Raw genomic sequence first — 113,811 nt, forward strand, 5'->3', positions numbered from 1 at the left:
GGCGCGCGTCGCGGTCGAGGCCGGCATCGCGATGCCGTGGTGGCGCCTCGTCGGCGACCACGGCAAGGTCGTGTCGATCGAGACCTACGGCGCGAGCGCCTCGGCCGAGCGCATGTTCACCGAGTTCGGGTTCACGGCGGAGGCCGTCGTGCTCGCGGCGCAGGACACCCTGCGCGTCGCGCGCTGACCCGCCGGTCCACCCGACCGGACACCCACCCGCACCTTCCCCGACCCCGCCCCAGGAGGCACCGATGTCCGACCGTCTGAAGGCACTCGCCGACGCGGGTGTGTCCATCTGGCTCGACGACCTGTCGCGCGAGCGCATCGAGACCGGCAACCTCGCCGAGCTCGTCGCCGAGCGGTCCGTGGTCGGCGTGACCACGAACCCGTCGATCTTCGCGGCAGCACTGGCCGACGGCGAGCGCTACGACGAGCAGCTCCGTTCGCTGGCTGCCGACGGCGCCGACATCGACCGGGTGGTCTTCGAGCTGACCACGACCGACGTGCGCAACGCCGCCGACGTGCTGCGCGAGACCTACGACGCCACCGGTGGCGTCGACGGCCGCGTCTCGATCGAGGTCGCCCCGGGCCTGGCCCACGACACCGACGCCACCCTGGCCTCGGCCAAGGAGCTGGCCGCCGCGGTCGACCGGCCCAACGCGATGATCAAGATCCCGGCGACCACGGAGGGTGCGCCGGCGATCTCCGACACGCTGGCCGAGGGCATCTCGGTGAACGTGACGTTGATCTTCGGCCTCGAGCGCTACCAGGCCGTGATGGAGGCGTACGTCTCCGGGCTCGAGAAGGCGCTCGAGAACGGGCACGACCTGTCCACGATCCACTCCGTCGCGTCCTTCTTCGTCTCCCGGGTCGACAGCGAGATCGACAAGCGGCTGGAGGCGGCTGGCGCCGACGCCGAGCTGTTCGGCAAGGCGGGCGTGGCGAACGCGCGGCTGGCGTACCAGGCGTTCGAGAAGTTCTTCTCGGGCGAGCGGTGGGAGCGGCTCGCGGCGGCGGGCGCCCACCGCCAGCGGCCCCTGTGGGCCTCGACGGGTGTCAAGAACCCCGACTACCGCGACACGATGTACGTCACCGACCTGGTCGTCGCCGACACCGTGAACACGATGCCGGAGAAGACGATGGACGCCTTCGCCGACCACGGCGAGGTCGAGGGTGACCTGGTCACGACCCGGTACGACGACGCGCGCGCGGTGCTCGACGCGGTCGCTGCGGCGGGGGTCTCCTACGACGACGTGATCGCTCAGCTCGAGCAGGAGGGCGTCCAGAAGTTCGTGGACTCCTGGGACGAGCTGCTGGAGACCGTCCGCAACCAGCTCGACGCCGCGAAGGCCTGAGCCCGTGACGGCGGCGCAGCCGGTCGACCCGACCACGACGGCCGCCTGGGCGCGGCTCACGGAGCTGGCGGGCCTGGCCCCGGACCTGCGCGGATGGTTCGCGCAGGACCCGGGCCGGGCCGACCGGTTCACCCACGACGTGGGCGACCTGCGGGTCGACCTGTCCAAGAACCTGGTGACCGACGACGTGCTGGCCGCCCTGCTGGAGCTGGCCGAGCAGACCGGTGTCGCGGCACGCCGTGACGCGATGCTGGCCGGCGAGCGCGTCAACGTGACCGAGGACCGGGCCGTGCTGCACACGGCGCTGCGGCTCCCCCGCGACGCCGACCTCGTCGTCGACGGCCAGGACGTCGTCGCCGACGTGCACGAGGTGCTGGGCCGGGTGTACGCCTTCGCCGAGAAGGTCCGCTCCGGGGAGTGGACCGGCGTCACCGGCGAGCGGATCCGCACGGTGGTGAACATCGGCATCGGGGGCTCCGACCTCGGTCCGGTGATGGCGTACGAGGCGCTGGCCCCGTACCACCACCCCGAGATCGAGTGCCGCTTCATCAGCAACATCGACCCGACCGACGCCGCGACCACGCTGGCCGGTCTGGACCCGGCCACGACCCTGTTCATCGTGGCGAGCAAGACCTTCGGGACGCTCGAGACCCTCACCAACGCCCGGCTGTGCCGCTCCTGGCTGCTCGACGGCCTGCGCTCGGCCGGGGCGCTCGGCGCCGCCGCCGGTGGTGAGGGCGACGCCGTCGCGCGTCACTTCGTGGCCGTCTCCACGGCGCTCGACAAGGTCGCCGACTTCGGCATCGACCCCGACAACGCGTTCGGGTTCTGGGACTGGGTCGGCGGCCGCTACTCGCTCGACTCGGCCATCGGCACGTCGCTGGTCGTCGCGATCGGACCCGAGCGCTTCGGCGAGCTGCTCGCCGGCATGCACGCCGTCGACGTGCACTTCCGCGACGCCCCGCCCGAGCGGAACGTGCCGCTGCAGCTGGGGCTGTTGAACGTCTGGTACGGCGACTTCCTCGGCGCCGCGACCCACGCGGTGCTGCCGTACGCCCAGCTCCTGCACCGCTTCCCGGCCTACCTGCAGCAGCTGACGATGGAGTCCAACGGCAAGGGCGTGCGCTGGGACGGCTCCCCCGTCACCGCGGGCACCGGCGAGGTCTTCTGGGGCGAACCCGGCACCAACGGCCAGCACGCCTTCTACCAGCTGATCCACCAGGGGACGCGACTGATCCCGGCGGACTTCATCGCGTTCGCCAACCCGGCGTACCCCCTCGTCGACGGCGACGTGGACGTCCACGAAATGTTCCTGGCGAACTTCTTCGCCCAGACGCGGGCGCTGGCGTTCGGCAAGACGGCCGACGAGGTGCGCGCGGAGGGGACGGCCGAGGCGGTCGTGCCCGCCCGGGTCTTCAGCGGCAACCGACCCACGACCTCGATCATGGCGCCCGCGCTGACGCCGTCGGTGCTGGGTCAGCTCGTGGCGCTCTACGAGCACGTCACCTTCACGCAGGGCGTGGTCTGGGGCATCGACAGCTTCGACCAGTGGGGTGTCGAGCTCGGCAAGCAGCTCGCGCAGGAGCTGACCCCCGCGGTCGGCGGCGACGCCGACGCGCTCGAGGCGCAGGACGCCTCGACGCGGGCGCTGGTCGCCTACTACCGGGAGCACCGGGCATGAGGGCCGCGGAGCGCGACGTCCTGCCGGACGCGGAGCGGCTCGCCGCCGCGGTGGCCACGGCGCTGCTCGAGCACCTGGGTGCGCTGCAGGCGGACGGGCGTACGCCCCACGTCGTGCTCACCGGCGGCACCGTCGCCGACCTGGTGCACCGGGAGGTGGCGCGGCTGGCTCCGGACAGCTCGGTCGACTTCGCCGACGTGGTGTTCTGGTTCGGCGACGAGCGGTTCGTCGCGCCCGACTCCGAGGACCGCAACGAGCGTCAGGCGCGCCAGGCGTTCCTCGACGCGGTGGGTGCCACCCAGGTGCACGCGGTGCCGTCGAGCGCCACGGCGTCGTCGGTCGAGGAGGCCGCCGAGGTGTACGCGGCGACCCTGCGCGAGCACGGGCCCGACGAGATCGACGTCGTCATGCTCGGGGTCGGCCCGGACGGCCACGTCGCCTCGCTGTTCCCCGACCACCCGCAGCTCTTCGAGGTCGGCGTCGACGTGGTCGCGGTGCGCGACTCCCCCAAGCCGCCGCCCGAGCGTGTGTCGCTGACGTTCCCCGCACTGCAGCGCAGCACCGAGGTCTGGTTCCTGGTCAGCGGGGAGGGCAAGGCCGACGCGGTCGCCCGTGCGCTGGCCGGGGACGAGGTCCGCGCCACGCCGGCCGCCGGCGTCCGCGGCCGCCGCCGCACCCGGTGGTGGCTCGACCGCGCCGCCGCGTCCCGCCTCTGAGGTCCGTCGAGTCGCGGGTTGCGCCGCGGTCCGGAGCGTCGGGTCGCGGGTTGCGCCGCGGTCCCGGGCGTCGAGTCGCGGGTTGCGCCGCGTTCATCCACAGATGTGCCGCGTCGGGTGTCGGCCGTAGGTCAGCGAGCACCCTGCTCGTCATGTCCCTGTCCCGCTTCAAGGCCCTGCCCGTGCTCGACAAGTCCTTCCCGCTGCCGATCGACCGGCCGTTCCACCGCCACCAGGCTCTGCGCGAGGGCGTACCCCGCGGCTGGCTGACCGCACTGGTCGAGAGCGGGCATCTCCGGCGACCGCTGCGGGGCGTCTACGTGTCGGCCGCGGTGCACGACGACGTCGCGCTCCGCATCGCCAGCCTGCGTCTGGTCGTGCCCGACGACCTGGTCGTGTGCGACCGTCACGCGGGGTGGCTGCACGGCGCCGAGATGGTGCTGCGGCCTGGCGAGGACGTGGCTGCGCGACCCATCCGGCTGTTCCGCCTGCCCGGCGGACGTGCACTCGGCCGGCCCGAGGTCAGTGGCGGCCAGCGGTCGCTGCTCGCGACGGACGTGGTGGACGTCGGTGGGCTCCTCGTGACGACGCCGCTCCGAACGGCGGCCGACCTCGGCCGGAGCCGGTCGCGCAGGGAAGCGCTGGCGGGGATCGACTCGATGCTGCGGGTCGGCGTCCTGCGGGACGAGCTCGTCGCGGAGACGGATCGCTTCGCGGGTGAGCGATGGGTACGCACGCTGCGCGACGTGGTCCCGCTGGCGGACCCGCGCAGCGCCTCGCCCGGGGAGTCGGCGGTCAAGCTGGCCTGGTGGGACGAGACGGGCGCACTTCCTGACCTGCAGATCGAGCTGACCGGATCCCGTGGCGGTCGCGTCTTCCTCGACCTGGGGTCACGAGCGCTGCGCTTCGCCGTGGAGTACGACGGCGCCGAGTGGCACTCCACCCCGGAGCAGCGCGATCACGACGCCGCGAGGCGCCGCCACGTGCTGCGCGTACACGGGTATGAGGTCATCGCGGTGCGGAAGGCCGACGTGTACGGAGAGGACGCCGACGTCCGCACGCTCATCCGTGCAGGGTTGCAACGCGCCCGCCGCCGCGCGGCCTGAGGTCCGAACCGCGGCGCAACCCGCAACTCGACGCCCCGAACCGCGGCGCAAGCCGCAACTCGACGGGGAAGGGTCAGAAGATGAGCTCGCCGGAGGCGCGGCGGGTGCGCAGGAGGGTGAGGGCCTCGTCAAGGATCACCTTGGCCTCGTCCTCGGAGCGGCGCTCCTTCACGTAGGCCAGGTGCGTCTTGTACGGCTCGACCTTGGGGGCCGGCGGCGGGTTGTCCGAGTCGAGGCTGGCCGGGAGGCCGCAGCTCGGGCAGTCCCACGACGTCGGCGCCTGCACCTCGGACGAGAAGATCATCACGGACCGGTGGTCGTTCACGCAGAAGTACGTCACCGTCTGACGCGGAGCGGCGTCACCGCGCTCCGACTCCCCCAGGGGGCCGGAGCCGATACGCGATCCGCGGATGGAGCTGGTCCTGCCCGCCATCGGTGTTCCTCTCTCAGGACTGGCCGGAGTACGCCAGCAGCAGCCCGAGGGCGATGATGCTCGCGAACCAGATGATGCCGATGCCGATCGTGTAGCGGTCGAGGTTCCGCTCCGCGACCGACGAGCCGCCGAGGCTGGTCGAGACGCCGCCGCCGAACATGTCCGAGAGACCACCGCCACGACCCTTGTGCAGCAGCACGAGAAGGATCATCAGCAGGCTGGTGATCATCAGCACGATGGTGAAGAGGACAGTCACGGGAGCAGACCTTACGTCACGTCGGGCAGGGCACGGGCAGCGGCGTGCCGGGACATCGCTCGGCACACCGCCGCCCGTCGGGCCGCTCTCAGAGCAGCGGCATGTCGCGGTACCGGCAGATCCCGCCGAACTCCTCGGGCTGCAGGCTCGCGCCGCCGACGAGGGCCCCGTCGACGTCGTCCTTGACCATGATCCCGGCGACGTTCGCGGCCTTGACCGACCCGCCGTACAGGATCCGCAGGCCGTCGGCGGCCGCGTCGCCGTGCACCTCGCGCACGCGCGCACGGATGGCCGAGCAGACCTCCTGCGCGTCGTCGGGGGTCGCGACCTCGCCGGTCCCGATCGCCCAGACGGGCTCGTAGGCCACGACCAGCCCGGCGACCTCGTCGGCCGTGAAGCCGGCCAGGGAGCCGTCGACCTGGGCCAGGGTGTACGCCACGTGGTCACCCGCCTGCCGCACCTCCAGTCCCTCGCCGACGCACACGATCGGCGTCATGCCGGCTGCGAGCGCCTTGCGCGCCTTGGCGTTGACGACCTCGTCGGTCTCCGCGTGGTGCTCGCGGCGCTCGGAGTGCCCGACCACCACGTAGGAGCAGCCGAGCTTGGCCAGCATGGCCGCCGAGATCTCGCCGGTGTAGGCCCCCGCGTCGTGCACGGAGACGTCCTGGGCGCCGTAGCGGACCTTCAGCCGGTCGCCGTCCACCAGCGTCTGCACGGAGCGCAGGTCGGTGAACGGCGGGACCACGACGACCTCGACGGCGTCGTGGTCGTGCTTCTTGTCCGACAGCGTCCACGCGAGCTTCTGGACGAGCCCCACCGCCTCGAGGTGGTTGAGGTTCATCTTCCAGTTGCCCGCCATCAGCGGCGTGCGGCCGCTGCGCTTCGTCCCGGTCGCCATCAGTCCTCCAGCACCTTCACGCCCGGGAGCTCCTTGCCCTCGAGGTACTCCAGGCTCGCGCCGCCGCCGGTCGAGATGTGGCCGAAGGCCGACTCCTCGAAGCCCAGGGTGCGGACCGCGGCCGCCGAGTCGCCGCCACCGACGACCGAGAGGCCGTCGATCTTCGTCAGCGCCTCGGCCACCGCGCGCGTGCCGCCCGCGAACTCCGGCACCTCGAACACGCCCATCGGGCCGTTCCAGAACACCGTCCGGGCGCCCTCGAGCGCGCCGGCGAACGCGGCGGCCGAGTCGGGGCCGATGTCCAGGCCGAGGCTGCTGGCCGGGATGTTCGACGCGGGCACGACGATCGGGTCCGGGCGCGCGTCGCCGGACGGGAACTCCGTGTCGACGACGATGTCGCTCGGCAGCAGGATCTCGACGCCCGACTCGGCGGCACGCCGCAGGTACTCCACGCACGTGGGCACCTGGTCCTCCTCGAGGAGGCTGCGCCCGACCTCGTGGCCCTGGGCCTTGAGGAACGTGAAGACCATGCCGCCGCCGATCAGCAGCTTGTCGGCCTTGCCGAGCAGGTTGTCGATGACACCCAGCTTGTCGGAGACCTTCGAGCCGCCGAGCACGACCACGTACGGCCGCTCCGGCGTCTCGGTGAGGCGCCGCAGCACCTCGATCTCCGCGGCGACCAGGGCGCCCATGGCGTGCGGGAGCCGCTGCGCCACGTCGTACACGCTCGCCTGCTTGCGGTGCACGACGCCGAAACCGTCCGAGACGAACGCGTCGGCCAGCGCCGCGAGCTCGTCGGCGAACGCGCCGCGCTCGGCGTCGTCCTTGCTGGTCTCGCCGGCGTTGAAGCGGACGTTCTCGAGCACCGCGACCTGGCCGTCGGCCAGGCCCTCGACGGTCGAGCGGGCGCTGTCGCCCACGGTGTCGGTCGCGAAGGCGACCGGCGCCTCGAGCAGCTCGCCGAGGCGCTGCGCGACGGGACCGAGCGAGTACGCCGGGTCCGGCGCGCCCTTCGGCCGGCCGAGGTGGGCGGTGACCACCACCCGGGCCCCGGCCTGCGCCAGGGCCCGGATGGTCGGCACGCTGGCCCGGATCCGGCCGTCGTCGGTGATGGTGGAGCCGTCGAGCGGGACGTTCAGGTCCGAGCGGACCAGGACGCGCCGCCCGGCGATCTCGCCGAGACCGGGGTAGGACCCCACGTCAGAGCGTCTTGCCGACGTACGCGATCAGGTCGGCGAGGCGGTTCGAGTAGCCCCACTCGTTGTCGTACCAGCCGGCGACCTTGACCTGGTTGCCGATGACCTTGGTCAGCGGCGCGTCGAAGATGCAGGACGCCGGGTCGGTGACGATGTCGGACGACACGATCGGGTCGGTCGAGTAGCGCAGCACCTTGCCGTCGGCGGCGGCGCGGACGGCCTCGTTGACCTCCTCGACCGACGTCTCGCGGGACGCCTCGAAGGACAGGTCGGTCAGCGAGCCGGTCGGGGTCGGCACGCGCAGCGCGTACCCGTCCAGCTTGCCCTTGAGCTCGGGGAGCACCAGGCCGATGGCCTTCGCTGCGCCCGTCGAGGTCGGGACGATGTTGAGCGCGGCCGCGCGGGCACGACGCGGGTCCTTGTGGATGTTGTCCTGCAGGTTCTGGTCGGCCGTGTAGGCGTGGACCGTGGTCATGAGGCCCTTGTTGATGCCGACGGCCTCGTTGAGGGCCTTCGCCATGGGCGCGAGGCAGTTGGTCGTGCACGACGCGTTGGAGATGACCGTGTGCGCGGCCGGGTCGTACAGCTCGTGGTTCACGCCGTAGACGATCGTGATGTCGTCGTTGGTCGCGGGCGCCGAGATGATGACCTTCTTGGCGCCGGCCTCGACGTGGGCCTTGGCCTTCGTGGCGTCGGTGAAGAAGCCGGTCGACTCGACGACGACGTCGACGCCGATCTCGCCCCACTTGAGGTCCGCCGGGTTGCGCTCGGCGAACGCGTGGATCTCCTGGTCGCCGACCACGATCGCGGACTCCGTCGACGACACGTCGGCGTCGAGACGGCCGAGGATCGAGTCGTACTTCAGCAGGTGGGCGAGCGAGGCGTTGTCGGTCAGGTCGTTGACACCGACGATCTCGATGTCGAGACCGGAGGCCCGGACGGCACGGAAGAAGTTGCGGCCGATGCGGCCGAAGCCGTTGATACCTACGCGAACAGTCACTGCTTCTCGACTCCTAGGGATCGGACCCGGGACAGGACCCGGCTCTCGGTGGCGGGCTTGCCGCGTCAGACCCTACCGCGCAGCCCCCGCGACCCAGCGGGGGTCTCGGTTCACGCCTCCTCGGCGAGCATCTCCGCGGTCAACGACGACTCCGTGTCGGGGATCCCGAGCTCCTCGGCGCGCTTGTCCGCCATCGCCAGCAGCCGCCGGATGCGACCTGCGATCGCGTCCTTCGTCAGCGCCGGCTCGTGCAGCTGGCCCAGCTCCTCGAGGGAGGCCTGCTTGTGCTCGAGCCGCAGCGTGCCGGCGAGCTTGAGGTGGTCGGGGGCCTCCTCGCCGAGGATCTCCATCGCCCGCTCGACACGGGCCCCGGCGGCGACGGCCGCGCGGGCGGAGCGGCGCAGGTTCGCGTCGTCGAAGTTGGCCAGCCGGTTGGCCGTCGCCCGCACCTCGCGCCGCATCCGGCGCTCCTCCCAGGCCATCAGCGCCTCGTGGGCGCCGAGCCGGGTCAGCAGCGCGCCGATCGCGTCGCCGTCGCGCACCACGACGCGGTCGACGCCGCGGACCTCGCGGGCCTTGGCCTGCACGCCGAGACGTCGCACGACCCCGACGAGGCCGAGGGCGGCCTCCGAACCGGGGCAGGTCACCTCCAGCGAGGACGAGCGGCCGGGCTCGGTGAGCGAGCCGTGCGCGAGGAACGCTCCGCGCAGGGCGGCGACGGCGTCGCAGGCGCCGCCCGCCACGACCTGGGGCGGCAGGCCGCGCACCGGCGCGCCGCGGGAGTCGAGGAGCCCGGTCTGGCGCGCCAGGGCCTCCCCGTCGCGGGCCACGCGCACGACGTAGCGGCTGCCCTTGCGGATGCCGTTGCCCTGCACCAGCACGACGTCGGAGTCGTGGCCGTACACGTCCTTGATGTCGCGGCGCAGGCGGCGAGCGACGGCACCCGTGTCCAGCTCGGCCTCGACGACGATGCGTCCGGAGACGATGTGGAGACCGCCCGAGAAGCGGAGCAGCGTGGTGACCTCGGCCTTGCGGCAGCACGTCTTGGTGATGCGGGTGTTGGAGAGTTCAGCCTTCACCTGTGCCGTCATCGCCATGCGCGACATCCTGCCACGCCGCGCGACACGCCGATGACCGGAAGCCGGCGTTCTCGCTCACGCCATCAGCGTGCGGAACACCTGGGCCAGCCGTGCGGGGTCGTGACGGGGGCTCCCGTCGTCCGCGGCGACGTCCGCCACCACCAGGCGCGCCCCCCAGTCGGCGACCGTCCGGGTCAGGCCCGCGGCGTCCGCCACCGTGCGCGGGTCGGCGACCACCGTGTCGATGCGCAGGTCGGGAGCGTGCTCGAACAGCGCGGCGAGGTGGTCCTCCGGGCCGTAGCCCGCGGTCTCCCCCGGCTGTCCCTCGAGGTTCAGCACGACCGCCAGCCGTCCGCGGGACCCGACGAGCGCGCGCCGCAGCTCCGGCACCATGAGGTGCGGGATGACGGAGGTGTACCAGGAGCCCGGCCCCAGCACGACCCAGTCGGCGTCGCGGACCGTGGCGACCGCCTCGGGGCACGCCTGCGGGTCCGGAGGGTCGAGCTGGATGTTGACGATGCGCCCGGCGCTGCTGGCGACCTCGACCTGCCCGCGTACGCGCTCGACCGCGCCCGGCGTGCCGTCCGGGCCATCGGGCCGCCGCACGTCGGCCGTGATGTCCAGCGGCGTGACGGCCATCGGCAGGACGCGCCCCCGCGCCCCCAGGAGCCGGCCCACCCAGTCGAGCGCGCTCACCTCGTCGCCGAGGAGCTCCCACAGACCGACGATGAGCAGGTTGCCGATCGCGTGGCCGCGCATGTCGCCGTCGCCGGCGAAGCGGTGCTGGAGCACCTCCGCCCAGGTGCGGCCCCAGTCGTCGTCCCCGCAGAGCGCGGCGAGCGCCATCCGCAGGTCCCCGGGCGGCAGGACGCCGAACTCGCTGCGCAGCCGCCCCGACGAGCCACCGTTGTCGGCGACCGTCACCACGGCGGTGAGGTCGCCCACGACCTCGCGCAGCGCGGCCAGCGACGCGTACAGGCCGTGGCCGCCCCCGAGGGCCGCGACGGCGACCCCGGGGAGGTCGGCCTGTCGGGGACCGAGCGGGACGGCCGTCTCCCCGAAGGAGCTCACTCGCGCCCGAGGTCGCGGTGGATCGCCCGCACCTCGTGTCCTCGCTCGCGCAGACGGGCGGCGATCTCCTCGGTCATCGCCACGCTGCGGTGCTTGCCGCCGGTGCACCCGACCGCCACCGTCATGAACCGCTTGCCCTCGGCGAGGTAGCCCTCCGCCACGGTCTCGAGCAGCGGCACGAACTGCTCGAGGAACGGCTCGGCGGCCGGTCGCTCCTTCACGTACGCCGCGACGTCGGCGTCCTGGCCGGTCAGCGGACGCAGCTCGGGCACCCAGTGCGGGTTCGGCAGGAACCGCATGTCGGCCACGTAGTCGGCGTCGACCGGGATCCCGTACTTGAAGCCGAAGCTGACGACCCGCACCTTGAGCCGCGTGGTGTCCGGCGTGCCGAACGCCTGGGCGATCCGCTTCGTCAGCTGGTGCACGTTGAGGCTGGTCGTGTCGATCACGAGGTCGGCCTCGGCGCGCAGCGGCGCCAGGACGCCCCGCTCGCGCTGCAGGCCGTCGAGCAGGCGCCCACCGCCCTGCAGCGGGTGCGGTCGACGGGCCGCCTCCTGGCGGCGGACCAGGACCTCGTCGCTGGCCTCGAGGAAGATCAGGGTCGCCTTGCGGCCCGTCGCTCCCTGGGCGAGGTTCGCCTGCAGGGTGTCGAAGAAGGAGCCGGAGCGCACGTCGACCACGACCGCGATCGGCTGCTGCGCCCCGCTGCGCTCGTCGACGAGACGCACGACGTCGCGCAGCAGCGTGGGCGGCAGGTTGTCGACGACGAAGAAGCCCAAGTCCTCCAGCTCCTTGGCGGCGGTGCTGCGGCCGGCGCCGGTCATGCCGGTCACGACGACGAGCGGCCCGCCCGACGGGGTCGACTCGGGGGCGACGGTCTCCACTAGTCCTCCTCGATCTCGCCGGTCGCGGTGTTCACGCGGACATTCTTGCCCGACGCGCGCCTCGCCGCGTCGTCCTTCGCCAGCGCGTCCTTGATCGAGGCCGCCGTGGCGGGGCCGATGCCCGGCACCTGCGCGATCTCTTCGACCTCGGCCAGCCGCAGCTTGCGCAGGGAGCCGAAGTGTTTGACGAGACTCCGCCGCCGCACCTCGCCGAGTCCGGGCACGTCGTCGAGGACGCTTTCCACCATCGACTTGGAGCGGCGCGAGCGGTGGTGGTTGATCGCGAAGCGGTGCGCCTCGTCGCGGATGCGCTGGAGCAGGTAGAGGCCCTCGGAGGTGCGCGGCAGGATCACCGGGTCCTCGTCGACCTGGCCGTCGGGCGCCAGCACCCACACCTCCTCGAGGCGCTTGGCGAGACCGCAGACGGGCACGTCGTCGATGCCCAGCTCCGCGAGGGCGCGGGCGGCGGCGGCCACCTGGGGCGGGCCGCCGTCGACGACCACGAGGCCGGGGGCGTACGCGAACTTCCTCGGCCGCCCCGTGTCCGGGTCGACCAGCATCGGCCCCGACTCGTCGGTGCCGGGGCGCAGCTCGCTGCGCGACTGCTCGTCGAGCAGCCGGCGGAACCGGCGGGTGATCACCTCGTGCATCGACGCCACGTCGTTCTGGCCCTCGACCCCGCGGATCACGAACCGCCGGTACTCCCCCTTGCGGGCCAGCCCGTCCTCGAAGACCACCATGGAGGCGACGACCTCGGTGCCCTGCAGGTTCGAGACGTCGTAGCACTCGATGCGCAGGGGCGCCTCGTCGAGGCCGAGCGCCTCGGCGATCTCCTCGAGCGCGCGGTTGCGGGTCGTCAGGTCGCTGGCGCGCTTCGTCTTGTGCAGCGCCAGGCTCTGCTCGGCGTTGCGGGTCACGGTCTCGTGCAGCGCGCGTTTGTCGCCCCGCTGCGGCACCCGCAGGCGCACCCGGGACCCGCGCAGCTCGCTCAGCAGCTCCTCGAGGGTCTCGCCGTCGCTGGGCAGCACGGGCACGAGGACCTCGCGGGGGATCGCCTCGCCGGCCTCCCCCGCGTACAGCTGCAGCAGGAAGCCCTGGACCAGCTCCGCGGTGTCGCCGTCGTCGGAGCGGTCGGCGACCCAGCCGCGCTGGCCGCGCACGCGCCCGCCCCGCACGTGGAACACGTAGACGCCGACCTCCAGCGGGTCCTCCGCCACCCCGATCACGTCGGCGTCGGTGCCGTCGCCGAGCACCACCGCCTGCTTCTCCAGCGCCCGCTCGAGGGCGCCGAGGTCGTCGCGCAGCCGGGCCGCGCGCTCGAAGTCCAGCTCCTCGCTCGCCGCGTACATCTCCTTCTCGACCCGCTTGACGAAGGCCGAGGTCTGCCCGCCCATGAACGCGCAGAAGTCGTCCACGATCCGGCGGTGCTCCTCGGGCGAGACCGAACCGACGCACGGCGCGGAGCACTTGTCGATGTAGCCGAGCAGGCACGGCCGCCCCACCTGCTGGGAGCGCTTGAACACCCCGTTGCTGCACGAGCGCATCGGGAAGACCCGCAGCAGCGTGTCGACGGTGTCGCGGATCGCCCAGGCGTGGCTGTACGGCCCGAAGTAGCGGGTGCCGCGCCGCTTGGCGCCGCGGCCCACCATCACCCGCGGGACCTCGTCGGACAGCGTGACCGCGAGCCAGGGGTACGACTTGTCGTCGCGGTACTTCACGTTGAAGCGCGGGTCGAACTCCTTGATCCAGGAGTACTCCAGCTGGAGCGCCTCGACCTCCGTGCCCACCACCGTCCACTCCACGCTGGCCGCGGTGGTCACCATCGTGGCCGTGCGCGGGTGCAGCGCTGAAATGTCCTGGAAGTACGACGACAGCCGCGCGCGGAGGTTCTTCGCCTTGCCGACGTAGACGACGCGACCCTTGGCGTCCCGGAACCGGTAGACCCCCGGCTGGGTCGGGATCTCGCCCGGTCGGGGACGGTAGGTCACCGGGTCTGCCATGCGGTCAGCGCTTCCTGGCCGCGGTGGTCGCCTTCGTGGCGGCCTTCGTCGCCGTCCTCTTCGCCGCCTTCTTCGCGGCCCCCTTCGCCGGCGGCGGGGGCGGGGCCTTGCGCGGCGCGCCGGGCTGCGTCGCCGCTCGACCCTCGAGCAGCGGGGCCAGGAACCGGCCGGTGTGGCTCTCCTCGACGGTTGCCACCTCCTCCGGCGTACCGGCCGCCACGACGGTGCCGCCGCGGTTGCCGCCGTCGGGGCCCATGTCGACGAGCCAGTCGGCCGTCTTGATGACGTCGAGGTTGTGCTCGATCACCAGGACCGAGTTGCCCTGGTCGACGAGGCGGCCCAGGACGGTCAGCAGCCGACGGATGTCCTCGAAGTGCAGCCCGGTGGTCGGCTCGTCGAGGACGTAGACGGTGCGCCCGGTGGAGCGGCGCTGCAGCTCGGTGGCGAGCTTGACGCGCTGGGCCTCGCCGCCCGACAGGGTCGTGCCGGGCTGGCCGAGCCGCACGTAGCCGAGCCCGACCTCGAGCAGCGTCGCGAGGTGGCGGTGGATCACCGGGACGGCCGCGAAGAACTGCTCGGCCTCCTCGATCGGCATGTCGAGGACCTCGGCGATGGTCTTGCCCTTGTAGTGCACCTCGAGGGTCTCACGGTTGTAGCGCGCCCCGTGGCAGACCTCGCACGGCACGTAGACGTCGGGCAGGAAGTTCATCTCGATCTTCAGCGTGCCGTCACCGGCGCACGCCTCGCAGCGCCCGCCCTTGACGTTGAACGAGAAGCGGCCGGGCATGTAGCCGCGCACCTTCGCCTCGGGGGTCGCGGCGAAGAGCTTGCGCACGTGGTCGAAGACGCCGGTGTACGTCGCGGGGTTGGACCGCGGGGTGCGGCCGATGGGCGACTGGTCGACGTGGATCACCTTGTCGACGTGCTCCGTGCCCGTGATCTTGCGGTGCCGGCCCGGCACGGTCTTCGCGTTGTAGATCTGCTTGGCCAGCGACGTGTAGAGGATGTCGTTGACCAGCGTGGACTTGCCCGATCCGGACACACCCGTCACGGCGACGAAGACGCCGAGCGGGAAGCTGACGTCGATCCCGCGCAGGTTGTTCTCCCGCGCGTCGACGACGGTGAGCTCGCGGCCCACCGTGCGCGGGCGGCGCACCTCCGGCACCGGGATCTCGCGCCGGCCCGACAGGTACTGGCCCGTGATCGAGTCCGGGTGCGTGTAGAGGTCGGCGACGGTGCCGGAGTGCACGACCTGCCCGCCGTGCTCGCCGGCGCCGGGGCCGACGTCCACCACCCAGTCGGCGACGCGGATCGTGTCCTCGTCGTGCTCGACCACGATGAGCGTGTTGCCGAGGTTCTTGAGCCGCAGGAGCGTCTCGATGAGCCGCTGGTTGTCGCGCTGGTGCAGGCCGATCGACGGCTCGTCGAGCACGTAGAGGACGCCCACGAGGCCGGCGCCGATCTGCGTGGCGAGCCGGATCCGCTGCGCCTCGCCGCCCGAGAGCGACCCGGAGGGCCGGTCGAGGCTCAGGTAGTCGAGACCGACGTCGAGCAGGAACCGCAGCCGCTCCTGGATCTCCTTGAGCACGCCGGCGGCGATCTGGCGCTCGCGGTGCCCCAGCTCGAGGCCGTCGAGGAACGCGGACGCCTCGTTGATCGGCAGGCGGCAGACCTCGGCGATGTTGCGACCGCCCACCGTCACGCCGAGGACGACCGGCTTGAGGCGCGCGCCCTGGCACTGCTGGCACGGGACCTCGCGCATGAAGCCCTCGAACCGCTCGCGGCTGGTCTCGGACTCCGACTCGCGGTGGCGCCGCGCGACGTAGGCGCGCACGCCCTCGAAGTCGGCGTAGTAGGACCGCTCGCGGCCGTAGCGGCTGCGGTGGCGCACGTGGACCTTCGCCTTGCGGCCGTCCAGCACCACCCGACGCGTCGTGGCGGGCAGCTCGTCCCACGGGGTGTTGAGGTCGAAGTCCATCTCGTCGCCGAGGGCGGCGAGCAGGCGCAGGTAGTAGTCGGCGACGTGCGCGCCGGTCCACGGGGCGAGGGCGCCCTCTCCGAGCGTGGCGGTCGGGTCGGGCACGACCAGCTCGGGGTCGACCTCCATCCGCACGCCGAGGCCCGAGCAGACCGGGCAGGCGCCGTAGGGCGAGTTGAACGAGAACGAGCGCGGCTCGAGCTCGTCGACCTCGAGGGGGTGCTCGTTGGGGCAGGCGAGCTTCTCGGAGAACCGCATCTCGCGGCCCGCGTCGTCGTCGGGCAGGTCGACGAAGTCGAGCACCACGAGACCGTTGGCCAGCCGCAGGGCGGTCTCCACCGAGTCGGTGAGCCGCTGCTTCGAGGACGCCTTGACCGAGAGCCGGTCGACGACGACCTCGATCGTGTGCTTCTTCTGCTTGTCGAGCTTCGGCGGCGTGTCCAGCGGGTGCGTCTCGCCGTTCGTGCGGGCCCGCGAGAACCCCTCGGTCTGGAGCTGGCGGTACAGCTCCAGGTACTCCCCCTTTCGCCCGCGCACCACCGGCGCCAGCACCTGGAAGCGGCGGCCCTCCTCGAGGCCCAGCACGCGGTCGACGATCTGCTGCGGCGTCTGCCGCTCGATCGGCGCCCCGCACGTGGGGCAGTGCGCCGTGCCGGCCCGCGCGTACAGCAGCCGCAGGTAGTCGTAGACCTCGGTGATGGTGCCGACCGTCGAGCGCGGGTTGCGCGAGGTCGACTTCTGGTCGATGGAGACCGCGGGCGAGAGACCCTCGATGAAGTCGACGTCCGGCTTGTCCATCTGGCCGAGGAACTGCCGCGCGTACGCCGAGAGCGACTCGACGTAGCGGCGCTGGCCCTCGGCGAAGATGGTGTCGAACGCGAGGCTCGACTTGCCCGACCCCGACAGTCCCGTGAAGACGACGAGGCTGTCGCGGGGCAGGTCGACCGAGACGTCCTTGAGGTTGTGCTCCCGTGCGCCCCGGATGATGAGCTGGTCGGCCACAGTGGTCCTCTGCTTCGCGGAGAGTGAGGTGCGGGGCGTCCCTCGCCCTCGCACAAGTGTTCGACATCGACCGCGGATCGCGCAAGCCGACGCGCTGGGGCCACCTTCTCACCGCGCACAACCGCGCGGCCCGCCAGGTGGGCGCAGCCCCTACGATCGACCACCATGAGCGACACGCACGAAGGACCCGGGTACGACGGCAAGGTCACCCCCGGCGGGGCGCCGCAGGTCCGCGAGCTCGAGGGCCTGCGGATCACGAAGGTCGCGGTCGACCCGGAGATGTCGAACAACGCGTACCTGCTGACGTGTACCGCCACCGGCTCGCAGCTGCTGGTGGACGCGGCGGCCGAGCCGGGCACCCTGCTCCCCCTCCTGGGCGAGGCCGGGCTGGAGGCGGTCGTCACCACGCACCAGCACTGGGACCACCACCGGGCGCTGGCCGAGGTCGTGCGCGCCACCGGCGCCGCGACGCTGGTCGGCGCCCCCGACGCGGCCGCGGTCACCGAGCAGACCGGCGTGCCCGTGACGCGGCCGCTGCAGCACGGCGACGTCGTCGAGGTCGGCCGGGTACGCCTCGGCGTGATCGCGCTGGCCGGCCACACGCCCGGGTCGGTCGCGCTCGTGCACGACGACGGCACCGGGGCGCCCCACCTGTGGACGGGCGACTCGCTGTTCCCGGGTGGGGTGGGCAGCACCTTCGGCGACGCCGACGCGTTCCGGCAGCTGATCGACGAGGTCGAGACCAAGGTGTTCGGCACGCTGCCGGACAGCACGTGGTTCTACCCCGGCCACGGCGACGACTCGACCCTCGGCGAGCAGCGTCCCCACCTCGCCGAGTGGCGCGAGCGCGGCTGGTAGGTCGGGCCTCAGCGGGTCTCAGCGGGCCTCGGCCGACTCCTCGGCGAGCAGGCGGGCGTACCGGCCCTCGTGGAACAGCAGTGGACGGGTGCCCTCCGCTCCCCGCGCCACCGCGCGTACCCGGCCCACGACCACGTCGTGGTCGCCGCCGTCGTGGACGGCCTGCACCGTGGCCTCGACGTGGGAGAGCGCGCCGGCGAGCCGTGGCGCGCCGGTGACGCCGGCCTCCCAGGCGACGTCGCGGAACCGGTCGCCGCGTCCGGCGGCCATGGTGGCCGCCAGGTCGGCCTGGTCCGCGGCCAGCACGTTGGCGCAGAAGCTCCCGACCCGGCGCACCCGCGGCCACGTGCGGGACGTGCGCGCGGGGCAGAACAGCACCAGGGGCGGACGCAGGGACAGGCTGGAGAAGGACTGCACGGTCATCCCGACGGGCTGGTCGCCGTCGAGGGCGGTCACGACCACGACCCCGGTGGCGAAGGTGCCCAGCACGTCACGGAACCGGGTCGGGGCGACGTCGCGGGGGATCACCGGGTCATTGTGTCCGCCCACTGGGTGACCCGCGGGTAACTTGCCGTGCGGCGAGCCCCTACAGTCGGCGTCGTGGGAATCCTCCGCCGTCAGCTCGCGCTCGCCGCGCTCAACGCCAACGCCTTCCGTCCGCCGCACGGCCTGCGCTCCGGCATGTACGCCTTCGCCGCCGGCTGGCTCACCACGGAGCTCGCCCCGCAGCTGCTCGGGCTGACCGCGTTGGACGCGGCGACCCACGCGCGGCCGGGGCCCGGGGGTCGTACGCCGACCCGCACCGCGGGCCTCGCGCTCGCGGCGGTCAACGCCACGGCGCTCGGCGTGATGGTCGCCCAGGCGCACGGGGCGCGACGGCGCGTCGAGGACGCGCTGGTCGAGTCGCTCGGCGTCGACTACGTCGAGCAGCTGGACCAGCAGCCGACGCCCGCCGACCGGGCCCTGCCGTGGCGCCAGCTGGCGATGCCGTTCCGCGTGCGCACGCCGGGGGTCCACGTCGAGCGCGACATCGCGTACGCCGACGCCGGCCGCCGCACCATGCTCGACGTCTACTCCCCCACCGAGCCGGTGCACCCGGACGGTGCCCCGGTGCTGATCCAGGTGCACGGCGGCGCGTGGCGCGTGGGCAGCAAGGAGACCCAGGCGGTGCCGCTGATGCAGCACATGGCGGCGAAGGGCTGGGTCTGCGTCGCGATCAACTACCGGCTCGCCCCGAAGGACCCGTGGCCGGCGCACATCATCGACGTCAAGCGCGCGATCGCGTGGGTGCGCGAGCACATCTCCGCCTACGGCGGCGACCCGTCCTACCTCGCCATCACCGGCGGCTCGGCCGGCGGCCACCTCACCGCGCTCGCCGCGCTGACGCCCGGCGACCCGGCGTACCAGCCCGGCTTCGAGGACGCCGACACGCACGTCGACGTCGCGGTCCCGCACTACGGCGTCTACGACTTCGCCGGCGCGACGGGGCTGCCGCGGGCCGTGCGGATGCGCGACCGGTTCCTCGGCCCGCTGATCCTGAAGAAGCGCTTCCGCGAGGACCCCGAGGTGTTCGAGGCCGCCTCCCCCCTGCTGCGGATCACGCCCGACGCCCCGGACTTCCTCGTCCTGCACGGCACGGCTGACAGCCTCGTCGACGTCGAGCAGGGTCGGCTCTTCGCCCGGCGGCTGCGCGAGGTCTCACGCCGCTCGGTGGTGTACGCCGAGCTGCCCGGCGCCCACCACGCCTTCGACACCATCCCCTCGGTCCGCAGCGCCCACGTCGTGCGGGCCGTCGACCGCTACCTGCACTGGCACTGGAACGGCTGGCGCGGGCGCCCCGTCGGCGAGTCGCCCGCCGAGCTGGCCGAGGAGCAGGCGTGAGCGGGATGCCGCCCGACCTGCTGGAGCACGCGCTCGCGGCGAAGGGGTTCATGCCGCCCGACGAGGGGCTGCTCCTGCACCGCTGGGCGCGCGCCCGGCTGCCCCACGGGCCGGCGCTGGAGGTGGGGTCGTACTGCGGGAAGTCGGCGATCTACCTCGGCGCAGCCGCGCGGGAGGTCGGCGGCACCGTGGTCACCGTCGACCACCACCGCGGCTCCGAGGAGAACCAGGCGGGGTGGGAGCACCACGACCCCACGCTGGTCGACGCGACCTCGGGCCTCATGGACACCCTCCCGACCTTCCGACGCACGCTGGAACGCGCCGGGCTCGAGCACCTCGTCGTGCCCGTCGTCGGCCGGTCGACGACCGTGGCGGCGCTGTGGCGCACGCCGCTGTCCCTGGTCTTCGTGGACGGCGGCCACGCCGCCGAGCACGCGCACGCCGACTACACCGGCTGGGCCCCGTGGCTGCAGCGCGGCGGGGCACTGGTGATCCACGACGTGTTCCCCGACCCCGCCGACGGCGGACGGCCGCCGTACGACGTCTACTGCCGCGCGCTCGAGTCCGGCGACTTCGCCGAGGTCGAGGCCCTGGGCTCGATGCGCGTGCTCGAGCGGGTCGGCGGCGACGCCGGGGACCCCGTGCGCTGAGCCGGGCCCCCCCACCTGAGGCGGGCCGGGCGGGCCAGGCGGGCTCAGCAGCCGCAGCCCGGCGCGGCCAGCTCCGCCGGGTGCGGGCCGAACGTCGAGCCGTGCATGATGTCGGCGCCCGGGGTGGTGCCGCTCAGCTGGTCGGCCGCCAGCACCACGGCCGCGGCCGTGTACGTGGTGTGCTCGTGCGGCCAGTACACCTCGTCCGGCCACACCCAGCCCGTGAAGTAGTGCCCCTCCTCGGTGCGCAGGTGCTGCATGTCGGCGAAGAGCTGCAGCGCCTTCCCGCGCTCGCCGGCGGCGTCGAGCGCCATCACCAGCTCGCACGTCTCGGCGCCCGTCACCCACGGGTTGGTGTCGACGCAGCGGATCCCGAGGTCGGGCACGACGAAGTCGTCCCAGCGGCCGGCCAGGCGCTCACGCGCGGCGTCGCCGCGCACCGCGCCGCCGAGGACCGGGTAGTACCAGTCCATCGAGAACGTGCGCTTGTCGAGGAACAGGTCCTCGTGCCGGCGCACGGCGTGCCGCAGCCGGCCGGCGGCGAGCTCCCACTCGGGCTGGGCGTCCCCGACGAGACCCGCGAGGGCGATGCCCGCGCGCAGCGACTGGTAGGTGCTCGACGAGCCCGTCAGCAGCGCCTCCGGTCGGGCCGCCCCCGGCGCGCCGTCGACGCGGTCCTCGATCCAGGCCACGCCACCGAACGGCAGCTGCAGGCGGACCACGAAGTCGAGCGCCGCGCGCACCGCGGGCCAGGCCCGGTCCACGAACCCCCGGTCGCGGCGTACCAGCCAGTGGTGCCAGACGCCGACGGCGACGTAGGCGGTCATGTTCGTCTCCGCCGCGTCGTCGACGACCTCGGCGCCCACCACCTTGACCGGCCACGTGCCGTCGGGGCGCTGCGTGCGCAGCAGCCAGTCGTACGCGGCGTGGGCCGCGGCGACCTCGCCGCCCACCAGCAGGGCCATCGCCGCCTCGGTGTGGTTCCACGCGTCGGTCTTGTCGCCGTGCGTCCAGGCGATCGCGCCGTCGGGGTGCTGCATCGACGCGATCGAGGCCGCGGTGCGCCGCACGTCCGCCGACGTCAGCACCCCGGCGACGGCCGGCACCTCGTGCAGCCCGGTGCCCGGCGTGCCGCTGGAGGCGCTCACGCCCCGGGCTTGCGGAAGTAGAGCACCAGGCTCTTGCCGATGAGGGGGTCGAGCACGCGCCCGGCGAGCTGCAGGGCCCGCGGCTGCTTCATGATCTCCCACACCAGCAGCCGGTGGTACGCCTTGGCGAGCGGGTGGTCGTCGTTGCGCACGCCGACCGCGCACTTGATCCACCAGTACGGCGTGTGCAGGCCGTGCGCGTAGTCCTTGCCGACGAGCTCGAGGCCGGCGTTCGTGACCTTGGTGACGAGCTCCTTGTCGGTGTAGATCCGGATGTGGCCGCCCGGCACGTCGTGGTACTCCTCCGAGAGCCGCCAGTTGACGATCTCGGGGAACCAGCGCGGCACGGAGACCGCCAGCGTGCCCCCGGGGCGCAGGACGCGCACCAGCTCCTCGATCGCCTGGATGTCGGCGGGGATGTGCTCGAGCACCTCGGCGGCCACCACGCGGTCGAACTCGCCGTCCGCGAACGGCAGGCCCAGCGCGTCGCCCTCCTTCACGTCGGCCTCGGCGCCCGCAGGCACCTCGCCGGCGGCGAGCATCGCGCCGAAGAGGTCCCGGACCCCGGCGAGCTCGTCGGCGTCCTGGTCGAACGCCACGACGTCCGCGCCGCGGCGGTACATCTCGAAGGCGTGGCGGCCCGCGCCGCAGCCCATGTCCAGCACCCGCTCGCCGGGCTGCAGGCCCAGGCGCTCGAAGTCGACGGTCAGCATCCCTGCGTCCTCTCTGCGCCGCGCGTCACGGCGATCACGTCCTCGTACGCCTGCGCGGTCGCCCGTGCGACCGCGCGCCAGCTGAACTCCGCGAGCGCCCGCTCGCGCCCGGCCCGCCCCATCCGCTCGCGGCGCTGCGGGTCGTCGAGCAACGCCGCGAGCGCCTGCTCGAGCTCGCCGACGTCGCCGGGCGTCACCAGGTCCGCGCACAGCCCGTCGGGCCCGGTGACCTCGGGGATCGCCCCGGCGCGCGAGGCGACCAGGGGCGTCGCGCAGGCCATCAGCTCGGCGGTGGGCAGCGAGAAGCCCTCGTAGAGCGAGGGCACGCAGGCCACCTCGGCGGAGCCCATGACCCGCACCAGCTCCTCGTCGCTGACCCCGTGCACGAACCGCACGTGCTCGCCGATGCCGAGCTCCGCGACCAGCTGCTCGGTGCGTCCGCCCGCCTGCGGCTTGCTGACCAGCACCAGCTCGACGTCGCGCTCGGTGCGCAGCTTCGCGAAGGCCTCCAGCAGCGTGCTGATGCCCTTGAGCGGTGCGTCGGCGCTGGCCATCGCGAGGATGCGGCCCGGCACCCGCGGCGTGGTCGGGGGGACGAAGACGTCGTCGACGCCGAGCAGGACCACGCGCAGGCGTTCGGGGTCGACGCCGAAGTCGGCGACGATGTCGCGCTTCGACGACTCCGAGGGGGTCAGCACGAGGGTGGCCTTGCGCGCGACCCGGCCCTGCATCCGCAGGAAGCCGTACCACCGCCGCAGCGAGAGCCGGCGTCGCCACGACGTGGCGGCCTCGAGGTCGATGCGGCGGTCGAAGGTGATCGGGTGGTGGATCGTGGTCAGCACCGGGATGCCGTCCGCGGCCAGGTCACCGATGCCGTAGGCCAGGACCTGGTTGTCGTGCACGACGTCGAAGTCGTCGGCCCGCTGCCGCACGAGGCGTCGCACCCGCTCGCCGAACGTGCGCGGCTCCCCGAAGCCGCCCGCCCACATCGTCACGACCTCGCGCACGTCGGTCAGGTCCCGGATCTCGCCCAGACCGGGCGTACGGAACGGGTCGGGGTCGCGGTACAGGTCCAGGCTGGGCACGGGCGTGAGCCGCACGCCGGGGTCCAGCTCGGGGTAGGGCTGGCCGGAGAAGACCTCGACCTCGTGCCCGAGGGCGACCAGCTCGCGGCTCAGGTGGCGGACGTACACCCCCTGGCCGCCGCAGTGGGGCTTGCTGCGGTAGGACAACAGCGCGACGCGCACCCACGCACCTCCTCGGGACCGACCGGGTGCGGCCGTGGGTTCGACCGCTGCGCTGAGGTTACCGGTGAGTCAGTCGTCGTCGCCGATGAGTTCGTACGCCGTGCCCCCGACGCTGCGGATCCACTCCCCCGTCGCCCCGGCCTTGCGCAGCTTGCGCCGCAGGTTGCCGACGTGGATGTCGAGCAGGAAGTACGACTCGCCGAAGTCCTCGGTCCAGACCTGGCGCACGAGGTCGCGTCGCGACAGGGGCGTGCCGGGCGTGCGCGCCAGGGCCGCCAGGACGGTGACCTCGACCCCGGTCAGGGGCAGCGGGTCGCCGTGGAGCAGCGCCAGGTCGCGGTCGGGGAAGATCGTCAGCCCGCGGCCGCCGTCGACGACCACCGGCGAGCGGGGGCTGCGGCTGGGCACGGGCGCAGCCGCACCGTCGGAGGCGTCGACGGCAGCGGGGGCCGCCGCGGCGGCCGGGCGGGCGCGGCGCAGCACGGCACCGACGCGGGCGCGCAGCTCCTTCGGCGAGAACGGCTTGTCCATGTAGTCGTCCGCGCCGACGTCGAGCCCCGCGAGGCGGTCCGACTCGTCGGTCCGCGCGGTGAGCATGATGACGTACGCGTCGCTGAACTCACGCAGGGCGCGGCACACCTCGGTGCCGTCCATGTCCGGCAGCCCCAGGTCGAGGGTGACCAGGTCGGGCGACTCGGCCCGCACGGTCTCCAGCGCCTGCGCGCCGCTGGTCGCCTCCAGCACGCGGTACCCCGTGTCCCGCAGGACCGTGACGATGAGGAACCGCAGGTCCTCGTCGTCGTCGACCACGAGCACCGTCCGGTCCGAGCCCGGACCTCCCCCTGCTGCCACCTCGACGCCCTCCCGCCAGTCTGGTCCGAACCCGTCACCCCGGGCGTACCCGCCCGTTGTCCGGTGCGACACCGCCGACGACCTGCGACGACAGGCGTGGCGGACGTCGCACGGGACGCGCATCCAGGCTAGCGTGGCGGGGTACCTAACCGCTGGCACCGTCGGAGCCGATTTCGAGGAGCGGGGTTGCATGGACGTGGGGGCCGACCAACTGCGGGACGCGCGCGCGGCGGAGGGAGTCGCGGACGCCGCCGACTACAGCATCGAGCAGCTCGACCGGATCACCCGGATCGCGCGCAAGCTCTTCGACGTGCCGGCCTCGGCGATCACCCTGTTCGACGGTGACCGCGCGTGGTTCCCGAGCTCCCAGGGCATCCCGACGGCGCCCGTGCCGCGCCGCGAGACGTTCTGCCAGACCACGCAGACCCTGGGCGACCTGATGGTCGTGCCGGACGCGCGCGACGACCGCCGGTTCGCCCACCTGCCCGCCGTCCGCGCCGGCACGGTGTTCTACGCGGGACACCCGCTGACCGACCACCTCGGCAACGTCGTCGGCACCCTGTGCCTCTTCGACGACCGTCCGCGCTCGCTGGACCAGGAGCAGCTGGCCGACCTGGCCGACCTCGCGTCGTGGGCACGGCACGAGCTGGTGTCGTCCAGCGAGATGGGCCGTGCCCGCGAGGTGCAGACCTCGCTCCTGCCCGCCGCGCCGATCACCACCGAGGGCTGGCAGGTCGACGGCATGTGCGTGCCGGCCCTCGCGGTCGGCGGCGACTGCTTCGACTACGGGGTCGGCGGCGGGGTCCTGCACCTCGGCGTCGGCGACGTCATGGGCAAGGGCACGAGCGCGGCGCTGCTCGGCGCGGGCGCGCGCGCCGCCATCCGGGCGACGCACGCGGCCGTCACGGCCGGCGCCGACCTGGGGGTCACCGCGACCCAGGTCGCGCGCAGCCTGACCCCGGACCTGGAGCGCGCGGGCGCGTTCCTCACCGTCTTCGAGGCGGCCATCGACCTCGACGACGGGTACGCCCGCTGGGTCGACGCCGGGTCCGGCCTGGCCGCGGTCGTCCGCCCCGACGGCGGGGTCGAGCCGCTGACCGGGGAGGACCGCCCGTTCGGCGTCCTGCCCGACGACCACTGGAGCGAGCACACCACCACCATCGCCCCGGGCGACCGGCTGGTGGTCCTCAGCGACGGGGTGCTCGACCTGCTCGACGCGCCGGAGACGCCGTGGCCGGAGGTCGCGGCGATGGTGAGCGGCAGCGCGAGCCCGGCGGACCTGCTCGCCACGGTCGCCGGGCTGGTGCGGGGTCGTCCGCCCCTGGACGACGTCACGGTGCTCGCCGTCTACCGGGAGGCGGTCGGCGCACGATGACCCGTCGGCTCGTCCTGCTGCGCGTCATCGTCGTCGTGACGGCACTGCTCGGCCTGAACTACATCACCTGGCGCTGGATGTTCTCGGTGCACTGGTCGGCCTGGTGGATCGCCGTGCCGCTGATCATCGCGGAGACCTACAGCCTCATCGACTCGCTGCTGTTCGGGATGGCGATGTGGCGGCTCAAGGAGCGCGGCGAGCCCCCGCCGCCGATCCCGGACGCCACCGTCGACGTCTTCATCACCACCTACAACGAGCCCCTGGAGCTGGTCCGCGGCACCGCGGAGGCGGCCGTGGCCATCCGGCACCCCCACCAGACCTGGATCCTCGACGACGGCAACCGCCCCGAGATGGGGGCGCTCGCCCGCGAGCTCGGGATCGGCTGGATCACCCGCTCCGAGGAGTGGTCGGGCATGCCGCGCCACGCGAAGGCCGGCAACCTCAACAACGCGCTGCTGGCCACCGACGGCGAGTTCCTCCTCATCCTCGACGCCGACCAGGTGCCGAGCCCGGACATCCTCGACCGCACCCTCGGCTACTTCTCCGACGACGAGGTCGCCCTCGTCCAGACGCCGCAGTACTTCGTGAACGTGCCCGAGGACGACCCGCTCGGCAGCCAGGCACCGCTGTTCTACGGCCCGATCCAGCAGGGCAAGGACGGCTGGAACGCCGCCTTCTTCTGCGGCTCGAACGCGGTCCTGCGTCGCGACGCGCTGATGCAGGTGGGCATCGCGCGTTACGTGCACGAGGTCGGCATCGCGGTGGAGCGGGCCCTGCGCTCGGCCCGCTCGGTGGTGTCGCGGGCCCGGAAGGACCTGGGACCGGAGGACGCCGCGGTCGCGTCCGCGCTGGACGAGGTGCTCTACGACGTCGCCCGCGCGCAGCGCGAGATCGAGCGGGGCGGTGCGCTGCTCGACGTGACGTACCGGTTCCAGGGCCGCGTGGCCGAGATCCGGCGCCGGTTGCTGGCCCAGGACCTCCAGCTCGTGGCCGACGACCTCGCGGTGATCGCCCAGCTCGACGAGCTCGCCGGCTCGGACGACTCGCTGGCCACTGTCAGCCTCGAGAGCATCGACCGGGTCACGGCGCGCGACCTGTCCCCGCTCGGCGCCGTCGAGGCGGTCGACGCCCTCGTGCGCTCGGTCGACGTCGACCGCTCCGACGAGGCGCTGCCGGTGATGCCGATGGCGACGATCTCGGTGACCGAGGACATGGCGACCTGCATGCGCATCCACAGCCTCGGCTGGCGCTCCGTCTACCACGACGAGGTCCTGGCGCACGGTCTCGCTCCCGAGGACCTGCAGTCCATGCTGACCCAGCGCCTGCGCTGGGCCCAGGGCACCGCGCAGGTGATGTTCCGGGAGAACCCGCTGGTGCAGAAGCGCCTGCGTTGGCCCCAGCGGCTCATGTACTTCGCCACGATGTGGAGCTACCTGTCCGGCTTCGCCGCCATCGTCTACATCGCCGCGCCGGTGATCTACCTGACCCTCGGCGTGCTGCCGGTGCAGGCGCTGAGCACCGACTTCTTCGTCCGCCTGGTGCCGTTCCTGGTGGTGAACCAGCTGCTCTTCTTCGTCGCCGCGGCGGGCCGGCCGACGTGGCGCGGGCAGCAGTACTCCCTGGCGCTGTTCCCCGTCTGGATCAAGTCGGTGACCTCGGCGTTCGGCAACGTCTTCCTCGGCCGCGACCTCGACTTCTCGGTCACGCCCAAGGTGCGTGCCGAGACGACGGAGCGCCGCTGGGACCTGGTGCGTCCGCAGCTGATCGCCATGGCCCTGCTCGCGGCGGCCGGGGTCGTCGGCATCGTGCGCCTGGCCGTCGGCCAGGCCTCCGTGCTCGGCACCAGCCTCAACCTCGTCTGGGTCGTGTTCGACCTGGTGATCTTCTCGGTGATCGTCCGGGCCGTCCGCTACGACGGATGGCGGCCGGACGAGACCGAGCCTGCTTCCTCCCCTGCCCTGCCCGAAGGAGACCGATGATCGAGATCGACGTACGCACCGAGCGCGACATCGCGGTGGTGGTCCCCCGCGGCCGGCTCAACATGGTCGCGGCGCGCGAGCTGCGCACCACGCTGACCCGCCTGATCGAGGGCGGCAGCACGCGGGTCGTGGTCGACCTGGCCGAGACGACGTTCCTCGACTCCTCGGGGCTCGGCGCCCTGATCAGCGGTCTGAAGTCGGCGCGCCAGGCCGGCGGCGACCTGCGGGTCGCGCGCCCGACGCCCGCGGTGCTGACGGTCTTCGAGCTCACCAACATCGACAAGGTGCTGCGCCCGCGCGCCGACGTGGAGGGCGCGTTCGATGTCTGAGTCGACCGCCGGGGACGACACCCTGCTCGCGCTGCACCTCCCCGCGGCACCCGAGGCCCTCGACACCGCGCACGACGCCTTCGAGGAGGCGTGGACGGAGCACCCCGACGTCGCCGACGACGTGCGGCTGCGGTTCGTCATGGCCACGATGGAGATCCTCGGCAACGTCGTGGAGCACGCGTACGCCCCGGACGTGCGGGCCGACGGTCGGCGGCTCGCGCTGGACGTGACCCGCACCGCCACGGGGCTGGTCGGCACGATCAGCGACAACGGCCAGCCTTTCGCCCTCGACCTGAGCGACGTGGCCATGCCCGGCGTCGACGCCGAGAGCGGACGGGGCCTGGCGCTCGCGCGGGACGTCCTGGACGGTCTGGACTACGAGCGCGTCGAGGGGCGGAACGTCTGGACGCTGCGGTGCGAGGGCCGGTGACCGCCGCCCGGGCCACCGCGACGACCGGGACCACGACGACGGCCCCCACGGCCGGGCACGGTGACGCGCACCGGCGTACCGGCCGGGGGCCGCTGGTCCTGCTGTGCCTCGGCCTGCTCGTCTCCCTGCTGTCCTGGGTCACGCCCGCGCAGGCAGCGGAGACCGACGACGACGCTCCCCCGGCGCTCCCGGCTGCCGGCAGCCCGTGGTTCGGTCCCAGCCTGACGTGGACCGAGGACTCCGCGGCCGACTACGCCGACCGGTTGGGGCAGAGCCCGTCGCTGTACACACAGCGGGTCAACTACCCGCTCGGTGACGACGACGAGACCTACCTCCGCCAGTTCGTCGAGCAGGCGGCCACGCAGGGCGCCGTCGCGGTGGTCAGCCTCGAACCCGTGCTCCCGCTGGGCGAGCTGACCCCGGCGCACGCCGAGGAGCTCGCCGACGAGCTGGTCGAGCTGCACGACGAGCTCGACACCTTCTTCCTCGTCCGGTTCGCGCCGGAGATGAACGGCACCTGGTACGGCTGGGGCCAGCAGCCCCGGGCGTACGTCGAGGCGTTCCGCACGGTCGCCGACGCGGTGCACGACGCGACGCCCCACGCCGCGATGGTGTGGTCGCCGGTGTACGGCGCCGGCTACCCGTACGGCGCCGCCTACGGCGATGTCGACCCCGACCGCGTCGCGGAGACCCAGGAGCTCGACACGAACGGAAGCGGTCGCCTCGACGAGGGTGACGACCCGTACGAGCCCTACTGGCCCGGCGAGGACGCCGTGGACTGGGTCGGTCTGACCCTGTATCACTTCGGGCCCGACCGCGGGCGGATCGACAACGACGTAGAGCTCGAGACCGGCGGCGAGACCGGCGACCTCGAGACCAGCGAGGGCTTCGAGCTGGACCGCGTCGCCGACCCGGACGCCTACCGCCAGCGCCTCGAGGAGCGCTTCAACTACAACACGGGCAACGGGGGCACCCCGTTCTACGAGCGGTTCGCCGAGGGCTACGAGCTGCCGATGCTCGTGGAGACGGGCGCGCTGTGGATCCCCGACGACGCCGGCGATCCCGAGCTCGACATCAAGCGCGACTGGTGGCAGCAGGTCTTCGAGGCGGACGACGACTACCCGCTCGTGCGGGGCATCTCGTGGCTCGAGCAGCGCCGCCCGGAGGCGGAGGCCGGCGACCGCGTCGTCGACTGGCGGGCCACCCGCACCGACGAGCTGACGGAGGCGCTGCGTGCCGACCTCGCCGCGGACGGCGTGACCACCGGCCCCGTGACGCGCGTGCTGGACCAGGACGCGGGCAACACCGCGACCGCGCAGGGCCGGCAGGTCGCCGCCGACGACGTCGGCGCGGAGATGGGCTGGATCGTCTTCTGCGCGGCCGTGCTCGCGATCCTCTTCGTGCTCGCGGGCATCGCGGGCAAGTGGATCCCGTCGTGGCGCTACCCGAACGAGAACGACCCGCGCGACCAGCGCCTCGACCTCTTCCGCGGCTGGATCATCCTCGCCGTGGTGATCACCCACATCGAGGTCACCAGCCCGTACTCCTACATCAGCCTCAACGCGATCGGCGCGATCACCGGCGCGGAGATGTTCGTCCTGCTCTCCGGGATCGTGCTCGGGATGATCTACCTGCCGACGGTGCGCAAGCTCGGCGAGTGGCCGACGGCCGTCGTGATGTGGCGGCGGGCCCGCAAGCAGTACCTCGTCGCGCTGGCCGTCGTCATGATCGTCTACCTGCTCGGCCTGCTGCCCTTCATCGACGCGACCGTCATCACCACGTTCACCGACCGCGGCACCGGCGAGAACGGCGAGGCGGTCACCGGTCAGGTCTACGACCTGTACGCCAACGCGCCGCGGCTCTTCGACTACCCACCGCCGTGGTACGCCGTCCAGCAGTTCCTGCTGCTCGAGATGGGGCCGTGGGTCTTCAACATCATGGGTCTGTTCGTCGTGCTCAGCCTGCTGCTGCCGGTGCTGATGTGGTTCGTCAAGCGCGGCCTGTGGTGGCTGGTCCTGGCCGTCTCGTGGGCCCTGTTCGTGTGGAACTCGATCGACGAGGTGCACGTGCTGCCGTCGCAGTTCGAGGCCGTGTTCCCGCTGCTGACCTGGCAGATCGCGTTCACGCACGGCCTCGTGCTCGGTGTCTACCGCCGCCAGGTCACGCGCGCGCTGGTCAGCCGGGCCGGCAAGATCGCCTGCACGGTCTTCGTGCTCGGCTACGCCGGCAGCCTCGTGTGGCTCTGGCTCGCGCACAGCTACGGCTACTCGGCCTCGCCGTTCCCCGAGGGCGCCTACGGCTGGCTGTACGACAACGCGTACACCCGCGTCTTCCTGCAGCCCGGCCGGCTCGTGGACCTGGCGCTGATGATCGTGGTGGCCTACGCCGTGCTGACGACGATGTGGAAGCCGATCGACAAGGTCGTCGGCTGGTTCTGGACGCCGCTGGGCTCCTCGAGCCTCTACGTCTTCATCGTGCACGTGTTCTTCGTGCTGGCCGTCGGCAACATCCCCGGCCTGGACCGGGGCTCGCTGTGGCAGGGCACGCTGATCCACACCGCCGTGCTCGCGCTGATCTGGCTGATGGTGCGCAAGAAGTTCCTGTTCTCGGTCATCCCGAGGTGAGCGGCGCCTGGTGGTCCTGCTCGGCGCGGTAGCGGGCCCGGGCGTGGCGTCGGTAGCGCCACACCTGGGTCAGCCCCACGCCCCACAGCACGAACTGCAGGCTCATCGCCCAGGTGAACGCCTCCGGCGTGTACGCGGCGCTGTCGCCCGGGGTGCGCCAGTCGAGCACGAGTCCGATGCCCACGACGAGGAGCAGCGTGGCGTAGAACCCGCCCTGGTTGACCAGGCCGGTCGCGCTCGACAGGCGCTCGACGGGGTTGGACGTGCGAGCCACGTCGAAGCCGATCATCGACGCGGGTCCGCCCACGCCGACCACGACGACGAGGACGACCAGCACGGCCAGCGGTGCGTCGCCGGGCCAGGCGAGCACGACGGCCCACGCGAGGGCCATCGCCGCCACGATGGTCATCGCCATCGTGGAGCGCTGCAGCGGGTACGCACCGACCAGCCAGCCCAGCACCGGGCCGGTGGCCATCACCGCCACGATCATCACGGTCAGCAGCACGCCGGCCGTCGCGTCCGAGAGGCCCTGGCCCTGGACGAGGAACGGGTAGCCCCACAGCATCCCGAGCACGTTCGACCCGAACGGCGTCATGAAGTGGATCCACATCCCCAACCGGGTGCCCGGGTGCCGCCACGCCTCCGCGAGCCCGCCCAGCGTCTCGCGCAGGGAGAGCGCCGGCCCGCGCCGTGACCGCTCCCCCGGCGAGTCGTGCACGACGGCCAGCAGCGCGACGAGCAGCACGATGCCGAAGGAGCCGGCCAGCAGGTAGGTGCGCGTCCAGCCGAGCGCCCCCAGCGCGACCGTCATCGGCACCGCCGCGACGATCGCGCCGAACTGGCCGGCGGTGCCGGTGATCTGGGTCATGAACGGCACCCGCCGGGGCGGGAACCAGGACGCCACCAGGCGCAGCACGCAGATGAACGTCAGGGCGTCGCCCATCCCGACGAACAACCGGGCCACCAGCGCCACCGGGTAGGACTCGGCGAAGGCGAAGCCCGCCTGCGCGGCCGTCAGCACCACGAGGCCGGCCGTCAGCACGCGCCGTGGCCCGAAGCGGTCGACGGCCAGGCCGACGGGCACCTGCATCAGCGCGTAGACCAGCAGCTGCAGCATCACGAACGTCGCGAGCTGCGAGGCGTTGATGTCGAAGCGCTCGGTGGCGACGAGTCCGGCGACCGCCAGGGACGAGCGGTGGAAGACGGCGAGGAAGTAGATCGCCAGGCCGATCCCCCACACCGACCAGGTCCTCAGGGCGCCGGCGGGGGCAGGCTCGTTGCTCATTGCAACGAATCCTACGCCCGGCGGCCGCTCCCTACTTCGTCGCCTCCATCATCTGCCGCAGCTCCTTGCGCAGGTCGTTGACCTCGTCGCGCAGGCGGGCGGCCAGCTCGAACTGCAGCTCCGCCGCGGCCGCCTTCATCTGCTCCGACAGCTGCTGGATGAGCTCGGCGAGCTCCGCGCTGGGCAGCCCCGCTGCGCCGGACGCCCGCTCGGCCGCGGCCTCGCCGAGCACGGGCACGGGCGCGCCCTTCTTCGGCTTCACCCCGCCCGCGCGACCCGTCTGGCCGACGTCCGCCCAGGTCTGCAGCAGCGCCTCGGTCGTCTCGTCCTCGCGCGCCAGCATCTCGGTGATGTCCGCGATCTTCTTGCGCAGCGGCTGCGGGTCGATGCCGCGCTCGAGGTTGTACGCCACCTGCTTCTCGCGGCGGCGGTTGGTCTCGTCGATCGCCGACTCCATCGACGGCGTGATCCGGTCGGCGTACATGTGCACCTGTCCGGACACGTTGCGCGCCGCGCGGCCGATGGTCTGGATCAGCGACTTGTCGGAGCGCAGGAAGCCCTCCTTGTCCGCGTCGAGGATCGCGACCAGCGACACCTCGGGGAGGTCGAGGCCCTCGCGCAGCAGGTTGATGCCGACGAGCACGTCGTACGCCCCCAGCCGCAGGTCGCGCAGCAGCTCGATCCGCTTGAGGGTGTCGACCTCGGAGTGCAGGTAGCGCGTGCGGATGCCCGCGTCGAGCAGGTAGTCCGTGAGGTCCTCCGACATCTTCTTCGTCAGCGTCGTGACGAGCACCCGCTCCTGCTTCTCCACGCGCGCCCGGATCTCGCCGATCAGGTCGTCGATCTGGCCCTTGGTCGGCTTGACGACGACCTCCGGGTCGATGAGGCCGGTGGGGCGGATGATCTGCTCGACGACGTCGCCGCCGACCTTGTCGAGCTCGTAGTCGCCCGGGGTCGCCGAGAGGTAGATCGTCTGGCCGATGCGCTCGAGGAACTCCTCCCAGCGCAGCGGCCGGTTGTCCATGGCGCTGGGGAGGCGGAAGCCGTGGTCGACCAGGTTGCGCTTGCGGGACATGTCGCCCTCGTACATGCCGCCGACCTGCGGCACGGCGACGTGCGACTCGTCGACGACGAGCAGGAAGTCCTCCGGGAAGTAGTCCAGCAGCGTGTTCGGGGCGCTGCCGCGCGTGCGGCCGTCCATGTGCATCGAGTAGTTCTCGATGCCCGAGCACGAGCCCACCTGACGCATCATCTCGATGTCGTAGGTGGTCCGCATCCGCAGCCGCTGGGCCTCGAGCAGCTTGCCCTGGGCCTCGAAGGCGGCGAGCTGGTCGGTCAGCTCGGCCTCGATGCCCCGGATCGCCCGCTCCATCCGCTCCGGGCCCGCGACGTAGTGGGTGGCCGGGAAGACGTACAGCTCCTGGTCCTCCGTCAGCACCTCGCCCGTCACCGCGTGCAGCGTCATCAGCCGTTCGATCTCGTCGCCGAAGAACTCGATGCGCACGGCGTGCTCCTCGTAGACCGGGAAGATCTCGAGGGTGTCGCCGCGGACCCGGAAGGTGCCGCGCGTGAACGCCATGTCGTTGCGCGTGTACTGGATCTCGACGAGCCGGCGCAGGATCTGGTCGCGGTCGTGCTCCTCGCCGACCCGCAGCCGCAGCATCCGGTCGACGTACTCCTGCGGCGTGCCGAGACCGTAGATGCACGAGACGGTGGAGACCACGATGACGTCGCGCCGGGTCAGCAGCGAGTTGGTCGCCGAGTGCCGCAGCCGCTCGACCTCCTCGTTGATGGAGGAGTCCTTCTCGATGTAGGTGTCCGTCTGCGGGACGTACGCCTCCGGCTGGTAGTAGTCGTAGTAGGAGACGAAGTACTCCACCGCGTTCTGCGGGAAGAGGTGGCGCAGCTCATTGGCGAACTGCGCCGCCAGCGTCTTGTTCGGCTGCAGGACCAGGACCGGGCGCTGCAGCTGCTCGGCGACCCAGGCGACCGTGGCGGTCTTGCCCGTGCCGGTCGCGCCGAGGAGCACCACGTCCTGCGCGCCGTCCTGGATCCGCTTGGTGATCTCGGCGATGGCGGCCGGCTGGTCGCCCGACGGCTGGAAGTCGGACTGCACGTCGAACGGCGCCACGCGGCGCTCGAGATCGGTGACGGGTCGCATGCGTGCGAGCGTACGACGGGCCTCCGACAGTCCGGTCAGGCCTCGATCAGCCCGCGCTCGACGAGGACCGCACGCACGGCCGTGCGCAGCTCCCGCGGCGTGAAGGGCTTGCCCATGAACTCGTCGGCGCCGCTGGCGATGACCACCTCGCGGTCCGCCCGCTCCTCGCGGGCGGTCAGCACGAGCACGTACGCCTGGGAGAACTCCCGCAGGCGCCGGCACGTCTCGATGCCGTCGATGTCGGGCAGCCCGAGGTCGAGGGTGACGAGGTCCGGCGGCCAGCGCCGGGCCGTCTCCAGCGCCGCCGTGCCGGACGCCGCCTGCTCGACGTCGACGCCGAGCTGGCCGAGCACGAGCACCACCAGCTCCCGGATGTCGGGGTCGTCGTCGACGACCAGCACCCGTCCGCGTTCGCCCATGTGGCGGTTCCTCCTGAGATCGGCTCGGGCGTCACTCTCCCACATCGCCCACCGGCCCGCCCCCGGTACGCCGGGGCTCCGGACGAGCGGGTGACCGATCGGTAGATTGACCCCCGTGAGCAACCGCCGTGACGTCACCTCCCGCCTCCTCACGGCCCTGCGGCGCACGCTGCTGACCATCTTCGGCGTCCAGCTGGCCCTCGCGATCACGATGACGCTCGTCGACTCCTACCGCCGACGCGGCAAGAAGCCGAAGCCGTTCCCGACGAAGCGGCCCCGCGAGATCGCGATCGGCGACGGCACGGTCACGACGTACACCTTCGGGGAGGACCTGTACGCCGACATGCTCGAGGCCGTCCGGGGCGCCCGGAAGCGGATCCTGCTGGAGACCTACATCTGGAAGGGCGACGAGGTCGGCGAGCGGTTCAAGTCCGCGCTGGTCGAGGCGGCCCGCCGCGGCGTCGACGTCTACGTCATCTACGACGCGTTCGCGAACCTGGTGGTCTCGCCGCGGTTCAAGCAGTTCCCGCCGGAGATCAAGGTGCTGCGCTACCCCGTCTACGGCGCCGGCCTGCAGTTCTGGAACCTGCGCCGCTACGGCCGCGACCACCGCAAGATCCTCGTCGTCGACGACGAGACCGGCTTCGTCGGCGGCTACAACATCGGCAGCGCATACGCCACGGAGTGGCGCGACACGCACGTGCGGATCACGGGGCCCGGGGTGTGGGACCTGACGCGCACGTTCGCCGACTTCTGGAACCTGCACCGCCGCAAGCGGTTCCGCTCCAGCGAGCGGCCGCTGCTGCTCGACGCGGCCTCGGTGTGGGAGCCGCGGATCCGGTTCCACCGCAACAACCCGCGCCTGTGGATGTTCCCCATCCGCTCGATGTACCTCGAGGCCATCGACCGGGCCACGCACAACATCTGGATGACCAGTGCGTACTTCATCCCCGACCAGGACTTCGTCGACGCCCTCGCCGGCGCCGCGCGCCGCGGGGTCGACGTGCGGATCCTCGTGCCGCACAAGTCCAACCACGTGGTGGCCGACTGGATCTCCCGGGGCTACTTCAGCCAGCTGCTCGAGGCCGGCGTGCGCGTGCTGCGCTTCCGCGACGCGATGGTGCACGCGAAGACCGCCACGATCGACGGCAGCTGGTCCACCGTGGGCACGGCGAACATCGACCGGTTGAGCCTGCAGGGCAACTACGAGATCAACGTCGAGGTCATCGACGAGGCCTTCGCCGAGGTGCTCGAGGAGATCTTCCTCTCCGACCAGGGCCACTCCTGGGAGCTGCGCGAGGACGAGTGGGCGGCGCGCTCCGCCCACCGCAAGTTCACCGAGTTCGTGCTCGCGCCGCTGCGCCCCCTCCTCTGAGGCGCGCCCCTGTGCGACGCTGAGCGCGGTGGCGGGGGCCACCGGGTGCGACGAGGGGGAACCGATGCTGCGACGCAGGCGGCGGCTGGACGGCACGGACGCGTTCATCACCGGGGCGGCGAGCGGCATCGGACGGGCGACGGCCCTGCTGCTGGCACGTGAGGGCGTACGCGTCCACCTCACCGACCGCGACGGTCCGGGCCTGCAGGCCACGGCCGACGCCGTGCGCGCCGCCGGCGGCGCCGTGGGACTGGTCGACACCGTCGACGTCGCCGACGGCCCCGCGGTCGCCGAGCTCGGCCGCCGCCTCACCGCCGAGCACGGCGCGATGGACGCCGTGCTCAACGTCGCCGGGATCTCGGCCTGGGGAACCGTCCGCTCGCTGGAGCCGCACCACTGGCGCAGCATGGTCGACGTCAACCTGATGGGGCCGATCCACGTCGTTGCCGCCCTCGTCCCGCCGATGATCGAGGCCCGCCGGGGCGGGAGCGTCGTCAACGTCGCCTCGGCGGCGGGCATCGTCGCCCTGCCGTGGCACGCGGCGTACAGCGCCAGCAAGTACGGCCTGCGCGGCGTCTCCGAGGTGCTGCGGCTCGACCTCGCGCCGCACCGGATCTCGGTGTCGCTCGTGTGCCCCGGCGCGGTGGCGACGCCGCTGACCGAGACCGTGCAGATCGCCGGGGTCGACACCACCACGCCGCGGTTCCGTCGGCTCCTGGGCCGGTTCCGCGGCCACGCGGTCACCCCCGAGCGCGCCGCGGAGCTGATCGTCGACGGGATGCGTCGGCGCCGCTTCTGGGTCTACACGTCGCTCGACATCCGCCTGCTGCACCTCCTGCAGCGGCTCTTCCCGCCGGGGTACCACGCCGTCGTGCGGACGTTGGGGTACGCCGCGAACCGGGCCCTGCCCGACGTCGAGCGCGCACGGCGCGCGGACCTGCGGTGAGCGGCCCGCGGCTCGCGCCCGCCACCCGCCGCGACGTCGGCACCCGGGTGTGGGTGCTGGCGCGGCTCGCGGGGCGCGTCACGGGCACCGAGCCGCCCGGGGTGTTCCTCGCGTTGGGGCGCACGCGCGGATTGTTCTGGGGCTGGCTGCACTTCGCCGGTCGCCTGATGCCCGGCGGGCGGCTGCCTCGCCGCGACACCGAGCTGGTCATCCTGCGCGTCGCCGCCGTGCGCCGCAGCGCCTACGAGCGCGCGCAGCACGAGCGGCTCGCCCGACGGGCCGGGCTCACGTCCGACGAGATCACGGCCGTCGCGGCCTCCGATCCCCTGGCGGGTGAACCGGGCCAGCGCTGGAGCGCCCGGCAGCGGCTCCTGCTGGAGGCCACCGACGAGCTCCTGGAGACCGACGACCTGGGCGACACCACCTGGAGCGCGGTGCAGGCCGAGCTGGGCGACCGGTGCGCGGTCGAGCTCGTGCTGCTGGTGACGCACTACCGGATGCTGGCGACCACCCTGGCCACCCTGCGCGTGCCCGTCGACCGGCGACGCTGATCCTGCCGGGCGTACCGGGCGGGTCCGAGTAGGTTCAGCGGTCGAGCGGCGGTGGGGCGTACTGTGCGCCGCGGCGCACGGGCCCGCCGATCTCGCAGCTGCCGTCGAGGTAGAGCTCTCGGCGCTCCTCCTCGCCGTCCATGGGGTCGGCGAACTCCTCGAGGGGCCGGTAGTCGCACTCGTCCGCGCCCTGCAGCCACAGGTCGACGTTGAGCCAGCCGCCCTCGAAGGCGGTGGCGAAGCGGGACATGCCGTACGTCAGCGCGTCCGGCAGCGCGCGCAGGTGCGGCTCGCGCTGGTAGACGATCTCGCCCGCGACGTTCAGCTGCTCGAGCAGGGGCGGCATCACGGGCCGCAGGTCGCTCACGAGCAGCTCGGCGTTCGAGAAGTCGGAGCCGGCCCGCGACAGGATGGTCTGGAAGGTGGGGTCGAAGTCGCGCAGGAACTGGGCCAGGGAGGCGGCCGCCGTCGAGAACCGCTCCAGCTCGTCGATGTTCTCCTCGAACAGCTCGCCGACCGTCTGCCCGTTGACCAGGAGCTCCTGGGTCTCGGGGAACACCTCGTCCAGCGTGGCGGACAGGTTGTCGGTGGCGTCGAGCAGCGTCTCGAGGTCGTCGCCGACGCCGTCCGTCGCCGTGCCGAGCTCCTGCAGCACCGTCTGCAGCTGGTCGGCGTCCACGACCTCGATGAAGGCGCTGACGCTCTCGGCGGCCTCGGCGAAGGACACCGGGATGTCCACGGCGTCCGCCTCGATCCGGTCCCCGTCACCCAGGTAGGGCCCCTCGGTGTCGTCCGGGCGGAAGTCGAGGTACTGCTCTCCGACCGGCGAGAGGCTGCGCACCTGCGCCGCGGTGTCCCGCGGCACGTCGACCCCGTCGGAGAGGCTGATGGTCGCGGTCACGCCGCCGTCGGGGTTGATCCGGATCTTGTCGACGGTGCCGACGCGGCTGCCGCGGTACGACACCGCGGAGCCCTCGAACAGGCCGCCGGTGCGGGGCAGGTCCACCGCGACACGCGCCGGCTGACCGGTCAGCGGGAGGTCGAGGACGACGGTGAGCATGTACGCGGTGCCCGCGAGGAAGACGAGGACCAGCCCGAGGAGGCTCAGCAGCAGACGGTCCGGCAGCAGCTTCTTCATCTCATCCACCGTTCGGCGTCGAGCCACCGAGGAGGTCGTCCAGCCCCGGGAGCGGTGAGTTGAGCACCGAGGTCGCCCGCAACCGGAAGAACAGGTTGAGGTAGTCCGTCGGGGTGCGGTCGTCGAACGTCGCCGCGAAGGTGGCGAGGTCGTCGAGCGCGGGCAGGAGCTGGTCCTCGGCGGCCAGGACGGTGTCGAGCACCGGCCCCAGCTCGTCGACGATCAGGACCAGGTCGTCACGGGTGGTGCGCACGAGGTCGTCCGCGGTGATGGCGAGGGCGTCGGCGCTCTCCAGGAGCGTGGCGAGCTCTTCGGTGTTCTCCGTCAGGGTCGCGGCCGCCGGACGCAGGTCGCGCAGGGCGGCGTCGATCGTGCCCTCGCGCTCGTCGAGCGTCTGCGACGCCGCGGCCAGCGAGGTGAGGACGCGGTCGATCTCCTGGGTCGAGGCGAGCACCTCCGCGAGGAAGACGTCGGTCTGCGTGATGAGGCTGCGAGCCGAGCCGACCCGGCCGTCGAGCGCCGTGTTGAGCTCACTGACGATGGTCTGGATCTGACCCAGGTTGCCGCCGTTGATCAGCAGCGACGCCGACGCCAGGCTGTCCTCGACGGTGCTGGCGACGCTGGTCGAGCCGTCCGGGACGACGTCGCCGTCGGCCAACGGCTCACCCTCGGCCGACGCGGTGATCTCGACGTAGACCTCGCCCAGCGCCGTCGTGTAGCGCAGCCGGAACCCGGAGTCCGCGGGGATCTCGATGCCGTCGTCGATCGCCATCCGCACGCGGGCTGCGTAGTCGGCCGGCGCGATGTCGACCACCTTGCCGACCTGGACGCCGTCGAGCTTCACGACGGCGCCGTCCGGGAGGTTGAGGGCGTCCGAGAAGGTCGCCTCGATCGTGTACTGGTCGGCGCCGACCATCGACGGCTGCAGCCGCTCGACCCGGCTGCAGCCCGCGAGGGCACCGAGGGCGACGGCCAGCGTCGTGGCACCGACGACGACCGGCCGGGCGAAGCGGCGGGTGCGGTGGGAGCTGCGGTGAGGGGTGCTCATGGCTGCAGCAGCCCCCCGATCTGGCGCAGGAGCGCGAGCAGGTCCGGGCTGGTGCCCAGCTGCTCGCACAGGCCGATGCCGAGCGTGTCCGTCAGCGCCGAGCACAACGGCTCCGTGAGCGCCTGCGCGGGTGAGAAGTACTGCGGCGGCAGCTTCACCAGCACGCGGTTGTTGTCGCCCACCACGTCGCCGGTGTTGCGCATGGCCAGCGGGAGCACCTCGATCGTCTCCTCGAGCGCTGCACGGTGCTCGAGGAGGTTGGCCAGCACGTCCGTGAGGCCCTCGGAGGTGTTCACGATCGCGGCCCGGTTGTCGACCGAGAACCGGGCGATCGCGTTGAGCGCGTCGCTCAGCGCGACCAGGGACGCGCCGAAGTTGTCCTGCTCGGCGGCGAACAGCTCGGTGGCGTCCGTGACGCTGGTGAAGAACTGGTCGATGGTGGTCTCGTTCTCGGCGAGGACCGTGGTCAGCTCGTCGAGGTCGGTGATCGTGCCGGCGATGTCGCCGCTGCTGCCCGAGAGGGAGGACGCGGCGGTCGCGAACTCCTGGATCGTCTCGTTGATCTGGGTGCCCCGGCCCTGCAGCGTCGAGGCGCCGACCTCCAGCAGCCGGTTCAGGGTGTCGGCCTCGCCGTCGGGACCGCGCAGGCCGTCGCTGAAGGTCTGCAGCGTCTCGAGCACCTCGTCGAACTCGACGGGGGCGGCGGTCCGCTCGACGGGGATCACGGCTCCGTCCTCGAGACGGGGCCCCTCCTCGAACGCCGGGGTGATCTCGATGTAGCGGTCCGTGGCCACCGAGCGCGACGCGATCACGGCGCCCGCGGTGGCCGGCAGGGACTGGTCCGCGTCGATCTCGAGGGTGACCTCGACCAGGTCGCCCTGCGGCTCGATCTCGGTGACCGTGCCGATGGAGACGCCGAGCACTCCGACGTCGTTGCCGACGAAGAGCCCGGAGGTCGTGGCGAACTGGGCGGTGACGGTCAGCGGTCCCTCGCCCCCGACGGAGCACCCGCCGGTCGAGAGCAGGACGCCGCCGAGGGCGACGGCGCTCAGCGCCGTGCGCAGCCGGGACGGTCCGGTCCGTGGTTCGGTCCGTGGCTCGGTCATCCGGCACACCTCCGCTCGATGACGCACTCCAGGTTGTCGGGCAGCGCGCCCGGCGCGTACTGCGCCAGCCACGGGCCCGTGCCCGAGGAGTTCGTGAAGTAGCGCGCCGTCGCCGGCAGCATGGTCAGGGCCTCGTCCAGGGTCGCCTCGTGGCGCTGGAGCACGCCGATGGTCACGTCGAGCTCGGCCAGGAGCGGCCCGACGGCCTCCTCGTTGTCCTCGATCACGCCGGAGAGCTCGTTGCCCAGCGTCGTCAGGTCGCTCAGCAGCTCGCTGATGGTGTCGCGGCGCACGCGCAGCGTGTCGAGGATCAGCGTCCCCTGCTCCATCAGCTCGATCAGGTCGGGAGCCGACTCGGTCAGCTGCTGCGTCACCCCGCGGGCCGCGACGAGCAGCTCGTCGAGCTGGCCGGTGCGCTGGACCACGACCTCCGAGAGCGCCTGCACGCCGTCGAGCGCGGGGCCGATCTCGTCGCCCGAGGCGTCCAGCACCGCGGTGAACTCGGCCAGGCTCGCCTCGAGCGTCTGCGTGTCGAACTCGTCGAGGTCCCCGACGGCGTCGTCGATGGCGTCCTGCAGGTTGTAGGGCACCCGCGTCTGCGCCGTGGGGATGGTGTCGTCGGACAGGTCGCCCTCGCCCGCCGGCGTGACGAGCAGGAAGTGCGTGCCGAGCAGCGTCGCGACCTTGACCTCGGCCGTCGTGGCGTCGCCGAGCTCGACGTCGCTGTCGACGGTGAAGGTCACCCGCACGGCCTGGCCGTCGAGCTCGATGCCGGTGATGTCGCCCGCGCTGACGCCGGCGATCTGCACCTCCTCGCCGACGCGGAGCCCACCGGTGCTCTCGAGCATGGCCGAGTACGTCGACTTGCCGAGCGAGAGTCCCGCCGCGGCGCCCACGAGGGCGGCCAGGAAGGCGAGCACGGCGAACCCGGCCAGACCGACGCGGTAGCGGTTGGCGTTCGCGAGGCTGAACCGGCTCACGGGGTGCACCCCTCCGAGTAGGGACCGTTGGGGCTGGGCACCCAGACCGTCGCGCCCAGCACCTCGACGCCCAGGTTGCACAGGTAGATGTTGAGGTACGCGCCGTACGACATCGAGCGTCCGTAGCCGCCCAGGAGCAGCGGCAGCGACTCGATGGTGCGCGCCACCCGTTCCTGCTCGCGGGAGAGCAGCGCGGCCGTCTCCCCCAGGCTCGCGACGTCGGCCTGCAGGGGCTCGCGGATCTCGCCGAGCAGCTCGGACGTCGCGGAGACCAGGCTGCTGAGGTTGTCGATCGAGTTGGCGAAGGTGCCGCGCTCGGCGGCCAGGGCCGTCATCAGGTCGCGCAGCTGCGTGACCGTCGCGTCGAACTGCGTGGACTGGGCCTCGAGGTTCTCCAGCACCGGCGTCAGGTTCGCGAGCACCTGACCGAAGACGTCGTCCTTGGACGCCAGGTACTCCGTCGCCTCGGCCGTGTTCTGCAGCAGGGACTCGATGGTGCCGGCCTCGCCCTGCAGCACCGCCACGATGTTCGAGGCGAGCTGGTTGATCTCGGCCGGCTCGAGCACGCGGAAGAGCGGCTCGAACCCGTTGAGCAGCACGGTGAGGTCGAAGCCGGGCGAGGTGTTGACGATCTCGTCGCCCTCCTCGAGCTCCTCGCCGCGGTCCTCGCTCGGGGCGGTGACCGCGAGGTAGCGCTGTCCGAGGAGGTTCTGGTAGCGCATCGCCACCAGCGTCTGCTCGAACACCTCCTGGTCGGAGCGCAGGGTGAAGGTGACCAGGGCCGAGTTGTCCTCGGACAGCTCGATCCGCTCGACCCGCCCGACCTTGACGCCCGCGACCCGGACGTCGTTGCCCTCGCGCAGCCCGCTGACGGCCGTGAACTCGGCCGTCCAGGTGCGCAGGTCGCCGCCGACCGTGTTCGTCATGATCCGGAACAGTCCGACGAACAGCACGATCGAGACCGTCGCGAAGATCGTGAACTTGACCAGCGTGCTCTTCCACCCGGTCACGTCAGCACCCCCGTCCGCGCAGGTCGCCGTAGGAGGGGCAGTCCGCCGCGCCGTACGCCCGCGGGCCGGTCAGCACGAGGTTGGCGTCGATGCGCAGGTAGCGCCCGTAGCTCATGGCCTCGGTGAACCCGCGGCCGAAGTCGGCCGCGGCCAGGACGCCGGCGACCACCTGGTCGCGCTCGTCGTACAGGACGTCGACCGTGACGGCGGTGCGCAGGAGCACGTCGACCAGGGCCTCCTCGTTCTCGGTGAGCAGCAGGTCGGTCTCGTCGAGGAACGACGAGCCGTTGGTCACGAGCGCCACGAAGTTGCGCTCCTGGGCGATCAGGGTGCGGGCGGCGACGAGCACGTCGTCGGTCGCCTCGAACAGCTCCGGTGCGTACCTCTCGAAGGCCTCGAGGTTCACCGACAGCAGCTCGAGGTTCTCCCGCACCGCGGGCATCTCGGGGTTGAGGCGCGTCAGGTACTGGTCGAGGCGCACGATCGTCTCGCCCAGCTGCTCGCCGTTGCCGTCCAGCGCCTGGGAGAGGTTGCGCAGCGTGGTCGCCAGCTCGGCGGGGCCGAGCGCCGTGACGATCTCGTCGATGCTGTCGAGCACCTCCTGCAGCTCGAGCGTCTCCTCCGAGCGGTCCTGCTCGATCACGGCGCCCGCGCGCAGGAACTCGCCGGTCGCACCGGGCGAGGTGAGCTCGACGAAGGAGGTGCCGAACACGGTGGCCGGCAGCACCCGGGCCTGCACGTTGTCGGGGAGGTCGGCCGAGATCTCGGGGTCGAGGGCGACCGCCACGTCGACGAGGCGGCGTCCCGACTCCTCGTCCGTCTCCTCGCTGCGCGCGACGGACTGCACGCTGCCGACCACGACGCCCTGGTAGCGCACGTCGGAGCCCGACGCGAGCGCGCCGCCGGCGTTGTCGAGCTGCACGGTCGCGTCGAACTTCTCCGAGAACGCGCCCCGCCCGACGAGGGCCAGCACCGTCACCAGCAGGCCGATCAGCACGAGCCCGACCACGCCGCGCACGGCGAGCGTCGCCGTGCTCGGGTCGCGCGAGCTGCCCCGGAGGGTCTCCCAGATCTTCACCGGTTCACCCCGTGATCCTGAAGCCGGGGTCGGTGCCCCAGAAGGCGAGCGTGAGGAGCATGTTCATGAGGATGACCACGACGATGCTGGCGCGGATCGCGCGGCCGGTCGCCTCCCCGACGCCCTGCGGTCCGCCGCCGGCGTTGAAGCCGTACCAGCAGTGGATCAGCGTGACGAGGATGGCGAACACGACGATCTTCACGAACGAGAAGAGCACGTCCCGCCCGGAGATGAAGATGTCGAAGTAGTACTCGTACGTGCCCGCCGACTGCCCGAAGATCACCACCACGGAGAGCTCCGAGGCGATCCACGAGCCGATCAGGCCGATCAGGTAGAGCGGCAGGATCGCGACCATCGAGGCCAGCACGCGGGTCGTGACCAGGTAGCGCAGCGGGTGCACCGCCATGACGCCGAGGGCGTCGATCTCCTCGTGGATGCGCATCGAGCCGAGCTGCGAGGTGAACCGGCAGCCGACCTGGGCGGCGAGGGCGAGCGCGGCGATGAGGGGCGCGAGCTCACGCGTGTTCACCGACGCGGAGACGAACCCGGTGATGGGCGCGAGGCCGACCAGCTCGAGGCCGTTGAAGCCCTCGATGCCCAGCGACGTGCCGGCCGAGATCGACAGCAGCACCATCACGCCGATCGTGCCGCCGCCCACGATGATCGCGCCGCTGCCCCAGCTGATGTCCATGAGCTGGCGCAGGACCTCCTTGCGGTAGTGCACCAGCGTGTAGCGGGTCGCGAGCAGGGCCCGGACCGCGAAGGTCACGAAGTCGCCGAGGCGGGTGAGCGCGTCGGTGGGTGCGGCGAGGAGCTTGCTGGCCATCGTCGTCACCCCCTCACGCGATCCGCTGCGGCGCGAGCATCACGTACGCCTGAGTCAGGCCGACGTTGACGACGGACAGGAGGATGAAGCTCAGCACCACGGCCTGGTTCACCGCGTCGGCGACGCCCTTGGGCCCGCCCTTCGCGTTAAGGCCCTTGTGGGCGGCCACGATGGTGGCGATGAAGCCGAAGATCGCGGCCTTGAACTCCGCGAGCAGCAGGTCGGTGGGCTGGGCGAAGGACACGAAGGACGACATGTAGGTGCCGGAGCTGACGTTGCCCGAGCCGACGTTGAGGAAGTAGCCGGTGCCGATGGCGGTCACGGCCACGATCACGTTCAGCAGCAGCGCCACGATGATCGCGGCGAACAGCCGCGGCGCGACGAGGCGGTTGACGGGGTTGATGCCCATCACGCGCAGGGCGTCGACCTCCTCGCGCACGGTGCGGGCCCCGATATCGGAGCACAGGGCCGAGCCCACCGCGCCAGCGATCATCAGCGAGGTCACCAGGGGCGCGCCCTGGCGCAGCACGCCGATCCCGTTGACGGCGCCGCTGAACGAGATGGCGCCGATCTGGTCGGCGATGCCGCCGATCTGCACGGAGACGATCACGCCGAACGGGATGGCGACCAGGATCGTCGGCAGCAGGGACACCTTGGTCATGAACCACGCCTGGAAGAGCGCCTCGGTCCAGGAGAACTTGCGGGTCGCGATGTCGGTGAAGATCGCCTTCGTGGCCTCGACGGCGAGGACGATCATCGCCCCGGTCGTCGTGATGCCCGTCTGCACCCGGCCGCGGAGGTCGCCGACGAGCGCGACGCCCGGCACCCGGACGGGTCGCTTCGGCTTCGGTGCCGTCTGCGTGGTCACGCGGCCACCGGTCCCGACGCCCACGGCTGCCGGCGCGCCGGAGCACGGCCTGGGCGGCTGCGCGGCACGGTCACGGGCATGGGTCTCTCCGTTCGGCTCACCTGCGGGTTACTGAGCGGTCACTGGGGTAACGCGGGGTTCACCATAGGGTTACGCACGTCACAGAGAGAAGCACCGGTCCCGAATCCAGCGTGTCCTGCCTACCGACGGGTACGTCTCGCGGGCTCATCGCGGCAGGTGGCGACGCGGCGCCATCCGCGGTCCGCGGCGGGGCGGCCCCAGCCGGCCGAGCACGACGAGCTCGGTGACCCGCGCCCGGTGCGGGCGGTACTCCTCCAGCAGCTCGGCGAGGCCGGCGTCGTCGACCGGCTCGCCCGTCAGGGCCCAGCCGACGTCCTTGGCGACGTGGTAGTCGCCGAAGCTGACCGCGTCGGGGTCGCCGAGCGTGCGTCGCCGCACCTCGGCCGCCGTCCACACCCCGATCCCCCGCACGCTGCGCAGCGCCGCCTCGGCCGCCGCGCCGGGCTCGCGCACCGTGCGCTCGAGGCCGTCGGCCACGCGTGCGGCCCGCACGACCGTCGAGGAGCGGGCGAGGTCGACGGGCATGCGCAGCCACTCCCACGACGGCACGCTCCGCAACCGCTCCGGGTCGGGCGGGACCCTCAGGACCGGCGCGCCGGGTCGTTCCTCCCGGGTGGGGCCGGGCGCGGGGTCACCGAAGCGGCGCAGCAGCGAGGCGTACCCGGCGAAGGCCTCCTGACCGGTCACCTTCTGCTCGATCACGGCGGGGACCAGCGCGTCCAGCACGAGGCGGCTGCGCCCGAGCCGCCAGGCCGGGAACCGCCGCCAGAGGTCGGCCACCACCGCGTGCCGCGGCTCGAACCCGGCAGGGTCGTCGTCGGCGCCGAGCAGGGCCGGCGCACCGTCGAGCAACCAGGCGGCCCCGGGCCCCCAGGCGTCGAGGTCGACCTCGCCCGCGGACGGTCGCGGCGCCACCCGGAGGGTCCCCGGGCCCTCGGGTGTCCGGAACGCACGCCAGTGCGCGCCGTCGGCGGCGACCGCGTAGGACGGGTCGCGGCCGCCGTGCCGCTGCTGCGCGAGGATCGCGGTGGCGGGGCACGGCCAGCCCGGTCGCCACGTGCGGGAGACGTGCACGGGCGCCACGGTAGTGGGCCCCGCCGACGTCGGCAGGCGCGTCACGGCGAGACGCCCCTGCGACAGTTGTGCGACACCTGTGCGACGGTCGTGCAACTGCCAGTTGCACTAGCATGCGGCCATGACGACCGACGCCGAGCGCCCCGCCGGGGCCACCGACCGCCGTCGCAGCGCCGCGGCCTCGCGCCGCCGTCAGCGGGAGCGGGAGATCCTGGACGCGACCCGCCGGCTCTTCGACGAGCGGGGGGTGCGCGACGCGCAGATCGAGGACATCGCCCGGGCGGTGGGGATCAACCGGGCGATCGTGTACCGGCACTTCACCGGCAAGGAGGAGCTGTTCGCGCTCACGCTGGTCGGCTACCTCGACGAGCTGCGCGCGGCCCTGGCGACGGGGGCCGCCACCGACGGGCCCTCCGCGCAGCGCCTCACCGCCGTCGTGAGCGCGTTCGTCGACTACGGCATGGCCTACCCGGCGTTCGTCGACTGCGCGCAGACCCTCATGCGGCGCACCGGCACCGAGCTGCTCGACGAAATCTCCGAGAGTGCCCTGCTGCGTCTGGGGCGCGGCATCTCGGGCTGCCTCGCCGTCCTCACGGGGGTGCTGGAGGACGGGGTCGCCGCCGGCGACTTCCGGGTGGACGACCCCATCCTGCTGTCCAACACGCTGTACGCCAGCGGCCTCGGCGCCCTGCAGCTGGCCCGGGTCGGCATCCTCGTCAAGGAGGCCGCCCCGGGCGTGCCGACCGTCTCGAGCATCACCACCGAGCAGGTCCGCGCCCACATGGTCACCTCGGCGCTGGCGCTCGCGACGGCCTGAGCGGTCAGGGCCGCTCGAGGATCGCGACGACGCCCTGCCCGCCGGCGGCGCAGATCGAGATGAGGGCGCGGCCCTGGCCCTTGTCGGCCAGGAGCTTCGCCGCGTTGGCGACGATCCGACCGCCGGTGGCCGCGAACGGGTGCGCGGCTGCCAGCGAGGAGCCCTTGACGTTCAGACGGGTGCGGTCGACCGAGCCGAACGGCCCGTCGAGGCCGAGGCGCTCCGTGCAGAACACCGGGTCCTCCCAGGCCGCCAGCGTCGAGAGGACCTGGGAGGCGAACGCCTCGTGGATCTCGTAGAAGTCGAAGTCGCCCAGGCCGAGCCCCTCGCGCGCCAGCATCCGCGGCACGGCGTACGCGGGCGCCATCAGGAGGCCCTCGCCGCCGTGGACGTAGTCGACCGCCGCCGTCTCGTAGGCGGTGAGGTACGCCAGCACGGGGAGCCCGTGCTGCTCGGCCCACTCGTCGGAGGCCAGGAGCGTGACCGACGCGCCGTCGCTCAGCGGCGTGGAGTTGCCGGCGGTCATCGTGGCCGCCTCCCCCTTGCCGAAGACCGGCTTGAGCTTCGACAGCTTCTCCACCGTCGAGTCCGCGCGCAGGTTGTTGTCGCGCTCCACGCCGCGGAACGGCGTGACGAGGTCGTCCTGCCAGCCCTCGGCGTACGAGGCGGCGAGGTGCTGGTGCGAGGCCGCCGCCAGCTCGTCCTGCGCCTCCCGGGAGATCTGCCACTCGAGGGTCGTCAGCGCCTGGTGCTCGCCCATCGACAGCCCGGTGCGCGGCTCGCCGTTCTGCGGGATCGTCGGCACGACGTCGCCCGGCCGGATCCGGGCGAGGGCGGCCAGGCGACCCTTGAGGTCCTTGGCCCGGTTGGCGTCGAGCAGGATCCGACGCAGGTTCTCGCCCAGCGCGATCGGGGCGTCGGAGGTGGTGTCGGTGCCGCCCGCGATGCCGGAGTCGATCTGGCCCAGAGCGATCTTGTTGGCCACCGAGATGACCGCCTGCAGGCCGGTGCCGCACGCCTGCTGGAGGTCGGTCGCCGGCGTCGTCGCGGCCAGCTTCGAGCCGAGCACCGACTCCCGGGTCAGGTTGAAGTCGCGCGAGTGCTTGAGCACGGCGCCGGCGACGACCTCGCCCACCTGCTCGCCCGCGAGGCCGAAGCGGTCGACGAGACCGTCGATGGCCGCGGTCAGCATGTCCTGGTTGGAGACGTCGTTGTAGACGGTGTTCGAGCGGGCGAACGGGATGCGGTTGCCGCCGAGGACGGCGACGCGGCGGGTCTGGGCCTGCATGTCGGTTGCTCCTGATCGTCGAGAGGTCGGGCCTGCCGGGCGACGCCCGGCCCGCGCCGGGGTCCGAAGACCTCGCCGCGATAGGTGGACACGGAGTTACACTACGCGTTACCTACTGGCCGGTAGTCTGCTTGGCGTCCATCATCCATGCTGGACCCAGCGAGACCACCGCAGACCCACCCGCGCACTGGAGGCCGTCCTACCATGACCGACCGTTACCAGGGGTTCGTCGCGAGCCCCGTCGGCAAGTTCCTCGTCAAGAACCTCGGCCTGCCGAGCCCGGTGCGCCTCGAGCGCTACCGCGAGGGCGCGCCGCTCGTGGACGGCACCGTGCTCGTGGGCGGGACGGGACGCCTGGTCGACCAGCTGCCCGACGTGCTCGACTCCCTGGGGATCGCCACGGCGCTCCGACGCGACGACGACGCCACCTACAAGGGCCTCGTCCTCGACGCCACGGGCCTGACGGATGCCTCGGAGCTGCACGCGCTGCGCGACTTCTTCACCCCGGTCCTGCGCAGCCTCGACACGTGCCCCCACGTCGTCGTGCTCGGCACTCCCCCGGAGGCCACCGGCTCGATCGCCGAGCGCGTCGCGCAGCGGGCCCTCGAGGGCTTCACCCGCTCGCTGGGCAAGGAGATCGGCCGGGGCGGCACGGTGCAGCTCGTCTACGTCGCGCCCGGGGCCGAGCAGTCCGTCGACTCGACCCTCGCCTTCTTCCTCTCCCCCAAGTCGGCCTACGTCTCCGGCCAGGTCGTGCGCGTCGGCAGCACCGGGGCGACGCAGGCCGAGCCCGTCGCCGACCTCGCCCGCCCGCTGGCCGGCAAGGTCGCGCTGGTCACCGGCGCGAGCCGCGGCATCGGCGAGCAGATCGCCCGGGTCCTGCACCGCGACGGCGCCACCGTGGTCGGCGTCGACGTGCCGCAGGCGGCCAACGAGCTCGTCGCCCTGGTCAAGGAGCTCGACGGCGACCACATCGCCCTCGACATCACGGCCGCCGACGCGCCGCAGCGCATCGCCCACCACCTACGGGAGAAGCACGGCGGGGTCGACGTCGTCGTGCACAACGCCGGCATCACGCGGGACAAGAAGCTGGCGAACATGAAGGAGGACCGCTGGGACTCCGTCCTCGCGGTCAACCTCACCGCGCCCGAGCGGATCACGGCCGAGCTGCTCCAGCAGGGCGTGGTGAACCCGAACGGTCGCATCGTCGGCGTCGCCTCCATCGCCGGCATCGCCGGTAACGTCGGGCAGACGAACTACGCCGCCTCCAAGGCCGGCGTCATCGGGTTCGTGGACGCGCTCGCGCCCACGCTCGCCGACGGCATCACGGTCAACGCCGTGGCGCCGGGCTTCATCATCACGCAGATGACGGCCGCCGTGCCGTTCGCGACCCGCGAGGTCGGCCAGCGGCTCAACGCCATGGCGCAGGGCGGCCTGCCGGTCGACGTGGCCGAGACCATCGCCTGGTACGCCTCCCCCGGCTCCACCGCCGTCAACGGCAACGTGGTGCGGGTGTGCGGCCAGATGATGCTGGGCGCCTGAGGGGGACCCATGACGGAGACCAAGACCCTCACCGGCCCCGCCGGCGGCCTCGGCGTGCTCGCGCGCGCCGCCCTGCCCGCCGTGCCGGTGCTCAACCAGCTGCCGGGGGTGCGCAAGAGCGGCGGCTCCTTCGCCGGCCTGGCCTTCGAGCGGCCTCCGGTGCGGATCGAGCGCGACGAGGTGGACGCGTACGCGGCCGTCTGCGGCTTCCCGCGCAAGGACACCGTCCCGGTCACCTACCCCCACATGCTGGCCTTCGGGCTGCACATGGCGATCATGAGCGACCCCGCGTTCCCCTACCCGGCGATCGGCACGGTGCACCTGGAGAACCAGGTCACCTCGCACCGCCCGGTGCGGGTCGGGGAGACGCTGGCGCTGCGCACCGAGGCGGGTCCCGCGCGGCCGCACCCCAAGGGCCGCGTGCTGGACTTCGTCACGACGGCCCGCGCCGGCGACGAGGTCGTGTGGGAGAGCGTGTCGACCTACCTGCGCCGCGGCCGCGGCGACGAGGACGCGCCCTTCGGGAGCACGTTCGAGGAGGTGCCGGCCACCGGCACCCGCTGGCGGCTGCCGGGCGATCTCGGCCGGCGGTACGCGGCGGTGTCGGGTGACCACAACCCCATCCACCTCTACCCGTGGACGGCGAAGGCGCTCGGCTTCCCGCGCCAGATCGCGCACGGCATGTGGACCAAGGCGCGCTGCGTCGCGCAGCTGGAGAACCGGCTGCCCGACGCCGTGCGGATCGAGGTGTCGTTCCGCAAGCCGGTCCTGCTACCGGGCACGGTCGCGTTCGGGTCGCGGCCCGCGCCGCAGGGGTACGCCTTCTCCCTCACCGACCCGCGTCGCGGCAGCGTCCACCTCCTCGGGCGGACCACCGCCCTCGACTGAGGTCCGGGGGCGGTCAGCCGGGGGCCGTCGGGGGTCGGCCGGGACCCGTCAGGGACCGCCCACGTTCTCGCCCGTGACGCGGCGGATGAGGCCCTCCTGCGCCACGGTGGCCACGCGGCGGCCGTCCTCGGTGTGCACGCCGGCGACAGCCAGCCCGCGGGCCCCGCCGGCGGCCGGCGACTCCTGGTCGTAGAGCCACCAGGAGTCGGCGCGGAACGCCTCGTGGAACCAGATCGTGTGGTCGAGCGACGCAGGCTGGACGCCGCGCGAGTTCAGCGTCAGGCCGTGCGGCACCAGCGTGGCGCCCAGCAGGGTGAGGTCGCTGGCGTACACGAAGGCCGCCTGCTGCAGGACGCGGTCGTCCGGCACCTCGCCGTCGACGCGCACCCACATCCGGGCCCGCGCCGGGTGGACGTCGTCCGCGGGCAGGCCGAGGCCGGTGACGCCGACGTACCGGACGTCGAGGGCCGACCACTCGCGCGCCCAGGCCTCGACGTCGCTCTCGCCGCGGCTGCGCAGCAGCTCGATCACGGGCACCGCCTTCGCCGGCGGCGGCACCTCGGGCATCCCGACCTGGTGCGTGAAGCCGTCCTCGTCGGCCTGGAACCCGATCGTCGCGTAGAAGATGTCGCGTCCGTGCTGGCGCGCGACGACCCGCCGGGTGCTGAAGGTCCGGCCGTCGCGCAGGCGCTGGACGTCGTAGACGATCGGCACGCGCGAGTCGCCGGGACGCAGGAAGTACGCGTGCAGCGAGTGCGCGAAGCGGTCGACCTCCACGGTGCGGGCCGCGGCGACGAACGCCTGGGCTGCGACCTGGCCCCCGAAGACCCGCTGGCGCGCCGTGTCGGGCTGGCGGCCCCGGAAGAGGTTGACGTCGATGGTCTCGAGGTCGAGCAGGTCGAGCAGCTCGGCGGCGTTCTGGGGCATGGGGCTCCGGTCGTGTGGTCGGTCGGTGGTCCGCGGGCGGGTCAGGCCCGGTCGTCGCGGTCCTCGGGGGCGTCCAGCCCGGCCAGGAACTGCTCGAACTGGCGTCCGATGTCCTCGCCGGTGGGCAGCGGCTCGTCGTCGGCCAGCAGGCTCGAGCCCTCGGCCTGGGCGCGGTGGAACGTGTCGTACTGCTGCTCGAGCCCCTCGACCACCTGGCGTACCTCGGCGTGCTCCTCGAGGTAGGCGGCGATCTCCGCGTCCGTCTGCTCGGCGGACTCACGCAGCGACGCGAGGTCGATGTCGATGTCGGCGACCCGGCCGACGTGCTCGAGCAGGCTGATCGCGGCGCGGGGGTAGCTCATCTGCGCGACGTAGTGCGGCACGTGCACGACCACGCCCTGCATCGCGTGGCCCCACTCGCCCAGCCGGATCTCCAGCAGGGCCTGGGCGCTGGACGGCACCCGCAGCTCGCCCTGCCACGCGGAGGGGCCGAGCACCAGTGCCGGGTCGTTCGCGTGCTCGGTCAGGGCGACCGGCCGGGTGTGCGGCACGGCCATCGGCACCGCCGCCATGGCGACGACGCGGTCGACGCCGAGTCGCTCGACCACCTCGCGCACGGCGCGGGCGAAGCCCTCCCACCGGATGTCGGGCTCGGGACCGACGAGCAGCAGGTACGCCCGACCCGCGGCGTCGCGCTGGCGTCGGACCACCAGGCGTGGGGCCTCGTAGTCCGCGTAGTGGTCGCGCACGAACGACACGGGCGGGCGGCGGGCGCGGTAGTCGAACAGCGCGTCGACGTCGAACGTCGCCACGACGGGACCGCGCTCCTCGAGCAGGTGCTCGGCCGCGACCGTCGCCGCGTTGCCGGCGTCGAGGAAGCCGTCCAGGGCCAGGACGAGCGTGACGGGCTCGGTCGCCTCGCCGTCGGCGTCGTCGACGACGTGCACCAGACGCTCGGATCGGTCGCGGTCCACCGCCGGGCTCCTCTCGTTCGGGGGCGCCGGTCTTCTCGCCCGGCCCGGGGACAACCGTAGTGGGACGCCGATCTGTTCCCGGCGCCCGTCCGGCCCCGGGCGACGAGCCGGTCAGCCCGCCTTCGCCGCGGCCTCCTCGCGCGCCAGGTTGCTGCGGCGCGCGCCGTACGCGAAGTACACGACGATGCCGATGAGCATCCAGACCCCGAAGCGCACCCAGGTCTCGCCCGTGAGGTTGAGCATCAGGTAGCCGCACAGGAGCACGGACAGCGTCGCCACGACGCCGACGGCGGGCGCGCGGAACGCACGCGGCAGGTCGGGACGCGTGCGGCGCAGGACCACCACGCCGATGCTGACGAGCACGAACGCGAACAGGGTGCCGATGCTGACCAGGTGGCCGAGCGTGGCGAACGGGACGAAGCCGCTCATCAGGGCGACGCCGGTGCCGGTGATGAGGGTGATGACGTAGGGCGTGCCGTACTTCGGGTGCACCTTGCTCAGGACCGGGGGCAGCAGGCCGTCGCGCGCCATCGCGAACGCCACGCGGGTCTGGCCCATCATCAGGATCATCACGACGACCGTCAGGCCGATGCAGGCCCCGATCGCGATCACGTCACCGATCCAGTCCTGGCCCACGGCGGTGAAGGCCGTCGCCAGCGGCGCGGCGTCCGAGGGATCGATCTCCGTGTAGCTCTGCATGCCCGTGATGATGAGGCTGACCGCGATGTAGAGACCGGTGACGATCGCGAGCGAGCCGAGGATCCCGATCGGCACGTTGCGCTGCGGGTTCACGGTCTCCTCCGCCGTCGTCGCGACGACGTCGAAGCCGATGAAGGCGAAGAACACGATCGACGCGCCCGCGATGACGCCGGCCACGCCGTAGACGGCCGGCTCCAGGCCGAAGAGCGACGAGATGAGGGTGGAGGACCAGAAGTCGCCACCGTCGCCCGAGGGCGACGGCTGCGAGTCGGGGATGAAGGGCGTGTAGTTCGCGACCTTCACGTAGCCGATGCCCATCACGATCACGATCGCGACGACGGCCAGCTTGATGGCGACGACCACCTGGTTGATCCGGCTGGAGAGCTTGATGCCGCCGATCAGCACGAGCATCACCAGCAGGGAGATCACGATCGCCGGCAGGTTGATCGAGCCCGTCTCGACCGACGCGATCGCGTCGGGGATCTCGAACGGCGTCCCGGCCAGCACGGACTGGAGGTAACCCGAGAAGCCCACCGACAGCGCGGCGGCTCCCACGGTGAACTCGAGCGCCAGGTCCCAGCCGATGATCCAGGCGACGAACTCGCCGAAGGTCGCGTAGCTGAAGGTGTACGCGCTGCCGGCCACCGGCACCGTCGAGGCGAACTCGGCGTAGCAGAGCGCGGCGAGCGCGCAGGCGAGGCCCGCGATCGCGAAGGACAGGGCGATGGCGGGCCCGGAGTTCGTCGCGGCCACCTGGCCGGTGTAGACGAAGATGCCCGCGCCGATGATCACGCCGACCCCGAAGACGGTCAGGTCGAGCGCCGTCAGGTTCTTCTTCAGCCGGTGCTCCGGCTCCTCGGTGTCCGCGATGGATCGCTCGACGGACTTCTTGCGCGTCAGGTTCACGGCGCGACCGTACGCCCGTCACGGTGACGCGACCACCCACGCCCCGGCGCGCCGGCCCGCGAGCAGGGCCGCCGCTCAACCGAAGGTGGCCACGATCCGCTCCGCGGCGGCGTCCGCCAGCTCGGCGCCGTCGATGCCGAGGGTGCGCGTGAGCACCCCGTCCCGCTCCTCGTCCGGGGACGCGGCGTAGCTGTCCAGCAGCTGCCACAGCGTCTCGGCGCCGTACACGGCGGCCACGTGCTCGCAGGCGTACCAGGCCAGGCCGTAGCTGGTCCCTGACACGGCACCGCGGAAGTCGTCGTCGGCGGGGAGGGCCGCGTCGCCGCGCACGGCGGCGTCGAGCGCACCGCGGGAGATCACGCGCTCGGAGCGGGGCAGGCCGCGGACGGCGACGTACTCCGCCACCCCCTCGGAGAGCCAGACCGGCACGCGGTCGTCGCGGCTGCCGAGCGCCACGTGGGTCAGCTCGTGGCGCAGCAGCCGGTCGCGCGTGCCGGGACCCAGGCTGCCGTCGAGGACGCGGGGGCTCAGCACGACACGCAGCGCGGCGACGTCGCCGCCGCCGTCGGGGTCGGTCCACACCGGGAACGCGACGCCGTCGAGCGCGGACGGGTCGTCGACGCCGGCCGCACGGTCGAGCGCCTCGGGCGAGCCCAGCGCGTACACCATCGCGGTCGCGGACCACGCGAACGGCACGAGCCCGTCCACGGCCGCGACGGCGTCGGCGACCTCCCCCGGGAGCCCTGCGGCGCGCCCGTCCCCGGCGTCCGCCACGACGAGCGCCCCGCCCTCGCGCAGGACCTGCACGGGCCCGCGGTCCCACGGGGCGGCGTCCTCGGCGTCACCGACGAGGCGGTAGGCCCCGTCCTCACGCACGAAGGTGTGCCGGGCGACCGTCACGACGGGCGCGGAGTCCCAGCCGTCGACCTGCAGGCTGCGCCGGACGTCCACCGCCACGCGCCCGCCCTCGTCGCGGGCCGACCCGGCCACGACGTCCCACGTCGCGACCCGACGGGGCAGCTGCAGCAGGTTGGTGAACACCCACGCCTGGCGCTCGACGTAGGCGGGGTCGGCGGTGGCCGCCACCTCGGCCGCCCAGGCCGTTGCGTCACCGGCCTGCAGGGCGCGGGCGCGCCGGTCGAGGACGTCGGCCACGAGCGGCTCGGCGGCCCGTGCGGCCTCGGACGCCCGGTCCCCGCCGGCGCCGTCGCGCTGGTCCCCGGGAAGACCGCACCGCGCGGCGAGGAGTGCGACGAGGAGCAGCCCGAGCACTCCGACGGCCCAGGGCCGCCGGGTCCGTGCGTCGTCCTCAGCCGGTCCGGTCGACATCGAGGAGGGCCGCCGCCTGCGGCAGGGCGGTGATCTCCTCGATGCACAGGCGCGCGAGCGTCTGCGCGTCGAGCCCGACCTGCTCGAGGATCGCGGCGCGCTTCGCGTGCTGCAGGAACTCCTGGGGGATGCCGTGGACGCGCACCGGGGTCCTGACCCGCGCCTCGTTGAGCGCCGCGAGCAGCGCAGCGCCGCACCCGCCGACCTTGCCGTTGTCCTCGATGCTGACCACGAGCCGGTGCTCGCGCGCCAGGTCGACCAGCACGTCCTGCGTCGGGATCACCCAGCGCGGGTCCACGACGGTGGCGCCGATGCCGTGCGCGTCCAGCCGCTCGGCGACCTCGAGCGCCGTGGTGGCCATCGCGCCGACGGCGACGACCAGCACGTCCTGCTCGCCGCTGCGGTGCAGCACGTCGACGCCACGGACGTGGTCGACGGCCCCGATGTCCGCCGGGGGCGGCCCCTTCGGGTAGCGCACGACGGTGGGCGCGTCGTCGACCTCCACGGCCTCGCCGAGCAGCTCGGCCAGGCGGGCGCCGTCGCGCGGCGCAGCGAGCCGCAGCCCGGGCACGACCTGCAGCAGCGACATGTCCCACATGCCGTTGTGGCTCGCGCCGTCGTCACCGGTGACGCCCGAGCGGTCGAGCACGAAGGTCACGCCGCAGCGGTGCAGCGCGACGTCCATCAGCACCTGGTCGAACGCCCGGTTGAGGAACGTGGCGTAGACCGCGACCACCGGGTGCAGCCCGGCCATCGCGAGGCCGGCCGCCGAGGTCGCGGCGTGCTGCTCGGCGATGCCGACGTCGAACGTGCGGTCCGCAAAGCGGTCGGCGAAGGGCTGCAGGCCCACCGGGTGCAGCATCGCGGCGGTCAGCGCGACGACGTCGGGACGCCGCTCGCCGATCCGGACGATCTCCTCGGCGAACACGTCGGTCCAGCCCGGGGCCTTCGGCTTCTCGACGCCGGTGCCGACGTCGAAGGGGCCCGGGGCGTGGAACTGGTCGGCCTCGTGCTGCTCGGCCGCGTCGTAGCCGAAGCCCTTGCGCGTCAGCGCGTGCACGATCACCGGGCCCTCGAAGCGCTTGGCTTGGGTCAGCGCCTGCTCGACCGCCTCGCGGTCGTGGCCGTCGACGGGGCCGACGTACTTCAGCCCCAGGTCCTCGAAGAGACCCTGCGGGGCGATCGCGTCCTTGAGGCCCTTCTTGACGGCGTGCAGCGCGTCGTAGGCGGCCGGGCCGACCCCGGGCACGGACGTCAGGCGCCGCTTGACCAGGTCCAGCACGTTCTCGTAGCGCGGGTTGGTGCGCAGCGCGCCCAGCGCGGTGGCGAGGCCGCCGATGGTCGGCGTGTAGGAACGGCCGTTGTCGTTGACCACGATCACGACGCGGCTGTCCGGCGAGATCGCGATGTTGTTGAGCGCCTCCCAGGCCATGCCGCCCGTGAGGGCCCCGTCGCCGATCACGGCGACCACGTGCCGGTCGTCGCCCTGCAGCGCGTACGCCTTCGCGAGGCCGTCCGCGTAGCTCAGCGCGGTCGAGGCGTGCGAGTTCTCCACGATGTCGTGGGCCGACTCCGCCTGGCTGGGGTAGCCCGACAGGCCGCCCTCCTGCCGCAGGGTCGAGAACCGCGACGCGCGGCCCGTGAGCAGCTTGTGCACGTAGGTCTGGTGACCGGTGTCGAAGACCACCCGGTCACGCGGCGAGTCGAACACCCGGTGGATCGCCAGGGTCAGCTCGACCACGCCGAGGTTGGGCCCCAGGTGGCCGCCCGTGGTCGCGCACGTGCCGACGAGCACGTCACGGATCTCGGAGGCCAGCTCGTCGAGCTGCGACGCGGACAGTGCGCGCAGGTCCTCCGGTGTCGAGATCGACTCCAGATAACCCATGTGCCGAGCCCCTTCCTCGCCGGCGACGTCGCCGGCCCCGCAGTCGGGCCCACCGATGCTCCCGGCGGGCGTCCGGCGAGTCTAGCCACCCCGGCTCGAGAGCCCGGAGTCCGCGCGCGTCAGGTCGGGCGCGTCACGTCGAGGACCGCGACCGCGCCCGCCCGCAGGCTCCCGAGCCACAGGCGCCCGTCGTGCTCCCGCACGCCGGTCACCATGTGGAACCGCGCCAGCGCGGCGGGATCGCGGACGTCGACGGACCGACGCACCGTGCCGTCGGGGCCGAGCTCGAGGGCCTGCACCACCCGGCGCGGCGAGGGTCGCACGGCCTCCGGCAGCGACGAGAGCGCCCGCCGCAGGACCCGGGGGCCGCGCTGCACGACCTCGACGACCGGGTCGCGCGGGGACGCCAGCGCGACCCACAGGCCACCGTCCGCGGCGGGCGCGAGGTTGTCGGGGTACCCGGGCAGGTCGCCCGCCAGCAGCGACCGCTCACCCGCCCGCGGGCCGGTGAGCTCGAGGCGTACGACGGTGCGCGCCGCCGTCTCGGCGACGGCCACCCAGGCGTCCCCGGGACCCAGTACGACGCCGTTCGCGAAGGCGAGGCCGTCGAGGTGGACGGTGACCTCGCCGTCCGGTGCGCGCCGCAGCAGCCGCCCGGTGCGCGTCAGCCGGGCGAAGTCCTTCTCCCACTCGTCGAGCCCGTGGACGCGCGAGGAGTCGCTGAACCACACGGCACCGTCGGCGGCCACGGCCGCGTTGTTGCAGAACCGCAGGGGCACGCCGTCGACCGCGTCGACCAGCACCTCGACGCGCGACGTGGCCGGGTCGAGCGCGAGCAGGCCGCGGTGGGCGTCGCAGACGAGCACGCGCCCGTCGCCGAGCCACTCGAGCCCCAGCGGGCGCCCGCCCGTGCGTCCCAGGCAGGTCGTGCGGCGCCCGTCGTGGGACACGCGCAGCACCGCACCGTCCGCCGTCCCGGTGAGCACCGACCCCTCGTGGGGCCCGGCGACCTCGACGAGGACGTCCTCGGTGCCGTCACCGGGCACCGGGTGCACGGCGAGGACGGGACCGGGCCCCCCGGAGCTCACGAGTCGTCGCGCCCGAGCGCGGCCTCGAGCCGCTCGAGCTTGCCGTCCAGCTCCCCGCTGCGGCCGGGCCGGATGTCGGCCTTGAGGACCAACGAGACCCGGGAGCCGTAGGGCGCGACGGCCTCCGTGGCGCGCCGCACGACGTCGAGCACCTCGTCCCACTCCCCCTCGATCGTCGTGAACATCGCGTCGGTGCGGTGCGGCAGCCCCGAGTCGCGCACGACCCGCACGGCGGCCGCGACGGCGGCGTGGACAGACCCGTCGGCCTCCCCCTCCCCCGCGGGACTGAGCGGACCGGTGCCGCTGGGGGCGACGGAGAAGGCGACGAGCACGGTGGACCTCCGGGACGTGGGACGGCGGTGCGGCCAGCATGCCCGCGAGGTCCCAGCGACGGAAGCGACCCGTGAGTAGGGTGACGCCATGTCGGCCTCGCCCCTCCCCGAGACCGCCGCGCTCGCGGCCCGCCTCGGCGTGCCCGCCGAGCACCTCCGGGCGCTCGACGGCTGCGCGGCGGAGGACGTCGCGCTCCTCGACGACGCGGTCGAGCTCGCCCTGAGGGCCGAGGACCGCGCGGTCTCCGACGGTCTCGCGGCGGCGGTGCGGTTCGTCCCCCGCCCCCTGCGCGGCCGGGCCCGCGCGCTCCTCGGTGTCGGCCGTGGCTGAGGCGACCGCGCGCCTGGCGACCCGCTTGGAGGTGGTCAAGCTGGCCCACGAGCTCGACCTCGGCGTCGACGAGCTCGCGTTCCTGGCCGGGCGGGCCGCGGACGACGTGCGGGAGCTGCGTGTCGCGGTCACCGCCGCGCTGCACGCCCGCCACCAGGCCCGGTTCGCCCGACTCGCCGCGCTGGTCGGCGTCGTGCCGCTCGGCGTCGCGGCGCGGGCCGCCGAGCTCGCGATCGGTCCGGTGGTGAGCGCCCGCGTCGCCGCCGCACTGGGGCCCGAGGACGCCGTGCGCCTCGCGCAGCGCGTCTCCCCCGGCTTCCTGGCCGAGATCGCCCTGTCGCTGGACCCGGTCCGCTCGGCCGAGATCGTCCGGAGCCTCGACGACCGGCTCGTCGTGGAGGTCGGCCGGCTCCTCCTGGAGCAGGGCGAGCACCTGGTGCTGGCGCGCTTCGTCTCCGTGGTCGAGGCGCCGGTCGCCCTCGAGATCGTCGCCGACGCCTCGCCCGCCGCGCTGCTCGAGGTGGCGCTGCTGGCCGACGACCGCAGCGTGCTCGGAGGCCTCGTCGCCGCGCTCGACGACGACGTCCTCGTCGCGGTCCTCGACCACTGCCACGGCACGGGCGGCGAGACCGACGCGCTCAGCCTCGTCACCTCGCTCGACCTGGCCGGGCGTACCCGGGTCGTCGAGGTGCTGGCCACGAGCGGCCGGCCGGACCTCCAGGTGGCGTTCCTGCGCGCGGTCGAGAACGAGGGCGCCTGGCCGGAGGTGGTGCCCGCGCTCGCCCGTTGCGACGAGGGCGTGCTGGACGCTGTGCGCGCCGCCGCACGGGCGGTGGGCGAGCTCGGCCCGGATCCCGCCACCCAGGACCTGGCGGCGCGGCTGACCGAGCGCCTGGCCGCGATCCCGGAGGCGTAGGCCCGTGCCCGGCGACCTCGTGCCCGCCCCGCAGGCCGGACCGCCCGACCTGCCGGTCCGCAGCCGGCTGGCCGGCCGCCTCGGCCTGCCTCCCGCCGGTCTGGCGGAGCTGGGCTCGCTGGCGCGTCTGAACGACGCCGCGCTCGAGCGGCTCGACGCGGTGCTCGCCGCGGCCCAGGCCGACGAGGACCGCGAGGTCCGTCGGGCGCTGCGGGCTGCCGTACGCCTCGTCCCACCGCTGCTGCGCCGCCGCGCGGGCGCCGCGCTCTTCCCGCACGGACCGGACCGTGGCTGACGGGCGCCGGGAGGTCGCGCTGGCCCAGCTGGCCCGCGAGCTGCGGCTGGCGCCCGCGGGCGCGGCCGACCTCGCCTTCCTGGCCGACGTCGACGCCGCCGACCTCGACGCGGTCCGACGCCACGTGGTGGCCGCACGGTACGCCCGCCACGACCACCGGTTCGAGCGGATCGCGACCCTGACCCGGATGCTGCCCGCGGGCCTCGCCGCGCGGGTGGCCGAGGCGGCGCTGGGACCGCTGGTGGCCGCGCGGACGGCCGGCCGGATGGAGCCGACCGAAGCGGCCCGCCTGGCCGAGCGGCTCTCGCCGGCGTTCCTGGCCGACGTGACGACCCACCTGGACCCCGCCCGCGCCGGCGCCATCGTCGCGGCGCTGCCGCAGCCGCTGCTCGTCGAGGTCGGGCGCCTGCTGCTCGCCCGCGGCGACCACCTCACCCTCGGCAGGTTCGTGGGCGTGATGCCGGCGGCCGCCAGCGTCCGCGTGGTCGCGGACGCGGCGCCGGGCGACCTCCTGGCCATCGCGCTGCACGCCGAGGACGCGGCCGGTCTCGACGAGGTGCTGGCGGCCCTGCCCGACACGACACTGCTCGCCACCCTGGCCGCTGCGGCCGACGACGGGGGCGGCGCGGCCGTCGACCTGATCGGCCTGGTCGGGCGTACCTCGACGGTGCGTCTGCTCGACCTCCTGCCGGACCTGCCCCGGCCGCGCCAGCGGGCGCTGGCCGCCGCGGTGGTGCGGGCCCACGCCTGGCTCCACGTGCTGCCCGCGCTGGTGCACGTCGAGCCGGTGGCCCTGCGCACGCTGCTGTCGCTGCCCGAGATCGCCGACCCGGCCCTCCTCGGCGAGCTCCTGGGAACGCCGACGGCCCGCCGCCCCTGAGGGGCGACGGGCCGTGCGGGTGGTGCCGGGTGCGGGAGCTCAGCCCTTGAGCAGGCTGCGCAGCACGTACTGCATGATCCCGCCGTTGCGGTAGTAGCTCGCCTCGCCGGGGGTGTCGATGCGCACGACGGCGTCGAACTCCACGTCGCCGGCCTTCACCTTGACCGTCGTGGGCGTGCGGCCCTCGTTGAGCTCGGTGATCCCGGTGAAGGAGAAGGTCTCCTCGCCGGTGAGCCCGAGGCTCTCCGCGCTCTCGCCCGCGGGGAACTGCAGCGGGATGACGCCCATGCCGATGAGGTTCGAGCGGTGGATCCGCTCGTAGCTCTCGGCGATGACCGCCTTGACGCCCAGCAGCGAGGTGCCCTTGGCCGCCCAGTCGCGTGACGAGCCCGAGCCGTACTCCTTGCCCGCCAGCACGACCAGCGGGACGCCGGCCTCCTGGTAGGCCACCGACGCGTCGTAGACGGTGGTGACGGGAGCGTCGGCCTGGGTGTAGTCGCGCGTGAAGCCGCCCTCGGTGCCCGGGGCGATCTGGTTGCGCAGGCGGATGTTCGCGAACGTGCCGCGGATCATCACCTCGTGGTTGCCGCGGCGCGAGCCGTACGAGTTGAAGTCGCGCTGCTCCACGCCGTTCTCGGAGAGGTACGTGCCGGCGGGCGAGTCCTTCTTGATGGCACCGGCCGGGCTGATGTGGTCGGTGGTGACCGAGTCGCCGAGCTTGAGGAGCACACGCGCGCCCTCGATCTCGGTGACCGGGGTCGGCTCGGCCGGCATCCCGTCGAAGTACGGGGGCTTCCGGACGTAGGTCGACTCGGGGTCCCAGGCGAACGTCTTGCCCTCGGGCGTGGGCAGCGACTGCCACGTCTCGTCACCGGCGAAGACGTCCTGGTAGGAGTCGTCGAACATCTTCGAGCTGATCGCCTGCGCGATGGTCTCCTCGACCTCGGCCGGCGACGGCCAGATGTCCTTCATGAACACGTCGTTGCCGTCGGTGTCCTGGCCCAGCGGGTCCTCGAACAGGTCGACGTCCATCGAGCCGGCGAGCGCGTAGGCGACCACCAGCGGCGGGGAGGCGAGGTAGTTCATCTTGATGTCGGGGTTGATCCGACCCTCGAAGTTGCGGTTGCCCGACAGCACCGAGACGACCGCGAGGTCGGCCTCGTTGACCGCGGCCGAGACCTCGGGGATGAGGGGGCCGGAGTTGCCGATGCAGGTCGTGCACCCGTAGCCGACGAGGTTGAACCCGAGCTTGTCGAGGTACGGCGTGAGGCCCGACTTGTCGTAGTAGTCGCTGACGACCTTGGACCCCGGCGCGAGCGTGGTCTTGACCCACGGCTTGCGGGTGAGGCCCTTCTCGACGGCCTTCTTCGCGAGGAGCGCCGCACCGATCATGACCGACGGATTGGACGTGTTCGTGCACGACGTGATGGCCGCGATCGTGACCGCGCCGTGGTCGAGCGTGAACGACGTGCCGTCCTCGAGGGTGACCTCGATCGGGTTGCTCGGGCGTCCGCCGTCCTTCGGCGCCGCCGAGAGGTAGTCCTTCGGCGGGGCGGCCTCGCCGTGGCCGTTGCTGCTGACCGGGTCGGAGGCCGGGAAGGTCTCGGCGACGGACTCGTCGTAGCCGTTCTCCTCGCCGGACTCGTCGACGTAGTCGGCGAGCGCGCCGCGGAACGAGTCCTTGGCGTTGGAGAGCGAGACGCGGTCCTGCGGACGCTTGGGCCCGGCGAGCGACGGGACGACCGTCGAGACGTCGAGCTCGAGCTTCTCGGAGTAGCGCGGCTCGGCGTCGGGGTCGTGCCAGAGGCCCTGGGCCTTGGAGTACTGCTCGACGAGCGCGAGCTGCTCGGCCGACCGGCCGGTCAGCTTCAGGTAGTCGATCGTCTGCTCGTCGATCGGGAAGACCGCGATGGTCGAGCCGAACTCGGGGCTCATGTTGCCGATCGTGGCGCGGTTGGCCAGCGGCAGCGCGGAGACGCCCGGGCCGTAGAACTCGACGAACTTGCCGACGACGCCGTGCTTGCGCAGCATCTCGGTGATCGTGAGCACCAGGTCGGTCGCCGTCGTGCCCTCGGGCAGGTCGCCGTTGAGCTTGAAGCCGACCACGCGCGGGATGAGCATCGACACGGGCTGGCCGAGCATCGCGGCCTCGGCCTCGATGCCGCCCACGCCCCAGCCGACGACGCCGATGCCGTTGACCATGGTGGTGTGCGAGTCGGTGCCGACGCAGGTGTCGGGGTACGCCAGCAGCTCGCCGTCGACCTCGCGCGTGAAGACCGTGCGGGCCAGGTGCTCGATGTTGACCTGGTGCACGATGCCGGTGCCGGGCGGGACGACCTTGAAGTCGTCGAACGCGCCCTGGCCCCAGCGCAGGAACTGGTAGCGCTCGCGGTTGCGCTCGTACTCGATCTCGACGTTGCGCTCGAAGGCCTCCGGCGTGCCGAAGACGTCGGCGATCACGGAGTGGTCGATGACCATCTCGGCGGGTGCCAGCGGGTTGATCCGCGCCGGGTCGCCGCCCAGGTCGGCCATGGCCTCACGCATGGTGGCGAGGTCGACGACGCAGGGCACGCCGGTGAAGTCCTGCATGATCACGCGCGCCGGCGTGAACTGGATCTCCTTGTCGGGCTCCGCGTCCGCGTCCCAGCCCGCCAGCGCCTTGATGTCGTCGGCGGTGATGTTCGCACCGTCCTCGGTGCGCAGCAGGTTCTCCAGCAGGACCTTCAACGAGAACGGGAGCGACGCGACGTCCAGGCCCTCGCCCGTGACGGCGTCGAGCCGGAAGATCTCGTAGGCCTTTCCATCCACGTCCAGGGTGCTCTTCGCACCGAAGCTGTTCTGACTTGCCACAGTCACACTCCCTCGTCCGCTGGTTGGCGCGCTCCCTGCCATCTTGCCGCCGGGCCGGGTGGCCTTCCTAGGAAGGTCTGCCTAACTCCGTCGCAGCTCGCACGCCGTCTTTATCTCGATATCAAGATACACGTCATCGAGCGAGATTGCCCGCCGGCACGAGGAGCGCCACGCACTCGACGTGGTGCGTCATGGGGAAGAGGTCGAAGGCGCGCAGCGAGGCGAGGGCGTACCCGGACTCGGCCAGGTACGCCACGTCGCGCGCGAGCGCCGCGGGGTCGCAGGCGACGTACGCCACGGCGCGCGGCCGACGGGCGGCCACGGCGGCGACCACCTCGCGACCGGCACCCTCGCGAGGCGGGTCGAGCACGACGAGGTCGACGGTCCCTGCGTCCCCGTCCGTCTCGAGGCCCTCCGCCAGCACCTGCGCGACGTCGCCCTGGCGCACCTCGACCGTGCCCGGGGCGGCGGCCAGGTTGGTGCGGGCGTAGGTCGAGGCCGTCACGTCGCCCTCGACGGTGGCGACCCGGCCCTGCGGACCCAAGCGCTCGGCCAGGAACGCCGCGAACAGGCCGACGCCGCCGTACAGGTCCAGCGCCGACTCGCCCGGCCGGGGGTCGAGCATCTCGAGCACGGTCGTGACCAGGGTGCGCGGTGCCCCCGGGTGGACCTGCCAGAAGCCGTCGGCGGCCACGTCGAAGGTGTGCCCGGCCCCCGGCGCACCCGCCTCCACGCGCTCGGCGAGCGTGCCGGGGCGGGGCTCACGGGCGTCCGGGTGCGCGATGAGGCAGTCGTCGACGGCCACGACGTCGTGGGAGCGGTGCCGACGCATGGCCGGGCGCCCGTCGGGCGTGCGCACGAAGCGCACGCGGGTGCGCCAGCGCAGCCCGGCGAGCTGGGCCGGCAGGTCGCCGGCGACGGCCTCGACCTCCACGAGCAGGTCCAGGCCCGCGAGGCGGCGCAGCTGCTCGGCGACCACGTCGCCCTTGAGGCGCCGCTGCGCGTCCAGCCGGACGTGCTGGAAGTCGCAGCCGCCGCAGCCACCCGGTCCCGCGACGGGGCACGGTGCCTCCACGCGACCCTCGGCGGCGCGGCGGACCTCGACCGCGTCCGCCCGCCAGAACCGGTCGCGGTCGGTGCCCTCCGTGATCTCGAGGACCACCTCCTCGCCGGGCAGGGCGTGGCGCACGAAGACGACCCGGGGCCGTTCCTCGTCCGGCAGCGTCACCCGGGCGACGCAGTGGCCGCCGTGCGCCACGGGGCCGACCTCCGCGACGAACCGCTCCCCCACCCGGGAGCGCCCACGGGGCGCCCGGGCGCGCTGGCCGCGTGCGGGCGCACGACCCCGGCCGCCGCGGCGGTCCCGACCCCCGCTCACGGCTTCCTCGAGCTGACGCGGTCGGGCGTCTCGTCGGAGACCCGGCCGCGGCGCAGGTCGCCGGGGCGCACACGCGTCATCGAGCGGTCCTCGCGCTCGAGCGCGACGGCCGACGAGCGCAGCTGGTAGGGCACCGAGGTGACCATCACGCCGGGCGTGAAGAGCAGCCGGCCCTTGAGCCGCAGCGCGCTCTGGTTGTGCAGCAGCTGCTCCCACCAGTGACCCACGACGTACTCCGGGATGTAGACGGCGACGACACCGCGCGGGTTGGCACGCCGGATCTCGACGGCGTAGTCGACGATCGGCTTGATCAGCTCGCGGTAGGGCGAGTGCAGGACCTTGAGCGGCACGTCGATGTTGCGCCGGTCCCAGGCCTCGAGCAGCCGGTCGGTCTCCGCCGCCTCGGTGGACACGCACACCGCCTCGAGCACGTTGGGCCGCGAGGCCTTGGCGTACGCCAGGGCGCGCAGCGTCGGCTTGTGCACCTTGGAGACCAGGACGATCGCGTGCACGCGGGTGGGCAGCACCTTGTCGTCCTCCTCCGCGGCGAGCTCCCCGGCGACGCGGTCGTAGTGGCGACGGATCGAGCGCATCACGAAGAACGCCGCCAGCATCGCCAGGATCGTGATCCACGCGCCCTCGAGGAACTTGGTGACCAGCACGATCACCAGGACCACCGCCGTGAAGCACAGCCCGACCGCGTTGATCACGCGGCTCTGCTGCATCTTGCGGCGCCGCGCCGGGTCCTTCTCCGTCGCCAGGTGGCGCGTCCAGTGCCGGATCATGCCGAGCTGGCTGAGGTTGAAGGAGACGAAGACGCCCACGATGTAGAGCTGGATCAACCGGGTGGTCTGCGCGTCGAAGGCCACGATCAGCACGATCGCCGTCACCGCGAGGAAGACGATGCCGTTGCTGTACGCCAGCCGGTCGCCGCGGGAGCCGAGCGCGCGCGGCGCGAAACCGTCCTTGGCCAGGATCGAGCCGAGCACCGGGAAGCCGTTGAAGGCGGTGTTGGCGGCCAGCACGAGGATAACGCCGGTCAGCGTCACGACGAAGTAGAAGCCGGGCGGGAAGTCGGCGAAGAGCGCCCCCGCGATCTGGGCGATCACCGTGTGCTGGTCGTAGCCGTCGGGCAGCGGGGCGCCGGCCGCGGTGCGCAACCGGTCGAGCTCGTGGGGGTCGACGTAGCGCAGGCCCATCTCGCGGGCCAGCAGGATCACCGACATCATCATCGTGATCGCGATCAGCCCGAGCATCAGCAGGGTGGCGGCGGCGTTGTCGCTCTTCGGCTTGCGGAAGGCGGGCACGCCGTTCGAGATCGCCTCGACCCCGGTCAGCGCCGCGCAGCCGGACGAGAACGCGCGCGCCAGCAGGAAGATCATCGCGAACTGGGTCAGGGGCTCCTCGAAGCCGAGCCTCGGCTCGATGCTCAGGTCGGCGCTCTCGACCTGGGGCAGGGTCCCGGTGAACCAGCGGAAGCCGCCGTAGAGCGCCATCCCGATGATGGCGATCATGAACAGGTAGGTCGGCAGGGCGAAGTAGCTGCCCGACTCGCGGATGCCGCGCAGGTTCAGCGCCATCAGCAGCACCACCAGGCCCGAGGCGAACAGCACCTCGTGGCCCGACAGGAACGGGATGGCCGCGGCGGCGTACTGCGAGCCCGACGAGATCGAGACCGCCACCGTCAGCACGTAGTCGACCAGCAGCGCGCTGGCCACCGTCGTGCCGGCCGTGGGTCCGAGGTTCACGCTGGCGACCTCGTAGTCGCCGCCGCCGCTGGGGTACGCGTGGACCGTCTGGCGGTAGGACGCGATCACCGCCGCCATCACCAGCGCCACGGCGACGCCGATCCAGGGCGAGAACACGTAGGAGGTGGCTCCCGCGATCGAGAGCATGATGAAGACCTCGTCCGGCGCGTAGGCGACCGACGACAGCGCGTCGCTCGCGAAGACCGGCAGAGCGATGCGCTTGGGGAGGAGTGTTTCCCCGAGCTGGGAGCTGCGGAGCTTGCGCCCGAGCAGGACCCTCTTCGAGGCGTCGGCGAGACCCACGAGGCGGGATCGTACGCCCCGCACCCGTCTGCGCCACGTCGACGCGTGCGGCGCCCCCGGCTGGGCTACCGTTCGGCGCGTGCACGTCGTGATCATGGGCTGCGGCCGCGTCGGTTCGACGCTCGCGCGCAGCCTCGAGGACCGCAACCACACGGTGTCGGTCATCGACATCGCCCCGGAGGCGTTCCGGCGCCTCGGCCCGGAGTTCAACGGCGACAAGGTGACCGGGGTCGGGTTCGACCGCAAGGTCCTGGAGAAGGCCGGCATCCGTCGCGCCGACGCCTTCGCCGCGGTCTCCAGCGGCGACAACTCGAACATCATCGCCGCGCGGGTCGCGCGCGAGACGTTCGGGATCCAGCAGGTCGTCGCCCGCATCTACGACCCCGGCCGTGCGGAGGTCTACCAGCGTCTCGGCATCACGACGGTCGCCACGGTCAAGTGGACGGCCGACCAGGTGCTGCGCCGCCTCCTGCCCGCCGGCGCGGAGCCCGACTTCCGCGACCCGTCCGGCACGATCCGGCTCGACCAGGTGCCCGTCCCCCAGACCTGGGTCGGCGTGCGCACCGTGCTGTTCCAGGAGCAGACCCGCACCCGCATCGCCTGGCTCGACCGGCTCGGCGAGGGCGTCCTGCCGCACGCGCAGAGCGTCATCCAGGAGGGTGACCTCCTGCACCTGGTGATGCGCGAGGAGAACGCCGCGCACGCCTACCAGACCATCACCCGCGGACCGGAGGACAGCTGATGCGCGTCGCGATCGCCGGGGCGGGGGCCGTCGGTCGCTCGGTCGCCGCCGAGCTGATCCAGAACGGCCACGAGGTCCTGCTCATCGACAAGGACACCGCGGCGATCCGCCCGGAGCGGGTCGCCGACGCCGAGTGGCTGCTCGCCGACTGCTGCGAGCTGTCCTCGCTGGCCGAGGCCCGCCTGGAGCGCTGCGACGTGGTGATCGCGGCGACCGGCGACGACAAGGCCAACCTCGTGACCTCGCTGCTGGCCAAGACCGAGTTCGCCGTGCCGCGCACCGTCGGCCGGGTCAACCACCCCGACAACGAGTGGCTGTTCAACGAGGCCTGGGGCGTCGACGTCAGCGTGTCGACCCCGCGGATCATGTCGGCCCTCGTCGAGGAGGCCGTCGCCGTCGGCGACCTCGTGCGCCTGTTCACCTTCCGCCAGGGCCAGGCCAACCTCGTCGAGCTCACGCTGCCGGAGGACTCCCCCTTCGTCGGACGTCCCTCGGGTCTCGTCCCGTTCCCCGACAACTGCGCGCTCGTCACGATCCTGCGCGACGGCCAGGTCTACCGTCCCGACGCCGAGCAGCCGCTCGAGGCGGGCGACGAGCTGCTCTTCGTGGTGCCGGCCGAGCTCGAGGACGACCTCGAGCGCCTGCTCGCCCCCTCGACGCACTCCTGAGCGGCCTCCCGGGGCAGGAGACGACACGAGCCGGCACCCCTGCGGGGGTGCCGGCTCGTCGTGCGAGGGGCGTGGTGCGCCGGCCTCAGGCCTCGGCGGTCGCCGCTGCCGCCTCGGGGGCGCCCTTCGGCGTCGGCTTCGCGTCGACCCCGGCCTCCTTGCGCTGGGCCGGCGTGATCGGCGCCGGGGCCGCGGTCAGCGGGTCGTAGCCGCCGCCGGACTTCGGGAACGCGATCACCTCGCGGATCGAGTCGACGCCCGCGAGGAGCGCCACGATCCGGTCCCAGCCGAACGCGATGCCGCCGTGCGGCGGGGCGCCGTACTTGAACGCCTCCAGCAGGAAGCCGAACTTCTCCTCGGCCTCGGCCTCGTCGAGGCCCATGATCGCGAAGACGCGCTTCTGCACGTCCTCGCGGTGGATGCGGATCGAGCCGCCACCGATCTCGTTGCCGTTGCACACGATGTCGTACGCCCACGCCAGCGCGTCGCCGGGCGCGGAGTCGAAGCCGTCCGGGTCCTGCGGCGAGGTGAAGGCGTGGTGCACGGCCGTCCACGCACCGGCGCCCACGGCCACGTCGCCACTGGCGACCGCGTCGGAGGCCGGCTCGAACAGCGGGGCGTCGACGACCCACACGAAGCTCCAGGCGTCCTCGTCGATGAGGCCGCCGCGGCGGCCGATCTCCAGGCGGGCCGCGCCGAGCAGCGCACGCGTCGACTTGGTGGCGCCGGCGCCGAAGAAGATGCAGTCGCCGGGCTGCGCCCCGACGTGGGCGGCCAGGCCGGCCTTCTCGGCGTCGGACAGGTTCTTGGCGACCGGCCCGCCGAGCTCGCCGTCCTCGCCGACGAGCACGTACGCCAGGCCCTTGGCGCCCCGCTGCTTGGCCCACTCCTGCCAGGCGTCGAGCTGCTTGCGCGGCTGGGAGGCGCCGCCGGGCATGACGACGGCCCCGACGTACTCGGCCTGGAAGACGCGGAACGGGGTCTCGGCGAAGTACGCCGTGCACTCCACGAGCTCCTGGCCCATCCGCAGGTCGGGCTTGTCGGAGCCGAACCGGGCCATCGCCTCGGCGTACGTCATCCGCGGCAGCGGCGTCGGCACCTCGTGGCCCACCAGCGCCCACAGCGACGTGAGGATCTCCTCGGCCAGGGCGATCACGTCGTCCTGGTCGACGAAGCTCATCTCGATGTCGAGCTGGGTGAACTCGGGCTGCCGGTCGGCGCGGAAGTCCTCGTCGCGGTAGCAGCGGGCGATCTGGTAGTACCGCTCCGTCCCGGCGACCATCAGCAGCTGCTTGAACAGCTGCGGGCTCTGCGGAAGGGCGTACCAGCTGCCGGGCTGCAGGCGCGCGGGCACCAGGAAGTCGCGGGCGCCCTCGGGCGTCGAGCGCGTCAGCGTCGGGGTCTCGACCTCGACGAAGTCGTGGCCGGCGAGCACGTCGCGCGCCGCGCGGTTGACCTCGCTGCGCAGGCGCAGCGTCCGGCCCGGGCCGGTGCGGCGCAGGTCGAGGTAGCGGTGGCGCAGGCGCGCCTCCTCCCCCACGTCGACGTGGTCGTCGATCGGGAAGGGCAGCGGGGCGCTGGCGGAGAGCACCTCGACGTCGGTCGCGATGACCTCGATCTCGCCGGAGGCCAGGTTCGGGTTCGCGTTGCCCTCGGGGCGCAGGGAGACCTCGCCGGTGACCTTCACGCAGTACTCGTTGCGCAGGCCGCCGGCGACCTCCTCGTCGCGCACGACCACCTGGGCGACGCCGCTGGCCTCGCGCAGGTCGAGGAACGCCACCCCGCCGTGGTCGCGCCGCTTGGCCACCCACCCCGCGAGGGTGACGGTCTGGCCGACGTGCTCGGGGCGCAGCGCCCCGGCGTCATGGGTGCGGATCACGAGCTCTTCTCCTCGGTGCTGGGGGCGGTGGTGGTGACCTGCGGTCGCAGGTCCTCGCTCGGCGGCGTCCAGGTCGACGGGTCCGCGTCCACCTGCTCGCCGCTGCGGATGTCCTTGACCTGGTGCGTGCCGTCGGGCTGGACGAACCAGACGAACGGGATGCCTCGCCGGTCGGCGTGCTTGATCTGCTTGCCGAACTTCGCGGCGCTGGGCGCCACCTCGCACGGCACGGCCCGGGCGCGCAGGGCGTCGGCGACGGCGTCCGCCTCCGGGCGCGCCTCCTCCGCGGCCAGCGCGACCAGCACGGCGCTGGGCACCGACCGGGACCCGGTGACGACGCCACGGGCCAGCAGGGGCACGAGCACGCGGGAGACACCGAGGGAGATGCCGACGCCGGGGTAGGTCGTGCGGCCGTCACTGGCCAGCGCGTCGTAGCGACCACCGGAGCAGATCGAGCCCATGGACTCGTAGCCGTCCAGGCGCGTCTCGAACACGGTGCCGGTGTAGTAGTCCAGCCCGCGGGCGATCGACAGGTCGGCCGTGACCCGCACGGCGCCGCCGGCCAGCGGGGCCGCGCCGCGCATCAGGGTGGCGAGCTCCTCGAGCCCCTCGTCGAGCAGCTCGTGGGAGATGCCCAGGGCGCGGACCTGCTCGACGAACGAGTCGTCTTCCGTGCGGATGCCGGCCAGGCGCAGGCACGCCTCGGCCTGCTCGGCCGTCGCGCCCGCCTCGGCGACGAGCAGCGCCGCGACCTTCTCGGCGGGCAGCTTGTCGAGCTTGTCGACCAGACGCATCACCTCGTCGACCTGCTGTAGGCCGAGGCCCAGGTAGAAGCCCTGGATGAGCTTGCGGTTGTTGACCTGCAGGCGGAAGCCGGGCAGGCCGACCACGTCGGGGTGCGCGAGGCGCCGCAGCGCGTCGAGCATCACCTTGGTGACCTCGACGTCGTGGTGGAACGGCAGGGTGTCGCGGCCGATCACGTCGATGTCGGCCTGGGTGAACTCGCGGTAGCGACCGTCCTGGGGCCGCTCGCCGCGCCACACCTTCTGGATCTGGAAGCGGCGGAACGGGAACTCGAGCTTCCCGGCGTTCTCGAGCACGTAGCGGGCGAACGGGACCGTGAGGTCGAAGTGGAGGCCGATGCCCGCGTCGGACCCGGTCTCCTCGGCCTGCAGGCGCCGCAGCACGTACACCTCCTTCGAGGTGTCGCCCTTGCGCAGCAGCTGGTCCAGCGGCTCGACGGCACGGGTCTCGATGCCGGCGAAACCGTGCAGCTCGAAGGTCTGGCGCAGCGTGTCCACGACCAGCTGCTCGACGACGCGCTGGGCGGGCAGCAGCTCGGGGAACCCGCTCAGCGGGGTCGGCTTGCTCATGTGGGGCTTCCTGGATCGGTGGAGCGGGAGGTCACAGGCCGCGGGTCACCGGGCGGGTGCCGCCGCCGTCGACGAGGTCGAGGAGGTACGGGTTGGTCGCGCGCTCGCGACCGATGGTGGTCTGGTCGCCGTGCCCGGGCAGGACGACGATGTCGTCGGCCAGCGGCAGGACCTTCTCCGCGAGCGTGCGCAGCATCGTCGGATGGTCGCCGCCCGGCAGGTCGGTGCGGCCGATGGAGCCGGCGAACAGCAGGTCCCCGGACAGCATCACCTCGGAGACCTCCGGGCGGCCGGCGGCGTCGCCGTACGGCGTGCGGAAGGTGACCGAGCCCTCCGTGTGGCCCGGTGTGTGGTCGACGACGAGGCGCAGACCGGCCAGCTCCAGCTCCTGGCCGTCGGCGAGCTCGGCGACCTCGTCGGGCTCCGCGAACTCGTGGCGCCCGCCGAGCAGCATCGCCGCGCTCTCCCGCGAGATGCCCGCCATGGGGTCGCTGAGCAGGTGGCGGTCACGGGGGTGGACGTACGCCTTCGCCTCGTAGGCGCCGGCGACCGGCGTCACGGACCACATGTGGTCGATGTGGCCGTGGGTCAGCAGGACCGCGACGGGCTTCAGCCTGTTCTCCGCGACCACCTGCTCGACGCCGGCGGTCGCGTCCTGGCCGGGATCGACCACGATGCACTCCGCGCCCTTGCCCGTCGCGAGCACGTAGCAGTTGGTGCCCCAGGCACCCGCGGGGAATCCGGCGATGAACACCCCGGCACAGTACCGACTGCGCGCCCGCGCCCGCACGTCGGCCGCGCGTCCGCTGCACGTCGACCGCGCGTCGGCCGCGACCGACGGCGCACACGCGCAGGCGCGACGCACGGATCTGCGCCGCCACGGGGCGCGCCCGCCCCGCCTGTGACTAGCATGGCCCCCGCAATCCGGCGGCGAGCGAAGAGGACGACCACGTGACGGGTCAAGAGTGGGGACGGGTCGACGAGGACGGCACGGTGTACGTGCGCACCTCGGACGGCGAGCGATCGGTGGGTCAGTACCCCGAGGGGACCCCGGCCGAGGCACTGAAGTTCTTCACCGACCGCTTCGACGGTCTCGCGTTCGAGGTCGAGCTCCTCGAGCAGCGGATCAAGGGTGGCGCGCTGGGCCCCGAGGACGCGGCGTCCGCGATCGCCAAGGTCCGTGAGGCCGTGACGGACGCCAACGCGGTCGGCGACCTCGAGGGCCTGCTGACCCGGGTCGAGGCCCTGACGGGCCAGGTCGACGAGCAGCGGGCCGCACGGAAGGCGGAGCGCGCCGAGAAGGCCGCCGCGGCGCGCGTGGAGAAGGAGCGGATCGCCGCGGCCGCCGAGACCCTCGCCGCGGGCGAGGACTGGCGCAACGGGGCGAACCGGCTGCGCGACCTGCTCGACGAGTGGAAGAAGCTGCCCCGGATCGACCGGGCCGCCGACGACGCCCTGTGGCGCCGGTTCTCGACCGCGCGCACGACCTACACCCGCCGTCGCAAGGCGCACTTCGCGCAGCTCAACGAGCAGCGCGAGGGTGCCCGCGCGGTGAAGGAGCGGCTGGCCACGGAGGCGGAGGCGCTCTCGACGTCGACCGAGTGGGGCCCGACCGCCGGGCGCTACCGCGACCTGATGCGCGACTGGAAGGCCGCGGGTCCGGCCCCGCGCGACGTCGACGAGGCCCTGTGGCGGCGCTTCCGGGGCGCCCAGGACGCCTTCTTCGGCGCCCGCGACGCCGCCAACCAGGCGTTGGACCAGGAGTTCGCCGCGAACGCGGAGGTCAAGGAGCAGATCCTCGTCGAGGCGGAGGCCCTGCTGCCCGTCGGTGACCTCGACGCCGCCAAGCGTGCGTTCCGCGACCTCGCGGAGCGCTGGGACGCGGCCGGCAAGGTCCCCCGCGACCGGATCAAGGAGCTCGAGGGCCGCATGCGGCGCGTCGAGCAGGAGATCCGCGGCGTCGAGGACGAGCAGTGGAAGCGCAGCGACCCCGAGAAGTCCGCCCGCGCGAACGACGTGATCGTCAAGCTCGAGGCCGCGATCGCCGAGGTCGAGGCCGAGCTGGACGCGGCGCGGAGCTCCGGCGACACGAAGAAGATCGCGAGCCTGGAGTCGAACCTCGCCTCGCGCCAGATGTTCCTCGACGCCGCACGCCGCGCCTCCGAGGACTTCGGCTGAGGTAGCGAGGCGCCGGGGCGCCGCGGTCGGTCGCGGCGCCCCGGCTTCCCCGCTACTGCGTGACGCGGTAGGCGTCGAAGACGCCCGGGACGGTACGCACGGCCCGCAGCACGGTGTCCAAGTGCTTCGCGTCGCCCATCTCGAAGGTGAAGCGGCTCTTGGCGACCCGGTCGCGCCCCGTGCTGAGGGTGGCGCTGAGGATGTTCACGTGCGCGTCGGAGAGCACCATCGTGATGTCCGACAGCAACCGGGCGCGGTCCAGCGCCTCCACCTGGATGTTGACCAGGAACGTCGACTGCGCCGTCGGCGCCCACTCCACCTCCACGAGCCGCTCGGGCTGGCCCAGGAGGTTGTCGGCGTTGGTGCAGTCCTTGCGGTGCACCGAGACCCCGCCGCCCTTGGTGACGAACCCCAGGATCGGGTCCGGCGGCACGGGCGTGCAGCACTTCGCGAGCTTGACCCACACGTCGGCGGCGCCCCGCACGATCACGCCCGAGTCGCTGCTCGACGGCGCGGGCTTGCGGGCCCGGCGCGGCGACGTGATCGTGACGCCCTCGGAGAGGTCCTCCCGGGCGCCCTCCTCGCCGCCGTGCACCTCGATGACCCGCCGCACGACGGACTGGGCCGACAGGTTGCCCTCGCCGACCGCCGCGTACAGGGCCGTGATGTCGTCGAGCTTGAAGTGGGCCGCCGCCACCTTGAGCGACTCGGCGGACATCAACCGCTTGAGGGGCAGGCCCTCCTTGCGCATCAGCCGCGCCAGCTGGTCCTTGCCGCGCTCGATCGCCTCGTCGCGCCGCTCCTTGGTGAACCACGCGCGGATCTTGGAGCGGGCCCGCGGCGAGCGCACGAAGGTGAGCCAGTCCTGCGACGGCCCGGCGTTGGGCGCCTTGGAGGTGAAGACCTCGACGACGTCGCCGTTCTCCAGCGCCGACTCGAGGGGCACCAGGCGACCGTTCACGCGGGCGCCGATGGTGTGGTGCCCGACCTCGGTGTGCACGGCGTACGCGAAGTCCACCGGGCTCGCGCCCGTCGGCAGCGCGATGACGTCTCCGCGCGGCGTGAAGACGTACACCTCGGCGCGGTTGATCTCGTAGCGCAGCGAGTCGAGGAACTCCCCCGGGTCCTCGACGTCGCTCTGCCAGTCCAGCAGCTGCCGGACCCACGTCATGTCGTCGCGCTCGGCCAGCCGGTCGGTGTCGACGCCGCTGCGTCCGTCCTCCTTGTACTTCCAGTGCGCCGCGACGCCGTACTCCGCCCGCTTGTGCATCGCGAACGTGCGGATCTGGATCTCGACGGGCTTGCCCTTCGGGCCGATCACCGTCGTGTGCAGCGACTGGTACATGTTGAACTTGGGCATCGCGATGTAGTCCTTGAACCGGCCCAGCACCGGGTTCCAGCGCTGGTGCACGGCGCCCATCACGGTGTAGCAGTCGCGGTCCTCCTCGACGAGGACGCGGATGCCGACCAGGTCGTAGATGTCGGTGAAGTCGCGGCCGCCGACGATCATCTTCTGGTAGATCGAGTAGTAGTGCTTCGGCCGGCCGGTGACCGTCGCCTTGATCCGCGCGTCCTTGAGGTCCGCGGTCACCTGGGCGATCACCTCGGCCAGGAACTGGTCGCGCGACGGCGCGCGGTCGGCGACCATCCGCACGATCTCGTCGTAGATCTTCGGGTGCAGGGTCGCGAACGCGAGGTCCTCGAGCTCCCACTTGATGGTGTTCATGCCGAGCCGGTGGGCCAGCGGCGCGAAGATGTCGAGGGTCTCGCGCGCCTTGCGCTCCTGCGTCTCCTGCTTGACGTAGCGCAGCGTGCGCATGTTGTGCAGGCGGTCCGCGAGCTTGATCACCAGCACGCGGATGTCGCGCGACATCGCGACGATCATCTTGCGGATGGTCTCGGCCTGCGCCGAGTCGCCGTACTGCACCTTGTCGAGCTTCGTCACGCCGTCGACCAGCAGGGCGACCTCGTCGCCGAAGTCGGCGCGCAGCTCGTCGAGCGTGTACGCCGTGTCCTCGACCGTGTCGTGCAGGAACGCCGCGACCAGCGTCGGCTCGGTCATGCCGATCTCGGCGAGGATGGTCGTGACCGCGAGCGGGTGGGTGATGTACGGGTCGCCGCTCTTGCGCATCTGCGAGCCGTGGAGCCGTTCCGCGGTGAGGTACGCCCGCTCCAGCAGCGCCAGGTCGGCCTTCGGGTGGTTGGCCCGCACCGCACGGAAGAACGGCTCGAGGACCGGGTTGCCGGGCTGGTTGCGCGTCCCGATCCGCGCCAGGCGCGCGCGCATGCTGCGCGCGGAGGTCACGGTGTCGCCCGGCACCGGCTCGGACTCCTGCACGCCGGCCGCTCGCGGCGCCGTGCGGCGCGAGCGCATCCAGGCCGCGCGGCCGGGGGCGTCGGCCCCGCCGTCGGGCACGTCCGGGGTCCCCGCCACGTCCGTCGTGGCCGGGTCGCGCGCGTCCACGGCCTGCGTGTCGGCCCCGGCGCCGCTACCCCGATCCTCTGTCACCCTCACCAGTCTAGGCACAGCGCGAGAGGCCGCGCACCGGACCGGCCTCAGACCTCGCTGAGCACCAGGACGTCGGCCTCGCCGAGCTGCGCACGGCCGGGCAGGAAGGTCAGCTCGAGCAGGAAGGCGTACCCCGCCACCACCCCTCCGCAGCGCTCGACGAGGGTGCGCGTCGCGGCAGCGGTGCCCCCGGTGGCCAGCACGTCGTCCAGCACCAGGACGCGCTCCCCGGGACGCACCGCGTCCTCGTGCAGGGCGAGGGTCGCGGTGCCGTACTCCAGCGCGTAGTCGACCTCGTGCACCGCCCGCGGCAGCTTGCCGGCCTTGCGCACGGGCGCGAACCCCACCCCCAGCCGCTGGGCGACGGGGGTGCCGAACAGGAACCCCCGTGCCTCCATGCCGACGACCCGGTCGACGACCACCCGGCCGTCCGCGTCGCGTCCGGCGTCCGCGAGCGCGTCGACGACCAGGGCGAAGGCCTCGGGGTCGGCGAGCAGGGGCGTGACGTCCTTGAAGACCACGCCCTCGGCGGGGAAGTCCGGCACGTCCGCGAGCAGGCGCTCCACGGCGGCCCGCGCCGCGGCGTGGCGGTCCTCGGCTGCGGAGGACGGGGTGCGGGGCGACGGGGCGTGGGTTGGGGCGTCGGACGGGGCGTCGGACAAGGGGGCCTCCGGTGGCGGGATCAGCGGTTCGGTGTCGGGTGGTGGGACGGGTCAGGCCCGGCCGGCGAGCGCCGGGGTCCCCGACGTCGGCGCGGGGTCCGTGCCTGCCGTCGCGGACCCGTCGGGACGGGCATGGGGTCGGGGCGGCAGCGCGTACGCCGCGCCCAGGAGCACGGTGGCCACGCCGACCGCGGCCAGGAGGAACACGGGACGCACGGACGGCGCCGCCACGGCGACCGCGAGCAGCGGCAGCACCGCCGCCAGCGCGGCGACCAGACGGACCCCGCCGTCGTCGGGGCTGCGCACCCCGGCACGCGGGGCCAGCGTCGCCGCCGCGACCACGGCGACGGCGCCGAGCGCCGCGACCGCCGCCGGCGACCAGGTGAGCCCGGCCCACGCGGCGAGCCCGACCCCGACGAGCGGAGCCAACAGCACACCGGCGAGAGCGCGCAGGGCCACGGCCCCGGCCGGCCGTCGGCCGTCGCGCGCGGCGCGTGCGGCGGCGGTGGCCACCCCCACGAGCAGGGCGGCGCCGAGGACGAGCGCGGCGCGGGTCCATTCGTCCCCGTCGCCCGCGGCTCGCACGCCGACGGTGCCGACGGGGGCGGCCACACCCTCCACCTCGGCGAGCGCCGCGGCCAGGGTCGCGCGGTCGGCCTCGTCGAGGCGTGGGGTGGTCAGCAGGACCGTGTCCGGCCCGGCCGTGCGCACCGAGGAGACGGTGATGCCGGCGTCGACGACCGCGTCGCGCAGCGCGGCGCGGGCTGCGGCGGGCTCCGTGTCGACGGTGACCGCGTGCTCGTCGCCGGCCACGAAGGCGGGGTCGGCGGCGACGCCGGGCAGGAGGACGCCGGCGACGGCGGCGGCGACCAGCACCGCGCCCGCGACGACGCCGGCGGAGCGCCGGCGGCCGGTGTCGGTGTCGATGTCGATGTCGGCCCCGCCACCGCTGGTGCGCGGTCCGGCGGTCGGTGCCGGCAGGTCCAGGAGCGGGAGGGTCACCAGGCGTACCGTGACGAGCGCGCAGGCCAGGACGGTCGCGAGCATCGTGCCCACGTCGCCCGGCTCCCCGCCGACGACGACACGCACGGCGAGGCCGCCGAGGGCCGACGTGGCGACGACCGGCCACCACAGCGGCCATGCCTCGCGTCCCACCGCCGGGACCACGAGGGCGGCCGCACCCGCCACCATCCCGGCCACGGCCACCGGGAGCCCGAGGGGCAGACCGACGACCTGGTCGACGAGCAGCACCCCGGGCACCGAGGCGAGAGCCGTGCCGGTCGCGGTCGCGACCAGCGGGAGGGCGCGGCGCCGCAGCGCCCCCAGGGCCGCGAGCAGCCCGAGCGCACCCGCGAGGAGGCCCGCCACGGCGCCGCGGGCACCCTCGTCGGGGCCGAGCGTGGAGCCCAGGCGCACGACGTCGACGGTCGCGACCTCCACCGGGAGCGAGCCCTCGGCCGCCCGGGCCGCGACCACGCTCGTCTCCTCCTGGTCGAGCGCCCCGAGCAGCACGACCGTGCCGGGCTCCGACGACCCGGCGTCGGGCAGCGCCGGGACCGCGTCCCCGCCGGCGCCGTCGGCGCCTCCCCCGGCGTCACCGGCCGCGGTGGGGAGGTTCGGCGAGACGAGCACGAGCTCGTCGTCGACGGTCAGCGCCAGGCGCACGGGCTCGAGGGCCGGTCGTGTCGGCTCGTCCTCGCCGCCCTCGTCCGCCGTCTCCGCGCGGGCCCCTGCGTCCGACCGGGCCTGCCGCGCGGCGAGCAGGGGGCCGTCGTGGGCCTCGACCAGGGCGGCGGCACCGGCCAGGCGGGTGGCGGCGTCGGCGCCGAGGTGGAGGCGTACGCCCCAGAGGCCCTCCTCCAGCACCGCCTCGGCGCCGGTCACGTCGCCCTCGGCGGCCAGCACCGTGCCGAGGACGAAGCTGCCCCCCTGCGGTCCGCAGGCCACGACGACACCGTCCACGTCCACGCTGCGGCCGGGCACGGGGCACGCGGGCACGACGGGCTCGACGGGCGGGTCGACGGCGACGCCGCCGGGCAGCCCGGCGCCCGGGGCCGGCTCACCGGTCTCGTCCTGCTCGTCGTCGGCGCCCGGGACCTCGTCGGCCCCGTCGCGGTCGCCGCCGGATCCGCCGGTGACGTCCTCCTCGTCGAGCACGACGGGCGGGGGCGTGCTGCCCGCCAGCACCAGCCGCACCTCGACGCGACCCGTCGCCCGGAGCGCGTCGAGGACACGGCCGTCGGGCTGGCCGGGCAACGACACGGAGAGCGCGCCGTCGGAGCGCACCCGGGCGGCAGCGCCGGGAGCGCCCGCGGCGTGGGCGCGCTGCTCGAGGGAGTCCGCGGTGGACTCGAGGTCCGCCCGGGACGCGTCGGTCGCGGCGGGCGTCACGACCACGCGTGTGCCGGCGAGGACGTCGACGCCCCAGCGCGGGGTCCAGCTGGCCGTGAGCGCGACGACGCCCAGCGCGGTCGCGATCAGGACGACGTAGAGGACCACCCCGCGCGGGAGCCGCCCGGGGGACACGACCACGTCGTGCGGCCGATCAGTGCTTGTCGAGGTCCACGGACGGCGAGTCCGTGGTGGCGTCGGCGTCGAGCGCGTCGTGCGAGCCGTCGTCCTCCTTGGGGACGACCATGGCGATCGCGCCGCGGACGACCTCGATCTCGACGCCGAGAGCGATCTGGATGCGCAGGCGGTCGCCCTCGGGCATCTCGGTGACCGTGCCGAAGATGCCGCTCGTCAGCATGACGTCGTTGCCGATCTGCACCGAGTTCTGCAGCTCGGTCTGCGCCTTCTGGCGACGCTGGGCCGGGCGGATCAGCAGCAGCCACATCATGACGAAGAGCAGGACGATGAAGATGATTTCCACGAGCCGTCTTTTCGGTTCGGCGACAGGTCAGGGCGCGAGCGCGCCGCGGCCGATACTACCCGTGGTGGTCAGGGCCCGAAGAGCGGCGTCGTGCCGTCGACGGCAGGCGGCGCGAGCCCGAGGTGGCGCCAGGCGGCCGGCGTGGCCACGCGTCCGCGGGGCGTCCGGGCCAGGAGGCCGGAGCGCACGAGGAACGGCTCGGCAACCTCCTCGACCGTCTCCCGCTCCTCCCCCACGGCGACCGCGAGGGTGGACACGCCGACGGGGCCGCCGCCGAAACGGCGGCACAGGACGTCGAGGACCGCCCGGTCGAGCCGGTCCAGCCCCGACTCGTCGACCTCGTAGAGGTCGAGGGCGACGCGGGCGATCTCGCGCGTGACGAGCCCGTCGGCCCGCACCTGGGCGTAGTCGCGGACCCGGCGCAGCAGGCGGTTGGCGATCCGGGGCGTGCCGCGCGAGCGGGAGGCGATCTCCGCAGACCCGGCGGTCTCGACCTCGCACCCGAGCAGCCCCGCCGAGCGCCGCACGATCCGGTCGAGGTCGCCCGGCTCGTAGAACTCGAGGTGGGCCGTGAAGCCGAACCGGTCGCGCAGCGGCCCGGGGAGCAGACCTGCGCGGGTGGTGGCGCCCACGAGGGTGAACGGCGGGATCTCCAGCGGGATGGCGGTCGCGCCCGGGCCCTTGCCGATGACGACGTCGACGCGGAAGTCCTCCATCGCCATGTAGAGCATCTCCTCGGCCGGTCGCGACATCCGGTGGATCTCGTCCACGAACAGGACGTCGCCCTCGTTCATCCCGGACAGGATCGCCGCGAGGTCGCCGGCGTGCGTGATGGCCGGCCCGCTCGTGAGGCGCAGGGGTGCGCTCATCTCGGCCGCGATGATCATGGCCAGGGTGGTCTTGCCGAGGCCGGGGGGCCCGGAGAGCAGGACGTGGTCGGGCGTACGCCCGCGGCGCCGCGCCGCCTCCAGCACCAGCCCCAGCTGCTCGCGGACGCGCTCCTGGCCGACCACCTCGTCGAGCGACCGCGGCCGCAGCGCGGCCTCGACCGCGCGCTCGTCGCCGTCCGCCTCGGCGTCCACCAGCGAGCGGAGGTGGGCCTCCTCGGCGGCGCTCAGCTCCTCGTCGTGCTCCACGGGACGCCCGTCAGGCCTTGCTCAGGCTGCGCAGGGCGGCACGGAGCAGTGCGGCCACGTCGGGGGTCGCACCGGCCTGCGGCGCCACGGCGTCGACGGCCTTGTCGGCCTCCTTGGCCGACCAGCCGAGGCCGACCAGGCCCTCGTGCACCTGCGGTCGCCACGCGGCGCCGGCCGACGGCGTCTCGCCGGGCAGGGTCGCGACGGTCCCCGGAGCGCCGATGCGGTCCTTCAGCTCCAGGATGATGCGCTGGGCGCCCTTCTGCCCGATCCCGGGGACGCGGGTCAGGGTCTTCACGTCCTCGTCCGCGACGGCTCGACGGAGGTCGTCGGGACGCAGCACCGCGAGCATGGCCTGGGCGAGCTTCGGGCCCACGCCCGAGGCCGTCTGGACGAGCTCGAAGAGCGAGCGCTCGTCGGCGTCGACGAAGCCGAAGAGCGTGAGCGAGTCCTCCCGCACCACCAGGCTGGACGACAGCGTCGCCTGCTCGCCGCGCCGGAGGCCAGCGAGGGTCCCGGGCGCGCACTGCAGCTCGATCCCGACACCACCGACGTCGAGCACCGCCGACGTCAGGCCGACCGTGGCCACCTCGCCGCGGACGAACGCGATCATGACTTCCTCCCGTGGGCCGCGACCGCCGCCGCGTACCTGTTCGTGGGCGCCGCGGCACCCGCCGCGGCGCGTGCCGCCTCGATGCGGTCGGACGCCCCGCCCCGCCACACGTGCGTGATCGCGAGCGCCAGGGCGTCCGCCGCGTCCGCGGGCTTCGGGGGCGCGTCGAGACGCAGGATCCGGGCGACCATCGCACCCACCTGCGGCTTGGCCGCACGGCCGCTGCCGGACACGGCCGCCTTCACCTCGCTGGGCGTGTGCAGGGCGACGGGGATGCCCCGCCGCGCGGCGACGACCATGGCGACGCCGCTCGCCTGGGCGGTGCCCATCACCGTGCTGACGTCCGAACGGGCGAAGACCCGCTCGATCGCCACGACGTCGGGCCGGTGCTCCTCGATCCACGCCTCGACGCCGCGCTCGATGGTCACCAGACGCACGGGGATCGGCTCCGTCGCCGACGTCCGCAGGACGTTCACGTCGACGAGCGTCAGCGGACGCCCCAGGCGGCCGTCGACCACGCCGATGCCGCAGCGGGTGAGCCCCGGGTCGATCCCGAGCACGCGCATCCGGAGCCCTCCTGCGGTCGTCGACGTCGAACGTGTGTTCTACCCCGGAACGCTACCGTGCGGGCGCACCGCTGCCGCGACCGACGCGCCGAGGCAGTCGGGGCGCGTCCTGCGCTCAGCCCCTCAGGCGTCGACCTCGGCCAGGACGTCGTCGGGGATGTCCGCGTTGGTGTAGACGTTCTGCACGTCGTCCAGGTCGTCGACGACGTCGACGAGCCGGAAGACCTTCGCCGCCGCGTCGGCCTCCGCCACCGGGATGTCCATGGTCGCGACGAACTGCACCTCGGCCGAGTCGTAGTCGATCCCCGCCTCCTGCAGCGCGGTGCGGACCGCGACGACGTCGCCGGGCTCGGACTGCACCTCGAAGGCCTCGCCGTGGTCGGCGACCTCGTCCGCGCCGGCGTCGAGGGTCGCCTCGATCACCTCGTCCTCCGTGACCTCGCGACCCTCCTGCTCCTTCGCCACCACGACGACGCCTCGGCGCTGGAACAGGCGGGACACCGACCCGGGGTCGGCCATCGTGCCGCCGTTGCGGGTGACCGCGGTGCGGACCTCCATGGCGGCGCGGTTGCGGTTGTCCGTGAGGCACTCGACGAGCAGCGCGACGCCCTGCGGGCCGTAGACCTCGTACATGATCGTCTCGTAGTCGACGCCGCCGCCGTCGAGACCGCCACCGCGCTTGACCGCGGAGTCGATGTTCTTGTTGGGCACCGACTGCTTCTTCGCCTTCTGGATGGCGTCGTAGAGCGTCGGGTTGCCGGAGGGGTCGGGGCCACCCATCTTCGCGGCGATCTCGATCGTCTTGATCAGCTTCGCGAACAGCTTGCCGCGCTTGGCGTCGATCGCGGCCTTCTTGTGCTTCGTGGTCGCCCACTTGGAGTGGCCAGACATGCGTCCCTCTTCTACTCAGCTCGTACGGCGCGCCCGGCGACGGCAGCTGCCCGGGCCTCGGACGATCCTAGCGGGGCGGCGAGGTGGCGGTCCCGGGGTGCTAGGGGCGGCAGGTCGCGGTGAGCCCCACGAGCAGCGTCGACACCTGGACGCGGGAGGTGATGGCGGCCGGTGTCAGCCAAGGCGTGGTGGACGCTCCCGACGGTGCGGGGGCGTAGGCGCGCACGTCGACCTCGAAGTCGTAGGTGCCCAACCCGATGTTGAGGGGGAACCCGAAGTCGCTGAGGTTCGTGTAGGGCACCGACGACGCGGTCCCGGTCACGAGCCGCGTGGAGATCGTGGCCGCAGGCGCGGTCGTGCGCCGGAGCACCACCTGGTAGTCGAGATGGACGTCGGCCGTCCAGGACACCGTGGCCGAGTTGGTTCCCGTGCCGCACGTGAGCCGGCTCGGCCCGACGACGGTCAGGGAGCCGACGGCGCCCGTCGTGCCCGTCGCGGCGTCCGTGAAGCGGGCCGTCGTGGTAGGTCCGCCGGAGCCGACCAGCAGGAGCAGCACCAGACCGGCGACCGCGAGCAGGAGGCCCGCCGAGTGCCGCGACCTCACGAGACCGCCTGCGTGCCGGTGACGTCGAGCCGGATGGTGCCCGTCTTCCCCTGGTTGGCGTTCGTGGCGTCGCCCAGCATCCCGACCACGACGCACAGGGTCTCGACCGCTCCACCGCCCGCGAGACGTCGCGGGGCCAGCACCACGGTGTCGGTCGTGGTGACCGTCGTCGCGGTGCCCTGGAGCGGGCCGGAACAGGTTCCGGTACGCGGGTACGTCCCGGCCGCGGAGTTCGTCGCGGCGCCCGTCCCGACACGCACCGAGATCGTGGCGCCGACGTAGGTCCAGCTCGCACCCGTGCGGACCGTCGCCGCGTAGTCCAGCGGTGGGTCGCCGACGTTGCGGAAGGACAGGGGGAACGCGACGGTCTCCCCCGGCGCTAGCCCGCTCGCGGTGATCGACGTCGCATCCAGCCCGGCGCCGGTGCCGACGGCCGACCACGTGGTCGCACCGTTCGGCGAGGCGACCGCCGCCACCTGCAGGTCCATCGACCCCGAGCGGATGGCACCCGTCTGGACCGTCGCCGTGTCGTTCCACGACGCCAGCGTGCCGGCGGAGCCGAGGGCGAGCAGCAGCACGAGGGCGGCCAGCGCGCGGACCCGCCAACCGCTGGGAGCGCGGCGGGCAGCCCGGTGGACGCCGCGGTGCGCCGACGACCGGGATGCGCGGTGGTCCGTCACGTGCGTGCTCCTTCCTCGGTCGGGTGGGGCGTGGCCTCGGTGGTGGGCTCGGCCCCGGCGACGTGGCGGCCGGTCGCCGGCCGGCGCCGCCGCTCGGCGAGCGTGCTGGTGAACATCGAGGCGGCGTAGAGGGCCAGGAGACCCGCCACGCCGTAGGTCAGCAGGACGCGGCTGTCGCCCGTCAGGAGGGCGCTGGCGCGACCCAGGTGGGGCACGGAGTACCACAGCCGCCCGCGCACCTGTACCTCGCGCACCGTCTCCGCGTCCGGCACCGCGTTCGCGTCCCCCTGGGTGCGGAACCACGCCTCCCCGTCCGACTGGACGCCCTGCTCCACCACGCGGTGGGTCACGACGGTTCCCTCGCCGGACTCCAGCTGGTAGGTGATGACGTCGCCCACGCCGATCTCCGCGGACGGGACCGGACGGACCACGACCAGGGTGCCCGGCGGGTGCTCGGGGCTCATGGAGCCGGTCAGGACCGTGTACGGCGTCGCCCCGGCGAGCCGGGGCACGAGGACGGCGAGGACCACCGCGGCCAGGGCGAGGAGCAGGACGAGCCAGCTCGCGACCCGTGCGCCGGCTGCGGTCGCCGACCGGAGCCGGCCGACCACGTCAGGCCGTGTGGTTCTGCGTGACGGTGACGCTCAACGCGGCGAGCGTGGCACTGAGGCCGCCCAGCACGTTGGAGTCGTTGTCGAGCGCGCCGTAGGGCCAGTCGATCGTCATGGTGATCTCGACCAGCTCGCCGTCCGTGACGTCGACGCCGGTCGCCGTGCCCTGCGGCTCGCCGTCGAGCTCGACCGACGTCGTCACGCCGATCTCGTCGACGAGCGCCTGGGCGCCGGTGACGTCAGTCGGTGCCGTCACGGCGAAGTCGACCGTCTTCAGGTGCTCTCCCGCGACCGAGACCCGGTAGGTGCAGGTCTGGGTGAGGCTGTCGCCCGGCACGAGCAGCTGGTTCGCGTACGCCGTGTCGCCGTCCAGCTTCCACCCGCCGTCGCAGTCCTGGTCGGTCAGCTTCAGGTGGCCGCTCTGGATCGTCGTGCCGTCGGTGGTGGCGGTGTCCGTCCAGTAGGCGAGCGAGCCGGCTCCGCCGAGCAGCAGCACCGCCGCGGTGCCGGCCGCCAGCGCGCCCTTCGTCGTCTTCTTCATGTCGTGGTCTCCCTCGGGTCCGAGCCGAGAGGACTTCCCGGCACGACCCACGAAACGACGGTTCCGCGGGGAGATCACGGGTTTCGCGCCAAGTCCGTACCTTCGTCCGCACCGACCGCCCACTGTGACCAGGAGCAGCCGGGACCAACCGGCCCCGGGGGTCCCGGGACCTTCCGGCGGCGGCGCCCGCAGCGGGTCCCGGGTCGTCCCGGGTCGTTGGGGCTCAGCCCTGACGCAGGGTCACGACCACGACCTCCGGCGGCGCGGCCACGCGCACCGGCGGTCCCCAGGCGCCCGCGCCCCGGCTGGTGACCACCTGGATCCCGTCGACCTCGTCCACCCCCGCCAGCGTCGGCTGGTCGAGGCGGACGAGCCAGCCGAACGGCCAGAGCTGGCCGCCGTGGGTGTGCCCGGAGAACTGGACGTCGATGCCCAGGTCGGCCTCGGCCGCCTGGTGGACCTGCGAGGGCTGGTGGGCGACGTAGAGGACCGGCTCGTCGGGGGCGACGCCCTCCAGGGCCGCCTCCGGGTCGGCGGCCTCGTCGCCGGTGCCGTACGCGTCCTGCACCCCCGCGACGACGAGGGCGGCGCCGTCGCGCTCGACGACCACGTGGTCGTTGCGCAGCGCGGTGACGCCGAGTCCCTCGAGGCGCTCCAGGGTCGCCTCCGCGTCGCCGTTGATGAACTCGTGGTTGCCGGTGACGGCGACCGCGCCGTACGTCGCCTCGAGACCCTCGAGCGGGTCGAGGTAGGGCCCGACGTGCTCCTCGGCACCGTCCGCGTAGTCGCCGGCCAGCACCACGAGGTCGACGTCGGCCGCGTTGACGCGACCGACCACGGAGCCGACGAACCCGGCGTCGCGCACCGGCCCGACGTGCAGGTCGCTGACCACGGCGACGCGCAGGCCGTCGAGCGCCGGGTCGAGGTCGGCGACCGTCACGTCCACCTCGGTGGTCCGCACCGAGGCGGCCTCGACGAGGCCGTACCCGGTCACCACCGTCGCCACGGCGACGGAGCCGATCGCTCCCACGCGCGCCACGCGGTCGCGCCAGGCACGGCGTCGCGCCAGGCGCAGGACGCCGCAGACCACGGCGACCAGGGCGAGCGTCAGCGTCAGGTACCAGACGAACGCGACCCAGGTCAGCCCCACCCAGAACACCGGGCGCCACGGGCCCGGGTCGACCGAGCGCTGGAGGACCTCCGCGACGACCAGGAGCGCCGTGCCGACCACGATCGCCGCAGCGACACCGCGGCGCAGGCGCCGCTCGGTCGGCTCCGCCAGCACCTCGCCCCAGCACGGGGCCACGGCGAGCCGCCGTACCAGCCAGACGACCCAGCCGACGAGGAGCGCGAGAGCGAGGAGCAGACCGAGCCACATCACCCGGAGATCATCGCGGAGGAGCCCAACCGGGTCCGCCGGCGGGTGGCGGCACGTCGCGCCCGCGCGATCTCCACCATGGTCCCCGCGTCGACGACCTTGCGGCGGGGACGTCCCGACTCCGCGCCCCACGCCCGCTCGTACGCGTCGACGGCGCGCCAGTCCTCGCGGTCGAGCAGCGCCGGCACGCGCGACCGCAGCAGCCGGACCAGGTCGCGACGGCCACGTCGCGGCGTCGCCAGCAGGCCCGCGTTGAAGTCGGCCACCAGTCCGGCGACGGTCTCCTCGGCGTCGGACTTGTTGGTGCCGATGTAGCCGCTGGGGCCGCGCTTGATCCACCCGGCCACGTACGCCCCCGGGACGCGCCCGCCGCTCTCGTCGCGCACCCGGCCCGCGTCGTGCGGCACGGTCGCGCCGATCGGCTCGAAGGGCAGCCCGGGCACCGCGCGACCGCGGTAGCCCACCGAGCGCAGGACGAGGCCGGTGTCCAGCGTGGTGACGCGGTCGGTGGGCACGGCACGCACCGTCTGGTCGTCCGCGACGACGAGGTCGTTCTCGACCAGCTCCAGGCCGGTCACCCCGCCCTCCCCGAGGACCCGCACCGGCGAGACGCCGAAGCGCAGCACGATCCGGCGGCGCCCGCCGCCGCGCGGCGCGGGCAGCTCCTCCAGCGTGCGGATCTTGCGCTCCAGCATCGGGTCGAGCGTGCCCGCCGCGCGGCGACGCACGGTCTCGGCGTCGAGCCGCAGGCCGCCCTCGACGACGACGTCGAGGTCCTCGCGCATCACGAGGCCGGTGAGCTCGGGCAGCGTGTACGCCGCCTGTCCCGCGCCGCGGCGGGCGACGAGCACGACCTCGCGGACCTCGCTGTCCCGCAGCGCGGCCAACGCGTGGTCGGCGATGTCGGTGCGAGCCAGCCGCTCCGGGTCGGTGGCGAGGATCCGGGCGACGTCCAGCGCGACGTTGCCGTTGCCCACGACCACCGCACGGCGCGAGCCGAGCGGCACGTCGAGGTCGACGTGGTCGGGGTGCCCGTTGTACCAGGCCACCAGGGCCGTCGCGGTGCCGCTGCCCGGCAGGTCCTCGCCCTCGATCCCGAGACGGCGGTCGAGGGAGGCGCCCGTCGCGTACACCACGGCGTGGTGGTGCTCGAGGAGCTCGGAGTGCGTGACGTCGCTGCCGACCTCGACCCCGAGGGCGTACGAGAACCCCCGCTGACGCTCGATGGTGCGGAACAGGTCGACCACCCGCCGGGTGTCCGGATGGTCGGGCGCGACGCCGGCCCGGGCGAGGCCGTGGGGCGTGGGGAGCCGCTCCAGGACGGTGACCTCGGCACCCGGCTGCTTGAGCACCTCGTCGGCGGCGTAGAGGGCGGCGGGGCCCGAGCCGACGACGGCCACCCGCAGCGGTCCGCGCGCGGCGTCCGCCCGCTCGATGCGGCGCAGCGGCGCCTGGATCGGGCGCTCGGCGGGCGGCGTGTGGAACGCCTGGTTGATCTCGAGGAACGGCAGCTCGGCCTCGCCGAGCCGCGTGTGCGGCTTGATCGCCCCGACGGGGCACGCGCTGACGCAGGCGCCGCAGTCCACGCACGAGACCGGGTCGATGTAGAGCATCTCCGCGGTGGCGAAGTCCGGCTCGTCCGGGGTCGGGTGGATGCAGTTGACGGGGCAGGCGAAGACGCAGGACGCGTCGCCGCAGCACGAGCGGGTCACGACGTGGGGCACGGTTCGACTTCCTGGTCCGAGGCGTCCGCTCAGGCGAACGACGTCGCGGGCTCGCTGCGGTAGCGCGACGCGCGGCCGTGGATGCCGAGCGCCTTCCAGACGCGGCGGGCCACCGGGTTCATCAGGCCGGACTCCTCGGCCAGCATCCGCACGTCCGAGAAGAGCTCGGAGAGGAACTCCTTCGACTCCGCCGAGCCCCAGAACAGCTCGGCGAGCACCTCGTCCGGGATGTCGAACTCCTCCTGGAACTCCTTCGCCGGCACCAGGATCGCGTCACCGAGGACGCGCATCACGATCGGGAACGAGATCGAGGTGAGGAACCGGCTGAAGCGCCCGACGCGCGGAGCCTTGCGCTTGATGTACTCGTGGGCGAACGAGATGTGGCGCGCCTCCTCCGCCACGTGGATCTCCATGATCCGCTTGATCATGGGGTGCACCTCGGCGTCGTCGCGCAGCATCGCCTTCTGCGTGTGGTCGATCGGCTCCTCGCCGGCCAGGACGCCGATGAAGAAGATCAGCGGCAGCGGGCCGGCGGCCAGCGGCAGGAAGGAGCTGGCGCGGCGCAGCCAGCGCGGCATGCCCGGGGCGTCGGTCCCGATCCGGTTCACGCCCTGCTGGAACATCTGCGTGTGGTGGCACTCCTCCGTCGCCTCGTGGGTCAGGTAGCGGAACTCGCGCGACCCGTTCGGCGTCGTGAAGACGTACTGCATGATCCCGCGGATCAGGATGTTTTCGAACTGCAGCCCGACCTTGAAGATGTTGGCGTAGCGCCACTGGCCGACCCGGATCTGCTCCTCGAGCGGTAGCGAGCGGTACCACGGGTGGCGGCCCACCGGGTCGACGTGGGGCAGCACCCAGCGCGGGTCGTCCGCACGCACCTCGAAGTCCGGGTGGTCCCAGTCGATGTCGGCGAAGGCGTCGAAGTGCCGCTCGACCGACGCGACGGAGAGACGGTGCAGGACCTCGTCGTACTCCTCGTCCGTCAGGCCCTCCGGGACCTCCGGCTCCTGCCAGTCGATCAGCTCGAGACGGGACCTCGCCGGAGCGATCGGGCTCGACGCGGTGCTCTCGGATGCCTGGGCGGTCATCGCTGTCTCCTCACGGTCGCGGGCACCGCCCCGCAGGGGGCTCGGTGCCGTGGCGTGGGCGCCACGTCACTCGATCGTGCGTCGCTCGGAGAACGATGTCAAGGGTTATGTAACATTCGGAGTGTCAGATAGCCGGCGGGGGTCCCTCCGGGGCTGCGGCCTGCGCCGCGAGGGCCTGGCGACGCACCACCCAGATGCGCTGGACGACCGTGACGGTGCTCGCGGCGGCGAGCGCCCAGAGGGTCACCTGCATCAGGATCGGCAGTCCGAACAGGCCCGAGAGGCCGGTCATGACCAGGATCGCGACGAGCCGGTCGGCCCGCTCCGCGATGCCCACCTTGGCCTCGAAGCCGAGGCCCTCCGCGCGCGCCCGGGCGTACGACGTGACGCTGCCCATGACCAGGCACACGAGGCTCAGCACCAGGTACAGCTCCGAGTCCCCCGGGCCGGCGAAGTACAGCGCCAGGCCGCCGAAGATGGCTCCGTCGCCGATCCGGTCGAGCGTCGAGTCGAGGAACGCGCCGAACTTGCTGCTGCGGCCCGTCTCGCGGGCCATGAAGCCGTCGATGAGGTCCGAGAACACGAACGCGGTGATGAAGAGCACGCCGATGAGCAGCTCGCCCATCGGGAAGAACACGAGCGCACCGACGCACACGCCCAGCGTGCCGACGAGGGTGACCGCGTCGGGGCTCACGCCGCGGCGGATCAGGAAGCGGGCGATGGGCGAGAGGAGACGGGTCCAGAACCCGCGGAAGCGCTCGAGCATGATGGCGTGAGACTAGTCGTGCACGAGGGCCCGGCACGCCTCGGCCACGGCGCTCGGCGCGCCCGCCGCGTACCACTCCACGCCCTCGTGGGCGATCCGGCGGGTCGTGCCGCCGGCCCCACGGACGATGGCGGCCCCGGGGAGCTCGTCCCACGGCGGCACCGAGTGCTGCAGCACCAGGCCGAGGTGACCCTGCGCGACCGCGGTCGCGTCCATGCTCCCCGACCCGAGCACCCGGGTCACGGCCGCGCCCTGCGAGGCGCGCACGAACGCGGCGCCCGTGGGGCCGGACAGACTGCTGGGGTGGAAGTACGTCGCGAGGCTCGCGCGCTCGAGCGGCACGTCGGGAAGCGGGTCGAGCCGCCGGCCGTCGCGGGCCGAGCCGATCGCGGGGCCGCCCAGGAACAGCTGGTCGTCGTGGGGGTGGTAGATCGCGCCGAGCACCAGCTCGTCGCCGTCGAGCAGCGCGAGAGCGGAGCACCACCAGGTCAGGCCGGAGAGGAAGTTGTAGGTGCCGTCGACGGGGTCGACCACCCATCGGCGCCCGCTGCTGCCGGCCTCGTCGACGCCCTCCTCCCCCAGGATCCCGTCGGCGGGCCGGGCGTCGGCCAGGCGGCCGGCGACGAGCTCCTCGGCCGCGTGGTCGGCGGCCGTCACGACGTCCGAGACCGAGGTCTTGCGTGCCACGTCGAGGCCCTCGACGCCCTCGGCGCGCATCCGGGCCGCCAGCCCGCCGGCCTCGCGGACCAGCGCGCCCGCGAGGCGCATGTCCTCGACCAGGTGGGCGGGGACGTCCAGTCCTGCGACGCCGCTCACGACTCCCACACCCCGCGCAGCAGGTCGCGGGTCTCGACCAGCAGCTGCGGCAGCGTCTTCGTGCCACCGATGACCGTCATGAAGTTCGAGTCGCCCGACCAGCGGGGCACGACGTGCTGGTGGAGGTGGGCGGCCAGCGAGCCGCCCGCCGAGCGGCCGAGGTTGAGGCCCACGTTGAAGGCGTCGGGCTGCGCCACCGCCCGCACCGCCCGGATCGCCGACTTCGTCATCGCCGAGACCTCGTCGGTCTCCGTGTCGGTCAGGTCCGTGTAGTCCGCGACGTGGCGGTAGGGCAGCACCATGAGGTGGCCCGGGTTGTACGGGTACAGGTTGAGGACCGCGAACGTCTCCGCGCCCCGGGCCACGACCAGGTCGTCGGCATCGGCCTGGTCGCCCGCCACCATGGCGCAGAACGGGCAGGACGGCTCGGGGCGCGGCGCCGGGTCGTCTCCACCACGGATGTACGCCATCCGGTGCGGCGTGTAGAGCCGCATCAGCCCGTCGGGGTCGCTCACAGGTGCTCCTGTCTCGTCGGTCAGAACTGGTGGAACCAGCGTCCCAGGTCGGGCGCCACGCCCGGGCAGGTGACGTTCTGGTCGCGGTCGTCGGCCACCCACTGGCCCAGCACGGCGGGGCCGCCCTGGATCACCCAGTCGCTGCCGCACCGGCTCAGCGCCTCGTCGCGGGAGGTGTGGCCCGCGGCCCGCCACTCCCCGACGCCGAGCTCGAGGTCGCCCACGATCTGCTCCCACAGGTACGGCGTCGAGTAGACGCCGATGTCCAGGCCCGCGTCGGCGTACCCGCGGGCCAGCCCCTCCACCACCGCGGCGTTGGCGGCCGTGTCGTCGCTCCAGTCGAAGTCCGGGACGGGCTCGACGTCGATCCACACGGCCGGGGCGGGCAGGCCGGCCGCACGCATGGACGCGACGTTGAACTGCGCCTGGGCCCACCCGGTGTTGCGCAGGGCGCCGGCCGGGTCGTCGCCGTCGAAGGGCCCGGCGTCGCGGTGCGCGGCCAGCTCGGCGTCGTCGGGGTAGCTCGCCACGGCGTACGCCCCGCCCAGCAGCCGCCGCTCGGCGACCCACGCGACCTGGTCGGCCAGGCAGGGGTTGACGTGGAAGCCGGGGCCGTTGGTGAGGCCGACGACGACGTACTCGGCCTCCTCGAGCGGCATCGGCATCCCCAGCGTGCGCTTCTCGGGGATCCCCAGACCGCGCGGGCACTGCGGCCAGCTGATGTCGCCACCGGGCACGACCTCGTCCGCACCGCGGGTCGCCTGCTCCCCCGCCAGGTCCTCGGCCCGCCCGGCCAGGTCGGCGGCGTCCGCTCCCGGCGACGGCCCGGTCGTCGGACCCGCCGAGGTCGTGCTCGGGGACGCGCTCGGGGTCGAGGTCGAGCTCGAGGCGCCCCCGGCATCCCCGGCGTCCTCCGACCTGGGCTCTCCGCTGCAGGCCGTCAGGAGCCCGACGACGAGCAGCGCGGGGACGGCCGCGACGCGGCGCCGCGCCCGTCCCCGCACCGGCACGTCGAGCCTCAGACCTGGGTGCGCGAGGCGACGGCGTCGATGACGCGCTGCAGCGCCTCGTCGACGGGCACGCCGTTGTCCTGGTCGCCGTTGCGGTAGCGGAAGGACACCGCACCCGCCTCGACGTCCTTGTCGCCGACGATCACCATGAACGGCACCTTCTGCAGCTGCGCGTTGCGGATCTTCTTCTGCATGCGGTCGTCGGAGTCGTCGACCTCGACGCGGATGCCGGCCGCCCGCAGCCGCTTCGCGACGTCGTACAGGTAGTCCACGTGCCGCTCGGCGACCGGGATCGCCTGGACCTGGACCGGCGCCAGCCAGGGCGGGAAGGCGCCCGCGTAGTGCTCGACGAGGACGCCCATGAACCGCTCGATCGACCCGAACTTCGCGGCGTGGATCATCACCGGCTGCTGCTTCGAGCCGTCGGTCGAGGTGTAGGTCAGGTCGAAGCCCTGCGGCTGGTTGAAGTCGTACTGCACCGTGCCCATCTGCCAGGTCCGGCCGATGGCGTCCTTGGCCTGCACCGAGATCTTCGGGCCGTAGAACGCGGCACCGCCCGGGTCGGGCACGAGCTCGAGGCCGGACTCGGTCGCGACCTGCTCGAGGATCGCGGTGGCGGTCTCCCACTGCTCCGGCGTGCCGACGAACTTCTCCGCCTTCGTCTCGTCGCGCGTCGAGAGCTCGAGGTAGAAGTCGTCGAGCCCGAAGTCGCGCAGCACCCCCAGCATGAAGTCGAGGAGATGCTTGACCTCCGCGGGCGCCTGCTCGGGGGTGCAGTAGGAGTGCGAGTCGTCCTGCGCGAAGCCCCGGACCCGGGTCAGGCCGTGGATCACGCCGGACTTCTCGTAGCGGTAGACGTGCCCGAACTCGAACAGCCGCAGCGGCAGCTCGCGGTAGGACCGCCCGCGCGAGCGGAAGATCAGGTTGTGCATGGGGCAGTTCATGGCCTTGAGGTAGTAGTTCTCGCCCTCGAACTCCATCGGCGGGAACATGCCGTCCGCGTAGTACGGCAGGTGCCCCGAGAGGTGGAACGTGCCCTCCTTCGAGATGTGGGGGGTGCCCACGTACTCGAAGCCCTCCTCGATGTGGCGCTGGCGGACGTAGTCCTCCATCGCCCGCTTGATCACGCCGCCCTTGGGGTGGAAGACCGGCAGGCCGGAGCCGATCTCGTCGGGGAAGCTGAACAGGTCGAGGTCGCGGCCCAGCTTGCGGTGGTCGCGGCGCTCGGCCTCCTCGAGGCGGTGCAGGTGCGCCTCGAGGGCCTCCTTGCTCTCCCACGCCGTGCCGTAGACGCGCTGCAGCTGCTTGTTCTTCTCGTCGCCGCGCCAGTAGGCCGCGGCCGAGCGCATCAGCGTGAAGGCCGGGATCCGCTTGGTGGTGGGCAGGTGGGGCCCGCGGCACAGGTCCTTCCAGACCACGTCACCGCTGCGACCGATGTTGTCGTAGATCGTCAGCTCGCCGGCGCCGACCTCGGCTCCTGCGCCCTCCGCGATGTCCTGCGCCGCGTTCTCCGCCGCGCCGCCGCCCTTGAGGGCGATCAGCTCGAGCTTGTACGGCTCGTCCTTCAGCTCGGTGAGCGCGTCGGCGTCGGTGGTGACCCGGCGCGAGAAGCGCTGGTTCTCCTTGACGATCTTGCGCATCCGGGTCTCGATCTTCGCGAGGTCCTCGGGGGTGAACGGGGTCTCGACGTCGAAGTCGTAGTAGAAGCCGTCCTTGATCGGCGGCCCGATACCCAGCTTCGCCTCGGGGTAGAGCTGCTGCACCGCCTGCGCCAGGACGTGGGCCGTCGAGTGCCGCAGGATGTCGTAGCCGTCGGGGCTGGTCAGCTCGACGGCCTCGACCTCGTCGCCGTCGACGAGCTCGTAGGACAGGTCCTTCAGCTGGCCGGCCACGCGGGCGGCGATCACGTCGGGCTGCTCGGCGAACAGCTCCCAGGCCTTCGTGCCCGTCGTGACCGTCCGCTCCTCACGCGCGTCGGCGTGGATGCGGGCGATCTGGATCTCGGACACTCCGGTCCTCCTGTGCTGTCGGTGCCGACGGACGCGCCGTCGACCTGCGGTGGCGTGCAGGGCGTACGCACGTCGCGCCCGCCCGCCGCGATGCTATCGGCACCGGGCGGCCCGGCTCGCGCCGGTTTCGGGTGCGGTCGGGCCTCAGGCGAGGTCGCGGTAACGACGCGCCCTGGCGAGCTCGGCCTCCAGCACCGGCGCCGTGACCTGCCGGGGGTTCGCCCAGTCGCCGTCCGTGGCGTAGATGCCGGCGTAGGCGGGCAGGTCGCGCTGGTAGCGCCACCCCTCGGCGAGGGCACCGACGTCGTACGCGTCGTAGCCGAGGTCGTCGAGCAGGCCCGTGGCGGTCTCCTTCGCGGCGGCGTCGTCGCCCGCGATCGGCAGCACGCTGCGCTCGGGATCGCCGGAGGGACGGGCCAGGTCGAGGAGGTGGCGGAAGAAGATGTTGTTGAACGCCTTCACGACCGAGGCGCCGGGCAGGTGGGCCTGCAGGAGCTCGCTCGTCGTCGTGGACTCGTCGTCGAGCGCGCTGATCGCGCCGTCGCGCTCCGGGTAGTAGTTGTTGGTGTCGACGACGACCTTGCCGGCCAGCAGGTCCGCGGGCACCGACCGGTAGGCGTGCAGCGGGACCGTCACGACGACGATGTCGCCCTCCGTCGCCGCCTGCTCGCGGGTGCCGGGCCTCGCTTTGCCGCCGATGTCCGCGACGAGGTCGACGAGGGTCTCCGGCCCCCTGCTGTTGCTGAGCACGACGTCGTAGCCCGCGGCGACCGCGAGCCGGGCGAGCGTGCTGCCGATGTTGCCTGCACCGATGAGTCCGAGGGTGGTCATGCCGCGACAACCGCCGGGGCGGGCACAGGATTCCCGGCCGCCTCGAACGACGCCAGGCGGGAGGCGCGCAGCGCGAACGAGCCGGCCTCGCCGCGGTCCGCCTGCAGGTCGGCCAGGCGCCGCATCGCCGAGCACGTCGCGCCGTGCCCCGCGCTGCGGCACGCCCGGTCATCGGCGGCCAGCTCGACGAGCAGCTCCACGTAGCTGCGCAGCCGGCGTGACGCCCGCACGGGAACCGCCACCGCCAACGCGTGCGCCGCTCCGGTGAGCCAGGCGTGGCGGCCCCGGAGGTGGCCCACCTCGTGGGCGAGGACGGCGTCCAGCTCCGTGGCCCCGAGGGCGTCGACGACCCCCTCCGAGACGTAGACGCGGCCGCGGCGTCCCGGCACCGCGCAGGCGACCACGCGGTCGGTGCGCAGCACGACGACGTCGACGTCCCCGCGCCGTGACGTCCGCGATCCCAGCAGCGCGGCGACCTCGTCCATGTGGTCGCGCAGGTCGCGGTTGGCGAACACGACCCGGTCGAGGCGCGAGAGGCACCGCGCGAGGAGCGCGACCGTCACCGCCACCACGAGCCACACGGCGACCTCGGTGGCCACGACGAGGGCGTACGGCGTGGAGGCGTGCCGACAGTCCAGCAGCGAGACGCAGGACAGCACCAGCGCGCCGCTCACCGCGACCGCGCCGCTGGCCGCCGCTCCGAACCAGACGCCCAGCGCCAGCGAGGGGTGCCGCGACCACCACGTGCCGCGGGCCAGGAGGGCGGGACCGACGACGGTGACGAACGCTGCGTAGAGCCCGAGCGCGGCGGCGGCGAGGTGCCAGGGGCCGGTGAGGGCGGGGAGCCCGGCGAGCACCGACCCCATGTCAGGCCTGCCCGTCGGGGCTGCCGACCGCTCGCCGCAGGGCCGCGAGACCGTCGGCGTCGAGCCCCCCGGTGAAGTGCCGCAGCACGCCCTCGGGGTCGCGGCTGGCGAGCAGCCGCTCGAGCATGGCGTGGCCGACGTGCTCCTCCTCGGAGGAGGCGGCCTCGAACTGGATGTCGCGGGTGCCGGTGCGGCGGACCTGCCCCTTGGCCGCGAGGCGGTCGAGGGCGGTGAGGATGGTGGTGTGGGCCGGCCGGGGCTCCGGCATGAGCCCCACGACCTCGCGCGCGGTCAGCGGCCGGGCCGCGTCCCACAGCAGCCGCATGACCTGTCCCTCGAGCGCGCCGCGCGGGCGTCGCTGCACCACCATCGGGTCCCCTCCGTCCGGCGCCGACCGGACCCCGTCCGGCCTCGGTGCGCCGCGCCCGAGCGTACTGCTCAGCCGATCCGCCCCACGAGGTCCTCGAGGCCGGCGCCGGTCGCCACGGGCTGTCGCGCGAGGACCGTGCGCGCCTCGTCGAGGCCGTCCTCGACCTGCCACAGCAGCACGCCCACGACCTTCCTGCCGTCCTGCGAGAGGTGGTAGACAACGCTGCGCTCGTCGTTGAGGTGGTCCTCGACCAGCGGCGCCGAGGGGTCCAGCGTGCCGATCGCCTCGAACCGCGTGCCGAACACCTCGGAGTAGAAGTACGGGGTGTGGTCGTAGCTCTCCCCCGAGCCGGCGAGCACGCGACCGGCCACGGTGCCCATGGTCGTGGCGTTGTCGACGTGCTCCACCCGGGTGCGGCCCAGGATCCGGTCCGGGTACGTGGCCACGTCACCCGCCGCCCAGACGCCCGGAGCGCTCGTCGCGAGGTGGCTGTCGACGATCACGCTGCCGTCGTCGGCGGTCGTGATGCCCGCGGCCGTCGCCAGCTCGCCGGCCGGCTCGATGCCCAGGCCCACGACCACGACGTCGGAGTCCAGAGTGGTGCCGTCGTCGAGGTCGACGTGCACCGCGTCGCCCTCGCTGCGCCCGCCGGTGGCGCGGCGCCCGGGCAGCAGCTGCACGCCGTGCGTGCGGAAGAGGTCCTCGTAGCGCTGCGCGAGGGTGGGGGCGAGGAACGAGGCGCCGAGGACACCGTCGGGGTGCACGAGCGTGACCGTGCAGCCGTTCTGCACGAGCGCGGCCGCGATCTCGGTGCCGATCCACCCGCCGCCGACCACCGTGACCCGGGGGTGGGAGGCGGCCAGCTCCCGCAGGCGGTGGTAGTCGGTCAGCGTGCGGTAGTAGAGGACCCGCGGACCGGGCTCCAGTCCGGCCACCTGGCGCGGCCGGCCGCCGGTGGCCAGGAGCAGGCGGCCGTACGCGTACTGCTCCCCCGCCGCGGTGGTCACCGTGCGGGCCTCTGCGTCGAGGACCTCGACCGCGGTGTCGAGGCGCACCGAGGCGCCGGTCGAGTCGGCCGTCGCGAGGGCGGCGTCGTCGAGGCCGAAGTCGGGGTCGGTCCAGAGCTTCTTGGACAGCGCGGGACGCGGGAACGGTGGTGTCGGCTCCTCGCCGAGGACCGCGATCGTGCCGTCCCGGTCCAGCTCGCGGATGCCCTTGGCAGCGGCGTCGGCGCTCATGCCGCCGCCGACGATGACGTAGTCGAACCTGTGCTCGGCGCTCATGGCGCCACCGTGGCACCCGTGCCCAAGCGGGCCGGGACTTGGACGTGGGCCGTACAACCGTCTCGGACGGTGCCGCCACGGCACCCGCGCAGCGAGGAGCGGACCTGATGGACCTGGACATCGACGGCAAGGTGGCACTGGTGACGGGCGGGGACTCGGGCATCGGGTGGCACACGGCCCGGCTGCTGCTCGACGAGGGCGCGACCGTGGTGCTCACCGACCAGGACCAGGACGACCTGGACGAGGCCGCCGCACGCCTCGAGGCACCCGCGGGGCGGCTCCACGCCGTCGCCGCCGACGTCACCTCGGTCGAGGACCTCGCCCGGCTGCACGCCCGTAGCCGCGAGCTCGCGGGCGGCATCGACATCCTGGTGCAGTCCGCCGGCGTCACCGGGGCCCAGGGTCTCTTCCACGAGATCGACGACGAGGGGTGGACCTCCACGCTGGAGATCGACCTGATGGGCCCGGTGCGCATCACCCGGGAGTTCCTGCCGGACCTGCGCGAGGGCGGGTGGGGGCGCATCGTCTACCTGACCAGCGAGGACGCCACCCAGCCCTACGACGACGAGCTGCCCTACTGCGCCGCCAAGGCGGGGGTCCTGTCGTTCGCGAAGGGGCTCTCCCGCACGTACGCCCGGGAGGGCCTGCTGGTGAACTGCGTCTCGCCCGCCTTCATCCGCACCCCGATGACCGACGCGATGATGGAGAAGCGCAGCGACGAGCTGGGGGTCTCCTTCGACGAGGCGGTGACGTCCTTCCTCGACGAGGAGCGGCCGTACATGGAGCTCAAGCGCCGTGGGACGCCCGAGGAGGTGGCGGCCGTGGTCGCCTTCCTCTGCTCCGAGCGCGCGAGCTTCGTCAACGGCTCGAACTACCGCGTCGACTCGGGCAGCGTCGCGACGATCTGAGGACCGCCGGAGCCGGTGGGTGGGTCAGCGACCCCGGCGCCGGGCGGCCGAGCGGACGGTGAGCACGGCCGCGGCCAGCGCCGCCGCGGCGAGGACCAGTGCGACGACGCGCCCCGTGGTGCTCGTCGTGACCACCGCCAGCAGCACCCCGGCCGCGACGACCAGCGCCTGGAGACCGACGAACACCCTCTCGCCACCGTTCATGCCCCCAAGCATCTCAAGCCGGCCGGGGTGTCGTGGCGACGGGCTTCCGCTCCCCCGGCCGCGGGCGCAGACTGGTGGGATGCCGGTCCTCGTGCTGATCACCGCCGTGCCCGCCCTCGCGGTGCTCGCGCTCGCGGTGCTGACCGCGATCGGGGCGCGACGTCGCGGCGGAGGCTGGCCGGTGGTCGTCGCGTCCGGCGCCCTCTTCCCGCTGGCGTGGGTCGCCTGGTACCTCGTCGACGACCGGTCCGCACGCGCGCACTGACGCGCCGCAGCGCTGCGCCGGCGGGCGTACCCGCACCCCGCGGCGTCCGTGCTCAGCGGCGGCGCACGGCCTCCGCGAGGTCGGCGGCGGCCCCGGCCCACTCGGGATGGTCGAACTGGAAGCCCGCCTCCAGGAGCCGACCGGGCACCACGCGGCGGCTCTTCAGCAGCAGCTCGGGGTCGGTGCGCAGCGCCCAGGCGCCGAGCCCGGCCATCCACCGGGTGGCCGGCATACCGGGGCGCCGTCCCCAGGCACGGCGGAGGTCGCGCATCAGCTCGCGCTGCGGCACGGGCCCCGGGGCGGCGAGGTTGACCGGCCCCTCCAGGTCGTCGCGCGAGAGCAGGAGGTCGACCGCCCGGGCGAAGTCGGCGCCGTGGATCCACGAGACGTACTGGCCGCCGCCGGCGACGGGACCGCCGACGCCGAGCCGAGCCATCCGCAGCAGGTAGTCGAGGACGCCGCCCCGGTCCGGGGTCATCACCATCGCACTCCGTAGCGCGACCTTGCGGGTCCCCGGGGTTCTCGCGTCAGCGAGGGCCTCCTCCCAGCGTCGGGCGATCCGCACGCTGTACTCCCAGTAGAGGGGGACGTGGGGCTCCTCGCCGCCGATGACGCCGCTGGCCTCGTCGTGGGCGGGGCCGCGGGTGTCGGCGTAGATCGTCGCGGTGCTCATCTGCAGCCAGACGGCCGGCGGCCTCCGGGCCGCCGCGACCGCCTCGCCGACGGCCCGGGTCGACGCCACGCGGGAGTCCATCATCTGGCGCAGGTTGCGGTCGGTGTAGCGGCAACTGACCGAGCGGCCCGCCAGGTTCACCACGGCGTCCGCTCCGTCGACCTCGTCGTGCCAAGCGCCGGGCGAACGACCGTCCCAGGACACCTGGCGCACCCCGCGCTCGAGGACCTGGGGGGTGCGCGAGACCACCACCACCTCATGGCCCTGCGCGGCGAACGAACGTCGCAACAGCGCTCCGACCTGGCCGGTCCCTCCGGGGACGACGATCTTCATGCGGGCAGGCTAGCGTCACTTTTGAACGCGTTCAAGATAGGTCCACCTGGCCTCGCGGGGCCTAGTCAAAATCGGGTAATCGGCGCGTAGGCACCTGACCTGAGCACTTCCAGCGAACACTGTTCAGCCCGTACGCAGGACGTCTTCGATCCCGGGCCGGGCGACTGCGACGTGGGGAACGAGCCAAGAGACCGGGGTCAGACGTGAACGAGGATCCGAGCACCACGCGGGCGCCAATGCCGAACGCACCGCGGTGGGTCATCCGCGGCAGCATGCTGGCCGTGCTGGTCACCCTGGCGGTCCAGGTGGGCTCCGCCGTCGACGCACCGCGTGCCCCGAGCCCGGACGAGATCGCGGCGCTGGCCCTGGAGATCACCGCCCCCGTCGCCGTCCTGCCCGCGCTGGCGGCGATGCTCCGGCTCCGACTGCTCGCCGACCTGCGCACCGTGGCCCGGCTGACCTGCCTCGCCCTCGCGGCGTGCGCCGGGATGCTCCTGGCCCGCCTGGGAGGCCCGGTGCCCCTGCTGGGTCGTGGCCACCTCGACGGCTGGTTCGTCGACCTCCTGCTCACCAGCACCCTCGTCGTGGCCGCGGTCGGCGCCGGCGCCGCGAGCATCGCCGCCCTGCGGGAGGCCCCGCCCCGCGAGGACGGCGTCGACCGTCTCGCCCGGTCCGGCGGCACGGTGGCGCTGGTCGGCGGCCTGGTCGCGCTGTGCGCGGCGCACCTGCTCGGGTGGCCGTCGCCCAGCAGCAACGCCGACGCCGTGGCGGTCGTCGCGACCGCGCTGGTCGCCATGGTCCTGCTGACCGCCGCCGCGTTGGCGGACGTGGCCCTCGTCCTGCGCGAGCGCCACCGCCGTGCCGAGGCCCTGCGCGTCCACGTCGCGGAGCTGGAAGGGGCAGCCCTCGAGCAGCGCCGTCACCGCCACGAGCTCTCGAACGCGGTCGCGGCCATCGCCATGGCCTCCAACCTCATCCACCGCACGCCCGACCTGGACCCCGACGTGCGCTACCGCCTGGAGGAGATGGTGGAGCGCGAGGCGGAGCACCTCACCGAGATGATCGCGCCGCACCGCCAACGGGCCCACGCCCCCACCAGCGCCGAAGTCGTCGACCTCGACCACACCCTGGCCCCGGTCGTGCTGGCTCGAGCCGAGGAGGGACGCGAGATCGACTGGGTGCCGAGCGGGCTGCGGGTCGTCGGCGCACCGACGGACATCGCGACCGCGGTGGCCGCCGTCATCGACGAGGCCCTGGCGAGCGCCCCGCGGACACGGTTGAGCATCCGCGTGTGCCAGGTGGACGACACCGTCCGGGTGGCGATCTGCTCCGGCGCGCCGCGACTCTGGGCTCGAGGCACCACCCGCCACCGCACCCTCGGCTCCGGGGTGGAGCGCGCCCGCAGGCTCCTGGACGCCCACGGGGCGTGCCTGACCCTCGAGCGCGGTGCGACCGGTCCGACCGTGACGATCGGTCTGCGGGCTCCCGGCCGCGACCAGGTCGCCGGAGCCACTCGATGACCCGCACGGGCCAGGTGGGCACCCGCACCGTCATCGTCGAGGACCACCAGCTGTTCGCCGAGTCCTTGGAGATCGCCATGACGGTGGAGGGTTACGACATCCGTCGGATGCCCGTCCCCGACGCCTCCGTGTCGGTCCACCAGATGGTCACCTCGGTGCTGCGCCACCGACCCCGCATCGTCCTGCTCGACCTCGACCTCGGCACCTTCGGCGACGGGGTACGCCTCATCAACCCCATCGCGCGGGGCGGCGCGAACGTCGTCGTCGTCACCGGGTCGCTCGACCCCGGCCGGTGGGGTGAGTGCGTGTGGCACGGCGCGCGCCAGGTGCTCGCCAAGACCCGTCCCCTCAACGAGATCCTCGCGGTGGTCCGGCGGCTGAGCCAGGGGCTCAACGTCATGGAGGCCGAGGAGCGCGAGCGTCTCCTGCGGCACTGGCACGAGCAGCGCCGCGAGGTGCAGCAGCACCGCGAGCGGCTCGACCGGCTGACCCCGCGCGAGCGCCAGGTGCTCAGCGGCCTCGTCGCCGGCCAGCAGGTCCGGGACATCGCCCGCGCCAGCGTCGTCTCCGAGGCGACCGTGCGCACGCAGGTGAAGTCCATCCTCGCCAAGCTCGAGGTGTCCTCCCAGATCGCCGCGGTCGGGCTGGCGCGTCAGGCGCGCTGGCAGCCCCCGGAGCAGCGGGTCGTCTGAGCCGGGTGCCTCCGCGCCTCAGCGGGGCGCCGGCGACGCGCCGGGCAGGGCCTCGGCGCGAACGGCGAGCCGGAGCGCGGAGACCGCCTCGTCCGGCGTGGCCACGGCCAGTCGCCGCATGATCCGCCGCACGAGCGCGGCGACCTCGGGATGGGTGCCCGCGTGGGTGCGTCGGACCTCGCGCGGGGTGCGACCGGCGGCCAGCTCCTCCAGCACCGCCCGCTCGGGAGCACTGAGCAGCGGCAGCCGGCCCGCCGCGACGGCGGTCGCCAGCGTCGTGCCGTGCCAGAGGTCCAGGTACGCCGCGTGGCCGGCGCCCGTCGCCGCGTCCCCGGTCCGCGAGCCGCGCGGTCCGTCGGCGAGGGTCGCCAGGCGTCCGGCGACCGTGAGCAGGCCGGCGGAGCTGGGCACGACGTCGATCGCGCCCGCCTCCAGCACGGCCCCCCACACCGCTCCGGGAGGCGCTGCCGTCATCGCCAGCCAGTCCGTGCCGGCGCGCGCCAGCGCGAGCTGCGCGGCCTGCACCGTGGCGACTGCGTCCAGGTCGGACATGAGCAGCCCGACCGGGGGGCGGGCCGCACTGCGGTCGACTCCGGGGCGTACCCCCGGCCACGGCACCACGACCGCGCTCCCGGGGCGCGCCGACGACAGCGCGACCGCCACGGCCTCGGCGACCAGGCGCTGGTCGGAGGTCACCGCGATCGCCGGTCGCGCCGCGTCCCTCGGTCCGTCCCTCGTCATCCGCGTCCGTCGCTTCCCTCGTGGTGGCCGGCCGCCGGAGGTGGCTGCCGCAGGGGACTATGGCCACCGCTCACGACGGCGTACGCCCCGCGCGCACCGGCTCCCCTGTTTTCGGGATGGGCCCGTCGGCGGAGCCGGATCCGCCGATCACCCACGCAGGTGAGCCGTGCGGGCGTACCGTGACGAGGACCCGCGACCGGGCGAGCCACCGGCACCGCCGAGGCCACGGGGCGGGTCCGGTCCGCCGGAGGGACGGGGGTGGCATGGTGCGACGCGGCACGCCCCCGCCCGAGCAGGCCCCGGAACGCCTCGTCCCTGCGGCCGGCGTCGTCCTGATCGAGCGGCACACCCTCCTCGGGGAGGCCCTCGGCATCGCCGTCGAGCTGGGTGGGCACCGGGTCCTCGACGTCGGCCTGCCACCCCGTCGCCCGCCCTACGACTCCTACGTCGCCGCCCTGGTGGCGACGGGCGCGATGGTGGTGGTCGCCGACCTCGAGCCCACCGACGTCGGCGCGACCGACCTCCTCGCGGCGCTCACCCCCGCCGGACCGTCCACGGTCGTCCTGACGGCATCCACCGACCCGGTCTGGTGGGGCCTGTGCCTCCACCACGGCGCCCACACCGTGATCGCCAAGTCCGAGCCGCTCAGCCACGTGCTCGGCGCCCTGCACCGCATCGCGAGCGACCGACCGACGATGACCCCCGGCCGACGGCAGCGTCTCCTCGCGGTGGGCGCTCGGGCCGAGCTCTCCGGCGCCGAGCACCGCCGCCGCCTCGCCCTGCTCAGCGACCGCGAGCGCGCCGTGCTGGCCCACCTGATGGCCGGCCACCACGCGGCGGACATCGCCCGGCACGACGTGGTCTCCCCCGCCACGGTCCGCGCACAGATCCGGTCCGTCCTCGCCAAGCTCGAGGTCTCCTCGCAGCTCGAGGCCGTCGCCCTGGCCCACCGAGCGGGCTGGCGCGACCAGCCCTGAAGCGGACCTGAGGCAGGTCCGAGGCGGGCCGCGGCGCCCTCATCCGGATTGGGTAACTGGGCGCCGGGCGCGCCGTCGCCGGCCCGCGGACTCCTAACTTCGCCGCCGGAACCGGGAGACGGTCGCCGCCGGCGACAGCGTCCGACCCGGCTGCCGGGGACCGGAGGACGAGGATGACCGACCTGTCGCGCACCGCCGACACCAGCGGAGGGCACTCCGACCGGATCACGTTGTGCGGCTGCGCCGTCGACCTGATGGAGCTCGGCCCCGCCGTGGCCGCCATCGCCTCGTTCGACCGCACGGACCCGGCTCCGCCGCTGGCCGTCGCGTCGGTCAACCTGGACCACCTCACCCACTTCGGCGGTGGCTCGCGCTGGCACGGCGTGCTCGAGGAGTCGCAGGCGCGCGGTCGGATGCGCTGGCTCTCGCTCGTCGACGGCGCCCCCATCGCCACCCGGGCCGAGCAGGTCACGGGCCGCCACTGGCCCCGTCTGGCCGGCAGCGACCTCACCGCGCCCGTCCTGGACGCCCTGCAGGCCGCCGGCGCCTCCGTCGGGTTCCTCGGCGGCAGCGAGGCCACGCACGAGCGGCTCCGCGCGACGCTGGCCCGGACGCGCCCCGCGCTGCGGGTGGCCGGCACCTGGGCCCCGACCCGCGAGGTCGTCTCCGACCCCGTCGCCTCGCGCGCCCTGGCGGCCGAGATCCGCGCCAGCGGCACCGACGTGCTGCTCGTGGGGCTCGGCAAGCCGCGCCAGGAGCTGTGGATCGCCGAGCACGGCCACCTCACCGGGGCCCGACGCCTGCTGGCCTTCGGCGCGGTCGTCGACTTCCTCGCCGGCGACGTGCCCCGTGCTCCCGCGTGGATGGCGGAGCACGGCCTCGAGTGGTCGTACCGGCTCGCGAAGGAGCCGCGCCGGCTGGCCCGCCGCTACGTGGTCGACGGGCCGCTCGCGTACGCACGGCTGCACCGCACCGCAGGAAGCGCGACCGACCCGGCGCAGGCCGGTGCGACGGCTCCGGGGCCCACGTTCGTCCCCCCGGACGCGGCCGCCGACGTGACCGTCGTCGTCGTGACCCACGACAGCGCCGCCGTGGTCGAGCCCCTGCTGGGCGACCTGCGCCGCGAGGTCGGCCCCCTGCGTCTGCGGGTGGTCGTCGTCGACAACCGCTCCTCCGACGACACGCTCGACCGGGTCGCCCGGCACCCGGACGTCGTGATGGAGGCGGCCCCGAACGACGGGTACGCCGCCGGGGTCAACCGGGGCGTGCGCCTGGCCGGCGATTCCCGTGCCGTGCTCGTGCTCAACCCCGACGTGCGGCTCGAGGAGGGTGCGCTCCTGGCGCTGTGGGAGCGGCTGTGGCGACCGGGGGTCGGCGCGGTCGTGCCGGCGCTGCTCGACGACGACGGCCGCGTCACCCGCTCGCTGCGCTTCGAGCCGCGGCTCCTGCGCACGCTCGGCGACGCCGTCCTCGGCGACCACCTGCCCCAGCGGCCCACCTGGGCCACGGAGACCGACCGGGACGCCGAGTCGTACGCCCACCCCCACGCCGTCGAGTGGGCGACGGGCGCCGCGGTGCTCGTGCGCACGGACGTCCTCGCCGACGTCGGTGAGTGGGACGAGTCCTACTTCCTCTACTCCGAGGAGGTCGACTTCCTGCGCCGGGTGCGCGAGGCGGGCTCGTCGACCTGGTTCGAGCCGGCCGCCCGCCTGCGCCACACCGGCGGGGGGTCGGGCGGTCCCGCGGCCGAGCTGGCGGCGCTGCTGGCCGTGAACCGCGTGCGCTACCTGGAGGGGCTGCACGGGAGGGCGTACGGCGCCGGGGTGCGGGCGGCCGCCGCCCTGGGCGAGGCGCTGCGTGCCGGGTCCGGGGACCACCGACGCTCGCTCGGCTACCTGCTGTCCCGGGGACGCTGGGACCAGCTGCCCGGCCCCGAGAGCCGAGCGGCGGCGTCGGTGGGACCCGGCCTGCTCGCCCCGCCCTGCCGGGGGCGGTCGCCCGAGGGCTCGGTGGTGGTGCCCGCGCACGACGAGGCGGCCGTGATCGCCCGCGCGCTCGCACCGCTGGCCTCCCTCGCGGCCGGCGGGGAGGTCGAGGTGGTGGTCGCCGCCAACGGCTGCCGCGACACCACGGTGGAGCGCGCCCGGCAGGTCGAGGACGTGGTGGTCCTCGACCTGGCCCGACCGTCCAAGACGGCCGCGCTCAACGCGGCGGACGCCGTCGCGACGCGCTGGCCACGGCTCTACGTGGACGCCGACGTGGAGATCACCCCACGGGCCGTCGCGGACGTCCTCGCCACGCTGGCCGAGCAGGCGGGTCCCGGCGCGTCGCCCGTGCTCGCCGCCCGCCCCCCGTTCGTCTACGACTGCGCGCGAGCGAGCCGGTGGGTGCGGGCCTACTACGCGGCGCGCGGGCGCCTGCCGGAGGCGCACGCGCACCTGTGGGGCGCCGGCGTCTACGGCGTCTCGCGCGTCGGCCACGAGCGGTTCGGCCGCTTCCCGAGCGTCGTCGCCGACGACCTCTTCGTCGACGGCGTCTTCGCGCCCGACGAGCGCGCCGTGGTCGACACCGATCCCGTCGTCGTCCACACGCCCCGCGACCTGCGCAGCCTCGTCGTCACCCTGCGCCGCAGCGGGGCCGGCAACCGCGCCCTGGCCCGGCGCGCCGACCTCCTGCGCCGCGACGACGCCCCGGGGGCGGCCTCGACGGTGCGCCACCTGCTCACCACGGTCCGCTCCCCGCGCCACCTCGCCGAGGCGGCGGTGTACGCGGGGGTGGCCCTGGCCGCCCGCGTGCCCGCCCGGGTGCCAGCCCGGGCCCCGGGCGAGGCATCGACCGCGGCGCCGGCGTGGGGCCGCGACGACTCGTCGCGCGCCGCGGCTCAGGCCCCCGGTCGTGACCGCCGGCGGGCCAGCGACCGGTCGCCGACGGCGATCCCCGCCGCGAGCACCACGCCGACGACGCCGATCCCGAGCATCGAGCGCGTCGTGCTCCCGACGACCCGGGTGGTCTGAACGTGCTCGGGCGAGAGCTGGGTGCGGATCCGGTCCTCCGGCGCCACGCCGGAGTCCGCCTGGCGCCGGTCGGCGGTCCCCCGGACGTCCGCGAGGACGTCCTCGGCGAGACGGTCGGCCTCCGCGCGGGTGGGCATGACGACCTGCACGTTGAGGTACGGCTGGTCGAAGGCGCTCTGCCACTGGCCGCCCGAGCGGGCGAGCTGCACGGCGTACCCCTCCTCGACGCCGGCCGCGTAGAGCCGCGCGTCGCCGGAGGCCAGCACCACGCGCTGCGGGCGACCGACCACCTCGCGCTCGACGGCCGCCGCGAACGGCACCAGCGCGTCGTCGTCGCCCTCGAGCGCGTTGCCCGGCCGCTCCGGCGGCACGAACACGACGTCCACGCTGCCCCACCACACGGGGGCCGGCCGCAGCAGGAGGACCGTCGCCGCCGTGCCGAGGAGGACGAGACCGACGAGCAGCAGGGCCGCACCGGACACACCGATCCGGGTGGGTCGCAGCAGACGTCCGACCATGCCGCGGACCTCCGTCGCTCTCCGTGGGCGCAGGGCGCCGGGCGGTGCCCGACCTCGAGGGTGCCGGGGGCCGCCATCGTAGGGCGGCGCCGCCCCCGCCGACCTGCGAAACCGACCGAACCGACCGAACCGACCGGAGGACGCTGACATGGACCTCACCACCGTGCTCCGGATGCTGGCGCGTCGCTGGTACGTCGCCGTGGTCGCCGTCGCGCTGGCGGGCGTCGCCACGCTGACCGCGGCCGGGTCGGTGCCCACCACGACCACCGCGGGCGCGAGCGTGCTGCTGCTGCCGCCGGCGTCCAGCCTCGGCGAGGACGGCAACCCGTACCTCTACCTCGGCGGCCTCGGCCAGGCCGCCGACGTCCTCGTCGCCCGCCTCGACAGCGAGGACGTCGCCGGACCGGTCCGCGAGCGGCACCCGGACGTCGAGATCGTGGTCACCCGCGACACCACGACCACGGGCCCGATCCTGCTCGTCACCGCCACGGCCACGGACGCCAGCACCGTCGGGCCCGCCGTCGAGGACGTGCTGGCGACCGTGCCCGACCAGCTCCGCTCGCTGCAGGACTCCCTGGGGGTCCCGGAGGGCTCGGTCATCACCTCCACGACGCTCACCGACGTCGACCTCGCACCCGCCGACACCAGCGCCCGCACCCGCGCCGGGCTCGCCGCCGGCGCCGTCGGCCTCGGGGCGGCGGTCCTCCTGACCTGCGGTGTCGACCTGCTCCTGATGCGGCGGCGACGCGGCGCCGCTGCGAGCGACCGCGAGGACCACGGCGGCGGCGAGTCGGCCGGCACCACGGGACGCGACCTGGCCGCGGCGCGCTGAGATGTCGGGCGCACTGACGGGCGCGCTGACGGGTGCGCCCGCACGGGCCCTGCGCCGCCACTCCGACCCGGCCACCGTCCTCAGCGTCGTCGTGGTGGTGCTGCTGGCGGTGCCGAGCGAGCTGCGGGTCGGCGCGCTCGGGGCGGCCGGCTCGCCGGCGGTGCTGGCCGGTCTCGGGTGCCTGCTCGTGTGGTCGGCACGGGCCGCGTCCGGCGCCACCGCGATCCCGCTGCGGCCACGCCTGGCGGTGCTCGCCTTCGGACTGACCGTGCTGCTGGCCTGGACCGCCGCGCAGCTGCGTCCCCTGCCGCCCTCGGAGGGCAACGCCGCCGACCTGGGCGTGCTGCGGGCGGCCGCCTTCTGCGGGGTCCTGCTGCTCGCCGCCGAGGTCGGCCGCCACCGCGACCGCCTGCTCGTGCTGCAGCGACGGCTGGTCCTGGCCGGCGCCGCGCTGGCGTTGCTCGGGCTCGTCCAGTTCGTCACCGGGGCGGTCCTCGTCGACCGGGTCTGGATCCCCGGTCTCGTCTCGGCGCAGGAGTTCAGCGGCGTCAGCGAGCGCGGCGGCTTCGTGCGGCCGGCGGGCACCGCGATGAGCGCCCTGGAGTACTCGTTCGCCCTGGCGGTCGTCTTCCCGTACGCCCTCGGGCTCGCCGTCTGCGACCGTCACCGCGCGCTCGTGCGCAGGGTCCTGCCGTGCCTGCTGGTGGGCCTGGGGCTGCTGACGTCGGTCTCCCGCTCCGGGGTGGTCGGGATCGTGCTCGGTGCGCTGGTGCTCCTGCCCGCCTGGTCGCCCGCCCTGCGACGTCGGATGCTGCTGCTGGCGCCCTTCCTGGCGGTGGGGTTCTACCTCCTCGTGCCCGGGATGAGCGGCACCCTGCGGGACCTCTTCACGACCGCCGACCAGGACCCGAGCGCCCTGTCGCGCACCGGCAGCTACGAGGTCGCCGCCGCCTTCGTGGAGAGCTCGCCGGTGGTGGGCCGCGGGTTCGGCACCTTCCTGCCCGCCTACCGGATCCTGGACAACCAGTACCTGTTGCTGGCCGTCGAGGTGGGGCTGCTGGGTCTGGTGGCCTTCGTCGCCCTCCTCGGCTGCTGCGTCGTCGGGGCGCGGGGCACCCTGCGCACCCGCACGGCGACGGGTTCCACCGACGCCGACGCCGCCGACGCCGCCGAGCGGGACCGTCAGCTCCGCCAGGCGGCCCTGGGCACCGTGCTGGTCGGCGCGGCGCTGGCCGCCGTGCTCGACGTGTTCGCCTTCCCCATGGCCGCGGGGTCGCTGGCCCTGGTGTGCGGTCTGGCCCTCGCGCAGGGCAGGAGCGCGCCGTGAGCCCGCCGCTGGTCGTCTACGGCGCCGGCGTCCGCTTCGACGACGTCCCCGGCACAGACCACCACCTCGTGCGGCACCTGGCCCGCCACGTCGACGTCTGGTGGGTCGACCCGCCGGTCTCCGTGCTGCGGCCCCGCGGGAGGCCGGGCGCGTGCGGCGACGGCGTGCGTCGGGTGCCCGTGACGACCACGCCCCTGCCGAGCCGGCCGGGCGGACGGGTCCTGGCCCGTGCGGCCACCGCCCTGACCGTGCGGCGGTTGCTGCGCCGCGACGGGCGTACGCCCCTGGCCGTCGTGTCGGCCCGACCCGAGCCGCACCTGCGCGACCTGCCGGCCCGCTGTCACGTCTACTACGCGACCGACGACTTCGTGGCGGGCGCCGGGCTGCTCGGCCTGTCCGAGCGCGGACTGCGGCACGCCGAGCGGCGCAGCCTGGCCCGCGCCGACCTCGCCGTCGCGGTCACGCCGCTGCTGCAGGCGCGCTGGGGACCCGCGGTGCCGTCGATGGTGCTGCCCAACGGCTGCGACAGTACCCGGTACGCCGGCGTGCCCGACCCGGACCCGGTCACGGAGCCGGTCGCCGCCGTCGTCGGCCAGCTCTCCGCCCGGATCGACCTCGCGCTCCTCGAGGCGGTGGTCGACCGTGGTCGCCGCCTGCTGCTCGTCGGGCCGGCCGACCCCTCGCTCGACCGCCCCCGCTTCGACCGGCTCGTCGAGCGTCCGGAGGTGACCTGGCTGGGTCGTCGCCCGGCGTCCGAGCTGCCCGCGCTGCTCTCGGGCGTCAAGGTCGGGCTGACCCCCTACACCGACACCGCCTTCAACCGGGCCAGCCACCCGTTGAAGACCCTCGAGTACCTGGCGGCGGGACGCGCGGTGGTCTCGACCCCGCTCCCCGCCGTCGCCACGCTCGCCTGCCCCGCCGTCGCCACGGGCGCCACCCCGGAGGCGTTCGCCGACGCGGTGGACCGCGCCCTCGACGCGCCCGACGACTCCGCGTCGGTGGCCGGGCGCAAGGCCTTCGCGGCCCGCCACGACTGGGGCGTGCGAGCGCAGACGCTGCTCGTGGAGATCACACGGGTCGCGCGTTGAAGTCGTCGCGCGATCCGCGCCCGACGAGCCGCGCGCCGTGGCGGCGCAGCTTGTAGTCGGCCAGCCGCACCAGCGTCCGCGCCGGGGCTCCGGGGCGCGCGCCGTGGCTCGCGTCGGGATCGAGCGCCAGGGCGTACACCCCCTCCAGCAGGGCCGCCGCGCGCTCCAGGCTGAAGCGCCGCACGGCGAGGTCGCGCCCCCACTCCCCCAGCGTCGCCCGTCGGGCGGGGTCGCCGGCGAGGTCGGCGAGCAGGCCCGCCAGGTGCTCGCGCGCCTGCTCCGGGCCGCGGTCGCCGACGCCGTAGAAGCCGCGGTCGAGGAAGTACGGCAGCGTCCGCGGCTCCAGCAGCTCGAAGAAGCCCGACTCTCCCTGCACGACCAGCGGACGGGCGAACGCGATGGAGCGCAGCGCCGAGCCGCCCATCCCGACCGCGACGTCGGCGCGGTCGTAGACGGGGCGCGGGTCCGCCACCGCGCCCAGCAGCCGGACCGCCGGGCGGCCGCACCGCTCGTTGACCGCGTCGGCCCGCGCCTGCACGAGCCCGCGGGCGGGACCGTCCCCGGCGATCGTCAGGCGCACCTCGACGCCGCCGGACCCGACGTCGGCGGGCAGGTCACCCACCGCGTCCACCGCCGTGAGCAGGCCCTCCAGCTTGAGCTCCGGCACCAGGCGGCAGACCACCGCCACCTCGACGGGCGCCCCCGGCACGGGTGCGGGCCGCTCCCCCGCCCCGGGCCGGTCGGCGAGCACGTCGACGGGGGGCTCGATCACCACGACCGGCCCCGAGCGGCTGTCCACGCAGGACGCGCGGATCCGCTCCGTCCCCACGACCAGCGGCACGGCCTCCGGCAGGAACGGTGCCACCGACATCGACAGCACCGTGGCCACCACCCGGGTGGGCAGGCCCACGCACGCCGCGCCGGCCTCGAGCACCGGCGGCCACTCGTAGCCGTGCACCACGTCGATGCACCGGCTGCGCAGCACCCGGCGCAGGTGCGCGACCCGTGCAGCGCTCGGGCAGGAGCGGCCGGGCGGCGCGAGCACGTGCTCGAGGCCGCGCCCGGCCAGCGTGTCGACCAGCTCGCCGGCCTGGCTGTAGACGACGACCTCGTGGCCGCGCGCCTGCAGCGCGCCGGCCAGGTCGAGGGCGTTGAGCTGGCTGCCGCCGAGCTCCATCGCGTGCGGGTAGACGAGGATCCTCATGCCGGTGCCTCCGTCGCGGTGGTGGTCGTGGTCGTGGTGGTGGCCGCGGCGGGTACGCCCGGCAGCCCGGCCGTCAGCACCACCAGGTGGCCCCGACGCAGCAGCAGGAGCCAGGCGGCGAGCGTGGCCACGGCGGCGACGGCGAGGGTCACGAGGTCGCCGGCACCTGCGAGGCCGGCGAGCCCGACGGCGAGGGCGAGCGCCAGGCCCGCGCCCAGGGGGGCCACGGCACCGCGCAGCACCGGCACGACGGGCGTGCGCGCGGCGCGTA

106 protein-coding genes (2 of these 106 only partly in view) are annotated in these 113,811 nt (G+C 73.5%); 36 read left to right on the top strand and 70 right to left on the bottom strand.

The window, feature by feature from the left end; translation table 11 throughout:
* The 5 genes from tkt to RDV89_RS05175 all read left to right on the top strand — a co-directional run.
* Positions 1–187, top strand: partial view of a transketolase gene (gene tkt / locus RDV89_RS05155; RefSeq protein ID WP_315731872.1) — the 3' end only. 1,910 nt of this gene lie to the left of the window's left edge; only the last 187 of its 2,097 coding nucleotides appear in the window; its start codon lies off the left edge, out of view; its stop codon occupies positions 185–187.
* A gap of 64 nt (positions 188–251) precedes the next feature.
* Complete coding sequence (tal, locus tag RDV89_RS05160) at positions 252–1,355, top strand: transaldolase (RefSeq protein WP_315731873.1); 1,104 nt, start codon at positions 252–254, stop codon at positions 1,353–1,355.
* A gap of 4 nt (positions 1,356–1,359) precedes the next feature.
* Positions 1,360–3,036, top strand: a complete 1,677-nt coding sequence (gene pgi, locus RDV89_RS05165; RefSeq protein ID WP_315731874.1) for a glucose-6-phosphate isomerase — start codon at positions 1,360–1,362, stop codon at positions 3,034–3,036.
* Positions 3,033–3,752: a 6-phosphogluconolactonase gene (gene pgl, locus RDV89_RS05170; protein ID WP_315731875.1), complete on the top strand. Its 720-nt coding sequence runs from the start codon at positions 3,033–3,035 to the stop codon at positions 3,750–3,752. Before pgi ends, pgl begins: the two co-directional genes overlap by 4 nt.
* Before the next feature lie 152 nt (positions 3,753–3,904).
* Positions 3,905–4,858, top strand: coding sequence for a type IV toxin-antitoxin system AbiEi family antitoxin (locus tag RDV89_RS05175; protein ID WP_315731876.1), 954 nt, complete (start codon positions 3,905–3,907; stop codon positions 4,856–4,858).
* Between the two features lie 73 nt (positions 4,859–4,931).
* Here the strand turns inward: RDV89_RS05175 and RDV89_RS05180 are convergent, their stop codons facing one another.
* The 10 genes from RDV89_RS05180 to uvrA form a co-directional block, all read right to left on the bottom strand.
* Positions 4,932–5,291: an RNA polymerase-binding protein RbpA gene (locus tag RDV89_RS05180; RefSeq protein WP_315731877.1), complete on the bottom strand. Its 360-nt coding sequence runs from the start codon at positions 5,289–5,291 to the stop codon at positions 4,932–4,934.
* A gap of 13 nt (positions 5,292–5,304) precedes the next feature.
* The gene (gene secG, locus RDV89_RS05185; protein WP_315731878.1) at positions 5,305–5,547 is read right to left on the bottom strand and encodes a preprotein translocase subunit SecG; all 243 of its coding nucleotides are present in this window, start codon (positions 5,545–5,547) and stop codon (positions 5,305–5,307) included.
* An 88-nt stretch (positions 5,548–5,635) separates the two neighbouring features.
* Positions 5,636–6,445 carry a triose-phosphate isomerase gene (gene tpiA, locus RDV89_RS05190; protein WP_315731879.1) on the bottom strand — a complete coding sequence of 270 codons (810 nt, stop codon included), beginning with the start codon at positions 6,443–6,445 and terminating at the stop codon, positions 5,636–5,638.
* A complete protein-coding gene (locus tag RDV89_RS05195) occupies positions 6,445–7,644 on the bottom strand; it encodes a phosphoglycerate kinase (protein ID WP_315731880.1) in 1,200 nt (399 codons plus the stop codon). The genes tpiA and RDV89_RS05195 overlap by 1 nt, the downstream gene beginning before the upstream one ends.
* Position 7,645: 1 nt before the next feature.
* Complete coding sequence (gene gap / locus RDV89_RS05200) at positions 7,646–8,641, bottom strand: type I glyceraldehyde-3-phosphate dehydrogenase (RefSeq protein ID WP_315731881.1); 996 nt, start codon at positions 8,639–8,641, stop codon at positions 7,646–7,648.
* A 110-nt stretch (positions 8,642–8,751) separates the two neighbouring features.
* The gene (whiA, locus tag RDV89_RS05205) at positions 8,752–9,738 is read right to left on the bottom strand and encodes a DNA-binding protein WhiA (protein WP_315731882.1); all 987 of its coding nucleotides are present in this window, start codon (positions 9,736–9,738) and stop codon (positions 8,752–8,754) included.
* A 57-nt stretch (positions 9,739–9,795) separates the two neighbouring features.
* Positions 9,796–10,791 (bottom strand): gluconeogenesis factor YvcK family protein, encoded by a 996-nt coding sequence (locus RDV89_RS05210; RefSeq protein ID WP_315731883.1) that lies wholly within the window; start codon positions 10,789–10,791, stop codon positions 9,796–9,798.
* The gene (gene rapZ, locus RDV89_RS05215) at positions 10,788–11,675 is read right to left on the bottom strand and encodes an RNase adapter RapZ (protein ID WP_315731884.1); all 888 of its coding nucleotides are present in this window, start codon (positions 11,673–11,675) and stop codon (positions 10,788–10,790) included. The genes RDV89_RS05210 and rapZ overlap by 4 nt, the downstream gene beginning before the upstream one ends.
* Positions 11,675–13,675, bottom strand: coding sequence for an excinuclease ABC subunit UvrC (gene uvrC / locus RDV89_RS05220; protein ID WP_315731885.1), 2,001 nt, complete (start codon positions 13,673–13,675; stop codon positions 11,675–11,677). Before uvrC ends, rapZ begins: the two co-directional genes overlap by 1 nt.
* Positions 13,676–13,679: 4 nt before the next feature.
* Complete coding sequence (gene uvrA / locus RDV89_RS05225) at positions 13,680–16,655, bottom strand: excinuclease ABC subunit UvrA (protein WP_315731886.1); 2,976 nt, start codon at positions 16,653–16,655, stop codon at positions 13,680–13,682.
* 165 nt (positions 16,656–16,820) lie between these two features.
* Here uvrA and RDV89_RS05230 point away from each other — a divergent pair, with 165 nt between their 5' ends.
* Positions 16,821–17,513: an MBL fold metallo-hydrolase gene (locus tag RDV89_RS05230; protein ID WP_315731887.1), complete on the top strand. Its 693-nt coding sequence runs from the start codon at positions 16,821–16,823 to the stop codon at positions 17,511–17,513.
* An 18-nt stretch (positions 17,514–17,531) separates the two neighbouring features.
* Here the strand turns inward: RDV89_RS05230 and RDV89_RS05235 are convergent, their stop codons facing one another.
* Positions 17,532–18,041, bottom strand: coding sequence for a flavin reductase family protein (locus RDV89_RS05235; RefSeq protein ID WP_315731888.1), 510 nt, complete (start codon positions 18,039–18,041; stop codon positions 17,532–17,534).
* A 72-nt stretch (positions 18,042–18,113) separates the two neighbouring features.
* Here RDV89_RS05235 and RDV89_RS05240 point away from each other — a divergent pair, with 72 nt between their 5' ends.
* Both RDV89_RS05240 and RDV89_RS05245 read left to right on the top strand, forming a co-directional pair.
* On the top strand, positions 18,114–19,394 hold the full coding sequence (locus RDV89_RS05240) for an alpha/beta hydrolase fold domain-containing protein (RefSeq protein WP_315731889.1): 1,281 nt from the start codon (positions 18,114–18,116) through the stop codon (positions 19,392–19,394).
* 5 nt (positions 19,395–19,399) lie between these two features.
* Positions 19,400–20,044, top strand: a complete 645-nt coding sequence (locus RDV89_RS05245) for a class I SAM-dependent methyltransferase (protein WP_315732221.1) — start codon at positions 19,400–19,402, stop codon at positions 20,042–20,044.
* 44 nt (positions 20,045–20,088) lie between these two features.
* Here RDV89_RS05245 and RDV89_RS05250 read toward each other — a convergent pair whose 3' ends face one another.
* The 4 genes from RDV89_RS05250 to RDV89_RS05265 all read right to left on the bottom strand — a co-directional run bounded on the left by RDV89_RS05250 (position 20,089) and on the right by RDV89_RS05265 (position 24,004).
* Positions 20,089–21,192: a prenyltransferase/squalene oxidase repeat-containing protein gene (locus RDV89_RS05250; protein WP_315731890.1), complete on the bottom strand. Its 1,104-nt coding sequence runs from the start codon at positions 21,190–21,192 to the stop codon at positions 20,089–20,091.
* On the bottom strand, positions 21,189–21,905 hold the full coding sequence (locus RDV89_RS05255; RefSeq protein WP_315731891.1) for a class I SAM-dependent methyltransferase: 717 nt from the start codon (positions 21,903–21,905) through the stop codon (positions 21,189–21,191). Before RDV89_RS05255 ends, RDV89_RS05250 begins: the two co-directional genes overlap by 4 nt.
* On the bottom strand, positions 21,899–23,152 hold the full coding sequence (locus RDV89_RS05260; RefSeq protein WP_315731892.1) for a glycosyltransferase family 4 protein: 1,254 nt from the start codon (positions 23,150–23,152) through the stop codon (positions 21,899–21,901). The genes RDV89_RS05255 and RDV89_RS05260 overlap by 7 nt, the downstream gene beginning before the upstream one ends.
* Positions 23,153–23,221: 69 nt before the next feature.
* Entirely contained in the window at positions 23,222–24,004 is a 783-nt protein-coding gene (locus tag RDV89_RS05265) for a response regulator transcription factor (RefSeq protein ID WP_315731893.1), read from the bottom strand.
* Positions 24,005–24,194: 190 nt separating this feature from the next.
* On the opposite strand from RDV89_RS05265, the gene RDV89_RS05270 reads away from it, so the two are divergent.
* From RDV89_RS05270 to opgC, 5 genes are read left to right on the top strand one after another with little or no spacing between them, the layout of a single operon-like run.
* The gene (locus RDV89_RS05270; RefSeq protein ID WP_315731894.1) at positions 24,195–25,379 is read left to right on the top strand and encodes a PP2C family protein-serine/threonine phosphatase; all 1,185 of its coding nucleotides are present in this window, start codon (positions 24,195–24,197) and stop codon (positions 25,377–25,379) included.
* Entirely contained in the window at positions 25,376–27,358 is a 1,983-nt protein-coding gene (locus RDV89_RS05275) for a glycosyltransferase family 2 protein (RefSeq protein ID WP_315731895.1), read from the top strand. Before RDV89_RS05270 ends, RDV89_RS05275 begins: the two co-directional genes overlap by 4 nt.
* Complete coding sequence (locus RDV89_RS05280; protein WP_315731896.1) at positions 27,355–27,687, top strand: STAS domain-containing protein; 333 nt, start codon at positions 27,355–27,357, stop codon at positions 27,685–27,687. The genes RDV89_RS05275 and RDV89_RS05280 overlap by 4 nt, the downstream gene beginning before the upstream one ends.
* Positions 27,680–28,117, top strand: coding sequence for an ATP-binding protein (locus RDV89_RS05285; RefSeq protein ID WP_315731897.1), 438 nt, complete (start codon positions 27,680–27,682; stop codon positions 28,115–28,117). The genes RDV89_RS05280 and RDV89_RS05285 overlap by 8 nt, the downstream gene beginning before the upstream one ends.
* Positions 28,114–30,741 (top strand): OpgC domain-containing protein, encoded by a 2,628-nt coding sequence (gene opgC, locus RDV89_RS05290; protein ID WP_315731898.1) that lies wholly within the window; start codon positions 28,114–28,116, stop codon positions 30,739–30,741. Before RDV89_RS05285 ends, opgC begins: the two co-directional genes overlap by 4 nt.
* On the opposite strand, the gene RDV89_RS05295 is transcribed toward opgC, so the two are convergent.
* Genes RDV89_RS05295 through RDV89_RS05305 form a run of 3 tightly spaced genes read right to left on the bottom strand, consistent with a single transcriptional unit; the run spans position 30,728 to position 34,606 of the window.
* A complete protein-coding gene (locus tag RDV89_RS05295) occupies positions 30,728–32,026 on the bottom strand; it encodes an MFS transporter (protein ID WP_315731899.1) in 1,299 nt (432 codons plus the stop codon). The two genes, opgC and RDV89_RS05295, sit on opposite strands and share 14 nt — an antisense overlap.
* A 31-nt stretch (positions 32,027–32,057) precedes the next feature.
* Entirely contained in the window at positions 32,058–34,187 is a 2,130-nt protein-coding gene (uvrB, locus tag RDV89_RS05300) for an excinuclease ABC subunit UvrB (RefSeq protein ID WP_315731900.1), read from the bottom strand.
* A 35-nt stretch (positions 34,188–34,222) separates the two neighbouring features.
* A complete protein-coding gene (locus tag RDV89_RS05305; protein ID WP_315731901.1) occupies positions 34,223–34,606 on the bottom strand; it encodes a response regulator transcription factor in 384 nt (127 codons plus the stop codon).
* A 178-nt stretch (positions 34,607–34,784) separates the two neighbouring features.
* Here RDV89_RS05305 and RDV89_RS05310 point away from each other — a divergent pair, with 178 nt between their 5' ends.
* The 3 genes from RDV89_RS05310 to RDV89_RS05320 all read left to right on the top strand — a co-directional run bounded on the left by RDV89_RS05310 (position 34,785) and on the right by RDV89_RS05320 (position 37,478).
* Positions 34,785–35,981: a phospholipase D-like domain-containing protein gene (locus RDV89_RS05310; protein ID WP_438823261.1), complete on the top strand. Its 1,197-nt coding sequence runs from the start codon at positions 34,785–34,787 to the stop codon at positions 35,979–35,981.
* Between the two features lie 64 nt (positions 35,982–36,045).
* Positions 36,046–36,927 (top strand): SDR family oxidoreductase, encoded by an 882-nt coding sequence (locus tag RDV89_RS05315; RefSeq protein ID WP_315731903.1) that lies wholly within the window; start codon positions 36,046–36,048, stop codon positions 36,925–36,927.
* Positions 36,924–37,478, top strand: a complete 555-nt coding sequence (locus tag RDV89_RS05320; protein ID WP_315731904.1) for a carboxymuconolactone decarboxylase family protein — start codon at positions 36,924–36,926, stop codon at positions 37,476–37,478. Before RDV89_RS05315 ends, RDV89_RS05320 begins: the two co-directional genes overlap by 4 nt.
* Before the next feature lie 34 nt (positions 37,479–37,512).
* On the opposite strand, the gene RDV89_RS05325 is transcribed toward RDV89_RS05320, so the two are convergent.
* The 9 genes from RDV89_RS05325 to RDV89_RS05365 all read right to left on the bottom strand — a co-directional run bounded on the left by RDV89_RS05325 (position 37,513) and on the right by RDV89_RS05365 (position 46,687).
* Positions 37,513–38,616 carry an MlaD family protein gene (locus RDV89_RS05325; RefSeq protein WP_315731905.1) on the bottom strand — a complete coding sequence of 368 codons (1,104 nt, stop codon included), beginning with the start codon at positions 38,614–38,616 and terminating at the stop codon, positions 37,513–37,515.
* A 1-nt stretch (position 38,617) separates the two neighbouring features.
* Complete coding sequence (locus RDV89_RS05330; protein WP_315731906.1) at positions 38,618–39,664, bottom strand: MCE family protein; 1,047 nt, start codon at positions 39,662–39,664, stop codon at positions 38,618–38,620.
* Positions 39,661–40,770, bottom strand: coding sequence for an MCE family protein (locus RDV89_RS05335; protein WP_315731907.1), 1,110 nt, complete (start codon positions 40,768–40,770; stop codon positions 39,661–39,663). Before RDV89_RS05335 ends, RDV89_RS05330 begins: the two co-directional genes overlap by 4 nt.
* Positions 40,767–41,750 (bottom strand): MCE family protein, encoded by a 984-nt coding sequence (locus tag RDV89_RS05340; protein ID WP_315731908.1) that lies wholly within the window; start codon positions 41,748–41,750, stop codon positions 40,767–40,769. The genes RDV89_RS05335 and RDV89_RS05340 overlap by 4 nt, the downstream gene beginning before the upstream one ends.
* Positions 41,747–42,760 carry an MCE family protein gene (locus tag RDV89_RS05345; protein WP_315731909.1) on the bottom strand — a complete coding sequence of 338 codons (1,014 nt, stop codon included), beginning with the start codon at positions 42,758–42,760 and terminating at the stop codon, positions 41,747–41,749. The genes RDV89_RS05340 and RDV89_RS05345 overlap by 4 nt, the downstream gene beginning before the upstream one ends.
* A gap of 1 nt (position 42,761) precedes the next feature.
* Positions 42,762–43,838, bottom strand: a complete 1,077-nt coding sequence (locus RDV89_RS05350) for an MCE family protein (protein ID WP_315731910.1) — start codon at positions 43,836–43,838, stop codon at positions 42,762–42,764.
* Positions 43,839–43,842: 4 nt separating this feature from the next.
* Positions 43,843–44,664, bottom strand: coding sequence for an MlaE family ABC transporter permease (locus tag RDV89_RS05355; protein ID WP_315731911.1), 822 nt, complete (start codon positions 44,662–44,664; stop codon positions 43,843–43,845).
* Positions 44,665–44,677: 13 nt separating this feature from the next.
* A complete protein-coding gene (locus RDV89_RS05360; RefSeq protein ID WP_315731912.1) occupies positions 44,678–45,532 on the bottom strand; it encodes an MlaE family ABC transporter permease in 855 nt (284 codons plus the stop codon).
* 225 nt (positions 45,533–45,757) lie between these two features.
* Entirely contained in the window at positions 45,758–46,687 is a 930-nt protein-coding gene (locus RDV89_RS05365) for a DNA-3-methyladenine glycosylase family protein (RefSeq protein ID WP_315731913.1), read from the bottom strand.
* Positions 46,688–46,808: 121 nt separating this feature from the next.
* Between RDV89_RS05365 and RDV89_RS05370 the strand changes: the two genes are divergently transcribed.
* Entirely contained in the window at positions 46,809–47,504 is a 696-nt protein-coding gene (locus RDV89_RS05370; RefSeq protein ID WP_315731914.1) for a TetR/AcrR family transcriptional regulator, read from the top strand.
* A 4-nt stretch (positions 47,505–47,508) separates the two neighbouring features.
* Here RDV89_RS05370 and RDV89_RS05375 read toward each other — a convergent pair whose 3' ends face one another.
* Entirely contained in the window at positions 47,509–48,792 is a 1,284-nt protein-coding gene (locus RDV89_RS05375; protein WP_315731915.1) for an acetyl-CoA C-acetyltransferase, read from the bottom strand.
* 204 nt (positions 48,793–48,996) lie between these two features.
* Here RDV89_RS05375 and RDV89_RS05380 point away from each other — a divergent pair, with 204 nt between their 5' ends.
* Both RDV89_RS05380 and RDV89_RS05385 read left to right on the top strand, forming a co-directional pair.
* Positions 48,997–50,334 (top strand): 3-oxoacyl-ACP reductase, encoded by a 1,338-nt coding sequence (locus RDV89_RS05380; protein WP_315731916.1) that lies wholly within the window; start codon positions 48,997–48,999, stop codon positions 50,332–50,334.
* Between the two features lie 9 nt (positions 50,335–50,343).
* Positions 50,344–51,222, top strand: coding sequence for a MaoC/PaaZ C-terminal domain-containing protein (locus RDV89_RS05385; protein WP_315731917.1), 879 nt, complete (start codon positions 50,344–50,346; stop codon positions 51,220–51,222).
* Positions 51,223–51,270: 48 nt separating this feature from the next.
* On the opposite strand, the gene RDV89_RS05390 is transcribed toward RDV89_RS05385, so the two are convergent.
* The 7 genes from RDV89_RS05390 to RDV89_RS05420 all read right to left on the bottom strand — a co-directional run bounded on the left by RDV89_RS05390 (position 51,271) and on the right by RDV89_RS05420 (position 59,362).
* Complete coding sequence (locus RDV89_RS05390) at positions 51,271–52,149, bottom strand: acyl-CoA thioesterase (RefSeq protein WP_315731918.1); 879 nt, start codon at positions 52,147–52,149, stop codon at positions 51,271–51,273.
* 41 nt (positions 52,150–52,190) lie between these two features.
* Complete coding sequence (locus tag RDV89_RS05395) at positions 52,191–53,123, bottom strand: PAC2 family protein (protein WP_315731919.1); 933 nt, start codon at positions 53,121–53,123, stop codon at positions 52,191–52,193.
* A 111-nt stretch (positions 53,124–53,234) separates the two neighbouring features.
* Complete coding sequence (locus tag RDV89_RS05400) at positions 53,235–54,728, bottom strand: amino acid permease (protein WP_315731920.1); 1,494 nt, start codon at positions 54,726–54,728, stop codon at positions 53,235–53,237.
* Positions 54,729–54,803: 75 nt separating this feature from the next.
* The gene (locus RDV89_RS05405; RefSeq protein WP_315731921.1) at positions 54,804–56,000 is read right to left on the bottom strand and encodes a hypothetical protein; all 1,197 of its coding nucleotides are present in this window, start codon (positions 55,998–56,000) and stop codon (positions 54,804–54,806) included.
* Positions 56,001–56,037: 37 nt separating this feature from the next.
* Positions 56,038–57,942, bottom strand: a complete 1,905-nt coding sequence (gene dxs, locus RDV89_RS05410) for a 1-deoxy-D-xylulose-5-phosphate synthase (protein WP_315731922.1) — start codon at positions 57,940–57,942, stop codon at positions 56,038–56,040.
* Between the two features lie 119 nt (positions 57,943–58,061).
* Positions 58,062–58,997 carry an SMP-30/gluconolactonase/LRE family protein gene (locus tag RDV89_RS05415; protein ID WP_315731923.1) on the bottom strand — a complete coding sequence of 312 codons (936 nt, stop codon included), beginning with the start codon at positions 58,995–58,997 and terminating at the stop codon, positions 58,062–58,064.
* A gap of 29 nt (positions 58,998–59,026) precedes the next feature.
* A complete protein-coding gene (locus RDV89_RS05420) occupies positions 59,027–59,362 on the bottom strand; it encodes a thiamine-binding protein (protein ID WP_315731924.1) in 336 nt (111 codons plus the stop codon).
* Positions 59,363–59,450: 88 nt separating this feature from the next.
* Here RDV89_RS05420 and RDV89_RS05425 point away from each other — a divergent pair, with 88 nt between their 5' ends.
* Genes RDV89_RS05425 through RDV89_RS05440 form a run of 4 tightly spaced genes read left to right on the top strand, consistent with a single transcriptional unit; the run spans position 59,451 to position 61,784 of the window.
* Positions 59,451–59,693, top strand: a complete 243-nt coding sequence (locus RDV89_RS05425; protein WP_315731925.1) for a hypothetical protein — start codon at positions 59,451–59,453, stop codon at positions 59,691–59,693.
* Entirely contained in the window at positions 59,686–60,609 is a 924-nt protein-coding gene (locus tag RDV89_RS05430) for a hypothetical protein (RefSeq protein WP_315731926.1), read from the top strand. The genes RDV89_RS05425 and RDV89_RS05430 overlap by 8 nt, the downstream gene beginning before the upstream one ends.
* A gap of 4 nt (positions 60,610–60,613) precedes the next feature.
* Positions 60,614–60,904: a hypothetical protein gene (locus RDV89_RS05435; RefSeq protein ID WP_315731927.1), complete on the top strand. Its 291-nt coding sequence runs from the start codon at positions 60,614–60,616 to the stop codon at positions 60,902–60,904.
* Positions 60,897–61,784 (top strand): hypothetical protein, encoded by an 888-nt coding sequence (locus RDV89_RS05440; protein ID WP_315731928.1) that lies wholly within the window; start codon positions 60,897–60,899, stop codon positions 61,782–61,784. Before RDV89_RS05435 ends, RDV89_RS05440 begins: the two co-directional genes overlap by 8 nt.
* 39 nt (positions 61,785–61,823) lie before the next feature.
* Here the strand turns inward: RDV89_RS05440 and RDV89_RS05445 are convergent, their stop codons facing one another.
* The 3 genes from RDV89_RS05445 to RDV89_RS05455 all read right to left on the bottom strand — a co-directional run bounded on the left by RDV89_RS05445 (position 61,824) and on the right by RDV89_RS05455 (position 68,063).
* Positions 61,824–64,634, bottom strand: a complete 2,811-nt coding sequence (locus tag RDV89_RS05445) for an aconitate hydratase (RefSeq protein WP_438823257.1) — start codon at positions 64,632–64,634, stop codon at positions 61,824–61,826.
* 133 nt (positions 64,635–64,767) lie between these two features.
* Complete coding sequence (locus tag RDV89_RS05450; protein ID WP_315731930.1) at positions 64,768–65,925, bottom strand: class I SAM-dependent RNA methyltransferase; 1,158 nt, start codon at positions 65,923–65,925, stop codon at positions 64,768–64,770.
* 83 nt (positions 65,926–66,008) lie between these two features.
* Positions 66,009–68,063 carry an APC family permease gene (locus tag RDV89_RS05455; RefSeq protein WP_315731931.1) on the bottom strand — a complete coding sequence of 685 codons (2,055 nt, stop codon included), beginning with the start codon at positions 68,061–68,063 and terminating at the stop codon, positions 66,009–66,011.
* Positions 68,064–68,157: 94 nt separating this feature from the next.
* On the opposite strand from RDV89_RS05455, the gene RDV89_RS05460 reads away from it, so the two are divergent.
* Positions 68,158–68,805: a potassium channel family protein gene (locus tag RDV89_RS05460; RefSeq protein ID WP_315732222.1), complete on the top strand. Its 648-nt coding sequence runs from the start codon at positions 68,158–68,160 to the stop codon at positions 68,803–68,805.
* Positions 68,805–69,473 carry a potassium channel family protein gene (locus tag RDV89_RS05465; RefSeq protein ID WP_315731932.1) on the top strand — a complete coding sequence of 223 codons (669 nt, stop codon included), beginning with the start codon at positions 68,805–68,807 and terminating at the stop codon, positions 69,471–69,473. Before RDV89_RS05460 ends, RDV89_RS05465 begins: the two co-directional genes overlap by 1 nt.
* 85 nt (positions 69,474–69,558) lie before the next feature.
* On the opposite strand, the gene aspS is transcribed toward RDV89_RS05465, so the two are convergent.
* Genes aspS through RDV89_RS05480 form a run of 3 tightly spaced genes read right to left on the bottom strand, consistent with a single transcriptional unit; the run spans position 69,559 to position 73,479 of the window.
* On the bottom strand, positions 69,559–71,352 hold the full coding sequence (aspS, locus tag RDV89_RS05470; RefSeq protein ID WP_315731933.1) for an aspartate--tRNA ligase: 1,794 nt from the start codon (positions 71,350–71,352) through the stop codon (positions 69,559–69,561).
* Positions 71,349–72,725 carry a histidine--tRNA ligase gene (hisS, locus tag RDV89_RS05475; RefSeq protein WP_315731934.1) on the bottom strand — a complete coding sequence of 459 codons (1,377 nt, stop codon included), beginning with the start codon at positions 72,723–72,725 and terminating at the stop codon, positions 71,349–71,351. Before hisS ends, aspS begins: the two co-directional genes overlap by 4 nt.
* 31 nt (positions 72,726–72,756) lie before the next feature.
* Complete coding sequence (locus RDV89_RS05480) at positions 72,757–73,479, bottom strand: MBL fold metallo-hydrolase (protein ID WP_315731935.1); 723 nt, start codon at positions 73,477–73,479, stop codon at positions 72,757–72,759.
* On the opposite strand from RDV89_RS05480, the gene RDV89_RS05485 reads away from it, so the two are divergent.
* Positions 73,472–73,630 carry a hypothetical protein gene (locus RDV89_RS05485; protein ID WP_315731936.1) on the top strand — a complete coding sequence of 53 codons (159 nt, stop codon included), beginning with the start codon at positions 73,472–73,474 and terminating at the stop codon, positions 73,628–73,630. The genes RDV89_RS05480 and RDV89_RS05485 overlap by 8 nt on opposite strands.
* Before the next feature lie 46 nt (positions 73,631–73,676).
* Positions 73,677–74,903, top strand: a complete 1,227-nt coding sequence (locus tag RDV89_RS05490; RefSeq protein ID WP_315731937.1) for a DUF349 domain-containing protein — start codon at positions 73,677–73,679, stop codon at positions 74,901–74,903.
* A gap of 52 nt (positions 74,904–74,955) precedes the next feature.
* Here the strand turns inward: RDV89_RS05490 and RDV89_RS05495 are convergent, their stop codons facing one another.
* From RDV89_RS05495 to RDV89_RS05610, 24 genes are all read right to left on the bottom strand, one after another.
* A complete protein-coding gene (locus RDV89_RS05495) occupies positions 74,956–77,190 on the bottom strand; it encodes a RelA/SpoT family protein (protein WP_315732223.1) in 2,235 nt (744 codons plus the stop codon).
* A gap of 269 nt (positions 77,191–77,459) precedes the next feature.
* A complete protein-coding gene (locus tag RDV89_RS05500; protein WP_315732224.1) occupies positions 77,460–77,978 on the bottom strand; it encodes an adenine phosphoribosyltransferase in 519 nt (172 codons plus the stop codon).
* 147 nt (positions 77,979–78,125) lie between these two features.
* Positions 78,126–80,600 (bottom strand): hypothetical protein, encoded by a 2,475-nt coding sequence (locus tag RDV89_RS05505; protein WP_315731938.1) that lies wholly within the window; start codon positions 80,598–80,600, stop codon positions 78,126–78,128.
* A 19-nt stretch (positions 80,601–80,619) separates the two neighbouring features.
* Complete coding sequence (gene yajC / locus RDV89_RS05510; RefSeq protein WP_315731939.1) at positions 80,620–80,946, bottom strand: preprotein translocase subunit YajC; 327 nt, start codon at positions 80,944–80,946, stop codon at positions 80,620–80,622.
* 68 nt (positions 80,947–81,014) lie between these two features.
* On the bottom strand, positions 81,015–82,082 hold the full coding sequence (gene ruvB / locus RDV89_RS05515) for a Holliday junction branch migration DNA helicase RuvB (protein WP_315731940.1): 1,068 nt from the start codon (positions 82,080–82,082) through the stop codon (positions 81,015–81,017).
* A 10-nt stretch (positions 82,083–82,092) separates the two neighbouring features.
* A complete protein-coding gene (ruvA, locus tag RDV89_RS05520) occupies positions 82,093–82,695 on the bottom strand; it encodes a Holliday junction branch migration protein RuvA (RefSeq protein ID WP_315731941.1) in 603 nt (200 codons plus the stop codon).
* Positions 82,692–83,261 (bottom strand): crossover junction endodeoxyribonuclease RuvC, encoded by a 570-nt coding sequence (gene ruvC, locus RDV89_RS05525; protein WP_315731942.1) that lies wholly within the window; start codon positions 83,259–83,261, stop codon positions 82,692–82,694. Before ruvC ends, ruvA begins: the two co-directional genes overlap by 4 nt.
* A gap of 123 nt (positions 83,262–83,384) precedes the next feature.
* On the bottom strand, positions 83,385–84,152 hold the full coding sequence (locus tag RDV89_RS05530; RefSeq protein WP_315731943.1) for a YebC/PmpR family DNA-binding transcriptional regulator: 768 nt from the start codon (positions 84,150–84,152) through the stop codon (positions 83,385–83,387).
* A 100-nt stretch (positions 84,153–84,252) separates the two neighbouring features.
* Positions 84,253–84,756, bottom strand: a complete 504-nt coding sequence (locus RDV89_RS05535) for a hypothetical protein (protein ID WP_315731944.1) — start codon at positions 84,754–84,756, stop codon at positions 84,253–84,255.
* The gene (locus RDV89_RS05540) at positions 84,753–85,436 is read right to left on the bottom strand and encodes a SipW-dependent-type signal peptide-containing protein (protein ID WP_315731945.1); all 684 of its coding nucleotides are present in this window, start codon (positions 85,434–85,436) and stop codon (positions 84,753–84,755) included. Before RDV89_RS05540 ends, RDV89_RS05535 begins: the two co-directional genes overlap by 4 nt.
* Positions 85,433–86,047: a signal peptidase I gene (locus RDV89_RS05545; protein ID WP_315731946.1), complete on the bottom strand. Its 615-nt coding sequence runs from the start codon at positions 86,045–86,047 to the stop codon at positions 85,433–85,435. The genes RDV89_RS05540 and RDV89_RS05545 overlap by 4 nt, the downstream gene beginning before the upstream one ends.
* 1 nt (position 86,048) lies before the next feature.
* Positions 86,049–86,588, bottom strand: a complete 540-nt coding sequence (locus RDV89_RS05550) for an alternate-type signal peptide domain-containing protein (RefSeq protein ID WP_315731947.1) — start codon at positions 86,586–86,588, stop codon at positions 86,049–86,051.
* A gap of 223 nt (positions 86,589–86,811) precedes the next feature.
* A complete protein-coding gene (locus RDV89_RS05555) occupies positions 86,812–87,966 on the bottom strand; it encodes a metallophosphoesterase (protein ID WP_315732225.1) in 1,155 nt (384 codons plus the stop codon).
* On the bottom strand, positions 87,966–89,690 hold the full coding sequence (locus RDV89_RS05560; RefSeq protein WP_315731948.1) for an FAD-dependent oxidoreductase: 1,725 nt from the start codon (positions 89,688–89,690) through the stop codon (positions 87,966–87,968). Before RDV89_RS05560 ends, RDV89_RS05555 begins: the two co-directional genes overlap by 1 nt.
* 29 nt (positions 89,691–89,719) lie before the next feature.
* The gene (locus tag RDV89_RS05565) at positions 89,720–90,778 is read right to left on the bottom strand and encodes an AurF N-oxygenase family protein (RefSeq protein WP_315731949.1); all 1,059 of its coding nucleotides are present in this window, start codon (positions 90,776–90,778) and stop codon (positions 89,720–89,722) included.
* Between the two features lie 124 nt (positions 90,779–90,902).
* Entirely contained in the window at positions 90,903–91,544 is a 642-nt protein-coding gene (gene pgsA, locus RDV89_RS05570) for a phosphatidylinositol phosphate synthase (protein ID WP_315731950.1), read from the bottom strand.
* A gap of 12 nt (positions 91,545–91,556) precedes the next feature.
* Entirely contained in the window at positions 91,557–92,360 is an 804-nt protein-coding gene (locus RDV89_RS05575) for an inositol monophosphatase family protein (protein WP_315731951.1), read from the bottom strand.
* Positions 92,357–92,875, bottom strand: a complete 519-nt coding sequence (locus tag RDV89_RS05580; protein ID WP_315731952.1) for an HIT family protein — start codon at positions 92,873–92,875, stop codon at positions 92,357–92,359. Before RDV89_RS05580 ends, RDV89_RS05575 begins: the two co-directional genes overlap by 4 nt.
* A gap of 20 nt (positions 92,876–92,895) precedes the next feature.
* A complete protein-coding gene (locus RDV89_RS05585) occupies positions 92,896–93,885 on the bottom strand; it encodes a glycoside hydrolase family 25 domain-containing protein (protein ID WP_315731953.1) in 990 nt (329 codons plus the stop codon).
* Positions 93,886–93,893: 8 nt separating this feature from the next.
* Complete coding sequence (gene thrS / locus RDV89_RS05590) at positions 93,894–95,894, bottom strand: threonine--tRNA ligase (RefSeq protein ID WP_315731954.1); 2,001 nt, start codon at positions 95,892–95,894, stop codon at positions 93,894–93,896.
* 144 nt (positions 95,895–96,038) lie between these two features.
* Positions 96,039–96,725 (bottom strand): NADPH-dependent F420 reductase, encoded by a 687-nt coding sequence (locus RDV89_RS05595; protein ID WP_315731955.1) that lies wholly within the window; start codon positions 96,723–96,725, stop codon positions 96,039–96,041.
* Entirely contained in the window at positions 96,722–97,591 is an 870-nt protein-coding gene (locus RDV89_RS05600) for a M56 family metallopeptidase (protein WP_315731956.1), read from the bottom strand. Before RDV89_RS05600 ends, RDV89_RS05595 begins: the two co-directional genes overlap by 4 nt.
* 1 nt (position 97,592) lies before the next feature.
* Positions 97,593–97,961: a BlaI/MecI/CopY family transcriptional regulator gene (locus RDV89_RS05605; RefSeq protein ID WP_315731957.1), complete on the bottom strand. Its 369-nt coding sequence runs from the start codon at positions 97,959–97,961 to the stop codon at positions 97,593–97,595.
* Positions 97,962–98,029: 68 nt separating this feature from the next.
* Positions 98,030–99,244, bottom strand: a complete 1,215-nt coding sequence (locus tag RDV89_RS05610; RefSeq protein WP_315731958.1) for an NAD(P)/FAD-dependent oxidoreductase — start codon at positions 99,242–99,244, stop codon at positions 98,030–98,032.
* Positions 99,245–99,351: 107 nt separating this feature from the next.
* On the opposite strand from RDV89_RS05610, the gene RDV89_RS05615 reads away from it, so the two are divergent.
* Positions 99,352–100,152 (top strand): SDR family NAD(P)-dependent oxidoreductase, encoded by an 801-nt coding sequence (locus RDV89_RS05615; RefSeq protein ID WP_315731959.1) that lies wholly within the window; start codon positions 99,352–99,354, stop codon positions 100,150–100,152.
* A 24-nt stretch (positions 100,153–100,176) separates the two neighbouring features.
* Here RDV89_RS05615 and RDV89_RS05620 read toward each other — a convergent pair whose 3' ends face one another.
* Entirely contained in the window at positions 100,177–100,356 is a 180-nt protein-coding gene (locus RDV89_RS05620; RefSeq protein WP_315731960.1) for a hypothetical protein, read from the bottom strand.
* 79 nt (positions 100,357–100,435) lie between these two features.
* Between RDV89_RS05620 and RDV89_RS05625 the strand changes: the two genes are divergently transcribed.
* Entirely contained in the window at positions 100,436–100,621 is a 186-nt protein-coding gene (locus RDV89_RS05625) for a hypothetical protein (protein WP_315731961.1), read from the top strand.
* Positions 100,622–100,673: 52 nt separating this feature from the next.
* On the opposite strand, the gene RDV89_RS05630 is transcribed toward RDV89_RS05625, so the two are convergent.
* Entirely contained in the window at positions 100,674–101,627 is a 954-nt protein-coding gene (locus tag RDV89_RS05630; protein ID WP_315731962.1) for an epimerase, read from the bottom strand.
* Positions 101,628–101,863: 236 nt separating this feature from the next.
* On the opposite strand from RDV89_RS05630, the gene RDV89_RS05635 reads away from it, so the two are divergent.
* Together RDV89_RS05635 and RDV89_RS05640 are read left to right on the top strand one after the other, a co-directional pair.
* The gene (locus RDV89_RS05635; RefSeq protein ID WP_315731963.1) at positions 101,864–103,147 is read left to right on the top strand and encodes a sensor histidine kinase family protein; all 1,284 of its coding nucleotides are present in this window, start codon (positions 101,864–101,866) and stop codon (positions 103,145–103,147) included.
* Positions 103,144–103,839 (top strand): LuxR C-terminal-related transcriptional regulator, encoded by a 696-nt coding sequence (locus RDV89_RS05640; RefSeq protein WP_315731964.1) that lies wholly within the window; start codon positions 103,144–103,146, stop codon positions 103,837–103,839. Before RDV89_RS05635 ends, RDV89_RS05640 begins: the two co-directional genes overlap by 4 nt.
* A gap of 18 nt (positions 103,840–103,857) precedes the next feature.
* Here RDV89_RS05640 and RDV89_RS05645 read toward each other — a convergent pair whose 3' ends face one another.
* Entirely contained in the window at positions 103,858–104,535 is a 678-nt protein-coding gene (locus RDV89_RS05645; protein WP_315731965.1) for a hypothetical protein, read from the bottom strand.
* Positions 104,536–104,843: 308 nt separating this feature from the next.
* Here RDV89_RS05645 and RDV89_RS05650 point away from each other — a divergent pair, with 308 nt between their 5' ends.
* From RDV89_RS05650 to RDV89_RS05670, 5 genes are all read left to right on the top strand, one after another.
* A complete protein-coding gene (locus tag RDV89_RS05650; RefSeq protein ID WP_315731966.1) occupies positions 104,844–105,557 on the top strand; it encodes a helix-turn-helix transcriptional regulator in 714 nt (237 codons plus the stop codon).
* Positions 105,558–105,730: 173 nt separating this feature from the next.
* Positions 105,731–108,571, top strand: a complete 2,841-nt coding sequence (locus tag RDV89_RS05655; RefSeq protein ID WP_315731967.1) for a WecB/TagA/CpsF family glycosyltransferase — start codon at positions 105,731–105,733, stop codon at positions 108,569–108,571.
* A 666-nt stretch (positions 108,572–109,237) separates the two neighbouring features.
* Complete coding sequence (locus RDV89_RS05660) at positions 109,238–109,921, top strand: hypothetical protein (RefSeq protein ID WP_315731968.1); 684 nt, start codon at positions 109,238–109,240, stop codon at positions 109,919–109,921.
* A gap of 1 nt (position 109,922) precedes the next feature.
* Positions 109,923–111,248, top strand: a complete 1,326-nt coding sequence (locus tag RDV89_RS05665) for an O-antigen ligase family protein (RefSeq protein ID WP_315731969.1) — start codon at positions 109,923–109,925, stop codon at positions 111,246–111,248.
* Positions 111,245–112,336 carry a glycosyltransferase gene (locus RDV89_RS05670; RefSeq protein WP_315731970.1) on the top strand — a complete coding sequence of 364 codons (1,092 nt, stop codon included), beginning with the start codon at positions 111,245–111,247 and terminating at the stop codon, positions 112,334–112,336. The genes RDV89_RS05665 and RDV89_RS05670 overlap by 4 nt, the downstream gene beginning before the upstream one ends.
* Here RDV89_RS05670 and RDV89_RS05675 read toward each other — a convergent pair.
* Positions 112,317–113,540 (bottom strand): glycosyltransferase family 4 protein, encoded by a 1,224-nt coding sequence (locus tag RDV89_RS05675; RefSeq protein WP_315731971.1) that lies wholly within the window; start codon positions 113,538–113,540, stop codon positions 112,317–112,319. The two genes, RDV89_RS05670 and RDV89_RS05675, sit on opposite strands and share 20 nt — an antisense overlap.
* Positions 113,537–113,811: the 3' end of an oligosaccharide flippase family protein gene (locus RDV89_RS05680; protein ID WP_315731972.1), read on the bottom strand. The gene runs 1,156 nt beyond the window's last position; 275 of the gene's 1,431 nt are visible here — the last part of the coding sequence; its start codon lies off the right edge, out of view — the gene reads right to left on this strand; the stop codon is at positions 113,537–113,539. The genes RDV89_RS05675 and RDV89_RS05680 overlap by 4 nt, the downstream gene beginning before the upstream one ends.

The sequence above is a fragment of the Nocardioides imazamoxiresistens genome (genome assembly GCF_032378595.1).
Taxonomy (GTDB): Bacteria; Actinomycetota; Actinomycetes; order Propionibacteriales; family Nocardioidaceae; genus Nocardioides; species Nocardioides imazamoxiresistens.

What these genes read in the sequence shown, in the direction of transcription:
- RDV89_RS05485 (WP_315731936.1), top strand. Translation starts at nt 73,472, where the DNA reads ATGAACACCCCGGCACAGTACCGACTGCGCGCCCGCGCCCGCACGTCG.
- RDV89_RS05180 (WP_315731877.1), bottom strand. Translation starts at nt 5,291, where the DNA reads ATGGCGGGCAGGACCAGCTCCATCCGCGGATCGCGTATCGGCTCCGGC.
- RDV89_RS05370 (WP_315731914.1), top strand. Translation starts at nt 46,809, where the DNA reads ATGACGACCGACGCCGAGCGCCCCGCCGGGGCCACCGACCGCCGTCGC.
- RDV89_RS05385 (WP_315731917.1), top strand. Translation starts at nt 50,344, where the DNA reads ATGACGGAGACCAAGACCCTCACCGGCCCCGCCGGCGGCCTCGGCGTG.
- RDV89_RS05285 (WP_315731897.1), top strand. Translation starts at nt 27,680, where the DNA reads ATGTCTGAGTCGACCGCCGGGGACGACACCCTGCTCGCGCTGCACCTC.
- ruvC (WP_315731942.1), bottom strand. Translation starts at nt 83,261, where the DNA reads ATGCGCGTGCTCGGGATCGACCCGGGGCTCACCCGCTGCGGCATCGGC.
- RDV89_RS05255 (WP_315731891.1), bottom strand. Translation starts at nt 21,905, where the DNA reads ATGCTGACCGTCGACTTCGAGCGCCTGGGCCTGCAGCCCGGCGAGCGG.
- RDV89_RS05640 (WP_315731964.1), top strand. Translation starts at nt 103,144, where the DNA reads ATGACCCGCACGGGCCAGGTGGGCACCCGCACCGTCATCGTCGAGGAC.
- RDV89_RS05275 (WP_315731895.1), top strand. Translation starts at nt 25,376, where the DNA reads ATGACCCGTCGGCTCGTCCTGCTGCGCGTCATCGTCGTCGTGACGGCA.
- RDV89_RS05595 (WP_315731955.1), bottom strand. Translation starts at nt 96,725, where the DNA reads ATGACCACCCTCGGACTCATCGGTGCAGGCAACATCGGCAGCACGCTC.
- RDV89_RS05675 (WP_315731971.1), bottom strand. Translation starts at nt 113,540, where the DNA reads ATGAGGATCCTCGTCTACCCGCACGCGATGGAGCTCGGCGGCAGCCAG.
- whiA (WP_315731882.1), bottom strand. Translation starts at nt 9,738, where the DNA reads ATGGCGATGACGGCACAGGTGAAGGCTGAACTCTCCAACACCCGCATC.
- RDV89_RS05665 (WP_315731969.1), top strand. Translation starts at nt 109,923, where the DNA reads ATGTCGGGCGCACTGACGGGCGCGCTGACGGGTGCGCCCGCACGGGCC.
- RDV89_RS05335 (WP_315731907.1), bottom strand. Translation starts at nt 40,770, where the DNA reads ATGACCGAGCCACGGACCGAACCACGGACCGGACCGTCCCGGCTGCGC.
- RDV89_RS05280 (WP_315731896.1), top strand. Translation starts at nt 27,355, where the DNA reads ATGATCGAGATCGACGTACGCACCGAGCGCGACATCGCGGTGGTGGTC.
- RDV89_RS05175 (WP_315731876.1), top strand. Translation starts at nt 3,905, where the DNA reads ATGTCCCTGTCCCGCTTCAAGGCCCTGCCCGTGCTCGACAAGTCCTTC.
- RDV89_RS05495 (WP_315732223.1), bottom strand. Translation starts at nt 77,190, where the DNA reads ATGCGCGCGCGCCTGGCGCGGATCGGGACGCGCAACCAGCCCGGCAAC.
- RDV89_RS05325 (WP_315731905.1), bottom strand. Translation starts at nt 38,616, where the DNA reads ATGAAGAAGCTGCTGCCGGACCGTCTGCTGCTGAGCCTCCTCGGGCTG.
- RDV89_RS05390 (WP_315731918.1), bottom strand. Translation starts at nt 52,149, where the DNA reads ATGCCCCAGAACGCCGCCGAGCTGCTCGACCTGCTCGACCTCGAGACC.
- RDV89_RS05610 (WP_315731958.1), bottom strand. Translation starts at nt 99,244, where the DNA reads ATGAGCGCCGAGCACAGGTTCGACTACGTCATCGTCGGCGGCGGCATG.
- RDV89_RS05315 (WP_315731903.1), top strand. Translation starts at nt 36,046, where the DNA reads ATGCTGCGACGCAGGCGGCGGCTGGACGGCACGGACGCGTTCATCACC.
- hisS (WP_315731934.1), bottom strand. Translation starts at nt 72,725, where the DNA reads ATGAGCAAGCCGACCCCGCTGAGCGGGTTCCCCGAGCTGCTGCCCGCC.
- RDV89_RS05600 (WP_315731956.1), bottom strand. Translation starts at nt 97,591, where the DNA reads ATGGGGTCGGTGCTCGCCGGGCTCCCCGCCCTCACCGGCCCCTGGCAC.
- RDV89_RS05625 (WP_315731961.1), top strand. Translation starts at nt 100,436, where the DNA reads ATGCCGGTCCTCGTGCTGATCACCGCCGTGCCCGCCCTCGCGGTGCTC.
- RDV89_RS05425 (WP_315731925.1), top strand. Translation starts at nt 59,451, where the DNA reads ATGTCGGCCTCGCCCCTCCCCGAGACCGCCGCGCTCGCGGCCCGCCTC.
- tpiA (WP_315731879.1), bottom strand. Translation starts at nt 6,445, where the DNA reads ATGGCGACCGGGACGAAGCGCAGCGGCCGCACGCCGCTGATGGCGGGC.
- tal (WP_315731873.1), top strand. Translation starts at nt 252, where the DNA reads ATGTCCGACCGTCTGAAGGCACTCGCCGACGCGGGTGTGTCCATCTGG.
- RDV89_RS05380 (WP_315731916.1), top strand. Translation starts at nt 48,997, where the DNA reads ATGACCGACCGTTACCAGGGGTTCGTCGCGAGCCCCGTCGGCAAGTTC.
- RDV89_RS05465 (WP_315731932.1), top strand. Translation starts at nt 68,805, where the DNA reads ATGCGCGTCGCGATCGCCGGGGCGGGGGCCGTCGGTCGCTCGGTCGCC.
- RDV89_RS05565 (WP_315731949.1), bottom strand. Translation starts at nt 90,778, where the DNA reads ATGACCGCCCAGGCATCCGAGAGCACCGCGTCGAGCCCGATCGCTCCG.
- RDV89_RS05650 (WP_315731966.1), top strand. Translation starts at nt 104,844, where the DNA reads ATGGTGCGACGCGGCACGCCCCCGCCCGAGCAGGCCCCGGAACGCCTC.
- dxs (WP_315731922.1), bottom strand. Translation starts at nt 57,942, where the DNA reads ATGGGTTATCTGGAGTCGATCTCGACACCGGAGGACCTGCGCGCACTG.
- ruvA (WP_315731941.1), bottom strand. Translation starts at nt 82,695, where the DNA reads ATGATCGCGTTCGTCCGCGGCGAGGTGGCCACGGTCGGCCTGACGTCG.
- RDV89_RS05530 (WP_315731943.1), bottom strand. Translation starts at nt 84,152, where the DNA reads ATGTCTGGCCACTCCAAGTGGGCGACCACGAAGCACAAGAAGGCCGCG.
- RDV89_RS05550 (WP_315731947.1), bottom strand. Translation starts at nt 86,588, where the DNA reads ATGAAGAAGACGACGAAGGGCGCGCTGGCGGCCGGCACCGCGGCGGTG.
- RDV89_RS05615 (WP_315731959.1), top strand. Translation starts at nt 99,352, where the DNA reads ATGGACCTGGACATCGACGGCAAGGTGGCACTGGTGACGGGCGGGGAC.
- RDV89_RS05620 (WP_315731960.1), bottom strand. Translation starts at nt 100,356, where the DNA reads ATGAACGGTGGCGAGAGGGTGTTCGTCGGTCTCCAGGCGCTGGTCGTC.
- RDV89_RS05655 (WP_315731967.1), top strand. Translation starts at nt 105,731, where the DNA reads ATGACCGACCTGTCGCGCACCGCCGACACCAGCGGAGGGCACTCCGAC.
- RDV89_RS05270 (WP_315731894.1), top strand. Translation starts at nt 24,195, where the DNA reads ATGGACGTGGGGGCCGACCAACTGCGGGACGCGCGCGCGGCGGAGGGA.
- RDV89_RS05605 (WP_315731957.1), bottom strand. Translation starts at nt 97,961, where the DNA reads ATGGTGGTGCAGCGACGCCCGCGCGGCGCGCTCGAGGGACAGGTCATG.
- RDV89_RS05355 (WP_315731911.1), bottom strand. Translation starts at nt 44,664, where the DNA reads ATGGCCAGCAAGCTCCTCGCCGCACCCACCGACGCGCTCACCCGCCTC.
- RDV89_RS05630 (WP_315731962.1), bottom strand. Translation starts at nt 101,627, where the DNA reads ATGAAGATCGTCGTCCCCGGAGGGACCGGCCAGGTCGGAGCGCTGTTG.
- RDV89_RS05230 (WP_315731887.1), top strand. Translation starts at nt 16,821, where the DNA reads ATGAGCGACACGCACGAAGGACCCGGGTACGACGGCAAGGTCACCCCC.
- RDV89_RS05295 (WP_315731899.1), bottom strand. Translation starts at nt 32,026, where the DNA reads ATGAGCAACGAGCCTGCCCCCGCCGGCGCCCTGAGGACCTGGTCGGTG.
- RDV89_RS05305 (WP_315731901.1), bottom strand. Translation starts at nt 34,606, where the DNA reads ATGGGCGAACGCGGACGGGTGCTGGTCGTCGACGACGACCCCGACATC.
- RDV89_RS05660 (WP_315731968.1), top strand. Translation starts at nt 109,238, where the DNA reads ATGGACCTCACCACCGTGCTCCGGATGCTGGCGCGTCGCTGGTACGTC.
- RDV89_RS05555 (WP_315732225.1), bottom strand. Translation starts at nt 87,966, where the DNA reads ATGTGGCTCGGTCTGCTCCTCGCTCTCGCGCTCCTCGTCGGCTGGGTC.
- uvrB (WP_315731900.1), bottom strand. Translation starts at nt 34,187, where the DNA reads ATGCGACCCGTCACCGATCTCGAGCGCCGCGTGGCGCCGTTCGACGTG.
- RDV89_RS05245 (WP_315732221.1), top strand. Translation starts at nt 19,400, where the DNA reads ATGCCGCCCGACCTGCTGGAGCACGCGCTCGCGGCGAAGGGGTTCATG.
- RDV89_RS05460 (WP_315732222.1), top strand. Translation starts at nt 68,158, where the DNA reads ATGGGCTGCGGCCGCGTCGGTTCGACGCTCGCGCGCAGCCTCGAGGAC.
- RDV89_RS05375 (WP_315731915.1), bottom strand. Translation starts at nt 48,792, where the DNA reads ATGCAGGCCCAGACCCGCCGCGTCGCCGTCCTCGGCGGCAACCGCATC.
- pgl (WP_315731875.1), top strand. Translation starts at nt 3,033, where the DNA reads ATGAGGGCCGCGGAGCGCGACGTCCTGCCGGACGCGGAGCGGCTCGCC.
- uvrC (WP_315731885.1), bottom strand. Translation starts at nt 13,675, where the DNA reads ATGGCAGACCCGGTGACCTACCGTCCCCGACCGGGCGAGATCCCGACC.
- pgsA (WP_315731950.1), bottom strand. Translation starts at nt 91,544, where the DNA reads ATGCTCGAGCGCTTCCGCGGGTTCTGGACCCGTCTCCTCTCGCCCATC.
- RDV89_RS05330 (WP_315731906.1), bottom strand. Translation starts at nt 39,664, where the DNA reads ATGAGCACCCCTCACCGCAGCTCCCACCGCACCCGCCGCTTCGCCCGG.
- RDV89_RS05635 (WP_315731963.1), top strand. Translation starts at nt 101,864, where the DNA reads ATGCCGAACGCACCGCGGTGGGTCATCCGCGGCAGCATGCTGGCCGTG.